General features: G+C 74.6%; 71 protein-coding genes, 3 tRNA genes, 2 pseudogenes and 1 riboswitch. Of the genes and pseudogenes, 44 read left to right on the top strand and 32 right to left on the bottom strand.

The annotated features are described in order from the left end of the window. Positions 1-360 precede the first annotated feature (360 nt). Together ACFWIC_RS09625 and ACFWIC_RS09620 are read right to left on the bottom strand one after the other, a co-directional pair. Positions 361-1677, bottom strand: a pseudogene (locus ACFWIC_RS09625) (PP2C family protein-serine/threonine phosphatase); the annotation flags it as partial. Positions 1678-1890: 213 nt separating this feature from the next. After that, on the bottom strand, positions 1891-3192 hold the full coding sequence (locus ACFWIC_RS09620) for an NAD(P)/FAD-dependent oxidoreductase (RefSeq protein ID WP_380517325.1): 1302 nt from the start codon (positions 3190-3192) through the stop codon (positions 1891-1893). 811 nt (positions 3193-4003) lie between these two features. Between ACFWIC_RS09620 and ACFWIC_RS09615 the strand changes: the two genes are divergently transcribed. Together ACFWIC_RS09615 and ACFWIC_RS09610 are read left to right on the top strand one after the other, a co-directional pair. Continuing rightward, a complete protein-coding gene (locus ACFWIC_RS09615; protein WP_380517322.1) occupies positions 4004-4846 on the top strand; it encodes a TetR/AcrR family transcriptional regulator in 843 nt (280 codons plus the stop codon). Positions 4847-5184: 338 nt separating this feature from the next. After that, a complete protein-coding gene (locus tag ACFWIC_RS09610) occupies positions 5185-7536 on the top strand; it encodes a sigma-70 family RNA polymerase sigma factor (protein WP_380517320.1) in 2352 nt (783 codons plus the stop codon). A 124-nt stretch (positions 7537-7660) separates the two neighbouring features. Here ACFWIC_RS09610 and ACFWIC_RS09605 read toward each other — a convergent pair whose 3' ends face one another. The 3 genes from ACFWIC_RS09605 to ACFWIC_RS09595 all read right to left on the bottom strand — a co-directional run bounded on the left by ACFWIC_RS09605 (position 7661) and on the right by ACFWIC_RS09595 (position 11659). After that, on the bottom strand, positions 7661-8365 hold the full coding sequence (locus tag ACFWIC_RS09605) for a DsbA family oxidoreductase (protein WP_329878510.1): 705 nt from the start codon (positions 8363-8365) through the stop codon (positions 7661-7663). A gap of 96 nt (positions 8366-8461) precedes the next feature. After that, a complete protein-coding gene (locus tag ACFWIC_RS09600; protein WP_329878512.1) occupies positions 8462-8983 on the bottom strand; it encodes a universal stress protein in 522 nt (173 codons plus the stop codon). A 342-nt stretch (positions 8984-9325) separates the two neighbouring features. Next, a complete protein-coding gene (locus tag ACFWIC_RS09595; RefSeq protein WP_380517316.1) occupies positions 9326-11659 on the bottom strand; it encodes an asparagine synthase-related protein in 2334 nt (777 codons plus the stop codon). Positions 11660-12491: 832 nt separating this feature from the next. Between ACFWIC_RS09595 and ACFWIC_RS09590 the strand changes: the two genes are divergently transcribed. The 8 genes from ACFWIC_RS09590 to ACFWIC_RS09555 all read left to right on the top strand — a co-directional run bounded on the left by ACFWIC_RS09590 (position 12492) and on the right by ACFWIC_RS09555 (position 22657). Continuing rightward, positions 12492-13922, top strand: a complete 1431-nt coding sequence (locus tag ACFWIC_RS09590; protein ID WP_329878516.1) for an MFS transporter — start codon at positions 12492-12494, stop codon at positions 13920-13922. Positions 13923-14567: 645 nt separating this feature from the next. Then, on the top strand, positions 14568-16154 hold the full coding sequence (locus tag ACFWIC_RS09585; RefSeq protein WP_380517313.1) for a TROVE domain-containing protein: 1587 nt from the start codon (positions 14568-14570) through the stop codon (positions 16152-16154). A gap of 84 nt (positions 16155-16238) precedes the next feature. After that, positions 16239-17474 carry an L-2-hydroxyglutarate oxidase gene (lhgO, locus tag ACFWIC_RS09580; RefSeq protein WP_380517310.1) on the top strand — a complete coding sequence of 412 codons (1236 nt, stop codon included), beginning with the start codon at positions 16239-16241 and terminating at the stop codon, positions 17472-17474. Positions 17475-17556: 82 nt separating this feature from the next. Then, positions 17557-18387 carry a tRNA (guanosine(46)-N7)-methyltransferase TrmB gene (gene trmB / locus ACFWIC_RS09575; protein WP_329947900.1) on the top strand — a complete coding sequence of 277 codons (831 nt, stop codon included), beginning with the start codon at positions 17557-17559 and terminating at the stop codon, positions 18385-18387. A 126-nt stretch (positions 18388-18513) separates the two neighbouring features. After that, positions 18514-20049, top strand: a complete 1536-nt coding sequence (locus ACFWIC_RS09570; RefSeq protein ID WP_380517307.1) for a PrsW family intramembrane metalloprotease — start codon at positions 18514-18516, stop codon at positions 20047-20049. Positions 20050-20062: 13 nt separating this feature from the next. Continuing rightward, positions 20063-20136, top strand: a tRNA-Met gene (locus ACFWIC_RS09565). Between the two features lie 196 nt (positions 20137-20332). Then, positions 20333-21094 carry a hypothetical protein gene (locus tag ACFWIC_RS09560; RefSeq protein ID WP_380517304.1) on the top strand — a complete coding sequence of 254 codons (762 nt, stop codon included), beginning with the start codon at positions 20333-20335 and terminating at the stop codon, positions 21092-21094. 423 nt (positions 21095-21517) lie between these two features. Further along, on the top strand, positions 21518-22657 hold the full coding sequence (locus tag ACFWIC_RS09555) for a hypothetical protein (protein WP_380517301.1): 1140 nt from the start codon (positions 21518-21520) through the stop codon (positions 22655-22657). A 72-nt stretch (positions 22658-22729) separates the two neighbouring features. Here the strand turns inward: ACFWIC_RS09555 and ACFWIC_RS09550 are convergent, their stop codons facing one another. The 3 genes from ACFWIC_RS09550 to ACFWIC_RS09540 form a co-directional block, all read right to left on the bottom strand. Beyond that, entirely contained in the window at positions 22730-23521 is a 792-nt protein-coding gene (locus ACFWIC_RS09550) for a class I SAM-dependent methyltransferase (protein ID WP_380517299.1), read from the bottom strand. Positions 23522-23661: 140 nt separating this feature from the next. Then, positions 23662-24393: a sensor domain-containing protein gene (locus ACFWIC_RS09545; RefSeq protein WP_329947891.1), complete on the bottom strand. Its 732-nt coding sequence runs from the start codon at positions 24391-24393 to the stop codon at positions 23662-23664. 144 nt (positions 24394-24537) lie between these two features. Continuing rightward, positions 24538-25113, bottom strand: coding sequence for a GNAT family N-acetyltransferase (locus tag ACFWIC_RS09540; protein ID WP_380361194.1), 576 nt, complete (start codon positions 25111-25113; stop codon positions 24538-24540). A 43-nt stretch (positions 25114-25156) separates the two neighbouring features. On the opposite strand from ACFWIC_RS09540, the gene ACFWIC_RS09535 reads away from it, so the two are divergent. After that, positions 25157-26152, top strand: coding sequence for a hypothetical protein (locus ACFWIC_RS09535; RefSeq protein ID WP_380361193.1), 996 nt, complete (start codon positions 25157-25159; stop codon positions 26150-26152). 126 nt (positions 26153-26278) lie between these two features. Here the strand turns inward: ACFWIC_RS09535 and ACFWIC_RS09530 are convergent, their stop codons facing one another. Then, entirely contained in the window at positions 26279-27148 is an 870-nt protein-coding gene (locus ACFWIC_RS09530; protein ID WP_329878545.1) for a M23 family metallopeptidase, read from the bottom strand. A 12-nt stretch (positions 27149-27160) separates the two neighbouring features. Then, positions 27161-27319, bottom strand: a riboswitch (cyclic di-AMP (ydaO/yuaA leader). Between the two features lie 244 nt (positions 27320-27563). Here ACFWIC_RS09530 and ACFWIC_RS09525 point away from each other — a divergent pair. The 3 genes from ACFWIC_RS09525 (at position 27564) to ACFWIC_RS09515 (ending at position 29595) form a co-directional block, all read left to right on the top strand. Next, complete coding sequence (locus ACFWIC_RS09525; protein ID WP_329878547.1) at positions 27564-27854, top strand: YiaA/YiaB family inner membrane protein; 291 nt, start codon at positions 27564-27566, stop codon at positions 27852-27854. Positions 27855-27992: 138 nt separating this feature from the next. Then, the gene (locus ACFWIC_RS09520; RefSeq protein WP_380517294.1) at positions 27993-28892 is read left to right on the top strand and encodes an alpha/beta fold hydrolase; all 900 of its coding nucleotides are present in this window, start codon (positions 27993-27995) and stop codon (positions 28890-28892) included. Positions 28893-29025: 133 nt separating this feature from the next. Further along, on the top strand, positions 29026-29595 hold the full coding sequence (locus tag ACFWIC_RS09515; protein WP_329947887.1) for a TetR-like C-terminal domain-containing protein: 570 nt from the start codon (positions 29026-29028) through the stop codon (positions 29593-29595). Between the two features lie 174 nt (positions 29596-29769). On the opposite strand, the gene ACFWIC_RS09510 is transcribed toward ACFWIC_RS09515, so the two are convergent. After that, positions 29770-29843 (bottom strand) — tRNA-Ile (locus ACFWIC_RS09510). A gap of 284 nt (positions 29844-30127) precedes the next feature. Between ACFWIC_RS09510 and ACFWIC_RS09505 the strand changes: the two genes are divergently transcribed. From ACFWIC_RS09505 to ACFWIC_RS09470, 8 genes are all read left to right on the top strand, one after another. Further along, on the top strand, positions 30128-32545 hold the full coding sequence (locus ACFWIC_RS09505) for a SpoIIE family protein phosphatase (protein ID WP_380517291.1): 2418 nt from the start codon (positions 30128-30130) through the stop codon (positions 32543-32545). A 162-nt stretch (positions 32546-32707) separates the two neighbouring features. Then, on the top strand, positions 32708-34384 hold the full coding sequence (locus ACFWIC_RS09500) for an ATP-binding protein (protein WP_380517337.1): 1677 nt from the start codon (positions 32708-32710) through the stop codon (positions 34382-34384). Then, positions 34368-34781: a roadblock/LC7 domain-containing protein gene (locus ACFWIC_RS09495; RefSeq protein WP_329878555.1), complete on the top strand. Its 414-nt coding sequence runs from the start codon at positions 34368-34370 to the stop codon at positions 34779-34781. Before ACFWIC_RS09500 ends, ACFWIC_RS09495 begins: the two co-directional genes overlap by 17 nt. Beyond that, positions 34778-35125 (top strand): DUF742 domain-containing protein, encoded by a 348-nt coding sequence (locus tag ACFWIC_RS09490; protein WP_329878558.1) that lies wholly within the window; start codon positions 34778-34780, stop codon positions 35123-35125. The genes ACFWIC_RS09495 and ACFWIC_RS09490 overlap by 4 nt, the downstream gene beginning before the upstream one ends. Positions 35126-35183: 58 nt before the next feature. Continuing rightward, positions 35184-35753, top strand: a complete 570-nt coding sequence (locus ACFWIC_RS09485) for an ATP/GTP-binding protein (protein WP_329878645.1) — start codon at positions 35184-35186, stop codon at positions 35751-35753. Further along, the gene (locus ACFWIC_RS09480; RefSeq protein ID WP_380356488.1) at positions 35750-37303 is read left to right on the top strand and encodes a cytochrome P450; all 1554 of its coding nucleotides are present in this window, start codon (positions 35750-35752) and stop codon (positions 37301-37303) included. The genes ACFWIC_RS09485 and ACFWIC_RS09480 overlap by 4 nt, the downstream gene beginning before the upstream one ends. After that, positions 37300-38373, top strand: coding sequence for a cytochrome P450 (locus ACFWIC_RS09475; protein WP_329947884.1), 1074 nt, complete (start codon positions 37300-37302; stop codon positions 38371-38373). The genes ACFWIC_RS09480 and ACFWIC_RS09475 overlap by 4 nt, the downstream gene beginning before the upstream one ends. Positions 38374-38417: 44 nt before the next feature. Then, positions 38418-38684, top strand: a complete 267-nt coding sequence (locus ACFWIC_RS09470) for a hypothetical protein (RefSeq protein WP_329878564.1) — start codon at positions 38418-38420, stop codon at positions 38682-38684. A 97-nt stretch (positions 38685-38781) separates the two neighbouring features. Here ACFWIC_RS09470 and ACFWIC_RS09465 read toward each other — a convergent pair whose 3' ends face one another. Both ACFWIC_RS09465 and ACFWIC_RS09460 read right to left on the bottom strand, forming a co-directional pair. Beyond that, positions 38782-39600 (bottom strand): isocitrate lyase/phosphoenolpyruvate mutase family protein, encoded by an 819-nt coding sequence (locus tag ACFWIC_RS09465; RefSeq protein WP_380517285.1) that lies wholly within the window; start codon positions 39598-39600, stop codon positions 38782-38784. 11 nt (positions 39601-39611) lie between these two features. Beyond that, complete coding sequence (locus ACFWIC_RS09460; RefSeq protein WP_380517282.1) at positions 39612-40094, bottom strand: carboxymuconolactone decarboxylase family protein; 483 nt, start codon at positions 40092-40094, stop codon at positions 39612-39614. A 360-nt stretch (positions 40095-40454) separates the two neighbouring features. Here ACFWIC_RS09460 and ACFWIC_RS09455 point away from each other — a divergent pair, with 360 nt between their 5' ends. After that, positions 40455-41258: an NRDE family protein gene (locus tag ACFWIC_RS09455; RefSeq protein ID WP_380517279.1), complete on the top strand. Its 804-nt coding sequence runs from the start codon at positions 40455-40457 to the stop codon at positions 41256-41258. Positions 41259-41329: 71 nt separating this feature from the next. On the opposite strand, the gene ACFWIC_RS09450 is transcribed toward ACFWIC_RS09455, so the two are convergent. Together ACFWIC_RS09450 and ACFWIC_RS09445 are read right to left on the bottom strand one after the other, a co-directional pair. After that, on the bottom strand, positions 41330-41848 hold the full coding sequence (locus tag ACFWIC_RS09450; RefSeq protein WP_380517276.1) for a hypothetical protein: 519 nt from the start codon (positions 41846-41848) through the stop codon (positions 41330-41332). 130 nt (positions 41849-41978) lie between these two features. Then, the gene (locus ACFWIC_RS09445; protein WP_380517273.1) at positions 41979-43799 is read right to left on the bottom strand and encodes a protein kinase; all 1821 of its coding nucleotides are present in this window, start codon (positions 43797-43799) and stop codon (positions 41979-41981) included. 326 nt (positions 43800-44125) lie between these two features. On the opposite strand from ACFWIC_RS09445, the gene cpt reads away from it, so the two are divergent. Beyond that, positions 44126-44656: a chloramphenicol phosphotransferase CPT gene (gene cpt, locus ACFWIC_RS09440; RefSeq protein WP_380517332.1), complete on the top strand. Its 531-nt coding sequence runs from the start codon at positions 44126-44128 to the stop codon at positions 44654-44656. A gap of 105 nt (positions 44657-44761) precedes the next feature. Here the strand turns inward: cpt and ACFWIC_RS09435 are convergent, their stop codons facing one another. Genes ACFWIC_RS09435 through ACFWIC_RS09425 form a run of 3 tightly spaced genes read right to left on the bottom strand, consistent with a single transcriptional unit; the run spans position 44762 to position 45562 of the window. Then, positions 44762-44977, bottom strand: a complete 216-nt coding sequence (locus ACFWIC_RS09435) for a hypothetical protein (RefSeq protein WP_329878575.1) — start codon at positions 44975-44977, stop codon at positions 44762-44764. Then, the gene (locus ACFWIC_RS09430; RefSeq protein WP_329878577.1) at positions 44974-45180 is read right to left on the bottom strand and encodes a hypothetical protein; all 207 of its coding nucleotides are present in this window, start codon (positions 45178-45180) and stop codon (positions 44974-44976) included. Before ACFWIC_RS09430 ends, ACFWIC_RS09435 begins: the two co-directional genes overlap by 4 nt. 22 nt (positions 45181-45202) lie before the next feature. Then, positions 45203-45562, bottom strand: a complete 360-nt coding sequence (locus ACFWIC_RS09425; RefSeq protein ID WP_380517270.1) for a hypothetical protein — start codon at positions 45560-45562, stop codon at positions 45203-45205. Here ACFWIC_RS09425 and ACFWIC_RS09420 point away from each other — a divergent pair. Both ACFWIC_RS09420 and ACFWIC_RS09415 read left to right on the top strand, forming a co-directional pair. After that, positions 45561-46523, top strand: coding sequence for a helix-turn-helix domain-containing protein (locus ACFWIC_RS09420; RefSeq protein ID WP_380517267.1), 963 nt, complete (start codon positions 45561-45563; stop codon positions 46521-46523). The two genes, ACFWIC_RS09425 and ACFWIC_RS09420, sit on opposite strands and share 2 nt — an antisense overlap. Then, positions 46510-46716 (top strand): DUF397 domain-containing protein, encoded by a 207-nt coding sequence (locus ACFWIC_RS09415; protein WP_355403758.1) that lies wholly within the window; start codon positions 46510-46512, stop codon positions 46714-46716. The genes ACFWIC_RS09420 and ACFWIC_RS09415 overlap by 14 nt, the downstream gene beginning before the upstream one ends. Positions 46717-46832: 116 nt before the next feature. Here ACFWIC_RS09415 and ACFWIC_RS09410 read toward each other — a convergent pair whose 3' ends face one another. Beyond that, on the bottom strand, positions 46833-47723 hold the full coding sequence (locus ACFWIC_RS09410; protein WP_329947875.1) for a sigma-70 family RNA polymerase sigma factor: 891 nt from the start codon (positions 47721-47723) through the stop codon (positions 46833-46835). A 98-nt stretch (positions 47724-47821) separates the two neighbouring features. Between ACFWIC_RS09410 and ACFWIC_RS09405 the strand changes: the two genes are divergently transcribed. Continuing rightward, positions 47822-48292, top strand: coding sequence for a carboxymuconolactone decarboxylase family protein (locus tag ACFWIC_RS09405; protein ID WP_329947874.1), 471 nt, complete (start codon positions 47822-47824; stop codon positions 48290-48292). Positions 48293-48309: 17 nt separating this feature from the next. Here the strand turns inward: ACFWIC_RS09405 and ACFWIC_RS09400 are convergent, their stop codons facing one another. Then, on the bottom strand, positions 48310-49200 hold the full coding sequence (locus tag ACFWIC_RS09400; RefSeq protein ID WP_380517264.1) for a hypothetical protein: 891 nt from the start codon (positions 49198-49200) through the stop codon (positions 48310-48312). On the opposite strand from ACFWIC_RS09400, the gene ACFWIC_RS09395 reads away from it, so the two are divergent. The 3 genes from ACFWIC_RS09395 (at position 49184) to ACFWIC_RS09385 (ending at position 51634) form a co-directional block, all read left to right on the top strand. Continuing rightward, entirely contained in the window at positions 49184-49348 is a 165-nt protein-coding gene (locus tag ACFWIC_RS09395) for a hypothetical protein (RefSeq protein ID WP_355403751.1), read from the top strand. The genes ACFWIC_RS09400 and ACFWIC_RS09395 overlap by 17 nt on opposite strands. A gap of 24 nt (positions 49349-49372) precedes the next feature. Then, the gene (locus ACFWIC_RS09390; RefSeq protein WP_329947872.1) at positions 49373-50905 is read left to right on the top strand and encodes a PLP-dependent aminotransferase family protein; all 1533 of its coding nucleotides are present in this window, start codon (positions 49373-49375) and stop codon (positions 50903-50905) included. Positions 50906-51049: 144 nt separating this feature from the next. Beyond that, entirely contained in the window at positions 51050-51634 is a 585-nt protein-coding gene (locus ACFWIC_RS09385; RefSeq protein WP_329947871.1) for an NAD(P)-binding domain-containing protein, read from the top strand. A 12-nt stretch (positions 51635-51646) separates the two neighbouring features. Here ACFWIC_RS09385 and ACFWIC_RS09380 read toward each other — a convergent pair whose 3' ends face one another. The 7 genes from ACFWIC_RS09380 to ACFWIC_RS09350 form a co-directional block, all read right to left on the bottom strand. Next, positions 51647-51832: a DUF6126 family protein gene (locus ACFWIC_RS09380; RefSeq protein WP_329947870.1), complete on the bottom strand. Its 186-nt coding sequence runs from the start codon at positions 51830-51832 to the stop codon at positions 51647-51649. A gap of 40 nt (positions 51833-51872) precedes the next feature. After that, positions 51873-52511: an XRE family transcriptional regulator gene (locus ACFWIC_RS09375; protein WP_329878596.1), complete on the bottom strand. Its 639-nt coding sequence runs from the start codon at positions 52509-52511 to the stop codon at positions 51873-51875. A gap of 152 nt (positions 52512-52663) precedes the next feature. After that, positions 52664-54376 carry a pyruvate dehydrogenase gene (locus ACFWIC_RS09370; RefSeq protein WP_380356545.1) on the bottom strand — a complete coding sequence of 571 codons (1713 nt, stop codon included), beginning with the start codon at positions 54374-54376 and terminating at the stop codon, positions 52664-52666. A gap of 148 nt (positions 54377-54524) precedes the next feature. Next, a complete protein-coding gene (locus ACFWIC_RS09365; protein ID WP_355403739.1) occupies positions 54525-56936 on the bottom strand; it encodes a glycosyl hydrolase family 65 protein in 2412 nt (803 codons plus the stop codon). After that, positions 56933-57682 (bottom strand): beta-phosphoglucomutase family hydrolase, encoded by a 750-nt coding sequence (locus tag ACFWIC_RS09360; protein WP_329878602.1) that lies wholly within the window; start codon positions 57680-57682, stop codon positions 56933-56935. Before ACFWIC_RS09360 ends, ACFWIC_RS09365 begins: the two co-directional genes overlap by 4 nt. 91 nt (positions 57683-57773) lie before the next feature. After that, positions 57774-58559 (bottom strand): VOC family protein, encoded by a 786-nt coding sequence (locus ACFWIC_RS09355; RefSeq protein ID WP_329878604.1) that lies wholly within the window; start codon positions 58557-58559, stop codon positions 57774-57776. 316 nt (positions 58560-58875) lie between these two features. Next, entirely contained in the window at positions 58876-60699 is a 1824-nt protein-coding gene (locus ACFWIC_RS09350; RefSeq protein ID WP_380517258.1) for an LCP family protein, read from the bottom strand. Between the two features lie 319 nt (positions 60700-61018). On the opposite strand from ACFWIC_RS09350, the gene ACFWIC_RS09345 reads away from it, so the two are divergent. The 10 genes from ACFWIC_RS09345 to ACFWIC_RS09300 all read left to right on the top strand — a co-directional run bounded on the left by ACFWIC_RS09345 (position 61019) and on the right by ACFWIC_RS09300 (position 74678). Beyond that, positions 61019-61345, top strand: a complete 327-nt coding sequence (locus ACFWIC_RS09345) for a hypothetical protein (RefSeq protein ID WP_329878608.1) — start codon at positions 61019-61021, stop codon at positions 61343-61345. 74 nt (positions 61346-61419) lie between these two features. After that, the gene (gene eccD / locus ACFWIC_RS09340; RefSeq protein WP_329878610.1) at positions 61420-62775 is read left to right on the top strand and encodes a type VII secretion integral membrane protein EccD; all 1356 of its coding nucleotides are present in this window, start codon (positions 61420-61422) and stop codon (positions 62773-62775) included. Positions 62776-62858: 83 nt separating this feature from the next. Then, on the top strand, positions 62859-64076 hold the full coding sequence (locus ACFWIC_RS09335; RefSeq protein WP_380517255.1) for a MinD/ParA family protein: 1218 nt from the start codon (positions 62859-62861) through the stop codon (positions 64074-64076). A gap of 2 nt (positions 64077-64078) precedes the next feature. Next, positions 64079-68053, top strand: coding sequence for a type VII secretion protein EccCa (gene eccCa, locus ACFWIC_RS09330; protein ID WP_380517252.1), 3975 nt, complete (start codon positions 64079-64081; stop codon positions 68051-68053). Positions 68054-68207: 154 nt separating this feature from the next. Beyond that, entirely contained in the window at positions 68208-69626 is a 1419-nt protein-coding gene (locus ACFWIC_RS09325; protein WP_380356532.1) for a DUF6177 family protein, read from the top strand. A 128-nt stretch (positions 69627-69754) separates the two neighbouring features. Continuing rightward, complete coding sequence (locus ACFWIC_RS09320; protein ID WP_329878615.1) at positions 69755-70090, top strand: hypothetical protein; 336 nt, start codon at positions 69755-69757, stop codon at positions 70088-70090. 57 nt (positions 70091-70147) lie between these two features. Next, positions 70148-70459: a pore-forming ESAT-6 family protein gene (locus tag ACFWIC_RS09315; protein WP_329878617.1), complete on the top strand. Its 312-nt coding sequence runs from the start codon at positions 70148-70150 to the stop codon at positions 70457-70459. A 48-nt stretch (positions 70460-70507) separates the two neighbouring features. Beyond that, complete coding sequence (locus ACFWIC_RS09310; RefSeq protein WP_329878619.1) at positions 70508-70936, top strand: DUF6507 family protein; 429 nt, start codon at positions 70508-70510, stop codon at positions 70934-70936. Next, positions 70933-73821, top strand: coding sequence for a hypothetical protein (locus tag ACFWIC_RS09305; RefSeq protein ID WP_380517247.1), 2889 nt, complete (start codon positions 70933-70935; stop codon positions 73819-73821). Before ACFWIC_RS09310 ends, ACFWIC_RS09305 begins: the two co-directional genes overlap by 4 nt. Then, positions 73818-74678: an immunity 49 family protein gene (locus ACFWIC_RS09300; protein WP_329878623.1), complete on the top strand. Its 861-nt coding sequence runs from the start codon at positions 73818-73820 to the stop codon at positions 74676-74678. Before ACFWIC_RS09305 ends, ACFWIC_RS09300 begins: the two co-directional genes overlap by 4 nt. A 107-nt stretch (positions 74679-74785) precedes the next feature. On the opposite strand, the gene ACFWIC_RS09295 is transcribed toward ACFWIC_RS09300, so the two are convergent. Both ACFWIC_RS09295 and ACFWIC_RS09290 read right to left on the bottom strand, forming a co-directional pair. Beyond that, positions 74786-74858 (bottom strand) — tRNA-Lys (locus ACFWIC_RS09295). An 87-nt stretch (positions 74859-74945) separates the two neighbouring features. Next, positions 74946-75650 (bottom strand): DNA polymerase beta superfamily protein, encoded by a 705-nt coding sequence (locus ACFWIC_RS09290; RefSeq protein WP_380517245.1) that lies wholly within the window; start codon positions 75648-75650, stop codon positions 74946-74948. A gap of 294 nt (positions 75651-75944) precedes the next feature. Here ACFWIC_RS09290 and ACFWIC_RS09285 point away from each other — a divergent pair, with 294 nt between their 5' ends. Then, positions 75945-76736, top strand: a complete 792-nt coding sequence (locus tag ACFWIC_RS09285; protein WP_380517242.1) for an SDR family oxidoreductase — start codon at positions 75945-75947, stop codon at positions 76734-76736. Positions 76737-76791: 55 nt separating this feature from the next. Here ACFWIC_RS09285 and ACFWIC_RS09280 read toward each other — a convergent pair whose 3' ends face one another. Then, positions 76792-77250 carry a MarR family winged helix-turn-helix transcriptional regulator gene (locus ACFWIC_RS09280; protein ID WP_329878629.1) on the bottom strand — a complete coding sequence of 153 codons (459 nt, stop codon included), beginning with the start codon at positions 77248-77250 and terminating at the stop codon, positions 76792-76794. Positions 77251-77410: 160 nt separating this feature from the next. On the opposite strand from ACFWIC_RS09280, the gene ACFWIC_RS09275 reads away from it, so the two are divergent. Together ACFWIC_RS09275 and ACFWIC_RS09270 are read left to right on the top strand one after the other, a co-directional pair. After that, on the top strand, positions 77411-78139 hold the full coding sequence (locus ACFWIC_RS09275) for a tyrosine-protein phosphatase (RefSeq protein ID WP_329947862.1): 729 nt from the start codon (positions 77411-77413) through the stop codon (positions 78137-78139). A gap of 40 nt (positions 78140-78179) precedes the next feature. Further along, the gene (locus ACFWIC_RS09270; RefSeq protein ID WP_380362602.1) at positions 78180-79154 is read left to right on the top strand and encodes a phosphorothioated DNA-binding restriction endonuclease; all 975 of its coding nucleotides are present in this window, start codon (positions 78180-78182) and stop codon (positions 79152-79154) included. 14 nt (positions 79155-79168) lie between these two features. Here ACFWIC_RS09270 and ACFWIC_RS09265 read toward each other — a convergent pair whose 3' ends face one another. Continuing rightward, a complete protein-coding gene (locus tag ACFWIC_RS09265) occupies positions 79169-79627 on the bottom strand; it encodes an RICIN domain-containing protein (RefSeq protein ID WP_380362600.1) in 459 nt (152 codons plus the stop codon). Positions 79628-79893: 266 nt separating this feature from the next. Between ACFWIC_RS09265 and ACFWIC_RS09260 the strand changes: the two genes are divergently transcribed. Beyond that, on the top strand, positions 79894-80241 hold the full coding sequence (locus ACFWIC_RS09260) for a hypothetical protein (RefSeq protein ID WP_329878637.1): 348 nt from the start codon (positions 79894-79896) through the stop codon (positions 80239-80241). Positions 80242-80257: 16 nt separating this feature from the next. Here the strand turns inward: ACFWIC_RS09260 and ACFWIC_RS09255 are convergent, their stop codons facing one another. Together ACFWIC_RS09255 and ACFWIC_RS09250 are read right to left on the bottom strand one after the other, a co-directional pair. Then, on the bottom strand, positions 80258-81133 hold the full coding sequence (locus ACFWIC_RS09255) for a TIGR02452 family protein (RefSeq protein WP_329947859.1): 876 nt from the start codon (positions 81131-81133) through the stop codon (positions 80258-80260). A gap of 209 nt (positions 81134-81342) precedes the next feature. Then, positions 81343-81723, bottom strand: a pseudogene (locus ACFWIC_RS09250) (RNA helicase); the annotation flags it as partial.

Raw genomic sequence — 81723 nt, 5'->3', positions numbered from 1 at the left:
ACTTTGAGCTTATCAGACGCTTTCCGCTCCGCTTCCGGCGCTTCCTTCGTCCAACTCGCTGGCGTCTTCTGCGGCTTGACGCCCCGTCCGACGTTCTGAACTGTAGCCGACCCCCGCTCCGAAAAGCGAATCCGACCGCAATCCCCGAAAGTGAGCACGCCAATTGGACCCTGGCCGGAACGTATCGAAAAAAGGACGACACGCCTCGGCCCGAATACAGGAAGAGGTGGTGTTTCAGAGGATTGGCCGCCCCGGGACCGTCCGCGCAGATGCGTGTCCGGTGCTCCCTGCCAGGCAACTCGGAGAACACTAGACCTCGTGGGAGACGGAGTCAAGTGCCGGCTTCCGGGCGGGTGACTCCTCCTCCGTCGGCAGCTGGAAGGCGAGGACGGCGACGTCGTCGTCGTGGTCGGAGGTGACCCCCATGGCGCGGAGCAGACGGGCACAGACCACGTCCGGGGCGCCGACCGCGCCGGCCAGGGTGTGGGCGAGAAGGTCGAGGCCCTGGTCGATGTCCTCGTCCCGACGCTCGACCAGGCCGTCCGTGTAGAGGACGCCGGTGGTGCCGGGGAGAAGGCGGAGGGTGTGGGAGAGGTGGACACCGCCGCCGGTGCCCAGCGGCGGTCCGTTCTGCTCCTCGCTCCGCAGGACGGTGCCGTCGGGGCAGCGCAGGAGCATCGGGAGGTGACCGGCCGAGGCGTAGCCGAGGGTGTGCCGCTGCGGATCCCAGACGGCATAGGTGCAGGTGGCGATCTGGTTGGCGTCGATCTCCATCGCGAGGCCGTCGAGCAGACTCATCACCTTGTGCGGCGGGAGGTCGAGGCGCGCGTAGGCGCGGACGGCCGTGCGGAGCTGGCCCATGACGGCGGCGGCGCGCAGGCCGCGGCCCATCACGTCGCCGATGACCAGGGCGGTGCGGCCGCCGTCGATGGCGATGACGTCGTACCAGTCGCCGCCGACCGCGGCCTCGGCGCCGCCGGGCTGGTAGGTGGCGGCCACCCGGAGGTCGGCGGGCTGGTCGAGCTTCTGCGGGAGGAGGCTGCGCTGGAGCGTGACGGCGGCCTCGCGCTGGCGGCGCTCGGACTCGCGGAGTCGGGCGGCGGCGAGCACCTGGTCGGTGACCTCGGCGGCGAAGATCAGGACGCCGGCGGTCCGGTCGTCGGCCGCGCCCGGCTCGCCGTGGCCCGCGTCGCGGCTGAGCGGGACGCAGGAGACGTTGTAGTAGCGGTTGCCGGTGAGGCCGAGGATGCAGCGGGCCTTGACGCTGCGCGGGCTGCCGCCGCGGATGACCTGGTCCATCAGGGGCAGGACCCCGAGGGTGCCGAGTTCGGGCAGGGCGTCGCAGGCGGGCAGGCCGGTGGACCGTTCGCCGAAGAGCTCGCGGTACGCGCGGTTGGCGTAGCCGAGCTGGTGGAGCGGTCCGTAGGTGACGGCGACCGGCGCGGGGATGCGGTTGAGGACCTCGCGGAGGTCCTGGGGCCGGTGCGGGTCGAACACGCCGGTCGGGTCGAGTACGTCCAGGAGCCCGGAATGGCCGGTGGGGCTGGTGGGGTCTCGGGGGCTGGGCACCACGACGCCGTCGCCGGACGGCGGGCCCTGGTCGGTGCCGTCCCCGGCCGACGGGGCGGCACGCCGCGGGACTCCGGTGAGCCGGGCGCTCCAGCGCATGAGGTTCAAACGACGGCCGCTTCCTCGGGTTCCAGACATATCATCACTTTTTGTATGCACATCAGCACACCGGGTAATGACTCGGTCGGGCAGATCCTGTCAGGCGGAGACCCGATTCCGGAAGTCGCCCGCGCCCGGCGCGGTCGTCGGATCGGTGACGGCGGGACTCTCCCGGGCCCCGGTGACGCGTCCGCGGGCCCCCGGGGGGTCGCGGACGGCGCCTCACGTGGGCCGGTCGTCGGCGAACTCCGGCTGCTCGGGCTTTCCGAGCGAGACCACCTCGCGGGAGAAGAGGCCGGCCAGCGCCCAGTCCATCAGCACCCGCACCCGGCGGTCCCCGCTCGGCAGCCGTCGCAGGTGCCGGGCCCGGTGCAGCCACCAGGCCCGCCGCCCGGTGAGCCGTCCGCCGCGCCGCGTGTGGGCGACGGCCCGCCCGAGGCCCAAGGAGGTGGAACAGGCGGGTGCGCCCGGCCGGTACGCGACGATGCCCGCGCCGTGCGGCCCCCCGACCAGTGAGGCGAGCACGTTGGCGGCCAGCAGTTCGGCCTGGGCGAAGGCGTGCTGGGCGTTGGGAGCACACGGCGCGCCGTCCGCGTGCGGGTCGGGCACGGCGGCGCAGTCCCCGGCGGCCCACGCCCCGGGCAGCGCCCGCCCGTCCGGTGCGAGCACCTGGAGGGTGGGCAGGCAGCGGACCCGGCCCGTGGTGTCCAGTGGCAGGTCGGTCTCGCGCAGCAGCGGGGCGGGGCGGACGCCGGCCGTCCAGACCAGGGTGCGGGCGGCGAACCGGCTGCCGTCCGAGAGCGCCATGACCCGGTCGGCCGCGGACTCCAGGGTGGTGCGCAGCCGGACGTCCACGCTGCGCTCGCGCAACTGGGCGAGGGTGTGGGCGGCGAGCTCCGGCGACTCCTCCGTGAGGATCCGGTCGGTGGCCTCGACCAGCACCCAGCGGAGGTCGCCGGGGCTGATGTTGTGGTGCCCGCGGATCGCGTACCGGGCCATGTCCTCCAGCTCGGCGAGCGCGCCGACGCCCGCGTACCCGGCGCCGACGAAGACGAAGGTGAGCGCGGCCTGGCGGAGGGCCGGGTCGCGGGTGGTGGAGGCCAGGTCGAGCTGCTCCAGGACGTGGTTGCGCAGGCCGACGGCCTCGCCGACGGTGGAGAAGCCGCGGCCGTGTTCGGCCAGCCCGGGGACGGCAGCGGTGCGGGAGACCGAGCCCGGGGCCAGGACCAGGACGTCGTAGTCGAGCTCGACCGGTGCGGGCGGCTCGCCCTTGGCGGCGGCATCGGCCCAGGCCCGGCGGGTCGCGTGCTCGATCCGGGTGATCCGGGCGGTGAGCACCCGGCAGTCCGGCAGCTCGCGGCGGAGCGGGACGACCACGTGCCGGGGGTCGATCGAGCCGGCGGCGACCTCGGCGAGCAGCGGGTGGTAGGTGAGATAGCCCTGGGGCTCGACCAGGGTCAGTTCGTCCTCGCCGCGGCGGAGCCGCTCGCGCAGGCCGCGCTGGAGGTGCAGGGCGGTGGACATCCCCGCGCACCCGCCGCCGACGATCAGGATCCTGATGGCGCACCTCCTGTCGATGGGGCCGGCAGCCCGCCTTCGACCGGGCATGCCCCCATCACGCCCACCAATAAAGGACCGCCGGGCCGCTCTTGTCCACCGCCTGTGCTGTGACGGATGGGGCGTGAGGCGACTCGTGGGGACGAATGTGCTGCCTGGGCGAGTTTCTGACGCACTTTCGGCCTCGAACTGCCGTGAACTATGGTCGGATTGTGTGGCGGAGCGGCCACCGCCATGTCAACTGGTGGCGACGCACCGTGGATCGGTCATTACGGCCAGTTCTAGTGTTGGCGGGAGAACCCGACTGCGGGACCGTGATCCGGGGAAGGGTAGTTCCCGGGCGAGGCCCCGGACGGGCGCCGCCACACCGGGCCGGTCGTACCCGGAACGTTCGGCGGTACCCGCCGGAACGGGCCCGGGTGGTCTGCGCGTGGCCGCACCCGCGGCCGGGCGGTACCAGCGGCACTAGCGATGGGGCATCGGTCATTTCTTTCAGGCGGAGCTGCACCGGGGGGTGCAGGGGCGGGCGACGACAGGGTCCGGGATCGGACGCCTGCGGGGGAGAGTTGGGATGATGGAGCAGGAGCGACTGTTGGGGCGAGCGGGTGCGGCGCACCCCGGCCAAGGCGTGGTGCCGGAGCAACGAGGCCCCGCCGAACCACCTGCACAGCCCGGGGCGGTGTATTCGGCGGCCCCGTACCGGGGTGAACCGGTGCCGGCCGGTGGGCCGCTGCCGGGCGCACGCCTGAGGGTGGACGCCCGGCGGAATCTGGAGAGCGTGCTGCGTGCGGCCCGCGAGGTGTTCGGCGAGTTCGGATACGGCGCGCCGATGGAGGAGGTCGCGCGCCGGGCCGGGGTCGGCGTCGGCACGGTGTACCGGCGCTTCCCGAGCAAGGAGGTGCTGGTCCAGCGGATCGCCGCCGAGGAGGTCGCCTGGTTGACGGCCCAGGCGCGCGAGTCGCTCTACGGCGGCGGCGGCGCGTGGGAGTCGCTGGCCGGGTACCTGGCCCGGGCCGTGTCCACCGGGGCCGGGCGGCTGCTGCCGCCGGAGGCGTTCCGGTACGCGGAGGAGCTGGGCCGGGTGCCCGAGCAGCGCTCGCCCGACGTGGTGGGGCTGAACACGGCGTTCGGTTCCGCCCGGTACGAGCCGCTCCCCGGCGCGCACGGCGCGCACGCGGGCGGGACGTACGGAGGCGGGACGTACGCCGGCGGGCCGTACGGAAGCGGGACGCACGCCGGGGGGCCGCAGACGGTCGAGGGCGAGGCCGGCGTACTGGTCGCCGACGCCGATCCGCGGCTGCTGCTGCAGCTGCTCGCCGCGCTCGTGGCGCGTGCGGGTGCGGCCGGCGAGCTGCGGCCCGGGGTGACCGTCGCGGACGTGGTGCTGGTGCTGACCGCGTCGGTACCGGTGCACGCCGCGCGCAGCGGACCGGCGGCGCTGCCGGCTCCGGCAGGGGGGCCGGTGTCCGGTGCCGCCCCGGTGTCGTCGGCGGTCTCCGGGGTCGGCCCGCTCGGGGAGGCGACCCAGTCGCCGAGTGGTCGGCAGACGGACGGTCAACCCGGCGAAGGGCCGGCCGACCGGTTGCTGCAGATCCTGCTGGACGGTCTACGGGCACGCTGATCATCACCCGGGTCGGGCGCTCTCCGTCCGCCCCGGGCAAGGAGGTTGGAGATTCGGGCAGCGCGCGGACCTGGTCGCGCGCCGGGTGCGGCCGCCGTCGCCCCGGGTGACGGGAGCAGGGCGAACACATCCGCGACGGCCCCACGGAAGAGTGGGTCACCGCCGGTCCGGCTACCGCCCAACTCTGCGCTATGCCATCCTTTGCCCGTGGTTGGAGCCAATGTCCCGATGCGCGCCGTTCGCGCGCACTCGGCGCCGTGCAACGGGGAATCGTGCGCCCACGCACTCCCGCGCGCCCTGCCACACTACGGGGGCTGTCGTGGAATCTGGGGTCCGTTGTGAGCGCCGAGGAACAGAACGACTACGGCTACGGCCTCGACTTCGGCCGGTCCGCCGCGAGCGGGCCCGACCTGGGCCCTGACGGCCCGGCCGCCGGTCCCGCCACCCCGGGCGCCGGACCGTCGGGGCAGCTGCAGCCGGAACAGACGCCGCCCGGCCCGTTGCAGTCCGCACAGGTGCCGGACCAGGCCGGGATGCCCAGCCGCGAGACGCTCTCCGCCTCCGCCGCCGCCCTCCCGCAGGGCCGCGTACCCGGTCAGGCCCCGGCCGGGCTGGGCAGCGTCACCCCCGGGGCCTTCGTCGGCCCCGGCACCCCGGCGCGCCCCACCGTGCCCGCGCCCGCCGACCCCGTGGACGGCGAACGTCCCGCTTCCGACGCCGAGTTGACCGCCATGGTCCGGGCCGGCGACGACACCGCCTACGAGGAGATCTACCGCCGGCACGTCGACTCGGTGCGCCGTTACGCCCGGACCTGCTGCCGGGACAGCTTCACCGCCGAGGACCTGGCCGGCGAGGTGTTCGCCCGGACGCTTCAGGCCCTGCGAGCGGGCAAGGGGCCGGAGTTCGCCGTCCGCGCCTATCTGCTGACCGCCGTGCGGAACGTCGCCGCAGCCTGGACCCGCAGCGAGCGGCGCGAGCAACTCGTCGACGATTTCAGCGTGTTCGCGCAGACCTCGGCGGCCGTCGTCGACCTCGACCTGGCCGACCCCGGCGCCGACGCCTGGGCGATGGCGCTGGCCGACCAGCGCATGGTGATGCAGGCCTACGCCGAACTTCCCGAGGACGACCGGGTGGTGCTCTGGCACACCGAGGTCGAGCGGGAGTCCCCCAAGACCGTCGCGGTGATGCTCGGCAAGACCGCCAACGCGACCGCCGTCCAGGCCCACCGGGCCCGCGACCGGCTGGCCGCCGCCTTCCTCCAGGCGCACGTCTCGGGCAGCCAGGAGCGGGACTGCGAGGCGTACGCCAACCGGCTCGGCGCCTACGCACGGGGCTCGCTGCGCAAGCGGGCCTCCGCGGAGGTCGGCCGACACCTCAAGGAGTGCGACCGGTGCACGGCCGCATGCCTGGAGCTGTCCGAGATCAACCACGGACTGCGGGCGCTGCTGCCCGGCGGCGTGCTGGTCTGGATCGGTGTGGGCGGGTTCAGTGCCGCCGCGGCCGCCGTGGGCGGGGCGGCGGTGGTCGGCGGTGCGGCCGCCGGCACCGCGGCCGCCACGGCGGGCGGCTCGGCGGGAGCAACGGCCGGTGCCACGGCCGGGGCCTCGGCGGGAGCCGCCGGGGCCACCGGCGGGACCGCCGGGGCGGCGGGTGGAGCGGCCGGGGCAGGCGCCTCGGGCGGGGGCGGGGCCGGCGCCGGCGCGGTCGGCGAGGGTCTGGGCACCGCGGCCAAGGCCGGGATCGCCGCCGCCGTCGCGGTGGCCGCAGCCGCCGTCGCCGCCTACGCGCTCACCGGCTCGCCCGAGCCGAAGCCCCCGGTCGCCGCTCCGCCGGTCTCCGCGCCCGCCGCGCCCGCACCGCCGGCTGCGCCGGCCCCCGTGCCGGAGCCGGAGCCGGTGCCGAGCAGCCCCCGACCGGCGCCGGTCGAACCGGCGCCGAGCCCGTCCGCGCCCCCGCCGCCCGTCCCGACGCCGAAGGCCGTGCCCCCGCAGGCGCCGCCGGGAAAGGCGCCCGCCGGCACTCCGGCGGCCTCGCCGACCCCCACACCCCCACCGAAGCCCACGCCGACTCCCACCCCCACCCCGACGCCGCCCCCGGTTCCGGTCCCCGTGGTCCCGACACCGAGCGTGCCGCCGGTGCCCACGCCCGAGGTGCCGGTGATCCCGACGCCGACGCGGCCCCCGCAGCCCACACCGACCGTGACGCCCAGCGCGCCGACCCTGCCGCCGCTGCCCGAGCCGACGGACTTCTGGGCCGACGACCTTCCGGTGGTCAAGCCCGGCAACAACCGCGTGCCGCCGCCGCAGCCGAGCATCCGGCAGAAGGGCAGCGACTGGTTCTGGCAGCGGGACGCCGTCAGCATCGACGGCGCCCGGCACGCGCACGGCATCACCGTGCACGCCCCCGCCACCACGCTGATCGACCTCAACCGGAGCTGCACGTCGTTCGACGCGGTGGCCGGGATGGACGACCTGACCGTCTCGATCGGCGGTGTGGTCTTCTCGGTGCAGGGCGGTGACGGCCGCACCCTGTGGAGCTCGCCCGCCCTGCGGGCCGGCGATCCGGCGGTGCCGGTGCACGTGCCGCTGGCCGGTCAGAAGTCGATCCGGCTGGTGGTGACGCCGGCGAACGGCGTCTGGTCGGCGCTGAACATGGCCGACTGGGCCGAAGCCCGCTTCAGGTGTTCCTGAAGCGGGCTCCGACGGGCGTCGATCCGTCCCCACGGTGATCCGGTCGTGCGGTGATCCGTCTGTGCGGTGATCCGGTCGTCGGACGATCCGGAGGGCGGACGCGGACCGGCCGCGTGCCGGGTGATCAGACGGCGCAGGAGCCGTCCGCGCAGGACTCGCCGGCCGGGACGACCGGCACCGGCGCGGGCCGGCGCTCGCCGATCTCGGAGGCGACCTGCTCCAGCACCTGACGGAAGGCCTCGGCCTCCTGGCCGCCCTGGACCGCCCACTTGCCCTCGAAGACGAAGGTCGGCACGGCGGTGATGCCCAGCTCGCGGGCCTCGGCCAGCTGCGCGCGGACCTCGGCGACACCCTCGTCGCCCGCCAGGTAGGCGGTCACCCGGTCGCGGTCCAGGCCCGCCTCGACGGCGACACCGGTGAGTGCGGCACGGTCGCCGACGTCCACGCCGTCGGTGAAGTGCGCCTTCAGCAGCGCCTCCTTCAGCCGGCCCTGGACGGCCGCGCCGTACTCGGTCTCGGCGAGGTGGAGCAGCCGGTGGCCGAGGAAGGTGTTGGCGTGCAGCGCGGCGTCGAAGTCGTAGGTGATGCCCTCGGCCCGGCCGAGCTCGGCCACCCGGGCGTCCATCGCGACGGACTGCGGGCCGTAGCGCTCCGCCAGCCACTCCCGGTGCGGGCTCGCCGTGGCCGGGGCGTCCGGCACCAGCTGGTACGGCCGGTAGACCACCTCGACGTTCTCCTTGCCCGCGAAGCCGTCGAGCGCCTGCTCGAAACGGCGCTTGCCGATGTAGCACCAGGGGCAGGCGATGTCGGAGTAGATCTCGACCTTCATGACGGGGGCTCCAGGGGTGGAAGGGATGCGGTCCGAGATAGGTGAACGGTGAACCATCTCGGGACATTCCCGACAGGCCCGCAGGTGGCCCGCGACTCAGTGCTCGGGCGGCGCCGGAACCACCAGGACCGGGCAGGCGGCGTGATGGACCAGAGCGCCGCTGACCGAGCCCAGCAGCAGCCGGGCGAACCCGCCGTTGCCCCGGGTGCCGACGACCACCGTGTGCTGGCGGGCCGAGGCCGCCAGCAGGACCTCGATCACGTTCCCCAGCACCACGTGGAGCGAGAACTCCCCCTCGTACGGGCGGGAACGGGCCTCCTGGACGGCGGCCACCGAGCGGCGGAGGCCGTCCGCCATCGACTCGACCAGGGTCTCCACGCTCTCCTGGACGAGTTCGGCCATCCCCGGGGGGTACCCGGCCGGCGCCGGGTTGACGACCGCGAGCACGTACAGCGGCAGGCCGAACACCTCGGCCTCCGTCATCGCCCGGTCCAGGGCCCAGAGCGAGCCGTCCGAACCGTCGCACGCCGCCAGCACCCCCGGCGGACGGCCCGTCGGCGGACGGCCGAGCACCGACAGCACGACGGGGACGGACGGGTCCGGACTGGCACTGGTCACCACGGCCTCCGCAGGGGAAGGGGACGGAACGCCCCGCCATGATCGCCCGCACGGCCCAGCCGCACGGGCGAGCCGCGCCGGGCGGACGTCGGTGCGGCTCGCGGCGGGAGGGGTGCGGGGCGGGCGCGCGCAGCGGGGCGCAGCGCGTCGTGGACGACCGGACCGGGGCGGGGCGGGGCCGACCGGGGCGGACGGGGGCGGCAGGATCAGGCCAGGTTCGCGCAGGGCGCGGGCGGGCGGCCCGGTGCGCACAGGAAGTCGGACCGGCCGACGTCCTGCTCCGGACGGACCCCTGCGCGGGCGCGCCGGGCCCCGGGGCGGGGCAGCCGTACCGCGGCCGGGTCAGGCGAAGCGGGGCGGCGTGAGGGCGGTGTGTTCGGGCAGGGGGAGGCCGGTCCAGCAGGCGCCGTGCCGGCGCGCGCGGACACGGCGGAGCCAGAGTTCGGTGGCCACCAGGTCGGCGAGGCCGGCCAGGGCGGCGGGCGCGAGGGGCGTCGCCGGGTCGGCGGCGCGGGCGAGGTCGGCGCGGACGGCACGGAGGTCGATCAGGCCGGCCTCGGCGAGCAGGGGTGCGTCGAAGAGTTCGGCCAGTCCGTCGGCGGCGAGCCGCAGGCCCGCCCGGGTGGCGGTGGTGCGGTCGGGCCGGGGGCCCCGTCCCCAGCCGGGCGGGAGGTCGGTGCGGCCGGCGCCGGCGAGGACGGCCTGCAGCAGGGCGGGCCGCGCGCCGGGCTGGAGCCGGACGTCGGCGGGGAGGAGACGGGCGGCGCGCACCACCTGGTTGTCCAGGAAGGGCGCGTGCAGCCGTTGACCGGGTTGCTCCGTGGCGTGGACGAGCGTGCGGAACCCGCGCGCGTGCCGATGGAGGGCGTGGCGGGCCCGGTGCGCGCCCGGGTGCTCCCCGGGCGCCGGTTCGCGCGCCGCCAGGCGGAGCCTGAGGGCGACGGCCGAGAGGGCCTCGTCCGAGAGCCAGCGGGCCGCCGGGCCGGGCACCACCCAGGCGAGGTCACCGACCGAGCGGGCACCCGCCGTGCCGCCGCCGTCCGCGACGTGCCGGAGGGTCAGCTTCACCGCGACGTCGTCGAGCGCGTCGGCGAACCTGATCCGGGAGAGCCGGTGGGCGGCCCGGACCACGGCGAGCGGGGTGCGCAGCGCGCCGACGAGCACGCCCGCGGCGGCCCGGTCGGCACCCGCCAGGGCCACCACCGGCGACAGGAGCTCCCGCGAGCGGCCGGCCCGGACCAGGTCGGCCAGCCGGGCCGGGTGCCCGTCCAGGACCTGCCGGGCGCCGTAGCCGGTGAGGTGGTCCGTGCCGCCGACGTCGAAGCGGGCCTCGGCGCCGGCGGCGGCGACCAGTTCGGGGCCGGGCTCGTCGGTGAGCCGGCCCGCGGCCGGGTCGGAGCGCAGGTGGGCGTACGGGAGGGTGGCCGGGCCGGGGGCGAGCACGGTGTGGCGCAGCCGGGGGACGTCGGGGGCGAGGGTCAGGGCGGCCGGGCCGTCGTCCTCCCCGGAACCGCCCCCGCCGCAACCGCGCCCGTCGAAGGCGGTCTCGCCGAAGGTGACGGCGGCGAGTTGTTCGGTGGCGGGCAGCGGCCGGGCGGCCGGGCGGGCCCAGGAGCCCTTGACCGCCCCGGTCCGGCCGGCAAGCCCGACTACCGCACCGGGCGCGGCACGGCCGCCGGCCCTGCCCGTCGCTGCCGCCCGCTCACCGGAGTCCGCGAAGTCCCCCACCGCGTCTCCTGGCGGGCTGCCGACCGGGTCGGCCCCGGCGGCCTGCGGACCGGCCCGGCGGGGCACGGCGGCCGGGCCCGAGGCGAGCGGGACCGCGGCGGCGAGCAGCGCGACGGTGGCGGACGCCGTCCCGTACGAGAGGTCCACGCCGAGCCGGGAACGCCCGGACCCGACGGCCTGCGGCGCGGTCCCGGCCGGGCTGGTCCGGACCCGGGAGCGGACCGACTCCAGCAGTGCCCGGGTGAGTTCGCGGACGGCCGCCGCCTCGCCGGGCGGCCGTGCGCCGTCGGCACCCGGTTCGTCGTACGAGGTGAGGTACGGGCGCCCCCCGCGCACGGCCAGCGCGTGCCCGGGCGGGACGCGCTGCACGCCGAGGTACGGGGTGCCGGTGCCGAGCGCCTCCGGCGACTCCGGGCAGGCGAGCCGGGCCGCCAGGTGGCCGGTGTCGAGGGGCGCGCCCACCAGGTCGGCGAGCGGGAGGGCGGCGGTGGCGTAGGCGGTGCCGCCGGCCCAGGGGGTGTGGAAGACGGGCTGGGCGCCGGCCAGGTCGGTCAGCAGCACGGTGGAGCGGACTCCGGTGCGCAGGACGGCGGTGTAGCTGCCGGGCCAGACGGTGAGGTGGCGGACGGCGCCGCCGCGGGCGGCGGCCAGACCTGCGGCGAGTTCGGCGTCGGAGGCGCCGCAGTGGCCGAGGACGGCGAGGCGGCTGGTGGCGGGGGTGTCCTCGACCCGGTCGGGACCGGCGTGGCCGGAGGTGACGGTGGCGGGGGCTCCCGGCCGGAGGGTGACCAGGCGGATCTCCTCGGGTCGCCAGTCGCCGACCGCCCAGAGCGGGTCGGGGCCGCTCCACAGGAGGCGCGCGGCGATCGGGCTCACTGCGCCGGGGGGCTCGTGCGCCGGGGCGCCCGGTCGGGGTGCGGCCGTGCACCAGCCCGTCAGCCACCGCATCGTGCCTCCACCGGACGAGGACCTGCACCGCGCGGCGCGTCCACCGCCGGGCGTCCCCCTCCATCCCGTGGTGCGCCGCGGCGGGCGCCCACCGCGGGCCGGCGCGCCGTCAGAAGACATGGTGCCACCGCTCGGCCGTCCGGTGACCGGAGTTGTCGTTTCCGGTGCGGGGAGAAACCGGGAGCGCGGCGAACGGAGGAGGACCGGGGCCGGGCAGCCGCGGCGCCCCGGGGAACTCCGGGCGACTCCGCGGGATCCGGGGTGCGGCGCGATCCGGGGCGTGAGTACCGCGGGTAGTCGGAACCGGCGGTCGAACGCCTGGGCGACCCGTTCCGGTGGGGCGACCCGGGCCTCCCCCTCCTCGGCCCGGACCGCCCCTCACGTCGCCTTGTCATGGCCATCGCGAAATGGCCGAAAGGCGTCGCTCAGTCCGGGAGGGCATCCGCATGCCCTCCCGGACTTCGCCGCCGCCCGCGGGGATGTAGACGGCGGCTTCCCCCGGCCCGCCGGGTCCTCGACGGCGGGCCGACCCACGACCACCAGCGAATCGCCGACCAGCCGGTCGGGCCAGGGGGCACGGCCGGGCGCACATCGACACGGGACCGGAGCACGGCACTCCGGCGCGCGGTCGGAACACCGCGGCACGGCCGGATCCGGGTGGTCCGGACCAACTCGCCGACCCGCCCGCCGGACGCGGCCGGGTGCGCGATCCCGCCATCCGGAATGCGGCCTCTTAACCCTCGGAACGCGTCCGACTACTCTAGGTACAGCAGCTACGGCCCGGTGCCGCCCGGGCCCCGCGCACAAGGCCGCAGGAGGTGCCCCCGCCACCATGACCGTCAGCCCACGAGGACCGAACGAACGGCTCGGCACGCTCCTGACTCTCGCCCAGATCAGCAACGCCGGGCTGGCTCGCCGGGTCAACGACCTCGGCGCGCAACGCGGGTTGACGCTCCGGTACGACAAGACCTCGGTGGCCCGCTGGGTCAGCAAGGGCATGGTGCCGCAGGGCCCCGTCCCGCACCTGATCGCCACCGCGATCGGCGGCAAGCTCGGGCGGCCGGTCCCGCTGGAGGAGATCGGCCTCGGTGACACCGATCCGGCGCCCGAACTCGGCCTGGCCTTCCCGCGCGAGGTGTCCGAGGCGGTCCGTTCCGCCACCGACCTCTGGCGGGTCGACCTCGACCTGCGCCGCGGCCCCGGCGGCGGCCGCTGGAGCGACAGCCTGGCCGGCACCTTCTCCGTCGCGGCGTACGCGACCCCCGTCTCCCGCTGGCTGATCACCCCGGCCGACGGCTCGGTGGCCCGCGAGCTCCCCCTGCGCTCCCCCGTCGAGGCGGGCTCGTACCGGGTCGGTCACTCGGACGCCGCCAAGCTCCGCGAGGCGGCCCAGGAGGCCCGCCGCTGGGACTCCAAGTACGGGGGCGGGGACTGGCGTTCGTCGATGGTCCCGGAGTGCCTGCGGGTCGAGGCCGCGCCGCTGCTGCTGGCCTCGTACAGCGACGCGGTGGGCCGTGCGCTGTTCGGCGCGACGGCCGAACTCACCAGGCTGGCCGGATGGATGGCCTTCGACACCGGTCAGCACGAAGCCGCCCAGCGCTACTACATCCAGGCCCTGCGCCTGGCCCGGGCCGCCGCCGACGTGCCGCTGGGCGGCTACGTGCTGGCCTCGATGAGCCTGCAGGCCTGTTACCGGGGCTTCGCCGAGGAGGCCGTGGACCTCGCCCAGGCCGCACTGGAGCGCAACCGGGGCCTGGCCACCACCCGCACGATGAGCTTCTTCCACCTGGTCGAGGCCCGGGCCCAGGCCAGGGCGCGCAACGCGGCGGCGTGCGCGACGGCGCTCGGGGCCGCCGAGAGCGCGCTCGAACGGGCCCGCGCCGGGGATCCCGATCCGGCGTGGATCGACTTCTACGCCTACGACCGGCTCGCCGCCGACGCCGCCGAGTGCTTCCGGGACCTCGGGGTGCCGTCCAAGGTCCGCCAGTTCACCCGGGAGGCGCTGGCCCGCCCGACCGAGGGCTTCGTCCGCTCGCACGGCCTGCGCCTGGTGGTCTCCGCGATGGCCGAGGCCGAGGCGGGAAACCTGGACGCGGCGGTCGCGGCCGGCGAGCGCGCCGTCGAGGTGGCCGGGCGGATCTCCTCGCAGCGCAGCCGCGAGTACGTGGTGGAGATGCTGCGCCGGCTGGAGCCGTTCCAGAGCGAGCGCCGGGTGCGGGAGCTCGCCGAACGGGCCCGCTCGGTGATCGTCGCCCCCGCGTAGGCGGCGCCTCCGGACACGGTCGGACGCGGTCGGACGCGGTCCGACGACCCGGCAGCCCGGACCCACCGGGCGGCCGGGCAACCGAACGGCCGGACTGCCGGACTGCCGGCGTTAATTCGGATGCACGGCCGGAAGGCCCCCGGATATCGTCCTTCTCGTCCAGGTGCGCAGGCAGAGGTTACTTCCACTTCGTATGGGCGGGTCGCGGGTTCGAATCCCGCCACCGGCATTTCCGGCCGGTGTAGCTCAGTCAGGTAGAGCAGCTTCGTCACCTCAGCCGTCCTCGATCTCTGGACACCCATTCGTGAAAAGGTTTTCCGCACCTCCCGGTGCGACGGCAGCGGTTACTTCTTGGTGAGGCGCCGAAAGGCGCTGCGGTTCGAGCCCGCGACACCGCCGCCACTGTGATCTCGGGAGGCACGGCGCCGGGGTGCCCGGTGCGCAGGCCGGGGTTACTTCGGATCTTGGGGTTCCGGGTTCGAATCCCGGGCGGTCCGTGCGCGAGCGCGGCCGCTAGCTCAATCCGGTAGAGCACAAGCCTCTTGCCCCCGCCGTCGTCGGCCGCCGGGCCGGCACGATCTCGGGCACCCCTTCCTCCGCCGTGCCTCCCGCACGACTTCCACCAGCCAGCAGGGGGGTTCCACCATGTCGCGTTTCAACGTCCGCCGGACCAGGCCGAGCGCGAGCTCGCCCGTGACCACCACCGGGCAGCGTGCGGTCAATCACAACGGCGGCACCGGACACCTCCGCGACGCGAAGTCCGAACTCTTCCTGCTGGCTGTCGCGAACATGGTCGGGCAGGACACGTTCCACGAGCGCGGCGGCCGGCGCGACGACCGCTACACCGCGCTGGTCCGCGAACTCGCCGTGAGCGACCCGGAATGGACCCTCGGCCTGCTCCGCTGGCTCCGGCACGAGGGCCAGCTGCGGACGGCCGCGCTGGTCGGCGCGGCCGAGTTCACCCGGGCCCGGCTGGACGTCGGCGAGCCCGGGTACTCCCGCCGGGCGGTCGACGCCGTCCTGCGGCGTGCCGACGAGCCCGGAGAACTGCTCGCCTACTGGACGTCCCGCTACGGGCGCGCGCTGCCGAAGCCGGTCAAGCGCGGCGTCGCGGACGCCGTCCGCCGGCTCTACGACGGCCGCGCGCTGCTGAAGTACGACACCGCGTCGAAGGGCTACCGCTTCGCCGACGTGCTGGAGCTGACCCACCCGGCGCCCCACCCGGAGAAGCCGTGGCAGGGCGCGCTGTTCGGCTACGCGCTGGACCGCCGGCACCGGCCCGACGAGACCGCCCCGCCCACCGGCGACCCGCTGCTCACCGCCCACCGCGACCTGCTGGCGCTCCCCGTCGACCGGCGGCGCGCGGTGGTGACCGGCGAGGGCGGAGCGGAGCGGCTGGCCGCGGCCGGGATGACCTGGGAGGCGCTGGCCGGCTGGCTGCAGGGGCCGTTGGACGCGGCCGTCTGGGAGGCCGTCATCCCGTCCATGGGCCCGATGGCGCTGGTGCGCAACCTGCGCAACTTCGACCGGGCCGGGGTCTCGGACGCGGTCGCGGCCGAGGTCGCACGGCGGATCGGCGACCGGGAGGAGGTGCGCCGCTCCCGCCAGTTCCCGTTCCGCTACCTGGCCGCGTACCGGCACGCGCCGTCGCTGCGCTGGGGGCACGCGCTGGAGACCGCGCTCTCCCACTCGCTCGCCAACGTGCCGGCGCTGCCCGGCCGGACGCTGATCCTGGTCGACCGGTCCGGGTCGATGTTCGACCGGCCGAGCGAGCGGAGCGGGCTCAACCGGGCCGACTCGGCGGCGATCTTCGGCACGGCGCTGAAGGTCCGGGCCGCCGACGCCGACCTGGTCGAGTTCGGCTCGACCAGCCGGGTCGTCGAGGTCGGCAGGGGCGAGGCGGTGCTGCGCGTGCTGGACCGCTTCGGCAGCCTGGGCGGCACCGCCACCGCCGCGGCCGTCCGCGCCCACTACCGGGACCACGACCGGGTGGTGATCGTCACCGACGAGCAGACCGGGCCGGGCCTCCACGGCCACGACCCGCTGGCGGCCGTCCCGGCCCGGGTGCCCGTCTACACCTGGAACCTGGCCGGCTACGCCCTCGCCCACGCACCCGCCGGGCCCGGCCGGCACACCTTCGGCGGGCTGACCGACGCGGCCTTCCGGCTCGTCCCGCTGCTGGAGTCCGGGCGCGACGCGGACTGGCCGTGGGGGGAGCGCGAGCGCCGTTGACGCCCACTCGACCGGCCCCCGCCGCCGTGGCAGCATCGCGGGCAGGCGGGGGCCGGTCGGGGCGAGCGAGGCGAGGAGCGGGCGGTGGCGTACGACGTCGACGTACTGGTGGTGGGGGGCGGGATCGTCGGGCTCTCCACGGCGTACGCGCTGGCCGGGGCCCGGCCCGGGCTCAGGCTCACCGTGCTGGAGAAGGAGCCCGGGTTCGCCGCGCACCAGACCGGGCGCAACAGCGGGGTCATCCACAGCGGCGTCTACTACCGGCCGGGCTCGCTCAAGGCCCGGTACGCGGTGGCCGGCGCCGCCGAGATGGTGGAGTTCTGCCGCGCCCAGGGCGTGCCGTACGAGGTCACCGGCAAGCTGATCGTCGCCACCGGGCCGGCCGAACTGGACCGGCTGCGCGCGCTGGCCGAACGCGGCCGGGCCAACGGCATCCCGGTGACCGAGCTGGACCGCCGGGGCATCGCCGAGCACGAGCCGTACGTCACCGGCGTCGCCGGGCTGCACATCGGCACCACCGGCATCTGCGACTACCCCGGCGTGGCCGCCGCCTACGCCCGGCTGGCCCGCGAGGCCGGCGCGGAGATCCGGACGGGCGCCGAGCTCCGGGCGGTCGCCCGCCGGCCGGACGGCGTGACCGTCCAGACCTCCACCGGCGAACTGCGCTGCCAGGTGCTGGTGAACTGCGCCGGACTGCACAGCGACCGGATCGCCCGGCTGGCCGGCGACGACCCCGGGGTGCGGATCGTGCCGTTCCGCGGCGAGTACTACGAACTCACCAAGGAGCGCCGGGAGTTGGTCCGGGGCCTGGTCTACCCGGTGCCCGACCCCGCCTTCCCGTTCCTCGGCGTCCACCTCACCCGGGGGATCCACGGCGACGTGCACGTCGGCCCGAACGCGGTACCGGCCCTGGCCCGCGAGGGCTACGACTGGCGCACCGTCCGCCCGCGCGACCTCGCCGACACGCTCGCCTTCCCCGGCGCCTGGCAGATCGCCCGCCGGCACTGGCGCTACGAGGTGGGCGAGCTGCGCCGCTCGCTCTCCAAGCGGGCCTTCACCACCGCCGTGCAGCGGCTGCTGCCCGCCGTCACCGCGGCCGACCTGGTCCGGGCCGCCGCCGGCGTCCGGGCCCAGGCGGTGGCCCGGGACGGCTCGCTGCTGGACGACTTCGCGTTCGCCGGCTTCGACCCGGACGACCCGCGCTCCACCCGCCGTCTGGTGCACGTGCTGAACGCCCCCTCCCCCGCGGCCACGGCCTCGCTCCCGATCGGCCGTGAGGTGGCCCGCCGGGCGCTGGCGGCGCTGGACGCCGGCGGGTGACCCCCGCCCCCGCCCGGCCGGACGTGGGGACCGTCACAGGGCCTGCGGGCCGTGCCGGGCGGCCCCGTAGACTCGGTTGATTGTGACTGCCACCGCCCCGATCCCCCAGCCATCGCCCTCCGCCCGGCTCTCCGCCGCGCCCGCCGCGTACCCGGCGCCGATGTACCCGCACAAGGCCACCGAGGCCCAGCACAGCGAGCGGCGCATCCGCAGCTTCCAGCCGCGCCGGGGCCGGATGACCAACGCCCAGGCGGGCGCGCTGGACCGGGGCTGGGAGCGGTACGGCATAGCGATCGACGGCACCCCGCTCGACCTGGCCGCGCTGTTCGACGGCCTGCCGGTCACGCTGGAGATCGGCTTCGGCATGGGCGAGACGACCGCCGCGATGGCCGCCGCCGACCCGGCGACGGGCATCCTGGCCGCCGACGTGCACACCCCCGGCCACGGCAACCTGCTCGGGATGCTGGAGCGCGACGGCAGCCGGAACGTCCGGGCCGCCGCCGGCGACGCCGTGATCCTGCTGCGCGACATGCTCTCCGACGCCTCGCTGGCGGGCCTGCGGGTCTACTTCGCCGACCCGTGGCCCAAGCCCAAGCACCACAAGCGCCGGCTGATCCAGCCGTCCTTCCTGGACCTGGTGCTGCCCCGGCTGGCGCCCGGCGCGCTGGTGCACTGCGCCACCGACTGGGAGCCGTACGCCGAGCAGATGCTCGACGTGCTCTCCGCCTCGCCGGAGCTGGAGAACCTGCACCCCGAGGGTGACGGCACCGGCTGGCTGGAGCCCGCGGACCACCCGGACGGCTCCGTCCCGGGGTACGCGCCGCGGCCCGACTGGCGCCCGGTCACCAAGTTCGAACGGGCGGGCATCGCCAAGGGCCACGTGGTGCACGACCTGCTGTTCCGCCGCCGCTGATCCCCCGCCGGGTGTTCGACCCGGCGGTCGTCCGGCCTCCGCGACGGCGGCCGGCGGATGCGCGCGGGCGGGGGATTCGTCCCGACTCCTCCCGGCGGCCCGGCGATGTGGCCTACCCTGTGCCGGGTGAGCAGCCCGTCCGGCGGGCACCACACCACCGTGCGGGCCGCCGACGACCGAGAGATGCCTCCGCGCACCGCCGGCACCCGGACCATCCCGGGGCCCCGGGAGCGCCGGGTGCACCGGCTCGTGCCCTGGCCGACCCGCGCGGCCCGGACCGGGACCGGTGCCGTGCTCGGCCCGCCGGCCGCCCCCCGGACCGACCCCGCCGCCGACCCGCCCGCAGACCCCGCCGCCGATCCCCCGGCCGGCCCGCGGGCGTCCCGGCCGGGGCGCCCGCCCCGAGCGGCCCGCGCCGCCCGCTCGGCCGCGACCTCCTCCGTCACCGCGACCGCCGTCCTGGCCCTGACCGGCTGCGGGGTGCTGATCCTCCATCTGGTCCGCCGGCAGACCGGGAGCACCGGACTGCTGGTCGGCCTCGGGCTGGCCCTGGTCCCGCTGCCGTTCGTGCTCGGCGGCCTCGCCTGGCTCAACCAGACCGCCCGGGTCCCCCTGCGGCACACCGTCTTCTGCCTCGGCTGGGGCGCCTGCGCCGCCACCACGTTCGCGATCCTCGCCAACGGCTGGACCAACAGCTACCTGACCGCCCACCAGGGCAGCCTCGGCGAGGTGCTCGGCGCCGACCTGGTGACCCCGGTGATCGAGGAGAGCGCCAAGGGCGCCGCCCTGCTCGTCCTGCTGCTCCCGCTCGGCACGCGGCTCCGATGTACCGGCCGGGGCTCGGACCGCCCCTGTGCCTCCGTGCTGCGCACGCTGCCCGGCCCCCGGCAGCCCCGCGGGTACGACCGCCGCCCCGCCCTCGCGCACGCCCGTGGACGGCTCCGGCTCCGCCCCTACCTGCGCCCGCTGCCCTACCTGCGCCCCGCCCCGCCGACCCGCGACCACCGACGGGCCCGGTACCGGCCGCGCACGCTGGCCGCCGGGGTGGTCCTGGGCGGGATCACCGCCTGCGGCTTCGCCTTCACCGAGAACGCGCTCTACCTGGGCCGGGCCTTCACCGACGACCAGCAGCAGCGGCTGGACAGCATCGGGCTCGGCGAGGCGCCCAGCCTGCGGGACTTCGACGGCACCGTACAGACCTTCGTCCTGCGCGGCCTGCTCTCGCCGTTCGCCCACCCGCTGTTCACCGCGCTGACCGGACTGGGCCTGGCCCTCACGCTCACCACCGGGCGGCGCCTGCTGGCCCGGCTGGCGGCGCCGGCCGGGCTGGTGCTGTCGATGGCGCTGCACGGCACCTGGAACGCGGCCGCCGACCTGGGCACCCGCGGGTTCCTGCTGGTGTACGCGGTGCTGATGGTGCCGTGCTTCGCGGCGCTGGTCTGCTTCGCCGCCTGGGCCCGCGCACGGACCTCCCGGCACGCCCCGCACCACGGGAGGGGCACGGTGTCCGGACGGCGCGGCGGCCCCCTCGCGGGCGTGTTCCGGGGCGGGCTCCCCCGCCGGTTCCGGGGCGGCTCCGGGGCCCGCCCGGGGGGTGGTCCCGCGGGCGGTCCGGGGGCCGCCGGGGAACCGATTTCCCATTCGGGTGGCTCCCCCGTATAGTTGTGTTTACCGACGCGGGGTGGAGCAGCTCGGTAGCTCGCTGGGCTCATAACCCAGAGGTCGCAGGTTCAAATCCTGTCCCCGCTACTCAGTAGCGGAAGGCCCGGAGGACTCGTCCTCCGGGCCTTCGCCGTTCCCGTTCCGAACTCGGCGACGGCACGGTCCTGCCACGAACCTGTAACAGCGGCCCCGGTCAAGATCCCCTAAAAAAGCCGTAAAGCATACTGAAGTGCAAAGTCACTCGTTCGGACGCGGACCATCGCGCCGAGTTAGGAACGCACTCATGCTGTCGAAGCGCCTTGCCGGCACCGCCGCGATCTGTCTGCTGCTGGCGGCCGGTGCCACCGCCTGCGGGGACACCCAGAGCAAGGCCGGGGCGACCCCGAAGCTGGACACCGAGAAGCTCAGCGCCCAGGAGATCGAGCAGGCGACCAAGGACGCCCTGTCCGCCGCCACGTCCGTGAAGATCACCGGCGACATCGCCATGGACGAGGGCAAGATGACCATCGACCTGGCCCTCGACACCAAGAGCCAGTGCACCGGCACCATGAGCATGCCGGGCATGGGCAAGTTCGAGATCATCAGCGACGGCAAGCAGTCGTACGTGAAGCCGGACAAGGAGTTCTGGACCGCCATCGCGGGCAAGGAGGGGGCGAAGGCCGCCGAGCTGTTCAAGGGCCGCTACCTGTCGGGCCTCCAGGACTCCGAGATGAAGGACCTCACCTCGGTCTGCAACCTCAAGGACTTCACCGCGAAGATCGTCTCGGACGACTCCGGCAAGAGCGAGGCCACCAAGGGCGGGGTCGCCACCGTCAACGGCCAGAAGGCCTTCAGCCTCAAGGTGAAGGACCGGAAGGGCGAGGAGTCGACGATCCACGTCGCCACCGAGGGCAAGTTCTACCCGCTGCGGGTCGAGAAGAAGAGCGGCACCGAGGGCGGCCAGATCGACTTCACCGACTACGACAAGCCGCTCACCATCCAGGCCCCGCCGGCCGACAACGTGATCGACTTCGCCAAGCTGCAGGACCAGCTCAAGTCCGCCTGAGAATAAATCCGTTGCCCTCCTCCGGTGGACCTGCCTATCGTGGCGGCACACTGAAAGGAGGTGATCCTGAGTTGAGTTCCATCAGGATGTGTGAGGTGGCTGCTCGCTGGAGCGGCCCTGCCTGCGCAGGGTGAGGCCCCTGGCCTCCGGCAGGCGAAATCCATAGCAGTCACCCGGCCCGCGGGCTCACCGGAACATCCCCGGTGCCTCGGTGCCGGACCTCTCGCGGGGTCCGGCACCGAGGAGCAGCCCGCGGGCCGTCTGCATGTCCGGGACCGGGCCGTGTGCCCTCTCCGGGCACCGCCCCGGGCCCGAGGAGCGCCGGGCGCGGCTGCGGGCGTTTCCCGGGCTGCTCCGAGGGCATCCCCCGCTAGAGTCGGCGCGCACTCCGGAGCGGAGCGGCACGGGCACGGGGGGTGGGCGATGGCGGGGACGACACGGCGGACCGGCGGTGCGGCGGCCATGCGGACGGCGCAGCGGACGGCGGCCGGGGCACTGCTGGGCACGGGGGCGCTCGGGCTGCTGCTGTTCTCCCTGGGGCGCGCACGACCGTGGCAGGCGCTGGGCGGCGGACTGGTGGTGGCCTGCGCGGCGGTCATGGTCGGCGGCGCGCTGGGCTTCCTGTTCGGGGTGCCCCGGGTGCGCACCGCCACGGGCGGCTCCGAGCCGCACGGCTCGTACGCGCCGAACACCAATCTGGAGCAGGTCTCCGACTGGCTGACCAAGGTGCTGCTCGGTGTCGGACTGACCCAGCTCGGCTCGCTCGGCGAGCGGTTGCACCAGCTCGGGACGGCCCTCGCGCCCGTCCTGGGCGGTGACGCGGACGCGGTGCCGTTCTCGGCGGCGCTGGTCCTCTACTTCCTGCTGCTCGGCTTCCTGGCCGGGTGGCTGCTGACCCGGCTGGCGCTGCCGCAGGTGCTCTCCGACGCGGATCAGGCACTGGACCTCTTCCTCGCCGGCCAGGACCGGGACCGCAAGGGCGACAAGGTCGGTGCGGAGGACCTGCGGATGCGGGCGATGCAGCACCTGGGTCTGGTGGGCACCAGTACGGAGCGGCCGGGCGACCTGCCCGGCTCGGTGCTGCCCCCCGGTCCCGCGGCCGGCCCGGAGAGCGTGGTGGCCGAGGTCCGGTCGACGGCGCGGCGCTCGGCGCTGACGGCGGACCAGGTGCGGCAGCTGTTCGCGGACGGCTCGGAGGGTAGGCGGATCCAGGCCCTCGCCCTGATGCAGGGCGATCCGGCGCTGGCCGACCTGACGAGCGTGCTGGAGGCGATCGAGCGTCCGCGTTCCGGCTTCGAGCAGTACCACGCGCTGCTGGCGGCCCGCGGGCTGCTCTCCCGGCTGCCGGACGGCGAGGCCCGGCGGCTGCACGAGGCGGTGGCGGGCCGGCTGATGGCCCCGGACGGGATCCCCTACGGCTCCGACCGGAGCTGGCTGGCGGAGAAGATACTGTCCCGCCTGGACACGCCGGTCTTCCTCCCGCAGCAGGCCGGACCGGTGGGGGCCAGGGCCACGGCAGCGGGAGCGCAGCCGGCCGCGGCGCAGCAGACCGGCACACCGTAGGCCGGGTGCCGGGTGCCGGGCGCCAGGTGCCGGGACCTGGCCCCAGGACCGGACGGGCCGGGGAGGACGCCGCTACCCCGAGCGGCCCCGGGGCGGGCGGCCGACTCTCCGGAGCACCAGGACGCGCCGGCGCCGGCCGCCGCCGACCGGGGGGACGATGCGGACCTCGCTGGCGATCCGGAGCTCGCCGAGGGCGAACCGGACGGTGTCGAGACGGGCGCTGCGCCGCCCCTCGCCGTCGTACAGCGGGTGGACGTGGACCTCGCCGCCGGGGGCGGTGACCCGGACCAGTTCGGCCAGCGCGGCCAGCTGCCGGTCCGCCCCGAACAGCTCCGGGTAGGCGAAGAGCAGGAAGCCGCTGAGGGTGAGCGCGAAGGTGCCGTCCGCGAAGGGCAGCCGGGGCAGCGCGGCCGCCACGTACTGCTCGGGGTGGGCGGCGCGGTCGGCGGCGAACAGTCGGCGGGCGCGGTCCCAGCTGCGCAGGTAGCGGTCGGGCGGGCAGTGCCGGGGCGCCGGGTAGAGCTCGGGGCGGGCGGCCATCGTGGCGGCCATCACGGACCGCGCGGCCAGCGCCAGGGCGGCGATCTCGGCGGTCGGCCGGGCGTACACGGGGTCGGTGGCGATGGCCCGGCAGCCGAGCGCGCGGGCCTCGGCGACCAGTCCGGCGGCGCCGCCGGGGCAGTCCAGCAGGGGCCCGGGAAGGGCGGCGAGCCGGGCCCGGGTGAGGCCGAAGAGTCCGCAGTACTCGTCCAGCGGACGGGAGGTCACCAGGGTTCCGGACGCCGCGTGCGGGGCCGCGGACGCTGTGGCGAAGGGGCCGGCGGGCCGGGCGGCGGCGGTGCGGATCGCGGTTCGGGAGGCCATCGTGGCCATCCGAACACGGGCCGGCCCCGCCCGCATCCGGAGTGGTCCGGGGCGGGCGGGGCCGGAAGGTCACCGAGAGTGGCCGGGGGTCAGGAGGAGCGGGAAGCGCGGGCGGAGCGGCGGTCGGGCGAGGCGGGCGGTCAGCGGCCGAGCAGGCCCCGGGCGGCGAGCCGGTTGACGTTGGTCAGGCCGCGCACCAGCTGCGGGGTGACGAAGACGAAGAGCAGGCCGATCAGGCAGACGCCGGCGATCTGCGGCGTCGACTCGACGTAGAAGACGTGCTCGACACCGTCGCTGTCGTAGAAGTCGAACAGCTTGTAGCCGGGCCAGTCGGTGTAGGTCGGGAAGACCCAGTGGTAGACGGGGTAGAGCGCGAGCGACCAGCCCACGGTCAGGAAGACCGTCGACATCACGAGGCTGAGGATCGCCCACGGGAACATCACCACCTGGTAGAGCACGGCCTTCCAGCCGGCCGCGTCGGCGAGGCGGGCGGTGACCCCGCCCCAGACGCCGGGCCGGGTGGCCACGACCGGCTCCGGGCCGGGCACGTCCAGGGCGAGCATGGTGCGCACCCGGGACCGCTCCAGCCGGCCGAAACCGCGGGCGGCCGTGGTCAGGGCGGCCAGCACCGGCAGGCCGAGGACGGTGACGAAGGTGCCGAGGCCCAGGCAGAACAGCGTGACGGCGAGGGTGAAGCCGGCCGTCACCACCGGCAGGCCGGTCAGCGTGTAGCCGAGCTCTCGGTAGAAGTAGGAGGTGAACGGGGCCCGCCAGGCGTACGGCGGCTCCTCGGTACGACGGACGACGCCGTCGTGGCGGTCGTACGCGTCGTACGCGTCGTACTCGCTGCGCTGCATGCTGTGGGTGCTCATGGCGGGGTCTCGGTCCCTCGGGTCGGTCTTCGTGCGGCGTGTCCTGCTGACTCCTCAAGCCTGCCGAAACGCCGTCGCGGCGGACATCCGGCTCCCCGGCGAACCGGAGGTGGGGTTATCCCCCCTCCCCCCGGCGTCCCCCCGTCACCGCCCCGCAGGACCGGGCCACTCCTCGGCGAGCAGGGCGTACCGGTAGGAGTCGTGCCGGCGGCCGCGCAGGCGGACGTCGTGCCGGATCCGGCCCTCCGGCCGGAACCCGGCCCTGGCCAGGACCCGGACCGACGCCGCGTTGTCGACGTCCACCCGGGCCTCCAGCCGGTGCACGCCGAGCGCACCGAAGGCCAGGCCGCAGAGCAGCTCGGTGATCTCGCCCGCGTAGCCGCGGCCCCAGACGTCGCGGCGCAGCGCGTAGCCCAGCGACGCGGACCGGCGGTCACCGAGCCCTAGCGCGGCGTTGCCGATCGGGACGGCGTCGGCCGGGTCCTCGGCATCCGCGAGCCGGGTGACGGCGAGCCGGTAGACCGTCCGTTCCTCCTGCTGGGCCTCCTCCAGGTACTGCTCGATCTGGTCGGCGCAGTCCTCCCGGTCGCGCGCCTCGAACGGGAGGTACCGGGTGGCCTCCGGGTCACCGAAGACCGCGTACAGCGCCTCGACGTCCTCGGGGGTGTGGTGGAACTCGCGGATGGCCAGCCGGGGGCCGGTGAGTCGGACGGGCACCATGCCTGCCGACCCTACCCCCGACCAGCGGTTACGGTTCGTGGTTATGGAAGACGAAGACCTGCGGCTCGCCCCGCGCACCAAGGCCGCCGAACTGCTCGCCTGGGCGGAGACGGAGGGCCGCGCGCCGGTGCCGGAAGGCCCGCTCCGGGCAGTGCTGGCGCTGCTGGAACTGGGCGGGGGCAGGATGCACGACGGCTGGCCCGAACTGACCTCGGGCGCGGTCGAGCACCTGCTGTACGAACGCCTGCACCTGTACGTCCAGCCCGCGCCGGGGGAGGACCCGCTGGCGTACGGCGCGGCGGTGCGGCTGCTGATCGACCACCAGCGGGCGGCGCGGCGGCTGAACGCCAAGCGGCAGGAGCGGCTGCACGCGGAGGCCGAGTGGCAGGGCGAGCTGGCGACCGGGCTGCTGCGCCGGGCCGACCTGGTGACCTGGCCGCGGCTGTACACCCTGCTGCTGCGTGCCGACGGGGTGGACACCGCCGACGGGGACGCGGTCCGGTCCTGGCTGGAGGCCTTCGGAGGGCTGGCCGAGGAGGAGCGGCTGGCGGCGTTCGCGGCGCTGGAGGAGGACGGCACACTGGACCCGGTGGACGACGGGGGCTGGGGCGGCGGGACCAGGGAGCTGGCGGTCGGGATGGCGTCGGACGGTGCGCGGCGGCTGCTGGAGCAGGGGCTGATGCAGCGCAGTTACCGGAACCTGGCGGAGCTGACCGCGTTGGGCCGGCCGATGCCGTCCGAGCTGGCCGGGGACTTCGGGGCGTTCGAGGAGGCGGCGGTCGGGGCGGCGCTGGAGCTCTCCGGCGAGTGGACGGTGCCGGGGCTGCCGTGGCTGCTGGTGGACGAGTTCCCGGAGCTGGCGGCGGAGCCCGGGCAGGCGGAGATCGACGCCTACCTGGCGGCGCTCCCGGAGGAGACGCCGGACGACCCGTCGGACCTCCGGTGGGACCACCCGTCGGACGACCCGTCGGGCGACCGGTGGGACGACCCGTCGGGCGAGCCGCACGGGGAAGAGTCCGGGGAGCGGCCCGGGGCGTGACGGACGCGCGGGAGCCCCGGCGCGGTCCTCGAAGGACCGCGCCGGGGCTCCTCGGCGTCGAACGGGTCGCAGCGCCTCGCGGGCTGCCGGGCTCGGCTCAGCGCGGCTCGGCAGGGGTCGCAGGGATCAGGGGTTGATGCCGCGCTGCTCGAACCAGCTCTCCGGGTCGACCGGGGCGCCGCCGCCGGGCCGGACCTCCAGGTGCAGGTGCGGGCCGGTGACGTTGCCGGTGGCACCGACCTTGCCGATCTGCTGGCCGGGGACGACCTTGCCCGAGCCCTTGATGATCGAGGAGAGGTGGCAGTACCAGATCTCGGTGCCGTCGGGCAGGGTCTCGACGATCCGGTAGCCGTAGGACCCGGCCCAGCCGGCCGAGGTGATGGTGCCCTGGCCGACCGCGTAGACGGCGGTGCCCGTGTCGGCGGCGAAGTCCAGGCCGGTGTGCAGGTGGGCCCAGTAGCGGGCGCTCTGGCCGTAGTGGGCGGAGAGGCTGTAGTCGCGCACCGGCAGGTTGATGGCGGCGAGCTTGGCCTTCTCGGCCTCCTCGGCGGCGCGCTTGGCCTGCGCCTGCTGGGCGACCTGGGCGGCGCGCTTGGCCTCGGCCTCCTGGGCGGCCTGCACCCGGGCGGTCTCGTCGGCGGCGGTGCGCTGGCTGTCGGCCTGCTGCTGGATCCTGGCGGCGAGGGCGAGCCCGGGGTCGGCCGAGAGGGCGACCGGGGTCTCGTCCGGCACCTCGACGGCGGGCGCGGCGGCCGGCGTCGCGGAGGCGAAGCCGGTGGCGCCCAGGGTGGCCGCGACGGCGGTGACGCCGAGCAGCGGAGCGGTGCCGCGGGTCTGACGGGGCATCCGGTGCCGGTTGATCTCGGCGGTCTGCGGAGCGGTCTCGTCCGCCGGGCCGCCGAACAGGCCCGGGTGGGCCGCAGGGCGGGGGTGGTCGAGCAGCTGGGTACCGGCGGAGAAGCCGGACGGGTGTGCCGGGGTGTGCGTCGACGCCACGGAGGCGCGCTCCTTTCCTTCCTTCGCGCCTACCGGGTTAGCTGACGGGTTCGGAGCAGGAAGGTCTCCTACGGCTGGGCCTGGGCCCGGCCGATTCACCCCAAGGAACATGGTTCCCCGGCTCCCTGGCCTGCCCGAAGGCCGGCCGGCGGGATTAGGCGACGGCGCACGGTGCCGTCTGGTTACGGCGTTAGGGACCGCGCTGCGTTATCAAACGTTAATCCGAGAGGCCCCCGATTCCAAGCCATCTGTTGAGGAGGACGGGATACGGGCCGGACACGCGCGGTCCGATGGGCGTTTTGGGACGATTGACGACAACTGACACTACCGAACGTGATAGGACGTCAACGAACGGCCCCCCATCTGAGTACCTCTACTCATGTGCGACCGGAGTCCGCGCGGCCATCCTGGCGCCATGAGCACACCGATGCAGTCACGCACCACGGCCGCGTACTACGTCCAGGCCGTCCTGTCCTTCTTCCTGTCCGCCGTCGCCCTCGCGATCGGCATCGCCTACCTCCCGGTCGGGGCCTGGACCCGGGCCTTCCTCGGCCTCGGCCTGCTCTACACCATCACCTCCGCGTTCACGCTGGCCAAGGTGGTCCGGGACCGGCAGGAGTCCACCGAGCTGGTCACCCGGGTCGACCAGGCCCGGCTGGACAAGCTGCTGGCCGAGCACGACCCGTTCAAGGTGGAGGGGGTCTGAGGCGGAGGGCGCCCCGGCGCCTCCGCCGGGAGCGGTCACCGGGCCGGCCGCCGGACCGGTCGTCACGCCCGGCCGCCGCGCCCGCCCCCCTCGGAAGCGGGTCATAGCTTGACGGCTAAGGCTATTAGCCTTAGCTTTATGGCTATCGGCGCAGTCGCCGACGACCCGAACCCGCGCGGCGAGCCCGCCCGCGGCGGACCGAGGAGGCCCACCATGACCGGCACCGCCCCCGTCACCCGCTACCTCGACCTCCCCGGCGGCCGACTCGCCTTCGACGACTCCGGCCACGGCGACGGCGTCCCCGTCGTTCTGCTCCCCGGCATGCTCGACAGCCGGGCCACCTACCGGCACCTGCGCCCGCTGCTGACCGCCGCCGGCCGCCGGGTGATCACCATGGACCTGCGGGGCTTCGGCGAGTCCTCGATCACCTGGGACGACTACTCGCCCTCCGCGATCGCCCGCGACGTCCTCGCCCTGCTCGACCACCTCGGCATCGAGCGGGCCGCCCTGGCGGGCAGCTCGTACACCGGCGCCACCGTGGTCCGGGCCGCCGGGGACGCGCCGGAGCGGGTCGCCGGGATCGTCCTGCTGGACGCCTTCGTCGAGAACCCGCCGCCGAACGCCCTGCAGCGCGCGGTGGTCGGCGCGATGGGCGCCCTCCTCGTCCACTCGCCGGCCTTCTGGGGCCTGTACCAGCGGAGGTTCGCCTACCCGACCGCCAAGCCGGCCGACCACGACGCCTACGTCGACGGGCTGGTCGCCGCGATGCGCACCCCCGGCCGGAAGACCGCCACCCGCGGCTACGTCCGCGGGGACTCCGCGCCCACCGGCTGGACCTCAGCCGTGCGGTGCCCGGCCCTGGTCGTGATGGGCTCCAAGGACCCCGACTTCTCGAAGCCGGAACTGGTCGCCGACCGGCAGGCCGCCGCGCTCGACGCGCGGAAGGTGATGATCGAGGGCGCCGGGCACTACCCGATGGCCGACCACCCGCAGGCCACCGCCGACGCCCTGCTGCCCTTCCTCGCCGCCCTGGCCTGAGCCGCCCACGGGGCCCGGCTCCCCCCGGGCCCGAAACCGCGCAGCCCGGCCCTGAGCGGCTCCGCGCGGCCCTGAGCGGCCGTACGCGCCCCTCGCAGCCCCAGCCACCACCGAAGCACCCTGGAGAACCGCCGTGCCCCGAGTCGGTCTGACCCCCGAGCAGGTCGTCGACCACGCCCTCGCCCTCGTCGACGAGCAGGGCCCCGAAGCCCTCACCCTGGCCGCCGTCGCCGGGCGCGCCGGCGTCGCCACCCCCTCGCTGTACAAGCACGTCAGCGGCGGCCTCGCCGAGCTGCGCCGGCTGGTCGCGGTCCGGGTGACCGGAGAACTGGCCGACCGGCTGGCCGAGGCCGCCGTCGGACGCGGCGGGGACGACGCCGTCGCCGCCGTCCTGCGCGCCTACCACGCGTACGCCACCGAGCACCCGCACCGGTACGGCGCCCTGCCGCAGGCGCCGCAGCCGGACGAGGACCTCGCTGCGGCGGCGGCCCGGCTGGTCGGAGTGATCGTCGCGGTGCTGCGCGCGTACGGGCTGGAGGGCTCCGAGGCGATCCACGCGGCCCGGACCTTCCGCTCGCTGGCCCACGGCTTCGCGGCGCTCTCGATCGGCGGCGGCTTCCGGCTCGCCGAGGACCTGGAGGACACCCAGGACCGGATGATCACCGTGCTGACGGCCGGACTGCACGGCTGGCCCCGGCCCTGAGGGCCCCCCGGGCCCGCGGGCGTCCCGGCGCCCGGGCCCCGGCCCACGAGCCCCGCGCCCGGCGCCGTGCGGGAGGGACGACCTGCGGCGGCGAGAAGGGGCGGGGGCCGCGGTCCGCGGACGGAGAACGACGAAGGGCCCGGAGCGGGGGACGCTCCGGGCCCTTCGGTGCTGTGGGGCTAACAGGACTTGAACCTGTGGCCTCTTCCTTATCAGGGAAGCGCTCTAACCGTCTGAGCTATAGCCCCGTGCTGCACGGAGAAGGGTACCGGACCGGAAGGGGGTGCCACGCCACCGGCCGCCCCGCGGGCGGTTCCGAACGGACAAACGGGATCAATCGACCATCAGGGGTTAGATTGGCCCGGCCGGCGGACGGCCGTCCGGAAGGGCCGTCCACCGGCGACGCAGGGCGGGCACCACCGACGGCCGGACCCCGACTCCGGTACGCCGTCCGGGCTACCGCTCGCCAGCACTGGAAATAGGGTATTAAGAATTGACTGGCTCATAAGGAACCGGAAAGGCCGGAAATCCCGTGGACCCGCGCAGCAGCCCCACCGCGCGCAGTGCCATGCGCTGTGTGCGCTTATTGCTCGGCTGCACCAGCGCCGCCGAACTGCTCGGAACCGTCCTCGCCGAGGGGCCGGCCTGGATCACCGGCGAGGGTTCCGCGCTCTACCTGCTGGACTCCACCGGAATGCTCCGGCTCACCGCCTCCCACGGCCTCCCCGACTGGGCCCACGAGCGCTACGGCGTCGTCGATCCGGCCGGTGACCTCCCCGCCGCGACGGCGCTCCGGCTGCGCCGGCCGTACCTCCTCAGCCCCGAGCGCACCAGCGTCGACTACCCCAATCGGAACGCCGGGATGGGCACCGGAATGGTCGCCGTCATCGCCCTGCCGATGGTCGTCGACGAACAACCGGTGGGCGTGCTCGCCCTCGCCCTCGCCCACCGGGGCACCGTCCCCCGACGCGACCTGGACGTGCTGGAGACCCTCGGCGACGCCTGCGCCCACCGGCTCGCCCACCTGCTCGACCACGCACACCCCGAACGCCGGGACCGGACCGACCGGGGCGCACCCGCCGCGCCGGGCGGGTCGGCCGCGCCGGGCGGGTCGGCCGGACGGCGCGGGCCGGGCGGTGTGCGCCCCGGGCCGGATCCCGACGGCACCGGTCCGGCCTCCGCACCGGGCCACCCGATGCTCTCGCTCGCCCTCCGGGCCGCCGGACACGGCGCCTTCGAGCGCGACCTGGTCACCGGCGAGACCTACTGGGACGCCCACGCCCACCGGCTGGTCGGCCGACCCGCACCGGACGGGAGCGGGCCGGCCCCCGCGCCGGACCTCGACCTGCTCGTCCACCCCGAGGACCTGCCCGACGTCCAGGCCGCGCTCGCCGAGGCGCTCGCCACCGGCGGTCCGTACCGGATCCGCTACCGGGTACCGCGCCGGGGCGGCAGCGGAGTGATCCGGATCGAGGAGACCGGGGAGGTGATGCTGGACGTGCACCGCCGGCCGGTCCGGATCGCCGGACTGCTCGCCGACCGCGACCACGGCCGCGCGCCCGAGGAGCGCCCGGCCGCCCCGGAGAGCGGCACCCCGGCCGTCGGAGCCCGCTCCGCCCTGCTGCTGGCCCTGACCCGGGCCCTCTCCCGGGCGGTCACCGTCCGGGACGTGACCACGACGGTCACCGATGTCGCCCGGCCGGCCTTCGGCGCCGCCGGCATCGTGCTCGACCTGGTCGACGAGGGCCGGCTGCTGCCCGTCTCGCACACCGTCTACGGCGGTGCGCGGCGTACCGAGCTGACCCGGCTGGCCGACCTCTCGGAGGGGGTGATGCAGCGCGCCCTGGCCCGCTCCGCACCCCTGTTCAGCGAGCCCGGCCGGACCGCGCGGGGCCCGGGCGGGCCCGGGCGGGGGGCGTCGGCGGAGGCGGGGAACGGGGACGGGCAGGGCGGGGACGGCCAGGTCACGGACGGGCAGGACCCGGACGGGCAGGGCGGGGGCGGCAGCACCGGGGACGGGCCGCTCGCCCCGGCGGCCTGGGCGGTGCTGCCGCTGATCGCCTCCGGCCGGCAGGTCGGCTCCTGCCTGATCACCTTCGCCACCGAACGCGCCTTCGGCCGCGAGGACCGCACCCTCTACTCGGCGTTCGCCGGCATCCTCGCCCAGTCGCTGGAACGCGCCCGGCTCTACGACACCCACCACCACCGGGCCACCGAGCTGCAACGCGCGATGCTGCCGCGTTCGCTGCCCCGGCTGCCCGGGATCGCCAGCGCCGCCCGCTACCTGCCGAGCACCGAGGGCATGCAGATCGGCGGCGACTGGTACGACCTGCTGCGGCTGCCGGAGGGCCGGATCGGCCTGGTGATCGGTGACGTCCAGGGCCACAACGCCGAGGCGACGGCCGTGATGGGGCAGCTGCGCAGCGGTCTCCGCGCGTACGCCACGGACGGGCACGACCCGGCCGCCACGCTGTCCCGGACCAGCCGGCTGCTCACCGAGCTGGACACCGACCTGTTCGCCACCTGCCTCTACCTCACGCTCGATCCGGCCGACGGCACGCTGCGGGCGGCCCGCGCCGGGCACCCGGCCCCGGTCCGGATCGCCGAGAACGCCCGGGCGGTGGAGCTGGAACTGCCCGGCGGGCCGCCCCTGGGCGTCGACCCGGACGCGCCCTACCCGCTGGTGGTGGAGCACCTGGCGCCCGGCGAGACGCTGCTCGCCTACACCGACGGCCTGGTGGAGGACCGGGAGGAGGACTACGACGAGTCGGTGCACCGGATGCTCGGCGGGCTGGAGCTGTGGGCGCGCAGCACCGGTCCGGTCCGGGTCGGGCCGGGGCCGGCGCTGGAGCGGCTGGCCGATCTGCTCACGTTGAACGTGACCGAACGCCGCTCCCGTCCGGACGACGTCGCCCTCCTGTTGCTGCACCGCTTGTCATCAGGGCAATAAGGCCCTTGCACGGGCGCGGACGAAGTGTTCGGTGACCGTCCGGTCGGGCCCGAAGAACGGTGGATCGGCGTGCTATTGACGGGATATCGACGAGTTCTGGTCACTTGGCGAGATCCGTTCACACCTTCGTAGGATCATCACCCTAGAATTCGCGGCGTGACGATGACTCAGTGGTGCGCAACGGCAACCGGCGTACTCGCCGCCCTCGCCCTCGTGGCCGCCGCCCGCTACCGCGCGGTCTCCGCCACCCAGCGCCGTCGGGTCACCCAGCAGCAGCGCGAGATCGACCGCCTCAAGGAACAGCTCACCGCCGAACTGAGCCGCCGCGGCGCCGAACTGGCCGCCGTCCAGCAGGAACAGGAGCTCAACGCCTCCACCCAGCGGGCGTTCCTCAGCGTGGCCCGCCGGATCCTCGTGATGGCGCACGACCAGCAGGCCCTGCTGGACGAGATGGAGCGCACCCACGACGATCCGGCCCTGCTGGAGGGCCTGCTCAAGGCGGACCACGCCGCCGCCCAACAGGCACGACTGGCCCAGACCCTGGCCGTGCTCTGCGGCGCCCGGGCCGGTCGGCACTGGCCCGAGCCGGTCACGCTGGAGGACGTGGTGCGCGGTGCGCAGTCGCGGATCCTGCCCTTCCAGCGGGTGGTGGTCCGCAGCCGGATCGAGACCGCCGTGGTCGGGGCCGCCGCCGAGGCGCTGATCCACGCCGTCGCCGAGCTGCTGGACAACGCCACCCGCTACTCCCCGCCCAGCACCCAGGTGTTCGTCACCCTGATGCCCGTGCACAACGGCGCCGTGATCGAGATCGACGACGGCGGCGTCGGCATGCCCGAGCAGGCCGTCTCCAAGGCGGCCGCCGCGCTGGGCGGCGGGCCCGCGATCGAGGTCTCCCGCCTCGGCGAGGTCCCGCAGCTCGGGCTGGCGGCGGTCGGCCGGCTCTCCGAGCAGTACGGGTTCCGGGTCACCCTCAGCTCCGCGCCCTCGCCGTACGGCGGAGTGCGGGTCGTCGTGCTGCTGCCGAACGCGCTGCTCACCGAACCGCTGCCGTCGACCGTGCCCGGCCTCGGCACGGACGACGCCGTGTTCGGCCACGGTCCGCGCCGGTCCGCCGCTCCCCGGTCGGGCTCCCCCGCGCCCGGCCGGTCCCCGGCACACGGCCCCCAGGGCACGCACGGGCCGCAGGGTCCGTACGGATCGCCCGACGCGCACGGCGCGCACGGGTCCCCGGGCGTTCACGGATCACCCGGCGCGTACGGGCAGCCGGACGGGTACGGGCAGCAGGGCGCGTTCGGAGCACCGGGCGCCTACGGGCAGCAGGGCCCGACCGGGCCGCAGTCCGCGCAGGACCCGTACGGGTACCCGGCACCCTCCGAGTACCCGCCGCTGTACCCCCCGGCGACCGGCTACCCGCCGGTGGCCGGCACGCCGGGAGCACCCGGCATCCCCTCGGCCGACACCCCGTCGGCCGACCGGCCCGCCGAGGCCGGCGCCACGCCGCCGCCGCTGCCCCGCCGGAGCCACCGGCGCGACCGGGCCAACCGGCACGCCGCGTCCGCCGCTCCGACCCCGCCGGCCGCTCCGCCGTACCGCTCGGCCCAGCAGGCGCAGACGTTCATGGCGATGTTCCAGGCCGGCACGGCCAGCGGCCGCTCGGCCGTCCAGGCCCAGGCCCACTCCCCGGGCCACCCCCAGGGCCACCCTCAGGGCGACGATCGGGCCCACTCCCCGGGCCACGGCCAGAACCCCGGCCGGTCGCACGCCCCGCACGACCCTTCCCTTCCCGCTTCCCCCCAGCTTCCCCAGCGCTCCGGAGAGTTCCATGACCACCACCCCTGACCTCGGCTGGCTCCTCGCCGACATCGTCTCCGTCCCCGAGGTCCAGCACGCCGTCGTGGTGTCCAACGACGGCCTGGAGATCGGACGCAGCGAGGGCATCGTGCGCGAGGACGCCGAACGACTCGCCGCCGCCTGCTCCGGCCTCCAGTCACTGGCCCGCGGCGTCGCCCAGGGGTTCGGCGGCCACGGCAGCGCGACCCGCCAGATCATCATCGAGTACGGCGGCGGCTACCTCTTCATCGTCGCCGCCGGCGCCGGTGCCCACCTGGCCGTGGTGACCGCCGAGGCGGTGGACGCCGGGCTGGTCGCCTACCAGATGCAGGTCCTGGTCGAGCGGATCGGCTCCCACCTCACGAGTCCGCCGCGCGCCGACCTCGCGGCGGAGGGGCTGCGGTGAACGGGCCGGTCCGGCCCTACGTCATCACCGGCGGCCGCAGCCGTCCCACCAGGACCGCGCTGGCCGTCGAGAGCCTGGTCACCGCCTTACCCGACCGGCCCGCACTGCCCGAGGACGCGCTGCTCAACCGCGAGCACCAACGGATCCTGGACCTCTGCCGCAGCCTGCTCTCGATCGCCGAGGTGGCCGCCTACCTGGGCCTGCCGCTCGGTGTCGTCAAGGTCCTGGTCGGCGACCTCTGGGACCTCGGCGCCGTCCAGGTGCTCCCGCCCGTCCCGCAGGCCGAACGCCTGCCCACAACCCTCCTGGAAGAGGTACTCGTTGGCCTCCGCCAACTCCGCTGACGCCCTCGCCGGCGCTCCCGCCGGCGCGTCCGCCGACCGCCCCGCCGAACCCCGGTACCTGCCGCCGTCCGTCCAGGGCGCCGTCAAGATCCTCGTCACCGGCCCGTTCGGGGTGGGCAAGACCACCCTGGTCGGCTCGCTCAGCGAGATCACCCCGCTGCGCACCGAGGAGACCATGACCGCCGCCAGCAGCGGGGTCGACGACCTCACCGGGCGCAGCGAGAAGACCACCACCACGGTCGCGCTGGACTTCGGCCGGATCACGCTCAACGCCCGGCTCGCCCTCTACCTCTTCGGCACGCCGGGCCAGCAGCGGTTCTGGCCGCTCTGGGACGACCTGTCGCGCGGCGCGCTCGGCGCCATCGCCATGGTGGACCTGCGCCGGCCGGACGAGAGCTTCGAGGTGCTCGGCCGGCTGGAGGAACAACGGATCCCGTTCGCGGTGGCCGTCAACACCTTCCCGGACACCCCGAGCTACCCGGAGGAGGAGCTGCGGTCGGCACTGGACCTGCTGCCCGAGGCGCCGATCCTGTACTGCGACGCACGGGACCGACGGGCCTCGTACGACCTGCTGATCGACTTCGTCGACCACCTGCACTCCACGGCCGTACTGGAGCTCCAGCGATGACGACCCCCGAGCCCGGTACCGCGCTTCCGCCGCCCGGCTGCCCCGCGCACGCGGGCGGCCCACCGTCCGGCGGGCTCCCCGGCGGGCTGCCGGTCGGAGTGCCGCTCACCCCGCTGTACGGCACGGCCGTCGCCGACGACCCGCACGGTCTGTACGCCCGGCTGCGCGCCCAGTACGGCCCGGTCGCGCCGATCGAGCTGGAGCCCGGCGTCGAGGCCTGGCTGGTCGTCGGCTACCCCGAGCTGCTCGAACTCACCCGCAACGAGGCGCTGTTCTCCAAGGACTCGCGCCGCTGGCGGGTCCCCGCCGAGGGCCGGCTGGCCCCCGACTCCCGGCTCCAGCCGATGACCGCCTGGCGCCCTACCCTGCTCAACCTGGACGGCGCCGAGCACCAGCGGCTGCGCGCCGCCGTCGCCGACACGCTCGCCCAGATCGACCACCGGCAGCTGCGCGAGACCACCGAGACCGCCGCCGACGCGCTGATCGACAGCTGGGGCCCGGACGGCACCGCCGACCTGGTCGCCCAGTACGCGCGCCGGCTGCCGCTGCTCGTCTTCACCCAACTGCTCGGGCTGGCCGCCGAGACCGGCCAGCACCTGATCCAGCTGATCAGCCACATCGCCGACAGCGGCGCCGAGTCGGTGCGCGCCAACGCCGAGTTCCAGGCGATCCTGGTCGACCTGGTCCGCCTCCGCCGGACCACGCCCAGTGCCGACCTCACCTCCTGGCTGCTGGCCCACCCGGCCGGGCTGACCGACGAGGAGGCGGTGCACCACCTGGTCGTGATGATGGTCGCCGGCAACGAGACCACCATCTGCTGGACCGGCAACACGCTGCGGCTGCTGCTGACCGACCGCCGGTTCCGGGCCACCCTCACCGGCGGGCGGCTGACCGTCGCCGACGCGCTGGAGGAGGTGCTCTGGCGCGACCCGCCGACGCAGAACTTCCCCGGCCGGTGGGCCACCGGCGACACCGTCCTCGGCGGCCAGTACATCAGCCGCGGCGACATGCTCGTCCTGGGGCTGGCCGCCGCCAACGCCGACCCGGCCGCCCAGGGCACCGGCACGCCCGGGCACGGCGCGCTGGGCGGCAACCGGGCCCACCTGGCCTGGGGCGCCGGCAAGCACGTCTGCCCGGCCCAGCAGCCGGCCCGGATCATCGTCGAGACCGCCGTCGAGACCCTGCTCCACCGCCTTCCGGACCTCCAACTGGCCGTACCGCCGAGCGAGCTGGCCTGGCGTCCGTCGCCCTGGTCGCGTGCCCTGGTCAGCCTGCCGGTGCTCTACAGCGCCTTCACCCCGCCCCGACCGCAAGCCCCCGAGAGGCCCGCCGCATGGACACCGCCGCAGCCGCCGAGCACGACCGACCCGGCCACGGAGCCGTCCCCCTCCGAGGGGGGTCCGACGCCGGGGCAGGCGCGCCCGTCCGGCCCGACCCCGTCCGGCTCGACCCCTTCGGACGGGACCAGCACGGGGAGAACCTCCGGCTCCGGGAAGCCGGCCCGGCGGTCCTGGTGGAGCTCCCTGGCGGGGTGGTGGTCTGGGCAGTGACCCATCACGACACCCTCCAGGAGCTGCTCGCCGACCCGCGCGTCGGCAAGAACCCGCAGCTGTGGACGGTGTTCCGGGAGGGCCGGCTGCCCGAGGGGTGGCCGCTGATCAACTTCGTCACCGTTCCCGGCATGATCACCACGGACGGCGACGACCACCGGCGGCTGCGCGGCCTGGTCACCCAGGCGTTCACCCCGCGCCGGGTCGCCGCGCTGCAACCCGCCATCGAGGCCCGGACCGTCGCCCTGCTCGACCGGATAGCCGGCCTGGAGGGCGAGTTCGACCTGCGCGAGCACTTCGCCTACCCGCTGCCCATGCAGGTGATCGGCGAGCTGCTCGGCCTGCCGCCCAAGCAGCAGGACGAGCTGCACGAGCTCTCCGACACCCTGGTCTCCAGCTCGGCCACCCCCGAGGCCGCGGTCGCCGCCCAGCGGGCGCTGTTCGCCCTGCTCGCCTCCGTGGTCGCCGCCAAGCGGGCCGAACCGGGCGACGACCTCACCACCGACCTGATCGCCGCGCGCGAGGACACCGACCGGCTCAGCGAACAGGAGCTGGTCGGCACCCTGCTGCTGATGCTGGTGGCCGGCCACGAGACGACGCTCAACCTGATCACCAACGCCGTCCGGGCGCTGCTCGCCCACCCCGACCAGCTGGAGCTGGTGCTGAACGGCACCGCGTCCTGGTCCGCGGTGGTGGAGGAGACGCTGCGCTACGACTCGCCGGTCGGCCAGTTCCCGCTCCGGTACGCGGTCGAGGACATCCCGGTCGGGGACGCCGTGATCCGGCGCGGGGACGCTCTGCTCGCCTCGTACGCCGCCGCCGGACGGGACTCCGGGCACTACGAGGAGGCCGACCGCTTCGACCTCACCCGCAAGCCGAACCGGCACCTGTCGTTCGGCCACGGCCCGCACTTCTGCCTCGGCTCCGGGCTCGCCCGGATGGAGGCGGAGACGGCGCTGCGGTCCCTGTTCGCGCGGTACCCCGGGCTGGCGCTCGCGCAGGGCCCGGCGCCGGAGCCGATCGGGTCCTTCGTCAGCAACAGCGTGCGGACGCTGCGGGTGACCGTCTGACCCTGCGGAAGTGACCGCGGGGCGGCCGGGTCGTTGGGGGTTCCATGAAGAAACTCGCCACCCTGGCCGCCCTCACCATGGCCGGTCTCGCCGCCGCCGTCCCGGCCGCCTCCGCCGCCACCTCCACCGCGGCCTCCCCGGACGCCCTCGGCGGACTCTCCAACGGGCTCACCCTCTCCCCCGCCGACCTCCTCCTCCACGAGGCGAAGGACCTGCCGCTGGTCGGCCACGCCGCCGGCGAGGTCGAGGCCATCGGCACCAACCAGATGACCCACCCCGGCCTCAGCGGCCAGATCGGCCACGGTCTGTGAGACCGGCCGGCGGACGGCCCGCGGGCCGTCCGCCGAACCGGCCGGCCGGTGCGACGGACCGGTTCCGCACGGTCGCACCGGCCGGTCCTGGGCCGGCTCACTCGGCGGGGGCGCTCAGCTCCTGCAACTCCTGGTAGCCCAGCCCGCCGTCGAGCGCGGTGTACGTGCCCTCCGCGTACACCTCCTCGGCGGCGCGGCGCACCGCCGCGTACGCCGCCCGGGCCAGACCCGGCCCCAGGCTGACCCGGGCCACCCCCAGCCGCGCCAGCTCCGGCACGGACGGCGAGCCCGGCCCGGCCAGCACGTTGAGCGGCGCCGGGACGGCCTTCACCAGCGCGGCGATCACCTCCGGGTCGGCCACGCCGGGCACGAACACCCCGTCGGCGCCCGCCTCGACGTACGCGCGCAGCCGGGCGACCGCCTCGTCGAACCGCCCCTCCGGGTCTCCGAGGCCGAGCAGGAAGACGTCGGTCCGGCCGTTGACGAAGAGGTCCACGCCGGCCGCGACCGCCGCCGCGCGGGCCGCCGCGATCCGCTCGGCCGCCTCGGCCACGGGCCGCCGGCCGTCCTCCAGGTTCACCCCCACCGCCCCGGTGGCGAGGAGCCCCGCGACCGTCCCGCCCACCCCGGCGGCCGTCTCCGCGAACCCGCTCTCCAGGTCGGCGGTGACCGGCAGGCCGACCGCGCGGACGATCAGCGCCGTCTGGGCCAGCACCTCGTCCCGGTCGGCGGCGTCGCCGTCCGCGCTGCCGAGCGTCCAGCTGACGCTCGCACTGGCCGTCGCCACGGCGCGCGCCCCGGCGGCGGCCACCAGTCGGGCGCTCGCCGCGTCCCAGACGTTGGCGAGCACCAACGGGTCACCGGGGCGGTGGAGTTCGCGGAGGATCCGGGCCTTGGCCTGCTGCTGTGCCGTCATGGTCGGGAACCCTACTTCGCGGCCGGGCTGAGCCGGGAGGTGACACCGATCCGGTTCCAGGAGTTGATGGTGATGATCAGTGCGATCAGCTGCGCCAGCTCGGCCGGCTCGAACTGCGCGGCGGCCTCCTGGTACACGGCGTCCGGCACGTGGCCCTGGGTGAGCAGCGTGACCGACTCGGTCAGCGCGAGCGCGGCCCGCTCCCGGGCGGTGAACCACGGCGTCTCGCGCCAGGCGGGGAGGGAGAGCAGGCGGTGGTCCCGCTCGCCGTTCTTCAGGGCCTCGGTGGAGTGCATGTCGATGCAGAACGCACACCCGTTGATCATCGAGGCGTGCACCTTGACCAACTCGGCGAGGACCGGGTCCACGCCCTGCCGGGCGGCACGCTCCACCGCGAACATCGCCCTGTAGAAGTCGGGCGCCAGGTCGGGAAGGGAGATCCGCTGCTCGGGGGCGGGGACGGGGGTGTCGGCCGAGGTCTCGTTCGTCGTCATGCCTGCCAGCCTAGGGGCCGGGTGGCCTGCCCTACTGGTGCGTTCGGGCCCGGGAATCGTGGGCCACTTCGGGGGTGCGCCGGGCCCCGGCCGGCCCGCCGCGGCCGTGGTGCGCGGAGTCTGGCACGACCGGGCTTCCGGCGGAAGTCCCCGGACGCCCGGTCGGTGGCCGTGGCCGTGCGCCCGGGGCGCCCCTCCCGTGCCTCGTCGGTGCGCCTCCGCTCGCCTCCGGTGTGGCTCCGGTCGCCCCTCCGGGCGCGAACGGGCGTGCGAGGATCGCAGGGTGGGGCGGTACCGGTGGGATCCCGGCGCCGCCCGGTGCGGACGAGGTCAGGGGGACAGGACGTGTGTACGGCGTTCGTGAGCATCGAGCCGTCGTCGGCGGTACCGGTGCTGGTGCTGGCGGTGCGGGACGAGTACGCCGGCCGGCGGTGGGCGCCGCCCGGCCGCCACTGGCCCGCACAGCCCTCCGCGGTCGGCGGGCTCGACCTCGTCGCGGGCGGCACCTGGCTGGCGGTCGGCTCCGCCGGGGCGGGCGGGGAAGCCGGGGCGGTCGGTGAAGCCGTCGCGGCCTGCCTGCTGAACGGCTTCGGCACCCTGGCCCCCGCGCAGGCCCGGCAGTCGCGCGGCGAACTGCCGCTGCTCGCCGTCCGGGGCGGCCGGATCGACCGGCTGGACCTCGACCGGTACGACCCCTTCCACCTGGTGGTGGCACGGGCCGGCGGCGTGCGCGTCCTGAGCTGGGGCGGCAGCGGCAGCCGGCTCGCGGAACTGGACCTGCCCACCGGCCTGAGCGTCGTGCTCAACGACGGCCCCGAGGGGATGGCGGAGAACCGGACCGCCTCCGAGCGGATCCGCTCGCTGATGGGTGCCCGGGCCGCCCGCTTCCGCGCACGCTTCGAGACGGCCGCCCGCCCGGAGCCGCTCCCCGACGCCGTGTCGACCGGCGAGGCGTGGGGCGCGTGGCTGCCGATCGTCGCCGGGGACGGACTGCCGCTGGACGACCCGGCTGCGCTGGTCCAGCGCCGCGAGTTCGGCGACGGCCGGATCTGGGGCTCGTCGTCGATATCCCTGCTGGCCTTCGGCCCGGCGGGCGTCCGCTACGACTTCGGCCCGGCACCGGTGGAGGGCGACGGCGACTGGCGCCGGGTGGAGGCGGCCTGACGGTCTGCCTCCACCCCGCAGGGAAAGCCGGCGACCGGCGCCGAGCGGCGTTCACGTGCTGTACCGGGCGCTCACCCCTCGGCGCGGGCCTGGAGCCAGCGCTTCGCGACGGTCTCGCTGACGTAGTACCAGTACTCCGTCGCGCGGTCCTCGTCCTCGCTCGCGATCTCCGTCCACCACATCGGCCAGAACTCCCGCTCGTAGTGGGCCTTCAGGACCCGGCTGAAGCCCGACAGCGACCCGCGGAGCCGGGTGCGGTCGAGGCCGAGCGCGGCGACCAGCGCCCCGTAGCTCACCTTCACGCCCGGCTGCTCCGCGAGGATGTCGAGGATCGCGACGACCACCTGAACGGAGTCGCGACGGTCGCTGATCAGGGCGCGGAGGTCTTCCACGGCCCACTCGTCGCGGCGCCGCTGGTGCTCGCCCTGGGGGTCCCTCGACGTGGGCCCCGTCCCGCCGGCCGGGGCTGCGGTCGGGGCTGCGGCCGGGGCCGCGGTCGCCCCGCTGCGCTCGGCGATGAAGGCGTAGACGGCCGGCACGAGATGGGCCGGCACCGGCACCGACACGTACGCCGGGTTCTCCTGGGTCATGACGTTCCTCCCCTTGCTACTGCCGCTCCGTGCGGCGACATGCCTGATCATGGCATGTCGTCAGCACCGGCGTCCAGCCACTAACGCCCCTTAATAAGCACGAGCACCCTTCAAGGGGCTTGGAGAGGTATCAGGGGACGCGGAACTCCTGGGACTTGTTGCCCGGGGTGCAGACCGTCATGGTGAGCTGCGCACCGGCGCCGTTGTCGGTCAGGCAGTTCTGGCCCATGTAGTCCTTCAGGTAGAAGGCGCCGGAGGTGGTCGCGGGGGTGACCGTCCAGTTGGTCATGAAGCTGAAGCCGTTGGAGAGGACCACCTTGCCGTCCATGTCCTGCACGAGCGGCGGGGCGCTCAGCTTGCACGGGTTGAACTGGTGCCAGCTGCTCGGCACGGTGTGCACCCAGCCGTAGGCGCTCGCGCCTCCCATCACCACGGCCTGGCCGCCCGCCAGGCTGTCCTGGGAGAGACCGACGCGCAGGCCGTCCCCGACATTGGTGAGGTAGCCCCAGTTGGTGCCGCCGCATCCGGCGGGGACGGCGGCCGGAGGCTGGGCCGACGGGGAGGCGGCGGGGGCCGACGGCCGCGGAAGAGCCGGGGGCGCGGCGGTGGCGCCCGAGGGCACGGGCGGAGCGGTGACGGCCGACGGCAGGGGCGGTGCGGCGGGCCCCGTGCCGCCCGGCGCGGTGGCGGCGGGCGGCTGCTGCGGCGCGGTGGTCCGGGCGGGCCCGGTGGCGGACTTCGACGGGCCGGTGGCGGGCGGCAGCGCCGTCTCCGTCCCCGACGGGGTGCCGGACGGCGCCGCGGTGGGCTGCACGGTGGCGGGCAGCGGCGCGGCCGGGACGGTCGCGGTGACGGTCACCGCCACCGGCGGGGCGGAGCCCGGCGTCTGCGCCTCCGAGGTGAACGGCGCCTTGTCGATGAGCAACACGGTGGCCGTCCCCACCGAGATCACCAGCGGGAGCACGATCGGCACCAGGAAGCCGCGCCGCCGGCTGCGGGGAACGGGTTCGGTGGCCGCGCGGGACACGACCTCGTCGACCACGGCGGGGGGCACGGCGGGGGCCGCGGCGGGGGGCGCGGCGGGTACGGCCGGGGGCGTGACCGGCGACGCGACCGCCCCCGGAGCCACCGCCGCGCGGGCGGCCTCCGCCATGGCCGCCGCGTCGGCGAAACGGTCCCCCGGTTGCTTGGCCAGCGCCGTCGTGACGATCGCCCGCACCGCCGCCGGTATCGACTCCGGCAGCGCCGGCACCGGCTCGCGCAGGTGCTTGAGCGCCACCTCCAGCACGCTCTCGCCCGTGAACGGCGGCCTGCCGGTGAGCAGTTCGAAGCAGACCACGCCGACCGCGTAGAGGTCCGCAGCGGGTGTGATCTCCTTGCCCTCGGCCTGCTCGGGAGCCATGTAGAGGGCGGTGCCGATCACCGCGTGCGAGGCCGTGAGCCTGGTCCCGGCGGTGGCGCGGGCGATGCCGAAGTCGGTGACCGTCACCCGGTCGTCGTCCCGGACCATCAGGTTGGACGGCTTCACGTCGCGGTGCACGATGTCCCGCCGGTGCGCGGCGTGCAGGGCGTCCAGCGCGGCGGCCAGCAGACCGAGCGCGCGGTCCGGCGGGAGCACCCCGTCCTCGGCGAGCACCTTGTCCAGCGGACGGCCGTCGATCAGCTCCATGACGATGTAGGCGGCGCGCTCGCCGTCCTCGTCGGGGCCTTCCTCGCCGTAGTCGTGCACGTCCACGACGCCGGGGTGGCTCAGGGCGGCGAGCAGCTGGGCCTCACGGCGGAAGCGCCGGGCGAAGGTGCCGTCCTCCAGCAGCGCCGCGTGGAGGATCTTCACCGCGACCTGCCGCCCCAGCACCGCGTCGTCGGCCTGCCAGACGGACCCCATCCCGCCGCCGCCTATCCGCGCGGTCAGCGTGTAGCGCCCCCCGAGCACGGTCCCCCGACCACTCATCCCCAGCCCCTCCGTCGGACGCGACCGAACGCGTCGGCAGGCGAACAGTCTGCCACGCCCCCTCGCACCCACTGTCGAGCCTCCCGCCCCGTCGCCACAAGGGGGTTGAGCAGCGACGGAGCCCGCCGCGACCCGACTCGTCCGGCCCGCAGCCACGGATCCCCCCGGCGGCGGAGCGGCGGGCTCAACCTCGCGTCCAGGTCCGCCCGTTGCGGCATCCCGCCGTGCCGCCTGCCGCCGGGCGGACCCAGGGGCGGCGACACGGCCCCAGGGGGCGCGGAAATCCGTTTCGGGCACGGCGCCGGCGCCTCTACGGTGGCGCGGTGATGACTCAGGTGATCGTTCTCAACGGTGGTTCCAGCTCGGGGAAGTCCGGGATCATCAGGTGTCTCCAGGCAGTCCTGCCGGACCCGTGGCTGGCCCTCGGGACGGACACGCTGGTCGAGGCGATGCCGATGTCGATGCAGACGGCGGACGGCGGGATCGAGTTCGCTCCGGACGGGGCCGTGATCGTCGGGCCGGGGTTCCGGACGCTGGAAGCGGCCTGGATCGAGGGGATCGCCGCCATGGCCCGCGCGGGTGCCCGGGTCGTCGTCGACGAGGTCTTCCTCGGCGGAGCGGACTCGCAGCAGCGGTGGCGGACGGCCCTGAGCGGGTTGCGGGTGCTGTGGGTCGGCGTCCGGTGTGACGGCGCGGTCGCCGCGGGGCGGGAGGTCGCACGGGGCGATCGGACCATCGGCATGGCCGTGTCCCAGGCGGAGGTGGTCCATCAGGGCGTGACCTACGACCTGGAGGTGGACACCACCCGGGCCGAGTCGATGGAGTGCGCACGGACCATCGCCGCACGCGTGGAGTGACCGAAGGCCCTGCTGTCCGACGCGGTGACGCAGCGGGCGAACGAGCCGGGCCGGAAGGCGCCCTGCACAGGAGGTCGGAGGGGCCGAAGTCCCGTGCGGGGAGGGTCAGCGTCGGCGGGTGGCCCAGTGGCGCTCGATCGCACGGCCGAGGGTGGAGTTGACGAGGAGGGTGCCTGCGCAGAGGACGAGGAGGAAGAACAGGTTGGCCGCGCCGGGACCGTGGCGGCGGACGGGGTGGCTGGCGAGTACGGCGAGCACCGTGCCGGCCGCCACGGAGGCGGCCGAGGCGGCGATCAGCAGCATGCGGGGCGGGCGGCTCATCCGGGAAGCGGCCTCGCGGCCGACGGTGCCGGGTCGGTGGGCGCGGGGAGGCCGACGTGCTCGGGCCGGGCGGTCCACTCGACGCCCCCGCCGACCGGGCGGAGGTAGAGACGGCCGCCGATGGTGTCCATGTAGACGCCGGTACGGCGGGTGCGGCGGTCGAGGACGAGTTGGCCGGGCACGGGGGAGGGTTCGGTGTTCATGGGGTGCGGGTCGCTTCCGGGATCACTGGGCGGCGAGGCGGACGGTCACCAACCGGCCCGTGGAGACGACGACTTCGGCGGCGAGCGGGGTGCCGCCGACCGCACCGAGGGTGACGGGCCGGCCGGCCGAGGGCCGCCAGGGGTGCCGCTCGCCCTGCTCGCGGCGGGCCCGGACACCGTCGCGGATCACGTCGACGAGCTTGAGCACGACGGAGGTCGGCGCGGCCCCGAGGTCGATGAGGACCACGCCGGTGACGGAGGCGCAGTTCCAGTCGATGCCGGTGGAGGGCAGGGCCGTCCCGGCGGCGGCGAAGGTCGCCGTGAGGTCACCGAGGGCTTCGGCCGCCTCCGAGCGGTCCTCGGCGGTGATCCTTCTGAGCATGGAGGCCATGGGATTCGAGCCTTTCGGTGAATTCTTCGATTTCCTCTCCAGGAAACAGGGCGACGACTACGCTGGGAAGCAGGAATGCGGCTACCTGTGGTTTGTTGGCGAAGGGGGCTCGATGGCAAAGGAGAAGATCCTGCCACCGGGGAAGTCTCCGAGGGAGTTCTACGGATCCGAGCTGAAGAGGCTGCGTGAATCCGCCACCCCGAGGATGTCCCAGGAGAAGTTGGGGGCCATGACCTTTGTCTCCGGTGCTTATATCGGACTATTGGAGACGGCCGTCAGAGTTCCGCAGATCGACCTGTCACTCCGGATCGACGAGGCACTCTCAACAGGCGGCGTGTTGGAGCGACTGCACGACCTGCTCGAATTCTCGCGTTTCGCCGATTACTTCAAGGAAGCGGCCGAGTTCGAGAGCCAGGCCGTCACGATCGGCGAGTTCGCGGCACTGGTGGTACCGGGCCTGCTGCAGACGCCCGAGTACGCGAGGGCGATCTTTCTGAGCGCTCAACCCTTGCTGACAGAGGACGAGCTGAACAACCGGATCGCCGCCCGGATGGAACGAACCAACCTCGTGGCCGACCCCGACGGCCCCAAGCTGTGGTACATCCTGGACGAGGCGGTGATCCGCCGAACGATCGGCAGCCAAAAGATCATGGCTGCGCAGCTCCACCACGTCGCAGAACTGATCAAACGGCGCCGGGTCATCGTGCAGATCGCTCCCTTCGACCGGGCCCATGCGCTACTTGAGGGAATTCTGTCGCTGATGACCTTTCTCGACGCGCCGCCGCTCGCTTATATCGAAGGTCCACACGCAGGTCAACTGATCGACGATTACCAGTTGTTCGCCCGCTGCCAGGAGTCCTACGATCTGGCACGGGCCGCCGCGTTGTCGCCGGAGGCGTCCCTGGCCCTGCTCCTGTCGGCGGCGGAGGAACACGAAAATGCGCGAGACTGATCAGCAGTTGGCCCGCTGGCGGAAGAGTAGTCACAGCGGCGGCAACAACGGCACCTGTGTTGAGGTGGACGACGCTGCTCCGGGGCGGGTCCGGGACTCCAAGGACCCCGACGGGCCGGACCTCACCTTCAGCCCGGCCGCCTGGCAGGCCTTCGTCACCGCCGCCCGGGGCGGGGAGTTCGGCGACGTCTGACCGGTCGGGCCGGCCGTCCGGGGTGCCTCCGGGCGGCGGGCGCGCTCGGTGCGGTGGTGGCGGCGTTCCGGAGCGGCCGGCCGCCCGGCGGGAGGGCTCCCGCCGGGCGGCACCCGTCAGGCCGACAGGCCGAGCCGCTCCAGGCGCTCCGGGTCGGTGAAGATGTCCATCGCGACGACCTTGCCGCCGCGGACGGTGAACGCCGCGAGCGAGACAGGGCGTCCGTCGGCGAACACGGCGACGGCGGGCTCGCCGTTGACCAGCACCAGCCGGGTCTCCCCCGCGAACCGGGCCGCGAACACGCTCGCCCCGGACGCCACCTCGGTCGCGCCGCGCCGGACCAGGCCGGGCCGCAGGACACCGCCGTCGTTGCGGGCGACCACCTCGGGGTCGAGGATCGCGAGCAGCGCGTCGAAGTCCCCGCCGCGAGCCGCGGCCAGGAAGGCCGCCACGACCTCGCGCCGCAGGGCCAGGTCGGCGTCCGGCGCGGGCGCGGCGCCCTGGACGCGGCGGCGGGCACGGCTGGCGAGCTGGCGGGTGGAGGCGGCGGTGCGGCCGAGGACGGGCGCGATCTCGTCGAAGGGCACCGAGAACAGGTCGTGCAGCACGAACGCGAGCCGCTCCGCAGGGGAGAGCGTCTCCAGCACGATCATCAGCGCGATGCCGACCGAGTCGGCCATCAGGATCTCGTGCTCCGGGTCGACGGCCTGCGCCCCGCCGATGACCGGGTCGGGCAGCCGGACCTCCCGGCCGTCCCGGTCCTGCATCGGGTCCTCGCGCCGGGCGGCCCGCGAGCGCAGCAGGTCCAGGCAGACCCGGCCGACCACCGTGGTCAGCCAGCCGCCCAGGTTGGTGACCGCGCTCGTGTCGGCCCGCTCCAGCTTGAACCAGGCCTCCTGCACCGCGTCCTCGGCCTCGCTGAGCGAGCCGAGCATCCGGTAGGCCACGGCCCGCAGATGGGGTCGGTGCTCCTCGAACCGCGCGGCCGGAAAATCTTCCCCGTTCACCTGTCACATCCTCGCGTCGGGATCCGTCAGTGCTTCGACGGACGTTAACCGGTCCGCGCGACGCCCGCGCCGGGCCCCCTGAGCTGGAGGACCATCAGATGACCACCCACACCGCCCGGATGAAGAACCCCGCCATGGTCCTGCCGGACGCCATGAAGGGCATCCAGAACATCTACAAGGCGATGTACCAGGGCGGCGTGCCCCACCGGACCATGGAGCTGGTCCACCTGCGGGCCAGCCAGATCAACGGGTGCAGCGCCTGCGTCGTCGCGGGCGTCACCGGGGCCAAGAAGGCCGGCGAGACGGACGAGCGGCTGCACGCCGTCGCCGCCTGGCGGGAGGCGCCGTACTTCACCGACGAGGAGCGCGCGGCCCTGGCGCTGACCGAGGCCGCGACCCGGATCGCCGACCGCTCCGGGCAGGCCGTGCCGGACGACGTCTGGGACGCGGCGGCGGACCACTTCGGCGAGGAGCAGCTCTCCGCGATCATCCTGATGATCGGGCTGACCAACTTCTTCAACCGGATCAACGCGACGATCCAGGAGCCGGCCGGTGCGACCTGGAACTGAGCGGGCGGCGGCCCGGCTCAGGACTGGCGCCCGCGCCCCGCGTTCGGCGGGCGGCGCCGGCCGGGGCCCGAGGAGCCACCGGCCGGACCGCCCGACGGGCCGCCGGAGGAACCGCCGACCGGGCGCTGCCGGGGCGGACGGCCGGGGCCGAGGGCGGACTGACGGCGCTGGATCTCACGCCAGATCCGCGGCGGGCAGGGCCCCTGCGGGTGGTCGGAGAGGAAGCTCTCGTAGGGCACCCGGCGCGGCACCATCCCGACCTCGACCCAGGACGGCTTGCCGGTGCGGTCCCAGCCCTCGTTCTCCATCCGGATGTAGTCGTCGCGGTGGTCCTTGTCCTTGCTGGTGATCTGCAGGACCTCCGCGTACCCCTGCTGGGCCTGGAGGATCACGCAGTAGTGCCGGGCCGCCTCCGCCCGGTCGCGGAACGGCACCATCGCCACCCACACCTCCCCGGCGGCCGGGCGGGCGACGGTCCTGGTCCGGGAGTCGGTGCGGCGCGGCGGGTTCCAGGACCGCTCCGGCGGGCCGCCGGCCCAGGACCGGACGCGGAGCCGCCAGGCCCAGGCGATCGCGCCGACCACGACGCACTGGAGGGCCGAGGCGTTGGCCCCGGCCTGGTCCCGCACCCCGAAGACCTGCGGGGCGAGGTACGCGCCGACCAGGTGGGCGACCAGCGCGGCGAGTCCGGTGAGGGCGGCCGCCCGGACCGGGACCACCCAGGGTTCGACCCGGCGGCGGCGACCGGCCTGCCAGTCCAGCAGCAGGGCGACCGCGTAGGAGATGCCGGCCAGGATCGCCACCTGGGCCGGGGTGGCGTGCAGCGGCGGCGTCTGGCCCTTCATGACGGCGGGTATCAGGACGGGCAGGGCGAGCAGGTAGCCCAGCACCGTGAAGAAGATCAGCATGAAGAAGGCGTTCAGGCAGCCCCCGCCACCGGACCGCCGCCCGCCGCCTCTCGGGCCGTCGCCCGAACTGCCGTACCGCCGCGCCATGTTCGCCACCCCCACCGTGGTCGTCCCGGTCGGGCGCAATGTATCGGAGATCCCGGGGTGACGGGAGTGCCGCGATAATCCGGACATGACCGCCCGCCGACCGCCCTCCCGGACCGCCCGCCGCCCCTCTCCCCGGGCCGCTTCCTGGACCGCCTTCGGCGGCGATCTGCACCTCGACCTCACCGGGCGGCGGGCCGCCGGGACCGGGCTGCGGGCGGCCCTGGAGGACGCGCTGCGCGAGGCCGTGCAGGACGGACGGCTGGCGCCCGGTACCCGGCTGCCGTCCTCCCGGGCGCTCGGCGAGGACCTCGGGATCGCCCGGAACACCGTCGTGGAGGCGTACGGGCAGCTCACCGCCGAGGGGTGGCTCAGTTCGCGGCAGGGGTCCGGCACCACGGTGGCCGAACGCGCCACGCCGCGCCCCGCCGAGCGCCCCGCGACCCTGCCGCCGGGGATCCGGCCCACCGGGCGGCACGACCTGCTGCCCGGCCGGCCGGACCTCTCGCTGTTCCCGCGCACCGCATGGCTGGCCGCCGCCCGGCGGGCGCTGGCCACCGCACCGCACGACGTGTTCGACTACGGCTCCCCGCTGGGCCGGATCGAGCTGCGGCGGGCGCTCACCGACTACCTGGCCCGGGTCCGCGGGGTGCGCACCGACCCGGAACGCCTGCTGATCTGCGCCGGGTTCAGCCAGGGCCTCGGTCTGCTCGCCGCAGCCCTGCGCGAGCGGCTCCGTCGTGGCGAGGACGGCGGTTCCCGCGCCGCCCGCGGCGCCCGCGCCGTGGCCGTCGAGGCGTACGGACTGCCGCCGCAGCGGGACGTCCTGCGGGCGGCCGGGCTCGCCCTCGTACCGCTGCCGATGGACGGGTACGGCGCGCGCACCGACCTGCTGACCGGGCCGGGCGCCCCGGCGGCCGGCGCCGTGCTGCTCGCCCCCGCGCACCAGTTCCCGACCGGCGTGGCCCTGGCCGCCGACCGCCGGTCGGCGGCGGTCCGCTGGGCGCGCGAGCACGACGGCTACGTGATCGAGGACGACTACGACGGCGAGTTCCGGTACGACCGGCAGCCGCTCGGCGCCATGCAGGCGCTCGACCCGGACCGCGTGGTCTACGGGGGGACGGCCGCCAAGAGCCTGGCCCCGGGCCTGCGGCTGGCCTGGCTGGCGCTGCCCGACGCGCTGGTCGAACCGGTCGCCCGGTTCAAGCGGCTGGCGGACACCATGTCCCCGGTGATCGACCAGCTGACCCTCGCCGAGCTGATCACCTCCGGCCGGTACGACCGGCACGTCCGCCGCTCCCGGCTTCACTACCGGCGCCGCCGGGACCGTCTGGTCGCGGCGCTCGCCGAGCGGGCCCCGCACGTCCGGGTCACCGGGATCGCCGCCGGGCTGCACGCCGTCCTGCAACTGCCGCCCGGCGCGGGCCCGGAGGCGGAACTGGTCGCCCGTGCGCGGGCGGCGGGCCTGGTCGTCTCCGGTCTCGGCCCGCACCTCCTCGACCCGTCGCTCGCCCCGGACGCCCCGCCCGCCCTGGTGGTCGGCTACGGCACCCCGCCCGAGCACGCCTTCCCGGCCGCCCTGGACGCGCTCTGCGCGCTGCTGGCCGAAGCGGGCGGCTAGCGGCACCGAGGCGGCGGTGCCGCAGTGCGAGCGGGGGGCGGCAGCACGGACAGGGGCGACAGCACGGGGCCCCGGATCAGGAATACCCGTGCCGCCCAAGGGAGTTCACTCCGGAAGCCGTCCACGTCCCGAGGGGGAACCGCCATGCGCATCGCCGTCATCGGAGCCGGCAAGGTCGGCCGCGGCCTGGCCCTGGCCTTCCACACCGCCGGGCTCGACGTCGCCCTCGGCACCCGGGACCCGGCCGCCGCCCCGGACGGGCCGGTGGAGGCGGTGGGGATCGGCGACGCGCTGGCGGGCGCCGACACCGTCGTCCTGGCCGTCACCGGCACGGCCGTGGACGGGCTGCTCGCCGAGCACGGCGCGGCCCTGGACGGCCTGCTGGTCGTCGACGCCACCAACCGGGCCGGGCGGCCGGACGGCGTCCTGCACAACGCCGGGGCCGTGGCCCGGCACGCGCCGGGGGCCCGGTACGCCCGGGCGTTCAACAGCGCCGGGGTGGAGCTGTTCGGCCGGCCGGACCCCGACGGGGCCGCCGCCGACCTGCTGTTCTCCGCCGACGAGGCGGACCGGGCCGCGGTCGAGCGGCTGATCGGCGCGGCCGGCCTGCGCCCGGCCTACCTGGGGCCGGAGTCGTACGCCGACCTCGACGCCGCGCTGCGCCTGCTGGTCCGGCTCACCGCGGTGAGCGGCAGGCGCCACCTGGGGTGGCGGGTGATCACCGAGTGACCGGCGCCGGTGCTACTTGTTCCGGTTGCCGAGCTCGAAGAGGAGCAGGATGAAACCGGCGAAGGCGTGGGTGGCGACCGTGTAGATCACCAGCCGGATGCCGACGCGGCGGTTGGCCCACTTGCCCGCGTCGATGGTCTTCGGGGCCGAGGCCGGGGCGGGCGCGGCGGCCGGGGCGGGGGTGGCGGGATCAGCCATGGGAGATCTCCTCCGAGTATTCCGATGTTCCGACGTCGGGTCAGTGGTGCGGGGCAGGGCCGCCGCCGAGGCAGAGTTCGCCGCCGGGGCTCTGTAGCAGGGTGTGCATGAAGAGCAGCTCGACCCCGGCCGCCGAGTCGGCGGCGATGCAGTGCGGGGTGAGCGAGTCGAAGTGGGCGGAGTCGCCCTCGGCCAGCAGGTGGACGCGGTCGCCGAGGGTCAGCCTGAGCCGGCCCTGGAGGACGTAGAGCCATTCCTCGCCGGGGTGGACGCGGACCACCGTGTCCTGGACCCCCGGGGGGACGTGCACGCGCAGCGCCTGCATCGCGCGGCCGGGGGCGCCGGCCCGTCGGTAGCCCCAGCCGCCGGCCCGTCCGGGTTCGATGGCGCCGCCGCGCACCACCGGGTCCGGTTCGACGAGGCTCTCGCCGAGCAGGCCGGAGACGGAGGTGCCGTAGGCGCGGGCGAGGCCGAGCAGGACGGGCAGCGAGGGCTGCCGGCGCCCGGTCTCCAGTCGGGACAAGTACGCTTGGGAGAGCCCGACCCGGGCGGCGGCGACCTCCAGCGTGAGGCGGCTGCCGAGCCGGTGCTCGCGCAGCCTCGCGGCGAGGCCGGCCACGTCGTGGTCGTCGAACTGGTCGCCGGGGTCGGCGGGCGGACCGGCTGGGCTGGTGCTCATGTGTCCAGTGGACACCTCACATGCCGCAGGGGCAAGGAACTTGCCTCAGAGGCAAGACGGCTCCGCGTGCCCGCGCCCGGACGGCCGACCCTCCCGGCGGCGGCCCCGGCACCTCCGGCCTCCCCCGACTCCCCCGGGGGCCGCGGCGCGCCCTACGGCCTGGGGATGTTCCGCAGGTTGGACCGGGCCAGGTCGATCATCCGCCCCACCCCGCCCGAGAGCACCGTCCGGCCGGCCGCCAGCGCGAAGCCCTTCAGCTGGGCGGCGGTGATGTGCGGCGGGATGGAGAGCGCGTTCGGATCGGTCACCACGTCCACCAGTGCCGGACCGGGCCGCTCCAGCGCCTCCTCCAGCACCTCGCGGACCCGGGCCGGTTCGGTGACCCGCTTGGCCGGGATGCCCATCGCCCGGGCGATGCCGGCGTAGTCGACGTCGCCGTTGTCGATCTCCGACTCGGGGTAGCCGGAGACCAGCATCTCCAGCTTGATCATGCCGAGCGCGCCGTTGTTGAACACCACCGTCTTCACCGGCAGCCGGTGCTTGGCGACCGTGAGCAGCTCGCCCAGCAGCATCCCGATCCCGCCGTCACCGGCCATCGCCACCACCTGCCGCCCGGGACAGGCCAGTTGGGCGCCGATCGCGTGCGGCAGCGCGTTGGCCATCGAGCCGTGCAGGAAGGAGCCGATCACCCGGCGGCGCCCGTTGGGCTGCAGGTAGCGGGCGGCCCAGACGTTGTTCATGCCGGTGTCGACGGTGAACACCGCGTCGTCGGCGGCCACCTCGTCCAGGACCGAGGCCACGTACTCGGGGTGGATCGGCAGGTGCTTCCCGATGTCCCGGGTGTAGGCGCCGATCACGCCCTCCAGGGCGCGGCAGTGCTTGTCCAGCATGGCGTCCAGGAACGCCCGGTCGGTCTTCTGCTCCAGCAGCGGCAGCACGGCCCGCAGGGTGGACGGGACGTCGCCGTGCACGGCCAGTTCCAGCGGGGTGCGGCGGCCGAGCCGGGTGGCGTCGTGGTCCACCTGGACGGTGTGGGCCTGCGGCAGGAAGGAGTCGTACGGGAAGTCGGTGCCGAGGAGGACGACGAGGTCGGCCGAGTGGAGCGCCTCGTGGCAGGCACCGTAGCCGAGCAGACCGCTCATACCGACGTCGTACGGATTGTCGTACTGGATCCACTCCTTGCCGCGCAGGGAGTGTCCGACCGGCGCGTGCAGGGCGTCCGCGACCGCCATCACCTCGGCGTGCGCGCCGCGTACGCCCGCGCCGCAGAAGAGGGCCACCCGGCGGGCGGCGTTGAGCGCCTGGGCCAGGGCCTGCACCTGGGACCAGGGCGGGGCGGCGACGGCCTGCTCGGTCAGGAAGCTGCCGGTGCCGGTCGGTCCGGCGGCGGGCAGCGCGGCCACGTCGCCGGGGAAGGCCAGGACGGAGACACCGCGCGCGCCCAGCGCGTGCTGGATCGCGATCCGCAGCAGCCGGGGCAGCTGCGCGGGCGTGGAGACCGTCTCGCACCAGCTGCTGCAGTCGGTGAACACGCGATCGGGGTGGGTCTCCTGGAAGAAGCCGGTGCCGATCTGCGCGGACGGGATGTGCGAGGCCAGCGCGAGCACCGGCAGGCCGCTGCGCTGGGCGTCGTAGAGGCCCTGGATGAGGTGGGTGTTGCCGGGCCCGCAGGAGCCCGCGCAGACCGCCAGGCGCCCGCTCAGCTCGGCCTCGGCGGCGGCCGCGAAGGCGCCGGCCTCCTCGTTGCGCACGTGCACCCAGCTGATGCCCTCGGCTCGGCGGATCGCGTCCACCACCGGGTTGAGGCTGTCGCCGACCACCCCGTAGACCCGCTCCACCCCGGCCTGCCGGAGCACCTCCACCATCTGCTCGGCCACACTCACCACGGGGCTCTCCTCCACCGGCCGACGGTTGCCGCACGACACCGCCACCGTCCGGCCTACGGGCCCGCCCCGCAGCCGGAGCGGGCCCGTACGGGTGAACGGAGGGCCGGGGCGGGCCCTTCGCGTCCTCCTACTCCGCCGCGAGGTGGTCCGCCGCCGCGCCGACCCGCCCGCCCGCCACGCCCGCCTGCGGCTGGCGGCGGGCCGGTTCCCGGCCGGGCGGCTGGCTGCACCGCTCCTGGGCGGGCGGGGCGGTGGTCGGCAGCGAGACCGGCTCACCGGCCTTCACCTGGACGGCCTCGCCGTCGTGCCGCAGGTGGATCACCTCGCCGCGGCGCAGCGTGTAGGTGGTCTCGTCGTGGCCGATCCGGACGCCCAGCAGCTGGCCGCGGACCAGCAGGGAGAAGCTGAGCCGCATCAGCCCGCTGGGCAGCCGCGGCCGGAAGGAGAGCGTCTCGCCGTGGTCGCGCAGACCGCCGAAGCCCGCCACCAGGGCGACGCACGCCCCGGCCAGCGAGGCCATGTGCAGGCCGTCCCGGGTGTTGCCGCCGAGGTCGTGCAGGTCCATCAGGGCGGCTTCGGCGGTGTAGTCGTACGCGAGGTCGAGCTGGCCGACCTCGGAGGCGATCACCGCCTGGGTGCAGGCGGAGAGCGAGGAGTCGCGGACGGTCAGCCGCTCGTAGTAGGCGAAGTTGCGGGCCTTCTGCTCGTCGGTGAAGGCGTCGCCGCGGACCTGCATGGCGAGCACCAGGTCGGCCTGCTTGACCACCTGCTTCCGGTACAGGTCGAAGTACGGGTAGTGCAGCAGCAGCGGGTAGTTCTCGGCCGGGGTGTTCTCGAAGTCCCAGAGCTGGTGGTCGGTGAAGCCGTCGGCCTGCGGGTGGACGCCGAGGTTCTCGTCGTACGGGACGAACATCGCGGCGGCGGCGTCCCGCCAGGCGGCGGTCTCCTCGGTGTCGACGCCGAGCGCGGAGGCCTCGCGCGGGTGCCGGGCGGCGGCCTCGGCGGCGGCGCGCAGGTTGGTCTGCGCCATCAGGTTGGTGAAGACGTTGTTGTCGGCGACGGCGCTGTACTCGTCCGGCCCGGTGACGCCCTCGATGCGGAAGTTGCCGGCCGCGTCGTGGTGGCCGAGCGAGCGCCACATCCGGGCCGTCTCGACCAGCAGCTCCAGCCCGTACTCGCGCTCGAACTCGACGTCCCCGGTGGCCCGGGCGTACCGGGCGACGGCGGCCGCGATGTCCGCGCCGATGTGGAAGGCGGCGGTGCCGGCCGGCCAGTAGCCCGAGCACTCCTCACCGCGGATCGTCCGCCACGGGAACACCGCGCCGGCCAGGCCGAGTTGCGCCGCCCGCTCGCGGGCCAGCGGCAGCGTGGTGTGCCGCCAGCGCAGCGCCTGGTTGACGGCGGACGGCAGGCAGTAGGTGAGGACCGGGAGGACGAAGGTCTCGGTGTCCCAGAAGCTGTGCCCGTCGTAGCCCGGTCCGGTCAGCCCCTTGGCGGGGATGGCCCGTTCCTCGCTCCGGGCACCGGCCTGGAGGACGTGGAAGACGGCGAACCGCACGGCCTGCTGGAGTTCGACGTCACCCTCGATCTCGATGTCGCTGGTGTCCCAGAACTCCTCCAGGAACCGGGCCTGTTCGGCGACCAGGCCGTCCCAGCCGGTGTACCGGGCGGCGGTCAGCGCGGCCTCCACCTGGTCCCGGACGGCCGGCTGCGAACGGGTCGCCGACCAGCCGTAGGACATGAACTTCACCAGTCGCAGCCGCTCCCCGGGCCGGAGCACGGTGGTGACGCTGATCCGGCAGTGGTCGTCCTCGGACTCGGCCACCGTGTCCAGCCGGTCCGGGCCCTCGATGACGTGGTCCATCCCGGCCGCGACCCGGATGCCGCTGTACCGGGTGCGGTGCACCAGCACGGCCTTCGTGCCGCCCGCGTGGCTCACCTCGGCGAGCAGCGGCGCCTCCAGGACGGCGGCGGCCCGCGGGTCGCCGTCGGCACCGCCGGGCAGCTGCTCGTTGGCGACCAGCTCGGACTGGAGCACGATCCGCACCGGGCCGTCCACCGCCTCGACGGTGTACTCGACGGCGGCGATGGCCCGCTGGGTGAGCGAGACCAGCCGGGTGGACTCGACCCTGATGGTCCGCCCGGCCGGGGAGGTCCACTCGGCGGAGCGCCGCAGCAGCCCCTCCCGGAAGTCCAGCCACCGCCGGTGGCTGAGCAGTTCGCCGTACCTGAGGTCGAACGGCTCGTCGTCCACCAGCAGGCGGATGATCTTGCCGTTGGTCACGTTGATGACGCTCTGGCTGGACTCCGGGTAGCCGTAGCCGCCCTCCCCGTACGGCAGCGGGCGCAGCTCGAAGACGCCGTTCAGGTAGGTGCCGGGCAGGCCGTGCGGCTCGCCCTCGTCCAGGTTCGCCCGCAGGCCGATGTGGCCGTTGGAGAGGGCGAAGACGGACTCGGCGCGGGCCATGGCGGCCAGGTCGAGGCCCTGCTCGGCGATCTGCCACGGGTCGACGACGAAGGGCTGCTCCTGGCCGGTCATGCCGTCTCCTCGGGGATCAGTTCGGCGAGGTCCCGGACCACCACGGTGGCGCCGTCGCGGCGCAGTTCGTCGGCCTGGCCGGCGCGGTCCACCCCGACGACCGCGCCAAAGCCGCCGGCCCGGCCGGAGGCGACCCCGGCCAGCGCGTCCTCGAAGACGGCGGCGTGCGCGGGCTCCACGCCCAACGACCGGGCGGCGGCCAGGTAGGTGTCCGGCGCGGGCTTGCCCGGCAGTCCCTCCCGCTTGGCGACGACGCCGTCCACGACGACGTCGAAGAACGCCTCGATGCCGGCGGCGCGCAGCACGTCCCGGCAGTTGGCGCTCGACGAGACGACCGCGGTGGGCAGGCCGAGGGCGCGCAGCCGGCGCACGTACGCGACCGAGCCGTCGTACGGGCGGACGCCCTGCTCGCGGATCATCCGCAGCACGGTGTCGTTCTTGGCGCGGCTGACGCCGTGCACCGTGCGGGCCCCGGGCGGGTCGGCGTCGGTGCCCTCGGGCAGGTCGATGCCCCGGCTGTGCAGGAACGCCCGGGTGCCGTCGAGTCTCGGCCGGCCGTCCACGTGGGCGTCGTAGTCGGCGACGGCGTCGAAGGGAACGAACGGCCCGCCGGTGCGGGCCGCTTCGGCGCGCAGGAGGGCGTCGAAGGTGTCCTTCCAGGCCGCGGCGTGCACCGTGGCGGTCTGGGTGAGCACCCCGTCGAGGTCGAAAAGGAAAGCGCGGATGTCGTCCGGTAGCCCCAGCATGGGTGCAGTCTTACCCGCGAACGCGAACCTAGCCGCCCATTCCCGGCGGCGCGTCGCGGGAACGGGCGGCCGGGGGCCGCGCCGGGGTCGGTCAGGGCGAGTCGGGGGTGGCGGTCACGGCGAAGACGGCGCCCTGCGGGTCCTGGACCACCGCCATCCGCCCGGCCTGCATGTCGAACGGCGGCTGGATCACCGCGCCGCCCGCCTTGACCAGGGCGTCCACCGTGGAGTCGGTGTCGTCGACGGAGAAGTACGTCATCCAGTGCGGGGGCGTGCCCGGCGGCAGGTACCCGGCGACCGGCTGCATCCCGCCCACGGTGTGGTCGCCGACGTTGAGGGAGTAGAACCCCTCCATGCCCTGGATGGTGCCCGGGCGCAGGCCGAGCGCCTGCTGGTAGAACCGGCCGGACGCCTCGGTGTCGGTGGTGTTGAGCTCGTTCCAGACCAGTGCGCCGGGCTCGTTGACGACGCCCGCGCCGATGAACTCCAGCTTCTGCCAGACCCCGAAGACCGCGCCGGTCGGGTCGCCGGCGACCAGCATCCGGCCGGTGTCGCCGACCTCCATCGTCGGGTACACGATGGTGCCGCCCGCCTCGGTGATCGCCCGGCCGGTCGCCTCCACGTCGTCCGAGGCCAGGTAGGTGGTCCAGCCGACCGGCGGCAGCGGCTGGCCCTCGGGGGCCGACCGGCCCATGATCCCGGCGACCGGCCTGCCGTTCAGCGAGCACACGGAGTAGCCGCCGAACTCGGGCGGCCCGACCTCGCCCTGCCAGCCGAACAGGTCACGGTAGAAGTCGAGTGCGGCCTGCTGGTCGCTCGCCATCAGGTCCACCCAACACGGGGTGCCGGGCTTGTACGGTGCGGTGACTACGGGCATTCCTGGGCCTCCCAAGCGATGGTCCTCCGCCGCGGCCGGTCCGGGACGCCGCGGCCGACCGGCCGCGCGACCGAACGGCCGTACACCGCCCACGATCGCCTCGCGCCCGCGATCCCGCCACCGGACGGCGCCCCGGCGGGCGACCGCTCGCCGGGGCGGCCGGGGCGGTCACTCCTCGTGGCGGGCCCTTCGGGCCGCGGCGGCGCGGGCGGGTCGGCCGCGCGCCGGCCGGGGGCAACGCGCACCGACTCGGGCCAACGCGCGCTGGTCCGGGGCAACGCACGCCGGTCCGGGGCAACGCACGCCGGTCGGCCGGTCAGCCGCCGGAACCGTAGGTCGTGCCCTCGCAGAGGTTGTCGTCCGCCGAGCGGGTGTCGTTGATGACGCTGGTGGGCAGCGGGGCCGGCTCGGCCGGGGTGGCCGGCGCGGCCGAGGCACCGGGGACGGTGGCGGTGGCGTCAGCCGTCCCGCCGTTGGCCGCCGCGAAGTCCTTGCCGACGATCACCGTGATCCCGGCCGTCTTCCCGGCCGCGACGGAGGCCCCCGGGAACAGCTCGGCGACCTTCTCCGCGTTCGCCCGCTGCCCCGTGCCGTACTCGATCATCGTGGTCGCGTACTTGGTGTTCATCGCCGCGCCCATCCTGGTGGCGGCGAACTTGGCCGTCTTCAGCAGCTCGGCCGCCTTGCCGTCCATCCCGCGGGAGACGGTGCCGTTGTAGACGCCCACCTTGATGCTCTGGTTGGCGGTGTCCGCGGCCGTGGTGGCGGCGGGGGTGGTCGGCGCGGCGGGCGCCACCGCCGGGGTCGTGGCCTCCGCGGGTTGCTCGCCGGTGGCGTTCTGGCCGTCGATGGTGCGGTCGGCCTTGATGGTCGCCCAGAGCTTGTCCGCGTCGGCCTTCACGAGTTCGAGGGCCTCGTCGGTGCGGATGCGCCACGGTGCGGTGACGAACTTGAGGTCGTGCATGTCGATGTCCTTCAGCGAGAGACCGAAGGACATCAGTTTGTCGACCGAGCCGAGGCCCTCGTCGACCGTCAGCGACTTGGTGGCCGCGTCGGCGAGCGGCAACAGGTTGGTGGGGGTGAGTCCCTGTTTCTTGATCTTCGAGGCGAGCGAGCTGAGGAAGGCCTGCTGGCGTTTCATCCGGCCGATGTCGGAGCCGTCGCCGATGCCGTGACGCAGCCGCACGTAGTCGAGCGCCTGCTGGCCCTGCACCTTCTGCGGACCCCTCTTCAGGACCACGTCGCCCTTCTTGGGCAGCTTCTGGTTGAGGTCCTTCTCGTAGATGTCCTCCGGCAGGCATATGTCGACGCCGTCCACCGCCTTGGTCATCGCGGCGAAGCCCTGGAAGTCCACCACGATGGTGTGGTTGACGAAGATGCCGGTGATCTTCTCCACCGCGTTCTGGGTGCAGGCCGGGTTCCCCGTCTCCGACCCTCCGGTCGAGAAGGCCTCGTTGAACTTCCCGACGTGCTCCTTCGTCCACTGCCCGTTCGCCTGCTTGCACTTGGGCAGGGTGACCAGGGTGTCGCGCGGGAACGAGATCCCGACCGCGTGTTTGTGGTCGGCGTAGACGTGCAGCAGGATCGTGGTGTCCGAGCGGGCGCCGCCGTCCTCGCCGCCCCCGAGGTCCGCGTTGCCCTTGCCGCGGCTGTCCGAGCCGATCAGCAGGATGTTGACCGGCTTGTTGCCGTTGGCGTCCGCCGCCGCCTCCGGCGGGCGCTCGGCGGCGACGCCGTCCTTGCCGAAGGACTTGATGTTGCCGTTGAGCTTCCAGTAGATCGCGCCACCGGTCCCGGCGATCAGCACCAGCGCGCCGGCGGCCGACCAGGCCGCGATCTTCTTGACGTTCCGCTTCGGCTTCCGGCTCGCCCGGGCCGCCGCGCGTCCGCCCGCCGGGGACGCACCCGCCGAGGACGCACCCGCCGGAGACGTGGCCGGTGCCGCGGTGCCGCCCCTGTGCGGCCCGGCCTTGGCGGGCCCGCCGTTGCCCGGCCCGCCCCTGCCCTGCGCGGCCCGCCGGGCCTCGGCCCGTCCACCGGTCCGCGGCGGCGGCACCGCACCGCCGGCCGCGCCGCCGTCCGTCAGCGCACCGGGCGCGTCGTCGCCACGAGCCGGGCTCTCGCCCCACTGACCTGACATGCGTGCACCTTTCACTGCCGGACGCCGCGCCCCCCTGCGACCGGACGCACTGCACACAGAGAAGACGGTCGAGACCGCCTCCGGGTTGCACATACGACGGTCGCAATAACGGACGGGCTCCCCGGCACCACCCCCGGGCGCCCGTTCCGCCCCACCGGTCCGCCGGCTCCCCGGGAGATTCACCCGGAGCGCACAAATCGCCCATACGAACAACCTGGCCTCGTCACAGGCCCCGCCCCGCACGCCGCCGGGGGTGTCCAGTGACGGGTGCATGCTTTATGTTGCACAGGCAGCACACGGGGGAGACGGCAGGCGGCGAATGGCACGGGACTACGACAGTCAGCTCCTGGAGTCGGTGGCGGTACGCCGCCGCAGGATGCGGGACTCGCTGCTCTTCGGCGCGGAGCGGGTGCGCCGGGCGGCGGACGAACGGCTCGGGAAGGTGTTCGCGGGGATCGCCATCGCGGCCGTCCTCTGCGCGGGCTGCGTCGGCTGGTCGTTCCTCCAGGCCACGCTCGCGAAGCAGAAGGCGGAGCAGCAGAAGCAGCAGCAACGCCAGGTGCAGCCGTACGGCGGGCCGACCGGATCGCCGGGTCCGGCGCCGACGGCGAGCCCCTCGCCGTCGTCCGGCCCGACCGGGCCGTAGCACCCCGGACGTGGCAGCGACGTGGAAGCACTGGTCCGAGAGGTCGAAAAGGGCGCGATGATAGGTTCCCACAAGTGGTGAGCACAGCAACGACTTCCCCGGCACGGCAGAGCAGGGTGACCCTGATCGGGGAGCGACGCCAGGCCGACGTGGTCCTGCCCGCCGACACCCCGATCGGGGTGCTGCTCCCGGACATCCTGCAGCTGCTCGACGACCGGACCGCGTCCCGGCCCATGGCGCGTCAGCTGATGACGCCGGACGGCTCCGCGCTGCCGCACGACAGCACCCTGGAATCGGCGGGGGTGGCCGACGGCGCCGTCCTGCGCCTCGTGCGGACCCACTCCGCGCCGCCCGCCCCGGTCGTGCACGACGTCATCGACCTGGTGGCCGACGACCTCAACCTCCAGGCCTGGCGCTGGCGCCCGGCCGCCCGACGGGGCAGCGCCGGCGTGGCGACCGTCGCCTTCGCGGTGACCGCCGCCCTCCTCGCCCGGCGCGAGTTCGCGCTCGACGCGCTGGCCGGCGTCCTGCTCGGCCTCGCCGCCGCGCTGGCGGTCGTCGGGGCACTCGTCGCCCGGATCGGGAAGGGCAACCGGGGCCTGGCCACCGCGCTCCTGCTCGCCTCGGGCGGACTCGGCGTCCTCGGCGCGTGGAGCGCCGCCGACGCCTTCGACTGGTCCGCGAGCGTACGGCTGGCCGCCGTCGCGGGCGCGCTGACCGTGACGGTCGCACTCCTCGGCGTCCTCTCCCCGCTCGGCCGCGGCGGTCTGATCGGCGCCGTCTCCGTCGCCGCGATCACCGCCGTGTGGGAGGCCGTCGCCGCCACCGGGGCCGACCCGGCCCGGATCGGCGCCGTGATGGCGGTGTTCTCCGTGGTGCTGCTCGGACTGCTGCCACGCCTCGCGCTGATGGGATCGGGGCTCACCGCGCTCGACGACCGCCGCTCCGGCGGAGCGTCCGTCAGCCGCCACGAGGTGGGCACCGCCCTGGCCGCCACCCACCGCGGGCTGGCGCTCGCGACCATCGCGACCGCGGTCTCGGCCGCCGGCGCGGGCTGGCTGCTCACCCTGACCGCCGAGCCGGACGTCTGGACCGTGGCGCTGCCGTCACTGGTCGCCGTGGTGCTGCTCTCCCGGGCCCGGGCCTTCCCCCTGGTCGCCGAGGTCGTGGCGCTGTTCACCGCCTCGGGGGTCCTCGTGGTGCGCCTGGCGCTGCTGTGGATGCGGCACGGCGGGGGTGCCGGGGCGCTTGCCGTCCTGTGCGCCGCCGCGCTGCTGCCGCTGCTCGTCCTGGCGGTCCAGCCGCCCGAGCACACCCAGGTCCGGCTGCGGCGGCTGGCCGACCTCGTCGAGTCCGTCGGGATGGTGGGGCTGTTCCCGCTGGCCGTCGGGGTGTTCGGGGTGTACGGGCAACTGCTCGACAAGTTCTGAACCGACGTCGAAGTCGGTTTCCGAGTCAACGCACAGGAGCTCCGGGCGGGGCGGTACGTGGAGTGGAAGGGGCGGTTGCAGGCATGCCGAACGGAGAGAACTGGCAGGGCGACGTCCTGCGCGATCTGAGGGCCCCGGCGCCCGGCCCGACGCCGGACCAGGCGCAGGCCCGGGCCCAGGCGCAGACCCAGCTGCAGGCCCTGGACCAGGCCCAGGCCACCGCCGCGCAGACCTTCGCCCAGGCCCTCACCGCTCCCGAACAGGGGTCGGCACCGGGATACGAGCAGGGATACGGACAGGCGTACGGGCAGGGGCACGAGCAGGCCCCCGCCGGACAGCCGCAGGGCGCCGCCCCCGGCCGGCAGGCCGTCGCGCCCCGGTCCCCCGACTCCCGGCCCACCGTCGACCGGAACCTCGCCGCCGTCGCCCGCAAGCCCCGCAGCGGCGAGGCCCTCGCGACCCGCGTCGCCCGCGCCGTCTGGAAGAACGTCTCCAAGTCCGCCGCCCGCGAGGTCGCCGAGGCCACCCGCACCGCCGAGATCCTCCAGCAGCCGGTCACGACCGGCCGCCAGATCGCCGTCACCTCCATCCGCGGCGGCGCCGGCAAGTCCACCGTCGCGGCGCTGCTCGGCACCACCTACGCGCACTACCGCAAGGACCCGGTCCTCTTCGTCGAGGCCGATCCGGCACTCGGCTCGCTGCCCGTCAAGCTCGGCGCCGAGACCGTGCGGTGGACCACCAGCGACGTCGCCGACATCGTCAAGCCGCAGATGTCGCTGCTCGACGTCACCGGCTACCTCGTCCAGCTCCGCAACAACTCCTGGCTGCTGCCGGGAAGCCAGGGCCAGATCGGCACGATGCTGGACGCCCGCGGCTACCAGCGCGTCATGGTCGCCCTGCGCCGCTACTTCGGCATCACCGTCGTCGACTGCCAGACCCTGCCCGCCGAGGTCGCCCGCGTCGCGCTCTCCGCCTCCCAGGCCCGCGTGCTGACCACCCCCGCGACCCTCGACGGCGTCGCCAGCACCCACGAGGTCCTCCAGTGGATGCGCGGCCTGCCGCCGCACGTGATCGCCGGCACGGTCGTCGTCGTCACCGAGCAGACCCCGCACTCCGGCGTCGACCTCGACGCCGCGGTGCGCACCCTCCGCTCCACCGGCACGAGCGTCCACCTCCTGCGGTACGACCGCCACCTCGCGGCCGGCGGCACCATCCGCACCGACCTGCTCACCCGGGCCACCCGGACGACCGCCACCCGGCTCGCCGCGGACGTCTTCGAGCTCTCCCAGAAGCGCCACTGACGATGAGCACCCGACTGATCCACCGCCCGGCCAGGACCGTCAGGCCCCCGGCCGCCCCCGAGGCCCGCACCATCGAGGCACCGCCCAACCTCCCCGAGGGGAAGGCCGGCAACATCGCGATGTCGCTGCTGCCGGTGGCCGGCGTGATGTCCTCGGTCGTGATGATGACGGTCGTCCGCAACAGCCAGTTCGCCGCCCTCGGCGCGCTGGTCCTGGTCGTCACCGTCATCGGCTCCCTCGGCCTGGTCTTCTCCCAGCGCGGCAAGGCCCAGCGCACCCGCCGCACCCAGCGCGAGGCCTACCTCTCCTACCTGGAGGACCTCCGCGAGGAACTCGCCGGCGAGGAGCGCGAACGGGGCGAGCACGCCGGCGTCCTCAACCCGCCGCCGCCCGCCCTGTACGACATCGTCCGCGACCCGGCCCGGCTGTGGGAGCGCCGCCGCGTCGACGGCGACTTCCTGCGGGTCCGCGTCGGCACCGGCGAGATGCCCGTCCGGGACCTGCGGATCGGTCAGCAGAGCTCGTCCGTCCTCACCCCGCCGGACCGCTTCATGCTCAACGAGGCCTCGGCGCTCACCACCCGCTTCCGCACCGGCACCGAACTCCCGCTCACCGTCCCGCTCGACCGCGTCGGCGACATCAGCGTCGTCGGCCCCCGCGAGGACTGCCTGCGCGTCGCCCGCGCCCTGCTCGTCCAGACCGCCGCCCTGCACGCACCCGACGACGTGACCGTCGCGCTCGCCGTGCCCGGCGACCGGCTCACCGACTGGGAGTGGGCCAAGTGGATGCCGCACCTGCTCGACACCGAGCAGCTCGACGGTCCCGTCGCCGCCCGCCGCATCGCCCCCTCCGTGGCCCAGCTCGCCCAGCAGCTCGGCCCCGAACTGCGCCGCCGCGCCTCCTACGCGGCCGAGGTGCGCCGGGGCCTGTCCGGCCAGGACGCCCTCTCCATGACCTCCCGACTGCTGGTGATCGCCGACGGGCACGGCGACGACGCCGTCGACCTGCCGCTCCCCGACGAGGCCGTCGGGCTGCGGGAGATGGGCGTCACCGTGCTGCACCTGCTCGAACAGCGGATCCAGGAACCCGGACAGATCGGTCTGCGGATCACCGTCGACGGCGACCGGGTGGTCATCGAGGACCTGCGCGAGGAGCAGCCGATCAGCGCCCACGGCACCGTGGACGAGGTCGGCGTCCCCTTCGCCGAGGGCCTGGCCCGGATGCTCGCCCCGCTGCGGCTGTCCGCCGAGTCGCTCGTCGACGCCCCGCTGTCCGGCCCGGTCGACTTCGCCGACCTGCTCGGCATCGACGACGTCGCCCGCCTCGACCTCGGCCGGCTCTGGGCGCCGCGCGGCGAACGCGCCTTCCTCCGCGTCCCCATCGGCATCAGCGACTCCCGCGAGCCCGTGCTGCTCGACCTGAAGGAGTCCTCCGAACTGGGCATGGGGCCGCACGGCCTCTGCGTCGGCGCCACCGGCTCCGGCAAGTCCGAACTGCTGCGCACCCTGGTGCTCGCCCTCGTCGCCACGCACCCGCCGGAGGACCTCGCACTGGTCCTGGTCGACTACAAGGGCGGGGCGACCTTCGCCCCCTTCGCGGAACTGCCGCACGTCGCCGGCGTCATCACCAACCTGGAGAACCAGGCCGGCCTGGTCGAGCGCGTGCACGCCTCGCTCGCGGGCGAGGTCAAGCGCCGCCAGCAGGTCCTCAAGGACGCGGGCAACGTCGCCGACATCGGCGCCTACGCCGCCCTGCGCGCCGAACGACGGCCCGACCTGGACCCACTGCCGCACCTGTTCGTCGTCATCGACGAGTTCGGCGAACTCCTCACCGCCAAGCCCGACTTCATCGACCTCTTCCTGTCGATCGGCCGGATCGGCCGCTCCATCGGCGTGCACCTGCTGCTGTCCAGCCAGCGCATCGAGGGCGGCAACCTGAAGGGCCTGGACACCTACCTGTCCTACCGGCTGGGCCTGCGGACCTTCTCCGCCGACGAGTCCCGCACCGTCCTGGACACCACCGACGCCTTCCACCTCCCGCCGCTGCCCGGCTTCGGCTACCTCAAGGTCGACACCAGCCACTACGAGCGCTTCAAGGCCAGCTACGTCTCCGGCGGCTACCGGGGCCCCGTCCAGCGCAGCGAACAGGAACAGAGCGGACCGCTCGCCCTGGAGTACCCGGCGTTCAACAGCATGTCCCGGCCCGAGGGCCGGGAGCAGCGGGAGCCGGCCACCCGGCGCCGCGAGACCGGCCCGACCGAACTCGGCGTCATCGTCGGACAGCTGGAGCACGCCGCCGACCCCGCCCGCCAGATCTGGCTGCCGCCGCTGCCCGGCGCCGTCCCGCTCGACGCGATCGCGGGCCCGCTGGACGTCGGTCCGCGCGGGCTGCAGCTCGCCCGGCGGCGCGGACGGCTCCAGGTGCCGCTCGGTCTCCTCGACGACCCGGCGAAGCAGTGGCAGGGCGAGTGGTTCCTGGACCTCACGGTCGCGGGCGGCCACGCCGCCGTCATCGGCGGCCCGCAGTCCGGCAAGACCACGCTGCTGCGCACCCTCGTCCTCTCGCTCGCGCTGACCCACACCCCGCAGGAGGTCGGCGTCTACGGCCTCGACCTGGTCGGCGGCGGCCTCCAGGCCCTGTCGGGGCTGCCGCACGTCGGCGGCATCGCCGGCCGCGCCGACCGCGAACGGGCGGCCCGCACGGTCGAGGAGGTGCGGACCATGCTCACCACCCGCGAGAACGTCTTCCGCGACCACAACATCGACTCCGTCGAGCAGCTGCGCACCCTGCACGCGGCGGGCCGGCTGCCCCGGCTGGCGTCCGCCGAGATCGTCCTCGTCATCGACGGCTTCGGCGCGCTGCGCGACGACTTCGAGGACCTCGACGACGCCGTCGTCGACATCCTCAAGCGCGGTGGCGGCTACGGCATCCACGTGGTGGCCGGCATGCTCCGCTGGAACGACGTCCGCATCGCCACCCAGTCGAACTTCGGCACCCGCGTGGAGCTGCGGCTCAACGACCCCACCGAGACCAGCATCGAGCGCAAGCTCGCCGCGACCCTCGCCGCCGACGAGCCCGGCCGCGTCCTGACCGACGGCCGGCTCTTCGCCCAGGTCGCCCTGCCCCGGACCGACGGGCTCGCCGACACCGCGGAGCTGGGCACCGTCCTGGAGCAGACGGCCCGCACCGTGCGCGCCACCTGGAGCGGCGAGGTCGCCCAACCCGTCCGGGTCCTGCCGCACGTCCTGGAGCCGCACCTGCTCCCGGGGCCGGTCGCCGAGCCCAAGCGGGTCCCGCTCGGCCTGGACCAGGCGGCGCTGGAACCCGTCCTGCTGGACCTCTTCCGGCACGACCAGCACCTGTTGGTGATGGGCGACAGCGAGTGCGGCAAGACCAACCTGCTGAAGACCCTCGCCGCCGGCCTGATCGAGCGGCACGGTGCGGACGAACTGGTCTTCGCCGTCATGGACCCGCGGCGCAGCCTGCGCGGCGTGATCCCGGAGGAGTACAGCGGCGGCTACGCGTACAACGCCCGGATGTGCGCGGGCCTGGCGGCCGGCGTCTCCACCGAGCTGGAACGCCGGCTGCCCGACGAGAACGCGCCGCTGGACGCGCTGGAAGCCGGCAGCTGGGGCGGCGGCCCGCGGATCGTGGTGCTCGTCGACGACTACGACGTGCTCACCACCGCCGGCCAGAGCCCGCTCGAACCGTTCCTGCCCTACCTCCCCTCGGCCGCGGACATCGGTCTGCACTTCGTGCTGACCCGCCGGGTGGCGGGCGCCTCGCGCGGCATGTACGAGCCGCTGGTGCAGGCCCTGCGCGAGTCGGGGGCGACCGCGGTGGTGATGGCGGGCGACCGCGGCGAGGGCCAGCTGTTCCCCGGGGTCTACGCCTCCCAGCAGCCCGCGGGGCGCGGGGTCCTGGTCCGCCGGGGGCAGGAGAACCGCCTGATCCAGACCGTCTACACGGCCGACTGACCGCACCGCCCGTCCCTCCCGCGCGTTCCCCGCGTCCTGGACACCCCGGACACCCGGACGCCCCGCACAGCCGAACGCGTGCCCGCCCGACCGCTCGCGCGCCCGCCACCCGTACGACCGCCACCCCCGCCACCCCGAAGGACCTCACGACCCCATGACCAAGGACGTCATCACCCTCACCCCGCGGATGCCCGACCCCTGGAGCGTGCTCGCCGGCCTGCTCGCCGGCGGGCCCGACAAGCTGGTGAACACGGCGGGCGAGGACGCGGTCATCCAGCTCTGCGACGAGCAGGGCCGGCCGCTGCTCTCCGTCGAGGCGCCGCTGCTGGTGCAGGTCCGGGGCGAGGCCGAGCGACTGCTCGGCGCGAACCCGCCGCGGGTCCCGTTCTGGTGGACGGAGGCCCGGGCCACCACCGGCGTCCCGGACGCGGAGCGGCTCGCGGGCGCCTTCGCGGCCCGGCTGGCCTCCCTGTCCGGGGGCAGCGCGTGGCCGCCGCAGGCCGCGCGGTCGACGGCCGTGGTGGAGACGGCGGGCCTGACCGCGGCGCCGGCGCCCGCCGCCGCCCAGCCCGCCGTCGACGTACTGACCGACAAGGTCGCCGTGGTCATCATGGACCGCCCGGTGGTCGCCATGACCGCCTGGCTCTCCGACGCCTTCCGGGCCGCCGCCGCCAGCAGCCGGGGCCTGCAGATCGTCACCCCCGCCGGGACGACGCTCTCCCCCGCCGTCCTCGCGAACCTGCCGGGCTGGCCGTCGCGCTGGGTCGTCCAGGACGATCGCGACGGCTACTACGACGGGCACACGGGCGCGGTGCTGCGCTGGCAGGAGGGCATGTTCGCCACCGTGGTACCGGCGGACGCCACCGCCGACGATCCGCGCACCCCGGTGGCGGCCGCGTACCAGGAGGTCCGGGCCTGCGCCGAACGGCAGTTGGCGATCACGTTCCGGACGGTCCACCCGGCGGACGACCGGCTGGTCCTCGGCGGCGCCCTGGAGACGGTCTGGCGCGAGCTCACCGGGGAGCCCCCGGCCGGCTGGGGCACCGCCGAACCCGCCAACCTGCCCTGGTCCCTCGGGCGGCTGACCGACCTCGCGCACTCGCGGGCGCCCGAGCCGACCTGGTTCGTGGTGGTCGGCAGCCCGGAGCGGCCGGGTCTGGCCACGCTGAAGGTCACCCGGACCAAGGCGGGGGTCGAGGAGGACGTGACCCTGGCGTTCGGCTACGGGGCCGACGAGGAGCCGCCGTTGGACGCGCTGCCGGGGGTCGCGGAGACGCTGGTCACCCGGCACCGGCTCCAGTCGATGCTCCTCCAGCTGCGCAGGGCCCGCCGCGACCTGGCGGTGCCGCCCCGCTTCGAGGGCCCGGGCGTGCCGCTGGCCTTCGTCCTCGGCGCGGAGGAGGTCCGGGCGCTGCCGGACGACCGCGCCCGGCGCACGCCGCTGTCGCAGCAGCCGGTGGCGCTCGGTCCGAAGACCCGGCCCGCCTACTACTACCCGCTGCCAGGGGACCCGTCCGACCTCTCCGGGTGGGCCGACTTCGAGCGGCTGGTGCGGCATTTGAAGGGCGCGTGAAGTCACCTTCACCTTGTCATATGTTCGTCACGGTCCCCCCCGACAGCTTGCGTTGTCGGGGTGAGTTGATAGAACGTTGGTAGCAAGTTGGATAGACATTCATTCGGTCGAGCGGACGGGGGAGCGGTATGAAGTTCGACATGGGGACGCAGGCGCTGACCAAGCTGATGTCCGGGTCCCGGACGTCGAGTGCGGACCTGGGCACGCTGATCAAGCAGCTGGTGCAGGCCGCCCAGCCGCTGGAGGGCAAGTTCAACGGCCAGGGCAAGGTCGCCTTCGACTCGTTCAAGTCGCGGTCGGACGAGATCACCCAGGCGCTGAACTCCTCGCTGTCGGCCATCCTGGGCGGCCAGTCGGGCATGGAGCAGGCCTTCGGCTCCGGCGACCAGGAGCAGGGCCAGAACGCGAAGCAGCAGATGGCGTCGGCGAACTTCGACGCGGCCCGGTTCTCGGGCAGCCGCTGACGAACGGCCCCGGAGCCTTCGTCAGAACCTTGGAACCACAACGGGGAGTGATGTGTGATGGCCGGTGGAACGGACCGCCGTTCGTACGACTCGGGCGCCTCGACCGAGGCGCAGCGCAACCTCCAGCTGGTCATCGGCCAGCTGGAGCAGGTGATCGCGGCGCGTGACGCGCAGGTGAAGGCCGCCATCGCGGACTTCACCGCCGACGGTGTGGCGGACGACTACCACGCCAAGGAACTGCGCTGGAAGAACGCCTCGCAGGAGGTGCGGAACATCGTCCAGCTGCTGAAGACGACGCTGGAGCAGAACGACGGCACGGCCCAGCAGACGCTGGCACGGGCGAAGGCCGCCGTCGCCAACATCGGCTGAACACGGCCGAACGGGTTTTGCCGGACGGTCTGACAACGGGGGTTGTTGATGGTTGCTTGGGACATCAAGCCACAGGGCGTACAGGGGCAGTTGAAGACTGTCGGCGGGCATGCGGGTGATCTGGAGACAGCTCTGAACACCCTGATGACGAACCTGTCCCAGGCGGCCCAGAACGCGGGCACCGCCGTGCCCGGTTCGCAGTCGGAGACCCGCCTGCAGGGGCCGGTGCCGGTCGGCGCGCCCCCGTTGTCGCAGAAGGCGATGGGCCCGGTCGCGGCCGCGCTGAGCCAGTACCTGGAGGGCCGGAAGGCCGAGCTGAAGTCGATGTCGGAGCGGATCGAGGCGTGCCTGCGCGGCGCGGTGAAGGCCACCAACGAGTACCTCGAAGGTGACCTGACGGCGGCGAAGCAGGCCCAGGACGCGGCGCGGGCCATCAACCTGGAAGCCCTGCGCGACCAGCCGGGGGGCAAGAAGTGACCGACAACAAGCCGGTCAACCCGTCCGAGGTCCCGGTGTTCACCGGGAACCTCGCGCTCCTCGACGCCAACGTCAAGGCCATCTCGACCAGTGGCCCCGCCATCTCCACCGCCACCGGCAACGTCCACACCAGCTTCGGCGGCCTGCGCGCCTTCTACCAGGCGCCCGAGGCCGAGCAACTCTTCGCGACCACCAAACCCGTCCAGGACCTCGGCCTCAAACTCAGCACCGACCTGTGCACCATCGCCGGCGCACTCGGCACCTACAGCCGCGACGCCGCCCCCATCGTCAAGAAGCTGCAGGACCTCAAGCACGAGGCCGAGACCTTCCGCAACAAGGCCAACAGCGACGACAAGTGGCGCGAGGACGGCGACCTCGTCGACGAGAACAACGACCGCCGCAACGAGATCGCCGAGGTCTGGACCCAGTTCCAGGCCGTCGAACGCGCCGCCCACGCCAAGATCGTCGCGCTCGTCGGCGGCTCCCCGCTCAAGGTCAACGACGGCTCCAACGGCAAGGACATGTACGGCTACGACGCCGAGGCGTTGAAGCAGTCCAAGACCCTCCCCTGGGGCGAGGCCGTCGAGGAGTCCATCCCCTGGTGGCAGGTCTGGGAACACGCCTGGGAGTTCGGCAAGGGCGTCATCGTCGACGGCGTCTGGGGCACCCTCGTCGGCCTCGGCACCCTCGTCGGCTTCCAGGGCTGGGACGCCGCCGGCCAGGCCTGGACCGGCCTCGCCAAACTCGCCACCGGCCTCGCCATCACCGCGATCCCCGGCGTCGGACCGCTCTTCCTCGCCGTCCCCGACGACAAGCTCCCCTCCTGGCTCCGCGACTCCCGCACCGCCATGAAGGAGACCGGCAAGGCCCTCCTCGCCTGGGACCAATGGGGCTCCAACCCCTCCCGTGCCGCCGGAGCCGTCACCTTCAACGTCCTCACCACCGTCTTCACCGGCGGCGCGGGCGGCGCCGCCGCCGGCGCAGGCAAGGCAGGCGCCGCCGCCAAGGCCATCTCCCTCGCGGGCAAGGCCGGCAGGGTCATCGACCCGATGACCTACCTCTTCAAGGGCGCCGGCGCCGGTTTCACCAAAATCGGCGACGTGATGACCAGCCTCAAGGGCCTCGGGAAATTCGAAGTCCCCACCATCAACATCGACAAGGCCGTCGCCCTCCCCGAAGGCGCCCTCAAACTCCCCGACGGCACCATCCGCATCCCCAAGAACGTCGCCGTCCCCGACGGCGCGTTCAAGGTCGGCGACGACACCGTCAAATTCCCCAAGAACACCACCACCCTGCCCACCGGCACCGTCAAACTCCCCGTCGACGGCCCACCGCGGTTCATGGACCCCAAGGGCAACATCTACGACGCCGGCGGCAACATCACCCAACACGTCGATGAGGCCAAGCCCGACATCGTCGACAGGCCCGCCAAGGACCACGCGCCCCTCAAGACGGAGACCCCCGTCAAGGTCGACACCCGCGAACTGGTCGGCGCCGGCGCCCGCGGCGGGAACGACGGCATCCGCCTCACCTCCGACGTGTCCGGCCCCGTCAACGTCGCCGACCACGTCCCCACCGGACGCGTCAACCCCGACAACTTCCCCACGGGGCGGGTCAACCCGGCGGACAACTTCCCCACGGGACGCGTCAACGCGGGCGACAACCTCCCCGGCGGCCACGCGGGCCACGGCCCCAGCAACGACCTCAACGCCCCGCGCGGCGGAAGCGGCGACGGCCCGGTCACCCCCGGCACCCACGGCACCCACGGCGGGGACGGCCCGACCACGGGCGGCTCCCACGGCAACGACGGTCCGGGCGGCGGCGGCACCCACGGCAACGACACCCCGGGCACGGGCGGCTCCCACGGCAACGACACCCCGGGCGGCGGCACCCACGGCAACAACACCCCGGGCACCGGCCCGGCCGGCACGGCCGACAACGCGGCCGGCGCCGGCGACAACGCCGCGACCCCGCGCCAGCCCGTGCCCCGTCCCGCGACCATGCTCGACGGCCCGAACCCGTACGGGGAGCGCGGCCGGCTCGACAAGGGCCAGATCGAGGAGATCCAGGTCTACCGGGCCAACGAGGAGCCCGGCTACTTCGAGGACCACTACAACATCCTCGGCCGCCGCCTGAGCGGGAAGCCGATCGACGAGAGCGGATTCCCCCCGCCGCAGCTCACCAAGCTGTCGGAGGACGGTCCGTGGATCCGCGCCAAGGACTCCCCCGAGGCGCCGGACCCGCACTACCTCGACATCGACGAGGTCCCGCTGGGCGCGGACAAGGTCACGGATCCCGTCCGCCTCAAGATCCTCGACGACCTCGCGCTGAAGCAGCAGAACGCCATCAAGTGGGACAACCTCGTCACGGACTGGATGAACCGCACCGGTCATCCGGACGCCCAGGGCGTCTACCGGGCGTCCCACACCGAGATGGGGACCGCCGCCGAGGCCTTCGGCGAAGGCGCCGCCAAGTACCACTTCGTCGCCGAGCACTACAAGGGGTTCGAGAGCGAGACCCTCCTCGGCCCGAAGAGCGGCAGCGACCAGTTCGACCAGGTGTGGGTGCACGAGGACGGCCGCGTCCTGGTCATCGAGGCCAAGAGCGGCCCCAAGACGGAGCTCGGCAAGCGCGACCTCCCCTCGCCCTCCGGCATGCCCGGCGTCAAGGGCCAGGCCGTTTCCCAGGGAAGCCGGGAATACTTCCTCGACATCCTGCGGGAAATGACCAAGCGCGGCGAAACGGACCTCGTCGAGAAAATCGAAAAGGCGCTCGACACCCCCGGCAAGCTCGACTATGTCGTCGTCAAGGGCGACTACAACACCGGTAGCTACAATGGCCTTCTGTACCAGAGGTTCGACATCAGCAAGGGGACTCTTCCGTGACCGTGACCGTCGAACGCCATCTGGTGCCCCGCCCCGATGCGGAGGCGTTCGCCGACCGGCAGAGCCAGGCGGTCTCCGGTCGGGTCGACCGGCTCGAACGGTCCGCCGAATCGATCGACTTCGCCTTCAGCACCGCCGTCCTCGCGTTCCAGTCCCACATCGCGGCCGACCCGGAAGGCAGCCGGCTGGAGACCTGGCAGGCCGCGGTCGTCGCGATGCAGCTGGGCGACGCCCTGTTCGCCGTGACCGGGACGGACGAGGGGACGGTCGAGTGCTTCATCGAGGACAAGCAGCGGACCGTCCAGGCGATCGGCCTGCGGAAGTTCGCCAACGCCGGGAACTGGTTCAGCGCGTTCTGGCTGGCCGTCATCTGCCGTGACCGGCAGCGGATGACCCGGCTCGCCGAGATCCCGCTGGAGCGGCTGCGCGCGGCCGAGGGCGCCTACGACGAGTTCGTCTTCCACTGGGTCGACGTCCAGCAGACCTACTGGCTCCGCCGGCCCGAACTGGTCGAGAAGCTCACGGCGGCGTTCGCGACCGCGACCCCCGAGGCCTCGCCGAACACCCCGGTCGACGCGCTGCAGGGGATCATGTATCCCCCGCTCAACCTCTTCTACCACTTCGTGCGCGGGCGCAAGGAGGAGTTCGGCCCCGCCCTCGCCGAGGCCCTCAACCTCCACAAGGCCTACTGGACCCTGGACGAGGACCGTGCCACCGACGTCGACGGCGCCCTCCCCCTCGGCCCGTTCGCCATGGCCTGCCTCGCCTACGACGGCAAGTTCCCCGTCGGCGTCGAGTCCGGGTACCTCCCCAAGTACATCCTCGAACGCTTCTGGTACGGCGAGTTCCCCACGTGATCCGGCGCCACCTCCCCCGCGCGGACGGCGCGGCCGGAGCCGTGGCGCACGGGCGGCGGACGTGAGGAGGCCCGGGCCGGACATCGTCCGGCCCGGGCCTCCTGCGGTGGGGCGCCAGGGGCTCGAACCCTGAACCTACGGATTAAAAGTCCGCAGCTCTGCCAATTGAGCTAGCGCCCCGTGGTCCGCGCCGGGGGGAGCGAACCACGGCGATCCTACCCGGTACGGGGAGGGGCTTCGCCAGTGGATTGCGCGGGCGCGCCGGGTTCAGGGGGCGGGGGTGGCCGCCGGGGTGTAGTGGGCGGCGCGGACGCGGTGGAGCCAGGCCTCGGCGGGGCGCTCGTCGGGGCGGTCGGGGAGGGCGCCGGGCCGGTCGAGGCGCTCCTTGGCGGCGGCGAGGAGGCGTTCGGCGACGGCGGGCTCGTCGGCGATGCGTTCGCCGAGCTCACGGACGCGGCCCGGGTCGGGAAGGCGGACCAGGTTGTGGCCGGTCTCGTGGAGGTGGACGGCCTGTTCCAGCAGGCGGACCAGGTGGCGGGCGTGCTTGGCGGCCCGGGCCCTGGTCGTCGCCTCGGTGGTGTCACGGGTCAGGAGCTTCCTGAACTGCTGGGTGGCGTAGCCGAGGTAGGCGTTGCGGACGGCGCGGGCGCTCAGGAACGACCGGCGTATCGCCATCAGCTCGTCGCCGAGCGGGGTGCGGACCTCGTACAGGTCCTCGGGCAGCCAGACGAGTTCGGTGGCGGTGGGGTTGCAGCTCAGCGCGAGGCGGCACCACTTGGCGGCCTCGTGCAGGGTGCGGTCGGGCGCGGTGGTGACCTGTGACTCGGCGGGGTGGTGCAGGCCGTGGAAGCCCTCGGTCGGGGCGGCGAAGAGGCCGAGACGGTCGATGTCGGAGCCGGCGTGGGCCAGCCCGTACGCGGTCGAGCCGACGATGCCGGACAGCAGGACGGCGCCGGGGGCGGTGGCGGGCATGGGCTTCCCTTCGTCGGATCTCGGTTGGCAGTGTCACCCGGCGGGGCCGCGCCGGGCGAGCGATTTCCGGGCGGCGGCGTCCACCGCGACGGGCCGCGGGCGGTGGACCCGCCGCGGACCTGACCTCCCCCGGGGCCGCCCCCGGAACCGCCCCCGGGGCCGCGCGAGGTCGCGGGCGGGCCCCGGGACTGCCGCTCAAGCCCGCTGCTCCGCAGCCGAGTTCGGTGCGCCGAGGACCACGAGGGCGGCGGTGGCGACGCCGGCGGCGAAGCGGAGAAGAGTAGGGTGCGGAGCATGTCGACCGCCACCGATTCAGCTGCCGCTTCCGAGCAGACCGACCGCCCCGACGTGGTCCTGATCACGGGTGCCGGGCGCGGCATCGGAGCCGCCACCGCTCGGCTGGCCGGCCGCCGCGGCTACCGCGTCTGCGTCAACTACCGGACCGACGAGGGCTCCGCCGCCGCCGTGGTGGAGGAGATCCGGGCCGGGGGCGGCACCGCGCTCGCCGTCCGGGCCGACGTCACCCGCAGCGCCGAGGTGGAGCGGCTGTTCGCCACCGTCGACGCCGAACTCGGTCCGCTCACCGCGCTGGTGAACAACGCCGGGACGCTGGAGAAGCAGGGCCGGCTGGAGGACATCGACGAGGAGCGTCTCAGCCGGATCTGGGCCGCCAACATCACCGGTCCGTTCCTCTGCGCCGCGCAGGCGGTCCGCCGGATGTCCACCCGGCACGGCGGGCGGGGCGGCGCGATCGTCAACGTCTCCTCCGCCGCCGCCCGGCTCGGCTCGCCCAACGAGTACGTGGACTACGCGGCCGCGAAGGCCGCCGTCGACACGATGACCCGCGGCCTGTCCCTGGAGGTCGCGGCCGAGGGCATCCGGGTCAACGCCGTCCGCCCGGGGCTGATCCACACCGGGATCCACGCGCTGGGCGGCGAGCCCGGCCGGGTCGACCGGGTCGCGCCGGGCCTGCCGATGCGTCGGGGCGGGGAGGTGGAGGAGGTCGCCGAGGCGATCCTGTTCCTGCTGTCGCCGGCCTCCTCGTACACCACGGGGGCGTTCCTGGACGTGTCCGGCGGGCGGTGACGAGGGCAGTGGCCGGGGCCCCGGCGGGGATCCCTCCCGGCGGGGCCCCGGCGGCTCAGTGGTGCCAGGCCCGGCCACCGGTGTTGTGGATGAAGCGCTGGAGGACCTTGAGGGTGGTCAGGTACTCCTCGTCGGTGATGTCCGCGTGGCGCTCCGCCCAGAGGTCGTCCTGGAGGCCGGCCGCCTTGTCGAAGAACGCCCGGCCGTCGGAGGTGAGCGTGAGGCGGCCCCCTGCCTCCTCCACGATCCAGCCCTGCGTGACGGTGGTGTCGATCTCCGCGGCCAGGGCCTCCGGCCCGGTGTCCAGGTACTCGCGCAGGACCCGGGAGACGTCCTCCCGCGTCAAGGGCGCACCGGCGCGGGCCACCTGGGCCAGCACCCACCACTGCGGCTGGGTGGTGCCGATCTCCTCCAGCGCGCCACGGGTGCGGGTGACGACGGCCTTGTAGGCCGCCCAGCTCCAGTACCCGATGGGCTGCTTGATCAACTCGGCGTCGCTGTGCGAGTACTCCACGGCCGGCTCCCTGTCCTCTGTTCCGCCCGGCTGCGACGACTCCGCGCCGGGCCGGTTCCTCGACACCGACCCTAGGAATTGAAGCCGACTTCAAGTCAAGCGTGATCGCAGTGTCCCGATTCCTTCCCCCGGCGGCGCCCGCGCCCGTACGGTAAGGGCCATGACCGACGACCTGCCGGACCGTGAACCCGACCTGCCGTCCGCCTTCATCGACATCCCCGGGGTGCGCAACTTCCGCGACGCCGGAGGCGTCGGCTCGCTCCGGCGCGGCGTGCTCTTCCGCTCCGGTTCGTTCCACACCCTCGCGCCCGAGGGAGCCCAGCGGCTCAAGGCGCTCGGGCTGCGGACCGTGATCGACCTGCGCAGCCCGTTCGAGCTGGACGTCTGGCCGGACCTGCGGCACGGTCTCGACCACGAGACGCTCAGCCTCCCCACCCTGCCCGCCAACCGCGAGGACACCGACCGGCCCTGGCCGGAGGGCCAGGCGGAGCTCTACCCGTTCATGGCCGCGACCGCCGGTCCCTCGCTGGTCGCCGCGATCCGCAGGCTCGGCACCCCCGGCACCCTGGCGGCCGTCGTCCACTGCGCCGTCGGCAAGGACCGCACCGGGCTCACCATCGCCGTCGTCCAGGAGCTGCTGGGCGCCTCCGAGGCCGAGATCCTCGCCGACTTCCTGCGCTCCAACACCGGACTCGGCCTCCTCGACGGGCCCACGCCCTACATCGACGAGACCGGTACCGAGCGCATCTCCCGGCCCATCTCCGAGGAACTCCTCACCTCCTCCTTCGACTGGATCCGTGCCCACCACGGCTCCGTCACCGCCTACCTGCACGCCCACGGCGCGACGGACGAGGACCTCGACGCCCTCCGGGCCAACCTGTCGGAGTGACGGGAACGCGGGAGGCGGCGGAGCGGGGGGAGAACGGGGCATGAGGCGTGGCGAACTGCTCGCCGGGCTGGCCGGGATCCGGCAGGCGCAGAGCAACGGCGTCCGCGCGCCGCACAAGCCGCTGCTGCTGCTCTGGCTGCTCGGCCGCCACGCCCGTCTCGGCACCAGCGAGGTGCCGTACGCGGAGGCCGAGCAGCCGGTCAGCCGGCTGATCAACGACTACGGGCCCGCCGTCGGCCGCAACACGGCAGCCCAGCGGGCGGCGATGCCGTTCGTCCACCTGGAGCGGAGCCTCTGGACCCTGCGGGACGGCGCCGGGCGGCCGCTCGACGCCAAGGACGTCCGGGACAGCGGTGCCGCACTGCGCCGGGTCGACGCGGTGGGCCGGCTGCGGCCGGAGGTCGAACGGCTGCTCACCGAGGACCCGTCGGCCCTCGCGGTCGCCGTCCGGCTGCTGCTGGACCGGCACTTCACACCCACCCTGGAGGCGGCGATCTGCGAACAGGCCGACGTCGCCCTGCCCGAGCTGGACGTCGCCGACCTGGAGCTCCCTGCGGCGGGCGGGACGGGGGGCGGGCCGGGGGGCGGGCCGGCGTACCGGATCACCCGGCGCCGGGTCCGGGCCGCCGGCTTCGCCGCCGACGTGCTGCGGGCGTTCGACCACGCCTGTGCGATCTGCGGGTACGACGGCCGGCTCGGCCGCGCCGCCGTGGGCATCGAGGCGGCGCACGTCCAGTGGCACAGCCAGGGCGGCCCCGACGTCGTCGACAACGCGCTCGCGCTCTGCTCCCTGCACCACGCGCTGTTCGACTTCGGCGTGCTCGGGGTGACGGAGGACCGCACCGTCCGTGTCTCCCCCCACTACCGGACGGACTCACCCGCGGGCCGGGCCGTCCTGGCCCTGGGCGACCTCCCGGTGGCGCGCCCCGACCGACCGCTCTCGGCGCGCGCGCACGACTTCCTGGGCTGGCACGACCGGTCGGTGTTCAAGCACGCGGGGTTCGTCCTGGGCTGACCTGCGACGGGCCGCTACTGCCGTTCCAGCCGCCACCACTGGGCCGGCGAGTCGGTGTCCTCCCACTGGTGGACGGGGGCGGGCGGCTCGGTGACCGGACCGTCCGGGGCGGTGAGGGCCTTGCCGCTGACGAAGCTGGTGAGCGTGTACGTGCCGGGGTCGTCGAGGTGGTGCTCGACCAGCCATTCCTGGGCGCCGAAGGCGTTGGCGGACCACTGCTGGACCGGGACGCCGTTCTCCGGAGAGGCTCCGGTGACGTCGAGCCGCTTGCCGCCGGCGACGTTCTCGACGTGGAACAGCGCACCACCGAGGTGGACGGCGCTCAGCCGCCAGAGCTGCGCGTCCGAGCCGTCCTCCGCACCGAGCACCGCCTTGGCGCCGCTGCGGCGGCTGCCGTCGGCGATCTCCAGCAGCAGGCCGGCGGCGACGTTCCGGATCCGGTAGAGGCCGTCGGTGATCACGTGGTCAGTCACGGGGGGAGTCTCTCACCGGGCTACGACAGCCCGGTGTTCCCAGGTGGACGCGGCGGCCAGGACGAGGACGACGGTGCCCACCTGCACCGGCGCGGAGGCGGAGGTACCGAGCGGCACCGCGGTCACCCGGGTGAGTACGGGGCACGGCGACCGGGCCGCGCGGGGGATTTCGCCGGACGGGCGGCGGAGCGGCCCGCACGAGGACGCGCGCCGCGGGCGGGCTATGGTCGGAGGTCCGAGGAGTCTGCTGAGGAGTGGAGTCGACCATGGCGAGGATCCCGAACGCGCTCACGGCCACCGTGCCCGCCGCGCTGACCGCGGCGAGCGGTCTGGTCGGCGGCTACGGCGTCGCCCGGTGGACCGGCAACCGCCAACTCGGCGGGGCCGTCCTGGCGGTGGCGGGCGCCGGCGCGGCCGCGCAGTGGCACCGGCGTTCGGGTGCGGCCACCGCTGCCGCGCTGACCGGGCTGTACGTGGTCGCGTTCGGCGGCTCGCACCCGCTGGCGAAGCGGATCGGCGCCTGGCCGTCCGTCCTCGCCGTCACCGGCGTGGTCGCCGCCGCCTCGGCCGTCGCGTCGGCGGTCGTCACCAGGCCGTCGGCCCCCAGGGGCTGAGCCCGCGCGGGGGCTGTCAGCCCCCGAACCGCGCCTCGAAGGCGTCCCGGTTCGGCGAGACCGGCGTCCGGTCCCAGACCGCGAACACCACCCGGTCGAAGGCGGCCCCGTACCGGGACAGCGCCCCTTCGAAGGCCTCCGCCACCTGGGCCGGGTCGTTGCGGAACACCCCGCAGCCCCACGCCCCCAGCACCAGCCCGCGTATCCCGTGCCGCGCCGCCGCGGCGAGCACCCGCTCGGCCCGCTCGGCGAGCACGCCCCGGACGTCCACGGTCGCACCGGCGTCCACGGCCGGGCCGGCCGTCTCCGTCCCGGTGTCCCCGGCGTCCGAACGCAGCGCCAGCTGACCGGCGTTCGGTGCCGGCGAGGTGAGGAAGGTGACCGGGTACGGCCGGGCCAGCAGCTCGCCGCCCCCGCCGCGGATCACCGGCACCTCGGGCGAGACGATCACCCGGTGGCTGTACCTGAGGTCGCGGGAGGCCCGGTGCGCCTCGTAGTAGTCCGGCGCCTCCAACAGGCAGGTGTACAGCAGGGCGCTGCGGCAGAGGTCCTCCTCCTGGGCGCGGGCGCCCCGCAGGTAACCGCCGCCCGGGTTCCGCGCGGAGGCGAAGTTGAGCACCCCGACGGGGCCCGCGCCCGCCTCGACCAGCCGCCGGGCCGCCCCGATGCTGCCCTCGGCGGTGACCTCGACGGCCTCGGGCCGCACCACCGGCCCCGGGCCGCCCGCCGACACCAGCCCGTCCAGCTCCGCCGGGGCGTACGACACCGTCCCGGCGCGGGCCGCCGCCAACGACCCGGCCAGGTCCACGAGCTCGCCCCCGGGCGCCCGGTAGCTCCCCCGCTCGACGATCCCCTCGTTCTCCGCCGCCACGTTGCGCATTCTGCTGCTCATGTCCGCGACGGTAGGGGACGCCGGCCGGCCGGCGCCACTGGTTATTCTCAGCACCAGAACAACGCGCCCGGCCCGCCCGGACGCCGCCCGCCCCCTTCCTGCGGGCGGGAACGCCGACGGGCCCGCTCCACCGAGGTGGAACGGGCCCGTCGTCAACGCTCAGTCACCGCGCCCCGCGGCCTCGCCGGAGGGCCGGGACGCCTGCGGCGTCAGTTCTTCCAGCGCGGCTTGCGGTCGTCGCGGTTGAAACCGCCCGAGCTGGGGCCACCGGGGCGGCCACCGCGGTCGTCACGGTCACGGTTGAAACCGCCACCGGCCTGCGGGCGGCCACCGGAGCGGTGGTCGTCACGGCGGGAGAACGGACGGCTGCTGCCGCCGCCGGCGCTGCCACCGCGCTCGTCACGGCCGAAGGCCGGACGGTCACCGAAGGAGCGGGCCGGGCGGTCGCCGAAGGAGCGGGCGCCGCGGTCGTCACGGTCGCGGTTGAAGCCGCCGCGGTCGTCACGGTCACGGTTGAAGCCACCGGGGCGGCCACCGCGGTCGTCACGGTCACGGTTGAAGGACGGACGGTCCCCACGGTCGCGGTTGAA

The organism is Kitasatospora sp. NPDC127035, assembly GCF_042726075.1.
Classification (GTDB): domain Bacteria; phylum Actinomycetota; class Actinomycetes; order Streptomycetales; family Streptomycetaceae; genus Kitasatospora.
The sequence above is the reverse complement of the archived record's forward strand: the minus strand, read 5'-3'. Positions and strand labels throughout refer to the sequence as shown.

Excerpts from the sequence above, each read along its gene's own strand:
- ACFWIC_RS09555 (WP_380517301.1), top strand. The coding sequence starts at position 21,518 with ATGGCGGGGACGACACGGCGGACCGGCGGTGCGGCGGCCATGCGGACG.
- ACFWIC_RS09255 (WP_329947859.1), bottom strand. The coding sequence starts at position 81,133 with ATGAGCAGCAGAATGCGCAACGTGGCGGCGGAGAACGAGGGGATCGTC.
- ACFWIC_RS09590 (WP_329878516.1), top strand. The coding sequence starts at position 12,492 with ATGACCGTCAGCCCACGAGGACCGAACGAACGGCTCGGCACGCTCCTG.
- ACFWIC_RS09375 (WP_329878596.1), bottom strand. The coding sequence starts at position 52,511 with ATGAGCACCAGCCCAGCCGGTCCGCCCGCCGACCCCGGCGACCAGTTC.
- ACFWIC_RS09285 (WP_380517242.1), top strand. The coding sequence starts at position 75,945 with ATGTCGACCGCCACCGATTCAGCTGCCGCTTCCGAGCAGACCGACCGC.
- cpt (WP_380517332.1), top strand. The coding sequence starts at position 44,126 with ATGACTCAGGTGATCGTTCTCAACGGTGGTTCCAGCTCGGGGAAGTCC.
- ACFWIC_RS09360 (WP_329878602.1), bottom strand. The coding sequence starts at position 57,682 with ATGCTGGGGCTACCGGACGACATCCGCGCTTTCCTTTTCGACCTCGAC.
- ACFWIC_RS09560 (WP_380517304.1), top strand. The coding sequence starts at position 20,333 with ATGCTGTCGAAGCGCCTTGCCGGCACCGCCGCGATCTGTCTGCTGCTG.
- ACFWIC_RS09535 (WP_380361193.1), top strand. The coding sequence starts at position 25,157 with ATGGAAGACGAAGACCTGCGGCTCGCCCCGCGCACCAAGGCCGCCGAA.
- ACFWIC_RS09550 (WP_380517299.1), bottom strand. The coding sequence starts at position 23,521 with ATGGCCTCCCGAACCGCGATCCGCACCGCCGCCGCCCGGCCCGCCGGC.
- ACFWIC_RS09400 (WP_380517264.1), bottom strand. The coding sequence starts at position 49,200 with ATGCTGATCTTCTTCACGGTGCTGGGCTACCTGCTCGCCCTGCCCGTC.
- eccCa (WP_380517252.1), top strand. The coding sequence starts at position 64,079 with ATGAGCACCCGACTGATCCACCGCCCGGCCAGGACCGTCAGGCCCCCG.
- ACFWIC_RS09525 (WP_329878547.1), top strand. The coding sequence starts at position 27,564 with ATGAGCACACCGATGCAGTCACGCACCACGGCCGCGTACTACGTCCAG.
- ACFWIC_RS09460 (WP_380517282.1), bottom strand. The coding sequence starts at position 40,094 with ATGACGACGAACGAGACCTCGGCCGACACCCCCGTCCCCGCCCCCGAG.
- ACFWIC_RS09370 (WP_380356545.1), bottom strand. The coding sequence starts at position 54,376 with ATGGTGGAGGTGCTCCGGCAGGCCGGGGTGGAGCGGGTCTACGGGGTG.
- ACFWIC_RS09390 (WP_329947872.1), top strand. The coding sequence starts at position 49,373 with ATGACCGCCCGCCGACCGCCCTCCCGGACCGCCCGCCGCCCCTCTCCC.
- ACFWIC_RS09325 (WP_380356532.1), top strand. The coding sequence starts at position 68,208 with ATGACCAAGGACGTCATCACCCTCACCCCGCGGATGCCCGACCCCTGG.
- ACFWIC_RS09405 (WP_329947874.1), top strand. The coding sequence starts at position 47,822 with ATGACCACCCACACCGCCCGGATGAAGAACCCCGCCATGGTCCTGCCG.
- ACFWIC_RS09345 (WP_329878608.1), top strand. The coding sequence starts at position 61,019 with ATGGCACGGGACTACGACAGTCAGCTCCTGGAGTCGGTGGCGGTACGC.
- ACFWIC_RS09595 (WP_380517316.1), bottom strand. The coding sequence starts at position 11,659 with ATGCGGTGGCTGACGGGCTGGTGCACGGCCGCACCCCGACCGGGCGCC.
- ACFWIC_RS09445 (WP_380517273.1), bottom strand. The coding sequence starts at position 43,799 with ATGAGTGGTCGGGGGACCGTGCTCGGGGGGCGCTACACGCTGACCGCG.
- ACFWIC_RS09520 (WP_380517294.1), top strand. The coding sequence starts at position 27,993 with ATGGCTATCGGCGCAGTCGCCGACGACCCGAACCCGCGCGGCGAGCCC.
- ACFWIC_RS09420 (WP_380517267.1), top strand. The coding sequence starts at position 45,561 with ATGGAGGCCATGGGATTCGAGCCTTTCGGTGAATTCTTCGATTTCCTC.
- ACFWIC_RS09540 (WP_380361194.1), bottom strand. The coding sequence starts at position 25,113 with ATGGTGCCCGTCCGACTCACCGGCCCCCGGCTGGCCATCCGCGAGTTC.
- ACFWIC_RS09465 (WP_380517285.1), bottom strand. The coding sequence starts at position 39,600 with ATGACGGCACAGCAGCAGGCCAAGGCCCGGATCCTCCGCGAACTCCAC.
- ACFWIC_RS09425 (WP_380517270.1), bottom strand. The coding sequence starts at position 45,562 with ATGCTCAGAAGGATCACCGCCGAGGACCGCTCGGAGGCGGCCGAAGCC.
- ACFWIC_RS09385 (WP_329947871.1), top strand. The coding sequence starts at position 51,050 with ATGCGCATCGCCGTCATCGGAGCCGGCAAGGTCGGCCGCGGCCTGGCC.
- ACFWIC_RS09450 (WP_380517276.1), bottom strand. The coding sequence starts at position 41,848 with ATGACCCAGGAGAACCCGGCGTACGTGTCGGTGCCGGTGCCGGCCCAT.
- ACFWIC_RS09315 (WP_329878617.1), top strand. The coding sequence starts at position 70,148 with ATGGCCGGTGGAACGGACCGCCGTTCGTACGACTCGGGCGCCTCGACC.
- ACFWIC_RS09290 (WP_380517245.1), bottom strand. The coding sequence starts at position 75,650 with ATGCCCGCCACCGCCCCCGGCGCCGTCCTGCTGTCCGGCATCGTCGGC.
- ACFWIC_RS09545 (WP_329947891.1), bottom strand. The coding sequence starts at position 24,393 with ATGAGCACCCACAGCATGCAGCGCAGCGAGTACGACGCGTACGACGCG.
- ACFWIC_RS09605 (WP_329878510.1), bottom strand. The coding sequence starts at position 8,365 with ATGAAGGTCGAGATCTACTCCGACATCGCCTGCCCCTGGTGCTACATC.
- ACFWIC_RS09620 (WP_380517325.1), bottom strand. The coding sequence starts at position 3,192 with ATGTCCACCGCCCTGCACCTCCAGCGCGGCCTGCGCGAGCGGCTCCGC.
- ACFWIC_RS09500 (WP_380517337.1), top strand. The coding sequence starts at position 32,708 with ATGACTCAGTGGTGCGCAACGGCAACCGGCGTACTCGCCGCCCTCGCC.
- ACFWIC_RS09585 (WP_380517313.1), top strand. The coding sequence starts at position 14,568 with ATGTCGCGTTTCAACGTCCGCCGGACCAGGCCGAGCGCGAGCTCGCCC.
- ACFWIC_RS09310 (WP_329878619.1), top strand. The coding sequence starts at position 70,508 with ATGGTTGCTTGGGACATCAAGCCACAGGGCGTACAGGGGCAGTTGAAG.
- ACFWIC_RS09415 (WP_355403758.1), top strand. The coding sequence starts at position 46,510 with ATGCGCGAGACTGATCAGCAGTTGGCCCGCTGGCGGAAGAGTAGTCAC.
- ACFWIC_RS09435 (WP_329878575.1), bottom strand. The coding sequence starts at position 44,977 with ATGAGCCGCCCGCCCCGCATGCTGCTGATCGCCGCCTCGGCCGCCTCC.
- ACFWIC_RS09335 (WP_380517255.1), top strand. The coding sequence starts at position 62,859 with ATGCCGAACGGAGAGAACTGGCAGGGCGACGTCCTGCGCGATCTGAGG.
- ACFWIC_RS09275 (WP_329947862.1), top strand. The coding sequence starts at position 77,411 with ATGACCGACGACCTGCCGGACCGTGAACCCGACCTGCCGTCCGCCTTC.
- ACFWIC_RS09480 (WP_380356488.1), top strand. The coding sequence starts at position 35,750 with ATGACGACCCCCGAGCCCGGTACCGCGCTTCCGCCGCCCGGCTGCCCC.
- ACFWIC_RS09365 (WP_355403739.1), bottom strand. The coding sequence starts at position 56,936 with ATGACCGGCCAGGAGCAGCCCTTCGTCGTCGACCCGTGGCAGATCGCC.
- ACFWIC_RS09270 (WP_380362602.1), top strand. The coding sequence starts at position 78,180 with ATGAGGCGTGGCGAACTGCTCGCCGGGCTGGCCGGGATCCGGCAGGCG.
- ACFWIC_RS09260 (WP_329878637.1), top strand. The coding sequence starts at position 79,894 with ATGGCGAGGATCCCGAACGCGCTCACGGCCACCGTGCCCGCCGCGCTG.
- ACFWIC_RS09430 (WP_329878577.1), bottom strand. The coding sequence starts at position 45,180 with ATGAACACCGAACCCTCCCCCGTGCCCGGCCAACTCGTCCTCGACCGC.
- ACFWIC_RS09470 (WP_329878564.1), top strand. The coding sequence starts at position 38,418 with ATGAAGAAACTCGCCACCCTGGCCGCCCTCACCATGGCCGGTCTCGCC.
- ACFWIC_RS09320 (WP_329878615.1), top strand. The coding sequence starts at position 69,755 with ATGAAGTTCGACATGGGGACGCAGGCGCTGACCAAGCTGATGTCCGGG.
- ACFWIC_RS09495 (WP_329878555.1), top strand. The coding sequence starts at position 34,368 with ATGACCACCACCCCTGACCTCGGCTGGCTCCTCGCCGACATCGTCTCC.
- ACFWIC_RS09380 (WP_329947870.1), bottom strand. The coding sequence starts at position 51,832 with ATGGCTGATCCCGCCACCCCCGCCCCGGCCGCCGCGCCCGCCCCGGCC.
- ACFWIC_RS09355 (WP_329878604.1), bottom strand. The coding sequence starts at position 58,559 with ATGCCCGTAGTCACCGCACCGTACAAGCCCGGCACCCCGTGTTGGGTG.
- ACFWIC_RS09350 (WP_380517258.1), bottom strand. The coding sequence starts at position 60,699 with ATGTCAGGTCAGTGGGGCGAGAGCCCGGCTCGTGGCGACGACGCGCCC.